Genomic DNA, 114,365 nt, shown 5'->3' on the forward strand with positions numbered 1-114,365 from the left:
TGCCCGGTAGCTAAGTTCGGAATCGATAACCGCTGAAAGCATCTAAGCGGGAAGCGAGCCCTGAGATGAGTCATCCCTGACCCCTTGAGGGTCCTAAAGGGCCGTTGGAGACCACAACGTTGATAGGCGGGGTGTGTAAGTGCAGCGATGCATTGAGCTAACCCGTACTAATTACCCGTGAGGCTTAACCATACAACACCCAAGAAGTGTTCTGGGCCTTGTAGCGAATGAAGAACTACTACCTAATTCAGTGATAACGACAAGCCACGAGCAACATCGTTATTCACGTCAGCTTTCTCAGATTATTCGGTTCGTCCTGAACCTCACTCTTCGAGCCCGCCTGCGGCGGTTTCGATTTGTTCCGGACAAATCGATGAAGAATTTGCCTGGCGGCCATAGCGCCGTGGAACCACCTGATCCCATGCCGAACTCAGAAGTGAAACGCGGTAGCGCCGATGGTAGTGTGGCATTCGCCATGCGAGAGTAGGACACTGCCAGGCACCCAATTAAACAGCGACGTGCACATCACGACGTTGGCCGAGAGGATGACATCTCTGATAATCGGCAAAAGATTTAGCGAAAAGCTAGCCAAATAGCGGAGCGGTAGTTCAGTTGGTTAGAATACCGGCCTGTCACGCCGGGGGTCGCGGGTTCGAGTCCCGTCCGCTCCGCCAGTAAATTGAGAAGCCCAGTCGAAAGACTGGGCTTTTTTTCGTTTCCGACTACCCCGCACTCGCTATCACTATTATCCACCCCCTCTTCCTTTCTCCATGCCGAGCCCTCTTGATGATCGCCGCTGGCTGCGGTTGCCGCTATAATGGCCGGCCTCAAGCAAGGTGATGGTATGACAGCAGAATATCTACAGCGATTCGGGGGCATTGCCCGTCTTTATGGTCAGAGCGCACTTGGCTCCTTCAGTCAGGCCAGGGTCTGCGTGGTGGGGATCGGCGGGGTAGGCTCCTGGGCGGCGGAGGCGCTGGCCCGTGCCGGCATCAACCAGATCACCCTGATCGACATGGATGATATCTGCATCACCAACACCAATCGCCAGATCCACGCCATGCAGGGTACGGTTGGTCGCCTCAAAACCGAGGTGATGGCAGAGCGTATTCGTGCCATCAATCCGGATTGCGAGGTGATCGAGGTGGATGATTTCGTCACTCCTGACAACCTGGCCGAGCATATCAAGCGGGAGTTTGACTATGTGGTGGACGCCATCGACTCGGTCAAGGCCAAGGTGGCGCTGATTGCCTTCTGCAAGCGCAACAAGATCCCTGTGATTGTGGCGGGTGGTGCTGGAGGACAGATGGATCCCACCCAGATTACTGTGGCCGATCTGGCCAAGACCATTCAGGATCCGCTGGCCGCCAAGGTGCGCTCCGACCTGCGCCGGCTGCACAATTTCAGCAAGAATCCTGCTCGCAAGTTCGGAGTGGAGTGTGTCTTTTCAACCGAGCAGTTGAGCTACCCGGATGGCAATGGTGGCACCTGTCAGGCCAAGGCCGCCAGCGATGGCAACATGAAGATGGATTGTGCCTCCGGCTTTGGTGCTGTGACGCCGGTGACGGCAACCTTTGGGTTGGTTGCCGCGTCCAGGGTATTGAAGAAGATTGCCGAGCGGGGTGCTCGCGCCGAAAAAGAGGCCGGGAATGAAGAAGTAGGGTCGATTAGCGAAGCGTAATCGACCACTGAACAAGGCGGATTAGACTGCCTGCTCCCGGATCGCCAGCACGATCGCTCTGAGCCCGTTACCCCGTGACGGGCTCAAGTATTTCTCAAGCCCCAGTTCGGTGAAATAGGCTTCCATATCAAAGCCTTGAATGGCCTCTGCGGATTGGTGGTTGAGCGCCGCGAGCACGATGACGATGAGGCCGCGTACGATGCGGGCGTCCGAGTCGCAGGCAAAATGCCAACGGCCATCCTCTCCCTGCTCCCCTTTCAGCCAGGCCTGGCTTTCACACCCCTTGAGACGAAACTCCTCCTGCTGCCACTCGGCAGGCAGGACGGGTAGCAGCTTGCCGAGCTGGATGATGAGCCGGTACTGGTTTTCCCAGCCGTGGGCGGCCGAAAATTGTTGGCGGATGCCCTCGGCATTGGTTTCCAGGCCGATCTGGGTATAGGTTGCGAGGCTGTTCATGAGGTTGTCTGCCTTAGAAGAAGTCACTGAGTTTGCGCAGAGCCGCCAGCAGGGCATCCACATCGTCCTGGTTGTTGTAGCAAGCCAGGGAGGCGCGCATGGTACCGCCGATGCCAAGGCTCTCCATCAGCGGCATGGCGCAGTGATGGCCGACCCGCAGCGCTATGCCCTGCATGTCGAGCAGGGTGGCGGCATCCTGGGGATGGATGTCATCCAGCAAGAAGGAAACGGCGCCGGCGCGCTGGCCGGGTTCACCGATGAGGCGCAGTCCCGGTACCTGCCGCAGACCTGCCACCAGATGGTCGGTGAGTACTTGCTCGTGGTGAACCAGGGCAACCCTGTCTTGTTGCATAAAAAAGTCGATGGCGGCAGCCAGGCCTATGGCACCGGCGATGTGCGGGGTACCTGCCTCGAACTTGAAAGGTAGGGCGTTGAAGGTGGTGCCGCTGAAACTGACCCTGTCGATCATCTCGCCCCCCGCTTGCCAGGGAGGCATGCGCTCCAGCAGTTCGGTTCTGCCCCACAACACCCCGATGCCGGTCGGGCCATAGAGCTTGTGGCCGGAGAAGGCGTAGAAGTCACAGCCGATGGCTTGCACATCCACCTCGAGGTGAGCCACAGCCTGGGCACCGTCGATAAGTGTCACGGCGCCAACCGCTTTGGCGGCTGCCACCATCTGGGTGACCGGATTGACGGTACCAAGGGCATTGGAGACATGGACCACGCTTACCAGCCGGGTGCGGGGCCCCAGCATGGCTAGATAGGCAGCTATATCGAGATCGCCCCGCTCATCCAGGGGGATGACCCGGATAAGGGCACCGGTGCGCTGGGCAATCAGTTGCCAGGGCACTATGTTGGCATGGTGCTCCAGGGTGCTGAGCACGATTTCGTCCCCCGCCTGGAGCTCGCTCATTCCCCAGCTTTGGGCCACCAGGTTGATTGCCTCGGTTGTGCCGCGGGTCCAGATCACCTCGCGACAGTGAGGCGCATGGATGAACCGGGTGACCGTCTCGCGGGCAGCCTCGAAGGCTCGAGTGGCCCGGCCGCTCAGAGCATGGGTGGCGCGGTGCACGTTGGCGTTGTCGGCCCGATAGTAGTGCGCGATCGCATCCAGTACCGCTTGCGGCTTCTGGGTGGTGGCGGCGTTATCCAGATAGACCAGAGGATGGCCGTTGACCTGCTGCGCCAAGGCCGGAAACTGGCCGCGCAATTGGGTGTGCTCTTGCTGATTCATGCTCCCCTCGTCATCGTCTGGAAAAGTCGGCCATGATCCTGAAAATGGCGTTCGAACACAAGGCGCATGATGCTTGCCGACTGATGGTGTGTGGCGCAGCGATGCGGCTCGCCCGCTGATTTCTGTTACAATGCCGCCCCTCATCATAAGCCAAGAGATCCGGCCCATGAAGCTCAACCCCAATCAGAACGAAGCGGTCAAGTTTGTCTCCGGCCCTTGCCTGGTGCTGGCGGGAGCCGGATCGGGCAAGACGCGCGTCATCACCAACAAGATCGCCTATCTGGTGCAGCAGTGTGGCTATAACGCCCGCAACATAGCGGCCGTCACCTTCACCAACAAGGCGGCGCGGGAGATGAAGGAGCGGGTCGGTCAGACTCTGGGTCGCAAGGAGGCGCGGGGCCTCATGGTTTCCACCTTCCATACCCTGGGCCTCGACATCATACGCCGCGAGCACAAGAGTCTGAATCTCAAGGCTAACTTCTCCCTGTTCGACGACACTGACCAGCTGGCGCTGCTCAAGGAGCTGACCGAGGCTGAGCTGGATAACGACAAGGACAAGCTGTCGGCCCTCATCAGCCAGATCTCCAACTGGAAGAACGACCTCATACTGCCGGCGCGTGCCATGCGTATCGCCCAAGGGCCGGAAGAGGTGCTGATGGCCCAGCTTTACGAGCGCTATCACCGCCAGATGGTGGCCTACAACGCGCTAGACTTCGATGACCTTATCGTGATGCCGACCCTGCTGCTGAAAAGCAACGAAGAGGTGCGCACCCGCTGGCAGAACAAGATCCGCTACCTGCTGGTCGATGAGTATCAGGACACCAATACCAGCCAGTACGAGCTGGTGAAGCAGATAGTCGGCGAGCGGGCCCGCTTTACCGTGGTTGGTGACGATGACCAGTCCATCTACTCCTGGCGTGGCGCCAAGCCGCAAAATCTGGTGCTGCTCAACGAAGACTTTCCGAGCCTCAAGCTCATCAAGCTGGAGCAGAACTACCGCTCCAAGGGGCGCATTCTGAAATGCGCCAATATATTGATCGCCAACAACCCTCACGTGTTCGACAAGGCGCTCTTCTCCGAGCTCGATTACGGGGTGCCGGTCAAGGTGCTGTTTGCCAAGAACGAGGAGCACGAGGCGGAGCGGATCGCTGCTGAGCTGATGGGCCACAAGTTCATGAACCGCACCCGGTTCAAGGATTACGCCATCCTCTACCGGGGCAACCATCAGTCGCGCATCTTCGAGAAGGCGCTGATGACCAACCGTATTCCCTATCGCATCTCGGGCGGCACCTCCTTCTTCTCCCGTACCGAGATCAAGGACATCATGGCTTACCTCAAGCTGCTGGTGAATCCGGACGAGGACACCGCCTTCCTGCGGGTGGTCAACCTGCCACGGCGGGAGATAGGCCCCACCACGCTCGAGAAACTTGGTCAGTATGCCAACCAGCGCGGCAAGAGTCTGTTTGCCGCCAGCTTCGAGCTGGGGCTGGAACAATCGCTCTCCGGTCGTGGTCTGGTGGCCCTGCAGGCCTTCACCAACTGGCTGGTGCGACTCGGCGATCAGGCCCTGCGCGGCAATCCGGTGGAGGCAGTGCGGGACATGATCAAGGAGATCCACTACGAGGAGTGGCTCTATGAGACGTCCCCCAGCCCCAAGGCGGCCGAGATGCGGATGCAGAACGTCTCCACCCTCTATCGCTGGATTACCGAAATGTTGGAGGGGGATGAGCTGGAGGAGGCCATGACTCTGGCCCAGGTGGTCACTCGCCTTACCCTGCGCGACATGATGGAGCGCAACGAGGGGGAGGATGATGCCGATCAGGTGCAGCTGATGACACTGCACGCCTCCAAGGGACTGGAGTTCCCCTACGTCTTCATGGTGGGGATGGAAGAAGGCCTGCTGCCCCACCAGACCAGCATAGATGAAGACAACGTGGAGGAGGAGCGACGCCTCGCCTATGTGGGTATCACCCGTGCCCAGACCGAGCTCACCTTTACCCTCTGCAAGGAGCGCCGCCAGTATGGCGAGTCGGTGCGGCCCGAGCCGAGCCGCTTCCTGCTGGAGCTGCCTCAGGACGATCTGGAGTGGGAGAACCAGAAGAAGGTGACGGCCGAGGAGCGCCAGCAGAAGGGGCAAGTTGGGGTTGCCAACCTGAGGGCATTGTTCAAGAAGGATTGAGTCGGCGGCTAGCCGCGCTCACTCTTGGTCTGGGTGAGCAGGGGTGTGATATCTGCCCCCGGCATGGGCGGCGAAATGTAGCGTCCTTGTCCCATCAGGCAGCCCATGTCGATCAGCTTCTGCAATTGCTGCTGGTTCTCGATCCCTTCGACTACCAGAGTGAAATCCAGATCCTGGCAGATGTCCCGCATGGCGCGGATCAGCGCCAGATCCTTGGGGGATTGCAGCATGCGATGGGTGAAACTGTCATCCACCTTGATGTAGTCCACCGGGAAGTGGAACAGGGCGTTGAGGGAGGAGAAGCCGGTGCCAAAATCATCCAGACTGATCTGAATGCCTTTGGCCCTCAGCTCGTGCAAAGAGGTGAGGGCATCGGAATCCTGCCGCGACAGCTCCCGCTCGTTGAATTCGAAAATCAGGTAACCCGGTGCTATCCCCTCGCTCTCAATAATGTCTACCAGTCGCATGATCTGGTCATGGTTGACCAGATGCTTGCCGGAGAGGTTGATCGCAACCTTGAACTTGCTCTGGCCCGACATGGGCAGCCAGTTTTTCAACTGTTGGCAGGTGTGGCGCAGTATCTGGTAATCCAGTTCCTGAATAAGGCCGCACTGCTCCGCCAACGGGATGAAGTCGAAGGCATCCTTGAGTACACCCTCCTCCGTGATCCAGCGAGCCATCACCTCCAGCCCTGTCAGACGGCTGTCCTTGAGCCGGATCACCGGCTGGAAATAAGGCACTATGCGCCCCTCTCGTAGGGCTCTGGCCAGCATCTCCTCCGGTGAGGTCCAGGTCTGGGCCGAGCACTCTTCCGAATAGCTGACGATGCGGCTGCGACCGTTGCGTTTGGCCTGATACATGGCCAGGTCGGCCTGATGCAGCAGTTGACTGATATCTGAAGTCTGCTCCGACACACTGGCCACCCCCAGGCTGACCGTGATGCTCAGCTCATTGCCTTGCAGCCGGAACGGATAGGAGAGGCGGCTGATGACGCGGTTGAGAACAGGGCTGATATCCTCCTCGTCCTTGCTGTTGTCCAAGTAGATGACAAATTCGTCCCCTCCCAGTCTGGCTACCATGTCGTTTTGTCTGATGCAGGTTTGCAGACGGCGACTCATCTCTTTGAGCAACTGATCGCCAGCGCTATGGCCCAGGGTGTCATTGACCTGCTTGAAGTGATCCACATCGACGAAGATGAGTGCAAACCCCGGCGTCTTGTAGCGGTGGAAGTGGGTCATGGCATGATTGAGGTGATTCATCAGCAGCGCCCGATTCGGCAACTGGGTCAGCGGATCGTGCAGGGCATCGAATTGCAGCCTGCGTTCGAGCTCCTGGTGTTGCTTGAGTTGTTTCTGCAATCTGAGATTGGTTTGCCGCAGTTGTTGCAGGCGCTGGTTGATGGAGTCTTCCGAGTTGATGTCGTGCAGCTGCTGCCGGATCCGCCTCAGCTCCAGCAACAGGGTCAGCTGGCTGCGCAGGAAGTCGAGGAACAACCGGTTATCTGTCTCCAGCGGCTGCTGAGTACTGATAAGGAAGTGGGCGAAGTATTGCTGCTGCAGGCGCAAGGGCTGGCTGTACCAGTGCAACTGCTCTTTATGCTGTTCCATGTTGTTGGTGCTGTGGCACAGGCTGGTGATGAACTCATCGCTGTGCGGTGGCTGCTCGGGATATATTTTTTCCAGCCGATGGCTGTCTATTCGGATCAGCAACATGTCCTGAATGGCCAGTATCTGGCGTAGCACAGCTTCCAGCTGGGAGAACAGTGCCTGGCTGGGCAGGGTATTGGCCAGGCGGATAATGCGATTGATGCTCTCAATCTTTTTTTGCCAGTCCGGATCCTTGCGGATAAGGGGGGAGGCCAGTTCCGATAGCTGGGAGCCTGCCTGGGTTTCATTCAGCCGCTTGGCAAGACATTCCAGCAACAGGCGCAGTGTGGGCAGATCCTTGGGCTGACAGCAGGCCAGTAACCACTGTATCTGACCGTGCTCGACCGGCAGTATGCACCAGCCTTTCGCCTCATCGAGCTGGTCAAGCTGATCGGAGATCCGCGACTCCTCCAGCCCCAGCTGCAGTTTGAAACGGTCAGAAATCTGATGCTCGCAGACCCAGTGCAGCCCCGCTTCCGATAAGCCCAATATGCCAAAATGTTGCAGAGGACAGAGCTGGTTCAGCTGCTGGATCAGGGTGTCATACTCTTTAGGGGTGGCCTCGGAGGGTGCTGGGAAGTCCATAATAGAGGAGACCAACGCCAACAAGGGAGTCGAGTAATGCGGTGCTGTGGGTTGGGCTGACATAGAAACTCCCGGTTTGCCTACCTTACAAAGAGTAGTCGGAAGTAAACAGATTGAAAGGGCCGCAATTGCGGCCCTTTCAATCACTTAGAGGTTGTCGGTCATGTAGTGAATGGCGTTTTCGATCTCTTCATCGCTACAGGTGACGCAAGTCCCTCGTGCTGGCATCACACCGCTCTTGCCGGTGAAGCCTTCAATTGCATGTTTCTTTAATATATCAATGCCTTGTGCTATGCGTGGCTCCCACAGAGCCTTGTCGCCGCGTTTGGGGGCACCGGCAATACCCATGTCATGACAGGCAAAGCACGCCCCTTTGTACACGGCCTCGCCATCACGTGGGCCGGATGGTGCTACCGCCACAGGAGCTGCGCCTGCAGTCGCAATCCCTTCCAGCTCCTTGGCGGTATAGACCTGACCGACGGGCTTGATCCGTTCGGCAATCGCGTCCGGTGACATCTCATCGGCAGCAAGTACAACGCCGGACAAACTGGCAGCCGTCATTCCGACAGCCAGCAAATAGCTCAGTTTTTTCAACACGCTCATGTACTCCCAGCAGGCTTTTATTATCCCTAGAAAACGGCTGGATTATAACCGAATAGTTACAGTCATTTAAACGCTTGTGTGTGAAGTGTTAAGCACTCTGCGTGCAAAGTTTCTTCGTCAGATCACAAACTGGTGAGGATGCATGATAAAAAAACCCGGTATTCACCGGGTTTCATGAAAGAGGGCGACCCAAGGGCTTATTTGTCCCAGCTGAGGATCACCTTGCCGGACTTGCCGGACCCCATGGCTTCGAAGCCTTGCTGGAAGTCATCGATATGGAAATGATGGGTGATGATGGGAGTGAGATCCAGACCTGACTGGATCAGGCTGGCCATCTTGTACCAGGTCTCGAACATCTCGCGGCCGTAGATCCCTTTGATAAACAGTCCCTTGAAGATCACCTTGTTCCAGTCTATGGCCATGGTGGAGGGGGGGATGCCGAGCATGGCAATTTTGCCGCCGTGGTTCATCTTGTCGATCATGTCCTGGAAGGCCGAGGGTACACCGGACATCTCCAGCCCCACGTCGAAGCCTTCAGTCATGCCGAGTTCGCTCATCACGTCAGCAAGTTTATCTTTGCTGACGTTGACGGCGCGGGTGGCGCCCATCTTGCGAGCCAGCTCCAGCCGATATTCGTTGACATCCGTGATCACCACATGACGGGCTCCCACGTGGCGACAGACGGCTGCAGCCATGATGCCGATGGGGCCTGCACCTGTGATGAGCACGTCTTCGCCCACCAGGTCGAAGGAGAGCGCAGTGTGCACTGCGTTGCCGAACGGGTCGAAAATGGCGGCCAGTTCATCGGGGATGTTGTCGGGCAGCTTGAAAGTGTTGAAGGCCGGGATCACCAGATATTCGGCGAAGGAACCCGGGCGGTTGACGCCGACCCCTATGGTGTTGCGGCACAGGTGGGTGCGGCCGGCCCGGCAGTTACGGCAGTGACCGCAGGTAATATGGCCCTCGCCGGAGACCCGATCCCCCACGGCGAAGCCACGAACTTCCTGGCCGACGGCGACCACTTCGCCCACGTATTCATGACCGACCACCATGGGCACGGGGATGGTCTTTTGGGCCCATTCGTCCCAGTTGTAGATGTGCATGTCGGTGCCACAGATGGCGGTCTTGCGGATCTTGATCAGCAGATCGTTGTGGCCGAGCTCGGGTGCCGGGACATCCGTCATCCAGATGCCGACTTCGGCTTTGAGTTTGGAGAGTGCTTTCATGGTTGTTCCTTCATGCCAGTCAATCACGATGAATGCAGAAAAAAGGGGCTGCAGCCCCTTGGTTCAAATCAGATGACACCGAGTTCGCGGCCGATGCCGATGAAGGCATCGATCGCCTTGTCCAGCTGTTCACGGGTATGAGCGGCAGACATCTGGGTGCGAATGCGGGCCTGGCCCTTGGGGACGACAGGAAAGGAGAAGCCCACCACGTAGATGCCGGCGGCCAGCATGCGGCTCGCCATCTCGGAGGCCAACTTGGCATCCCCCAGCATCACAGGGATGATGGCGTGATCGGCACCTGCCAGGGTGAAGCCGGCTGCGCTCATCCGCTCGCGGAAGTAACGGCTGTTCTCTTTCAGGCGGGTGCGCAGATCGTGACCTTCGGCCAGCATGTCGATCACCTTGATGGTGGCCGAGACGATGGAGGGTGCCAGCGAGTTGGAGAAAAGGTAGGGACGGGAGCGTTGACGCAGCCAGTCGATAACCTCTTTCTTGCCTGAGGTGTAGCCACCGGAGGCGCCTCCCAGAGCCTTGCCCAGGGTGCCGGTAATGATGTCGACTCTGTCCAGCACACCGCAGTATTCGTGGGTGCCGCGACCGTTGTCGCCAATGAATCCGACTGCGTGGGAATCATCCACCATCACCAGGGCATCGTACTTGTCAGCCAGATCGCAGATGGATTTCAGATCGGCGATGACCCCATCCATGGAGAAGACGCCGTCGGTGGCGATCAACTTGAAACGGGCACCATCGGCGTTGGCCTGTTTGAGCTGGGCTTCCAGCTCGGCCATGTCGTTGTTGGCGTAGCGATAGCGTTTGGCCTTGCACAACCGCACGCCGTCTATGATGGAGGCGTGGTTGAGGGCATCGGAAATGATGGCGTCTTCGGCACCGAACAGGGTTTCGAACAGGCCGCCGTTGGCATCGAAGCAGGAGGAGTAGAGGATGGTATCCTCGGTGCCGAGGAAGGCAGAGAGCTTCTGTTCCAGCACCTTGTGGTTGTCTTGGGTACCGCAGATGAAGCGTACCGAGGCCATGCCGAAGCCGTGGCTATCGAGCCCCTGATGGGCTGCTTCGATAAGGTCCTTGTGGTTGGCCAGTCCCAGATAGTTGTTGGCACAGAAGTTCAGTACCTGCTCACCGCCCACCGCAATCTGGGCCTGCTGGGCCGAGGTGATGATGCGCTCCTGCTTGTACAATCCTTCAGCCTGTACTTGGCCAAGTTGCTCGGTCAGGTGACGATAGAATCCGTTAGACATCCTCGATCCTTATTGGCTATTGCAGCTGTTTATCAACAATGGGCAGTATTTTACTGCAATCTGTTGCGGTGAATTCAAATGATTGTGCTGACATTCAACAATTGTGAAACAGATCTCACCCTGCTGGTTGGGCCAGTTGACTGTAATGCTGCTCCAGTTGACGGATCTGCCCAGCCACTTGGGGCTGGATATAGGGACGCAGCAGGAACAGCACCCGTAATACCCCCTGGTAGAGCAGTGGCTTGGTGATGCGGGTATGGGGGGCCTGGGCAATCTGGAACGGGATCCAGCAGGTCACTACCATCTTGATGGTCTGGCCAAGGTCGGGCAGGTCCTCGTCGTTGACATCTATGATACCCCCTTCGCGCAGGCTCCTGAGCAGGGCGACCACGGAGGAGCGCAACTGCTCCTGGGCCTTGAGATACTTCTGCTGCAATGGCGCATCGCGACTGAGGATGTCCGGTAAATTTGCGTAGAAAAAGCGGAACTGCCACATCAGATAGAAGATGGCATCCAGGTATCCCATCAGGTTTTCCAGCTTGATTTCGTTGCTGCGCGCCGGGGTAAAGCTCTCGCTCAGGTGACGGGCATATTGATCAAAAATCGAGTGGATGATGTCTTCTTTATTCCTGAAATGGTAATAAAGGTTGCCTGGGCTGATGCCCAGATGGGCGGCAATGTGGTTGGTGGTGATGTTGCGTTCACCCTGATCGTTGAACAGCTCGGTGGCGCTGTGAATGATCCTGTCTCTGGTTTTCATCACTGTTCCCTCTGGCGGGCCCCTTGCATCAAGGTCGAATCCCCTTGCGGCCCGTGATAAACTTTTCGGCAATTTCAAATTGGCTCACTATACACAGCTTTAACAAGCAGTCACATGTGACCATCAACGTACGCGAGGCAAACTCCATGATCGTAGTAACTGGCGGTGCTGGCTTTATCGGCAGCAATCTGGTCAAGCAGCTGAACGCTCAAGGACGGACCGATATCGTGGTCATCGATGACCTGACCGACGGCACCAAGTTCGTCAATCTGGTCGACCTGACCATTGCCGATTACATGGATAAGGACGAGTTCCAGGCGCGGATCGTCTCCGGTGACGAGTTTGAAGAGTGGGATGACGGCATCGAGGTGATCTTCCATGAAGGTGCCTGCTCTGCGACCACTGAGTGGAACGGCAAGTTCATCATGGAGGTCAACTACGAGTACTCCAAGGATCTGTTCCACTACTGCATCGAGCGGGAAATTCCGTTCATTTATGCCTCCTCCGCCGCGACCTACGGTGGCCGCAACGACAACTTCATCGAAGATCCCAAGTTCGAGCAGCCGCTCAACGTCTATGGCTACTCCAAGCAGCTGTTCGACCAGTACGTGCGCCGCTGGATGCCGGAGATCAACTCCCAGGTCGTGGGTCTGAAGTACTTCAACGTCTACGGTCCGCGCGAGCAGCACAAGGGTTCCATGGCCTCTGTGGCTTTCCACCTCAATACCCAGGTGAAGCAGGGTGACAATCCCAAGCTGTTCGAGGGCTGTGACGGTTTCCCTGATGGTGGCCAGATGCGTGATTTCATCTATGTGGACGATGTCTGCAAGGTTAACCTCTGGTTCTGGCAGAACCCGCAGCACTCCGGCATCTTCAACTGCGGCACCGGCCGTGCCGAGCCTTTCCAGAACGTGGCCGAGGCCGTGATCAAGCATCACCAGCAGGGCGCCATTGAGTACATCCCTTTCCCGGATCATCTCAAGGGTCGCTATCAGAGCTTCACCCAGGCTGATCTGACCAGGCTGCGCGGTGTCGGTTATGACGCCGAGTTCAAGACTGTGGCCGAAGGGGTTGCAGACTATATGGCTTGGTTGAACCGGGCATAAATCAGCTTTATGGAGTCCGGGCTGTCTCCTAAAGAGATGGCCCGTATTTTTAGTATTAAAACCTCCAATTGAAGTGACTTTAAGTATGAAAAAGAAAGTGCTATTCCTGATGGAGACATTGGGCGGTGGAGGGGCTGAGAAGGTATTGGTTAATATTGTCAATAGTCTTGATGATATCAAGTATGACATCACGTTGTTGTTATTGAAACGTGAGGGTATGTATTTATCAAAAATCCCACCTCATGTAAAAATAAAATACCTGCTAGATGCTGAGCCTACCGGGCTAGTTCGTCGAGGTATGGTATATTCGCTGAAAAAAAGATGGCTCAATGCTGTTCTGTCAAAGTCATGGTTGGCTAACATGCTTTTTCCAGAGGAGTATGATGTCGGGGTTTCGTTCCTGGAGGGTGACAGCAGTTTGCTATTATCTCACCTGGATGGACCCAAGAAAAAAATAGCATGGGTACACATAGACCTGGAGAGGCATCAGACTCTACCAAGAGAGGTAGAAAAAGATGTGTATCAAAGCATGGATAAAATAATCTGTGTTTCGGAGGGTTCCAAGCATTCAGTTTTGAGCCTTTACCCTGCTCTGAGTGATATTACCTCAGTCATTTACAACCCGATAGATATAAAAAAAATCATTGACGGTGGCAAACAAAAAATCAGAGTAGGTTCGGGTCTCAATGTATTGGCTGTTGGTCGCTTGCTCAATGATCAAAAGGCTTTTGATGTTCTATTGGATGCTCATAGAATAAACATATCTGCGGGATTGAATTATCACTTGACGATTCTTGGTGAGGGAACTGACAGATCGACTCTGGAAGCCTATATCATAGAGCATCAACTGGGTAATAATACTAGCCTGCTTGGTTTCAAAGATAACCCTTATCCCTACATCGCAGGTTGTGACATATTTGTCATTTCTTCTCATTATGAAGGGTATCCAGTTGTACTGGTTGAGGCGATGACGCTCGGCAAACCCATTGTGTCGACCGAGTGTACCGGGCCCAAAGAGGCATTAAGTAATGGGGAGTTTGGTCATTTGGTACCCATTGCGAATGCACCGGCGTTAGCTGATGGTTTGAAAATGCTATTGGAGAATGATGCCATTCGTGAACGCTATGCTGAGTTATCGAAGCAGCGATCTGAATTTTTCAGCTTCGAACGCAGCATGCGAGATATTGAAACACTATTAAATACCTAGTCATCGCCTCATCGGCATGATGAAATTCGTCTACCGCTCTCTCATGAGAGGGTAGAGAGATGTATAGAATACGTTGTGGGTGGGAAAAATATGAACATATTGATGGCACTCTCCCAGCTCGAAGTGACGGGAGCTGAGGTCTATGCCACCACGGTCGGTAACGAACTGACTCGGCGTGGCCACAACGTTTTTTACGTTTCAGATACACTGACCAAACCGACCCTTGGCCCAGTGTTCAAACTCAGGTTCAATAAGCGCAGCATACTGCGCCGTTTCTGGCATGTGTTTTACCTCATCTACCTCATCAAGAAGCACCATATCCAGTTGGTACATGCCCACTCCCGAGCCTCCGGCTGGAGCAGCTATGTGGCCTGCAAGCTGACTGGCACGCCGATGATCACCACGGTACATGGACGCCAGCCAGTGCATGCCTCTCGCAAGGCCTTCCATGCTCTCGGCTATCGGGCCGTTGCCGTTTGTGAGGATATTGCCCATCAGATTGTCGACAATCTGGGGGTGGATCCGGCCATAGTGCAGGTACTGCGCAACGGTATCGAGACCGACAAGTTTCAGCCCGTGTCGGCGCCGGATAACCCCAAGCCGGTGATCGCCATCATAGGTCGCTTGAGCGGTCCCAAGGGCGAGCTCTGTTATCGCCTGCTGGATGAGGTGCTTGATCTGGACACTTGTCAGGTTCGTGTGGTGAGCGGCAGTCAGGTGCCCGAGCGTTTCTGTCGCTTTCAGAACCAGGTCGATTTTGTCGGTTATGTGGATGATGTCCCTGCCTTGCTGGCGGGCTGCGATCTGGTGATCGGGGCCGGTAGGGTCGCAATGGAGGCACTGCTGTGCTGCCGTCCTGCTTTTGCCATCGGCGAGGCCAAGGCGATTGGTCTGGTGACTGAACAGAATCTGGCAGAGGCGCTGGCCAGCAACTTTGGTGATATAGGCCCCAAGGATCTGGCGATCGACTTCACCACCTTGAGGGCAGAGATAGCGCTCGCGTTGGCCAGCCGGACTGTGCCGGACGTTATTTGCCAGCGTATTCAGGCTGAGTATGGCTTGCAAGGGGTAGTATCCGGGCTGGAGTCTGTCTATCAGGATGCTGTAGTCGAGACCCTGCGCCGGGAGATGCCTGTCGTCATGTATCACCGCTTTATCGAGCATGACAGCGAGAAGGGGATTCATGGTACCTGGATGCCGATTGCCATGTTTGAGAAGCATCTGCGCTTGCTGAAATGGTTGGGCTACGAGACGCTGACCTTCCGCGATCTGGCTGACAGGGGCTTCATTCATCGCCTTGAATATGGCAAGAAGTTCCTGATGATCACCGCCGATGACGGCTACCAGGACAACCTGACGCGCATGCTGCCATTGCTTGAAAAATACGGTTACAAAGCCGTGGTATATGTGGTGACGGGAGAGGAGCATAATCGCTGGGACGTGGAACACCCCACCAACCCGGATACCCAGATTTCCCTGATGAATGGGGAGCAGATAAAAGCACTGGTGGCCTCCGGCCATGTGGAGATTGGGGGCCATACCCTGACCCATCCACGGCTGAGCAAGCTCCCCCCCGAGCAACAAGCCCATGAAATAAGAGAGAATAAACGACAGTTGGAGGCATTGCTTGGCTATTCGCTGCTGTCGTTTGCTTACCCTTATGGGGACATGGATGATAGCGCCAAGGAGCAGGCACAGGCCGCTGGTTACCGCTTTGCCGTAGCCACCAACAGTGGTCCCCGAGCCATGCATCAGGATCCCTATCGGATCCGTCGTATCGCCATTTTCCCTCGTACCGATGTTTTTGGCCTGTGGCGGAAGATTCGGGGCAACTACGTATTCAGGAAATAATAATTGATGTCCATTAGAAGCCTCGAACTGCTCGACAAAGCTACGACAGCCTTGTTTGCACTGGTGATTATGTTTTCCTTTTGCGGCCTTTTTTTGGTACCAGCCGGCCAGACAATTCTTTCCAATCTACTCGTCGTGGCATCCGTATTTGGTCTGCTAAATTACTTTGTTGGTAAAAAGCGAAACGTCGGGCTTGAGGACCGGCGTATTCTCTGGGTATTGGCAGCCTATGCAGTCATGATTTTTGTAAACCGGCTGATCCATGGTGATCAATATGGTGTGATGCGTGGTTTATTCTACGTTGTCGTGTTTGCGTTGATGATACCACGCAAGCCAGTTCTGTTGACATTGGGCTATGCTGCGATTGTCACTGGGGGTATTGGCTTGGGTATTATGAGCCTCTGGCAATATCAGAGTGGTATTGTCAGAGTCGAAGGATTTACCAATGCCATTCTCTTTTCGCAGGCTGCATTGACACTGGCGATATTGAACTGGTTTGTGTTCCAGCAGAGGCAACTGTTGCGCTGGATAAGGTATTGCGCCTTGGTCGCGTTGGTGGCGGCCCTGTTTGCTCTCTACCTGTCCCAGAGTCGTGGTGTCTGGCTAGCTCTCGCTGGTATCGTTGGTTATGTCATTTTCTACAAGGCGTTATTCAAGCCATGGAAATATATTGCCATAGCAATACTGTGCATCGCATCCATGGGCATTACTTACCATTCCAGTCAATTGGTACAACTCAGGGTTGCAGATGCGGTTTCTGATCTTAATTTGGCTGAAAAAGGATCGTATAACTCTTCGTGGGGTTTGAGGGTCGTTGCATGGCAGAGTGCTTGGCTTGGGTTTCTGGATGCACCAGTTACCGGAGTGGGTACTAATGGTTTTGATGCATTGAAACAAGAGCAGGTCGCGCGAGGATTGGTTCCTCCATTGGCTCTGAATGCTGCCTTGGCACACGCTCACAGTCAATATATGCAGAACCTGGTTATTCGAGGTGGGATAGGCTTTGTCATGCTAGTAATATTCCTTTTCCTTCCTCTATGGTTATCCATGAAAAAAATGGGTGGAGATGCAGCATGTGTTCTAATTCCACTTTCCTTTGCTATCAGTGCATTCAGCGACGTGCCATTTGAACATCAAGACATACTATATCTATATGTCTTGAGTATGATATTTGTTTGGTATTCATTTGAAGTAAAAGTAAATGAGAGCGCATTATGATTCCGATATTTGTCATTAGTCTTTCTCGAAGTCAAGATCGGCGAGCAATGCTTATTAAACAGATGAAGCATCTTGGCCTTGAATTTACATTTTTCGATGCAGTCGATGGTAAATCATTGAGTGATGCTGAGTTGCAGCATGTTGACTTTCCCCTTGCCCGTGAGACGTGCGGTCACGATCTCAGCATGGGCGAAGTAGGCTGTGCCATGAGTCATATCAGGTTGTATGAGATGATGGTGGAAAAAAACATAGAGCGTTGTGTGGTGCTGGAGGATGATATATATCTCCATATGCACTTCAACGCGATTGTGGAGAGCACCATTGCTAGTTGTCATTCTGAGATTATTTTCTTGTATCATGGCAAAGCCAAATGTTGGCCATGGATGAAGCCTTTGCCCGAGGGATATCGTCTTGCAAGATATCGCACCCCAAGTCGTAGCTCTAAACGTGGAATAATCTCTACTGCTGGTTATATATTGACATTGTCTGGTGCTAAAAAATTATTAAGCAAGGCATATCCAATCAGAATGCCATCTGATTATCTGACCGGGCGGTTGCAATTGAATGGACTGATTGCATCCGGAGTTGAGCCGAGCTGCATGGATGTAGGATTGTTTGAGACAACGATCGATGATCGCAACTATGGTCCTCACCTGGCTAACCGAGAGGTCGAATCGTGATTGGATATCTGCAGCTATTACGCGACCGGATTCGTCGGGCTTTGGGAATTCTTTTTTTTGACAAGAAGACTCCTCTTGGCTTGCAAGGAGACATAAGTCATATTTTAGTTATTCGTTGGGATGCCAAAATAGGCGATTCATTTGCCTCATCATTTTTCTTCCGAGAGCTGAAAAAGCTGCCTGATAAATTCATTACTGTTATTACCTCCCCTGCCTTGGCACCTTTGTATCGAGAGGAGTTTGGTGTTGACCATGTGATAGAAGTAACTAAAAGGCCAAGTTACAAAACTCTTTGCGATATAGCCTTGTCAATTCCGCATGTGGATCTGGCAATACATCTCACTGAAGGGATGAAGATGAAAGACTTATACTTTTTGTATAAGTTATCGCCAACCAATATCGCATCGCTGGATGATAATATCGCACGGGTAAATATAAAACTCTCTGATACTACCAAGGGCATGCTATTTCAAGAGAAATATACATACCTATTGAACATGTTAGGGTTAATGGATGTAGATACTACATATATCATCCCAGATGTTGCTAGAGAGAAGGTTATATCTGGCTGCGACAATAGTATTGTCATCAATCCTTTTGGTAGCACGCGTTACAAGTCCATGTCACAAGAAAAGGTAACGGAAATGCTGACTGTTTTGGGTCGGTGTTTCCCCACTCGTCATTTTGCTCTACTTTCCTCACCGGCCACTCGTGAGGATGCACAGAAAATGATAAATGGTTGTGGTGCAAACAATGTAGCGCTACTGGAGGGGGTGAATACAATTGAGGATGCAATTTATTGCATTCGGGCAGCCAACGTGGTTATTTCGGTCGATACTGCCATCGTTCATATCGCAGCCGGACTAAAAAAACCACTGATCGCTATTTACCCACTACATGGGAATGAGTTCAATCAATGGCTACCAAGTCCCTCACCCTTAACCAAGGTGATATTTAGCCACTCTCCCGGCATCAATGCGGATATGAACAATGTAGAAAGTCATGCAATATCTGACGCGCTTTCTATGTTGCTTTCAGTTGAGCAATAAGTGTACTCAGTCTTTCCGTCACCATCTCGGGAGTAATGAGGCGATAGAGTTGTTCATTCGTGCCATTTTTATTCAGTGCTGATAGCTGGTCAGTTTCTGGCCCCTTGGCATCGAACACATCAATGGCTTGATAACGGGGGTGGTTGACCGGGTTGGCGATGATTTTGTCGCCGCCCGGGGCGACTATGGTCAGCAGGGGCAGGTCGATGGCCTGGGCCATGTGGCGGGGGCCGGTATCGTTGCCGACAAACAGCTGGCAATGGGCGAACAGTCCCACCAGCTCCCGCACCGAGCGGGTCTTGATGTGGTCAAACACGCTGGCCTGCAGCTCGGTTGACAGCAGCGGTTTGAGGCTGCGGTTGTACTCTTCTTCTCCCGGCCCGCAGTAGATCAGGATCTGGGCGTTGTGCTGTTCGATGAGCCATTGGGCAACCTGGGCGAAGCAGTCGATGGGCCAACGCTTGTAGTGCCCCAGCGAGTTGACCCCCATGGCGATCAAGGGTCGCGCGGGATCGACGCCGGCCGCCTGCAAGGTTTCACGTCCCTGCTGTTTTTCTTCCTCACTCAGCCAGAGATGGTAATTGCGATCTTCCCTGGCCAGTTTGAGCGGTTTTAGCAGCGAGAACCTGTCGTCAACCAGGGTGCTGTTGCCCTGGAATTCTGTGTCTTTGCGAAAGCGCACTATGCGGTTGTGTCCGAGCCGCCAGGGGAAGGAGTCAAATCCTATCCGCAACCTGGCGCCGGAGAAGAGGCAAGTCAGCAGACCGATCATCTGGCCCTGGCTGTTGACCACCACGTCATAGTTTTCGCGGCGGATATCCAGCAGCAGGTCCTTCATGTAACGCCAGTCGTTGCGCTTGGCTTTCTCGATGACGATGAGTCGATCGATATTGGGATTGCCCTGCGCCATACCCGCGCAATAGTCCATGACCAGATAGTGAACTTCCCCGGTTGGCTCGTTCTGCTTGAGGTTGTTGCACAGCGCGGTGGAGATCAGCACATCCCCTATCTGCTTGGTTTGTACTACAAGGTATTTCATAAGGCAGGCCTCAATAGAGGTCGTTGTTGATCATCAGCGTGCCAGCATACCGCACAAGCGAGTCAGATGCTGTCGGCTCTGAGTGAAAATCTGATCTGGCTCAAGCCAATGGTGGCGTAGTGCGAACACAAAGTAGAAGCCCGTCGATGACGGGCTTCTTGCATCCATCACTCTATGTTCTGGATCTGCTCTCTCATCTGTTCGATGAGCACTTTCAGCTCGACGGCGGACTGGGTCACGTCGGCGTTGATGGATTTCGAACCGAGCGTGTTCGACTCGCGGTTGAACTCCTGCATCATGAAGTCGAGACGACGGCCACAGGCGCCACCCTTCTTCATGATTTTGATGGTCTCACTGATGTGCATCTCCAGACGATCCAGCTCTTCGGCTACATCGATCTTCTGGGCCAGCATCACGATTTCCTGCTCGATGCGAGCCGGATCCAGCTCTACCTTGGCTTCGGCCAGACGGTCGGTGAGCTTCTGGCGCTGCCACTCGATGATCTGCGGCAGGTGCACGCGTACTTTCTTCACTTCCACCTGAATGCCATCCAGACGCTGCTGGATCAAGTTCTTGAGGTTGGCACCCTCGCTGGCACGGGAGGCGATGAAATCCTCCATGGTTTGGTCAAACCCGCCGAGCAGCTCGGTGGCGACCGCATCCATATCCTGCTCGGCGGCGGCCATGACACCAGGCCAGCGCAGCACGTCAACCGGGTTGAGCTGGCCCTGGCCCGCTTCTTTCATTACCCAGTTGGCGCTGTCGATGATCAGCTTGGCCAGCTCTTCATTGATGTGCAGCTGGCTGGCGGCGGCCTGAGCGGCTTCGAAACGCAGGTTGCACTCCACCTTGCCGCGCTGCAGCTTGGCGCGGAAACGTTCACGCAGCACCGGCTCCAGGCTGCGCAGTTGCTCCGGCAGGCGAATGTAGGTTTCCAGATAGCGCTGGTTGACCGAACGAATTTCCCAAACGGCTGTGCCCCAGTCGCCCTTGAATTCCTTGCGGGCGTAGGCGGTCATGCTGTGAATCATTGATTGTTCCGGGCTTGATGAAGTGTGCGGCCAGTATACTCAGCCAGACTTGTCCCGTCAGCCATAGCCGTGGCTTTAGAACCCGTTCCGGCTTTTGTGGGCCAGTATTGAGCCGGGCCCGGTGCTGCCTTGGCTCATGAACGAGGGTGATAGGCGCCGGTTTCTGCGTGGTTCCTCACCTTTGAGATGACTGTTCTTGACCGATCATGAACGGCTTCTTAGCGGCTGATATTTGGGGCTGGATCACTTATACTCCTTCGCCAATTTGAGCCAGCCCAGAGGTCCGTTCCATGTCACGTCCCAGCGATCGCAGTGCCGCGCAACTTCGCCCGGTTACCATTACCCGCAATTTCACCAAACATGCAGAAGGCTCAGTGCTGGTGGAGTTCGGTAACACTCGCGTGCTCTGCACCGCCAGCGTCGACACCAGCGTACCGCGCTTCCTGAAAGGGAAGGGTCAGGGTTGGGTCACTGCCGAATACGGCATGCTGCCGCGCTCCACTCACTCCCGGATGAACCGCGAAGCGGCCGCCGGCAAGCAGAGTGGCCGTACTCTGGAGATCTCCCGTCTGATCGCCCGCTCCCTGCGTGCGGCGGTAGACCTGACTGCGCTGGGCGAGCACTCCATCACCGTTGACTGCGACGTGCTGCAGGCAGATGGTGGCACTCGCACTGCAGCTATTACCGGTGCCTGCGTGGCGCTGGTGGATGCGTTGAACTGGATGGTCGAGAAGGGCATGATCAAGCAGAGCCCGCTCAAGCAGATGATCGCAGCCGTCTCCGTCGGCATGTATCAGGGTGAAGCCATCTGCGATCTGGAGTACATCGAAGACTCCGCCGCCGAGACCGACATGAACGTGGTGATGACCGAAGATGGTCGCATCATAGAGGTGCAGGGCACCGCGGAGGCCGAGCCCTTCACCCATGAGGAGCTGCTGGCGATGCTGGGGCTCGCCAAGGGCGGCATTGAAGAGATCATTGCGCTGCAGAAGCAGTCACTCTCCTGATTTTAAAAACGCGGCATTGACCGCGTTTTTTTATACCCCCACACAAGTAAACGACAAGCCAAGCAAGGAGCCAGAATGAAAGCCTACCAGCGTCAATTTATCGAGTTCGCCCTGGAGAAGCAGGTCCTCAAATTCGGTGAATTCACCCTGAAATCCGGTCGTAAAAGCCCCTACTTCTTCAACGCAGGTCTGTTCAACAGCGGCCGCGATCTGGCCCGCCTCGGCCGCTTCTATGCCGCCGCCCTGATGGATGCCGGCATCGAGTTCGATGTGCTGTTTGGCCCGGCCTACAAGGGGATCCCCATCGCCTCCGCCACCGCCGTACAGCTGGTGGAGCAGCACGATATGGATGTGCCCTGGTGCTTCAACCGCAAGGAGGCCAAGGATCACGGCGAGGGCGGCAATCTGGTGGGCAGCCCGCTCAAGGGGCGCATCATGCTGGTGGATGACGTCATCACCGCCGGTACCGCCATCCGCGAATCCATGGATCTGATCCAGGCCAACGGTGCCTCCCTGGCGGGCGTACTGATCGCGCTGGACCGTCAGGAGAAGGGCAAGGGCGAGCTCTCCGCCATCCAGGAGGTGGAGCGTGACTACGGCGCCCACATCATCGCCATCATCCAGATGAGCGACCTGATCCAGTATCTGGAAGAGAAGCAGGCCGAGCAGCCGGCGCTGGCGGAGCAACTGGCCGCCATGAAGGCGTACCGCGCCCAGTACGGAATTTAATCGCCCGCTGTTCTAGCGCTAACAAGACATGCATCGGCGCTCGCCTCTTGCCCGGGTAATCCGGCAGGGGGCGGGCGCCGTTTTTTTTTATGTTTAAAAAGTGTGTGTCGTGGCTTGAGCTTACCCTTACAGTAAAGGTTAGGGTTTGTCGGTCGGCAGCCAGTTTGGCCGATTGGTTCCGAGGAGGAACATCATGACCACCCAGATTCAAGACCCCATTCATCTGCAACTGCCGCTCAGCGGCATGAGCTGCGCCAATTGCGCCAGCCGCATCAGCACTGCCCTTAACCAGCTTGAGGGAGTAACGGCCACCGTCAACTTCGCGCTGGAGCAGGCGGCCATCGAGTTAGGTGACCCGGCCCGCTTGCCCGAAGTACTCGACAGCATTACCGGGCAGGGTTATGGCTACGGCCACGAGACCCTCTCCTTCCAGATCAGCGGCATGACCTGTGCCGGTTGCTCCGCACGTCTCAACAAGATGCTGGCGGCATTGCCTGGGGTTATTTCGGCTGAGGTCAATTTCTCCATCGAGCAGGCCCGCATTACCCTAGTGCCGGGTATGCAGACGCCGGCCTTGTTGCGCGAACGTATAGAGGCGCTCGGCTTTGGAGCCCAGTTGGCGCAGGGCTCTGCCAGCGGTCGCCGCCAGCAGTTGCAGGCGCGGGAGGTGCAGGAGGCTGCCGCCGCACACAAGGCGCTGATCCAGGTTGTTATTTCAGCTCTGCTGACTCTGCCGCTGCTGGTGGGCATGATCGCCATGGCGGGGCTGCTGCCCTGGCATATGCCCGCCTGGCTGGAGCTGGTGCTCGCTACCCCGGTGCAGTTCTGGATTGGGGCCCGCTTCTATCGCGGCGCCTGGCTCGCCATCAAGAACCGCTCCGCCAACATGGATGTGCTGGTGGCGACCGGCACCAGTGCTGCCTACTTCTACAGCCTCTACCTGCTGCTGACGTTGGGGATGGCCGCCAGCGGCAAGCTCTATTTCGAAGCGAGCGCCATCATCATCACGCTCATTTCGTTGGGGAAACTGCTGGAGGCGCGCGCCCGCCGCAGCACCCAGTCCGCCATTCGCGAGCTGATGGCGCTGCGGCCGGAAACCGCCACCGTCTGGCGTGGCGAACGCTGGCAGAGCCTGGCCATAGATGAAGTGCTGCGCGGCGATCGGTTGCGGGTGCTGGTGGGCGAGCGGGTGCCTGTGGATGGCAAGATAGTGAGCGGCGCAAGCGATCTCGATGAGTCTATCCTCACCGGTGAGAGCCTGCCGGTACCGCGCAGTGTCGGGGAGAGCGTGCTGGGTGGAGCCATCAACCGCTCCGGCGTACTGGAGATCGAAGCCACCACAGTGGGGGAGGATTCCAGCCTCAGCAAGATCATCGCCTTGGTGGAGAGCGCCCAGATGGGCAAGGCACCGCTGCAACAGCTGGTGGACAAGGTGTCCGCCGTGTTCGTGCCTGTGGTGATGGCCATAGCCCTGTTCACCCTGCTGGTGTGGTACGCCATCGGCAACGACTTTGGTCAGGCACTGCTGGCTGCCGTAGCCGTGCTGGTGATCGCCTGTCCCTGTGCGCTGGGGCTGGCGACGCCGGCAGCCATAGTGACAGGCACCGGGGTGGCGGCCCGTCACGGCATTCTGATCAAAGATGTAGATACCCTGCAGAAGGCCCACGCCATCAAGGCGCTCATCTTCGACAAGACAGGTACCCTCACTCAGGGGCGGCCCGTGTTGGCAAGCTGGAGCGGCAATGCCGAGCAGTTGCGCCTGGCAGCCGCCCTGCAGCAGGCGAGCGAGCATCCGCTGGCACTGGCCATGCGTGAGGCGGTCGGCACAGACGTGGTGCTGCCCCAGCCGGAGGAGGTCGAGGTGCGGGTCGGTGCCGGGATCAAAGGCCAGGTGGCGGGCCATGAAGTGGCCATCGGCAATGCCTCCCTGCTGGCCCAGCTCGGGATTGAGCAGCCGCAGCAGGATGAAGAGCCTGCTGACGGTGCGACCCGGGTCTGGGTTGCCATCGACGGCGTGGCCGTCGGCATCGCGGCCCTGGCCGATACCTTGAGGCCAGAGAGCCCGGAAGCCATTTCCACCCTGCGCCAGCGTGGCATCGCCAGCTGGCTGGTGAGCGGCGATGCGCCGGCACCCGTGGCCCATATCGCCGCCAAGCTGGGGCTGGACGGAGCCTTTGACTCCGTGCTGCCTGCGGGCAAGGTGGAAAAAGTGGAGGCGCTGCGCGCCCGCACCCAGGGGCTGGTGGCCATGGTGGGGGACGGAGTGAACGACGCCCCTGCGCTGGCGGCGGCGGACGTGGGCATCGCCATGGGATCCGGCTCCGATGTGGCAATGGAGACTGCCTCCATCACGCTCATGCGATCTGACCCTCGCTTGGTGGCCGATGCCATCGACATCTCTGCAGCCACCTGGCGCACCATACAGCAGAACCTGTTCTGGGCCTTCGTGTTCAATATCATCGGCATTCCGCTGGCGGCACTGGGCTATCTCAGCCCCGAGCTGGCGGGGGCGGCCATGGCCCTGAGCAGCATTACCGTTTTGAGCAATTCCCTGTTACTGAAACGCTGGCAGCCCAAGGCGGCGCACACACCAGCCCTCATCCAGATTGGTAAGGAGACATAAATGAATATCAGCAAGGTTGCCAAGGCCACGGGGCTGACCGCCAAGACGATTCGCTACTACGAGAGTATCGGCCTCATTTCAGCCCCTGTACGCAGCGACAACGGTTATCGCAGCTACACGGAGGGCGCGTTGCGGGAGCTGCGCTTCGTCAAGCGTGCGCGGGAGACAGGCTTCAATCTGGAGGAGTGCCAGGAGCTGTTGGCGCTCTATCGGAACGAGCACAGAACCAGCGCTCAGGTGAAGAAGCTGGCGCAGGAGAAAATAGTCGATCTGCGCAGCCGCATCGCAGGCTTGCAAGCCATGCTGACCTCCCTCGAAGGGCTTGTCTGTTGCTGCCACGGGGACGAAAATCCTGAGTGTCCTATCCTGGACGAGCTGGAACGCGGTTGACTAACCGCTTAATAACAGACGTTTTATTGTTGGCCCGGAAGGGGGAGTGGTAGACTGTGCGGCTCTTGTACAGGGAGCATGCAGTTGACTCAGAGTGTGACACGTCAGGTGAAGCAGGCCATCATGGCCCAGCTTTATACTCACTCCTCATTCAGCCTGCCTTGCCTGGGCCTGCTGGCACTCGGCTGGAGCCTGCTGTTCCACGATTACCTGCCCGCTGGCGAGGCACTCGGCTGGTTGGCTCTGGTCTGCCTGCTGCTGCTGTGTCGAGGCTGGCACCTGCGCTGGCGTCAGTCCAGTCTGACGCAGACCCCCTTGCCAGTGCTGGAACGCGAGCTGTTCATCGGGGTCACCATTACTTCCATCATCTGGGCGCTCGGTGTGCTGCTCTACATGGACAAGCTGCCCGACACCTATCGTGCCGCCATGATGATGCTCTCCAGCCTGATCCTCACCGGCAGTGCCATCATGCTGTTTGGCAGCCGCCGCTCCCTCTATGGCGCCGTCTTGCCACTCGGGCTTGCCATGCTGTTCGAGCTGGGGGCCGGCAACGAGCAGGAACGGATTGTCTCCTGCATGCTGGCAGGCTATCTGTTTGTCTTCTTGCCGACTCTGCTGCGCCGTCTGCGGCGGGATCAGGTCGCCTCTCTCTACCACCGCTTCTCCAACGCCGATCTGGTGGCCGAGCTGAAGGCGGTCTCCGAGCATTTGCGTCTCACCTCCCGCCTCGACGGCCTGACCGGCATCGCCAACCGCGCCCACCTTGACGACTCTCTGGAACGGGCCTGGCGTCGCTGCCATCGTGCCCGGGCACCTCTGTCGCTGGTGTTGGTAGATGTGGATTATTTCAAGCAATTCAATGATCTGTACGGTCATCAGCAGGGTGACGAGTGTCTGCAACGGGTGGCGGCGCTGCTGGCCGAGGTGCAGCGTCGCGAGGATGATCTCGCCGCTCGTTACGGCGGGGAGGAGTTCGCTCTGTTGCTGCCCTGTACCAGCATGCAGGGGGCCTTGCAGATTGCCGAAAACGTGCGAATGGCCCTCAAGGATCTGGGTATCCCCCACCAGAAATCCCTGGTCTCTGGCCGGGTCAGTTGCAGCTTCGGGGTCGCCACTCTGGTGCCGGATCAGAGCGGCTCCATCGCGGAGCTTATCCAAAAAGCGGATGCGGCCCTCTATCAGGCCAAGCATAATGGGCGGGATCGTATCGAAGTAGCCTTGATGGGTAAGGTTGCCTGAGTTTCACATGACAGATTAAAGAGGTTGTCTATGCAATGTCATCGTATCGAAGAGCTGCTGGAGTTGTTGCAGCCTGCCTGGATCAAGGAACAGGATCTCAGCCTGGTGCAGTTTGTTGCCAAACTGGCGGCGGAAGCTGGCTATGACGGCGCCTTGTCCGACCTGACCGACGACATGCTGATCTACCACCTCAAGATGCGGGAGTCCGACAAGCAGGCGATGATCCCGGGTCTGGCCAAGGATCATGTGCCCGATTTCAAGGAAGCCCTGCTCAAGGCTCGCGGCATCAAGTGATCCCGGCTTGATACAAACCGGGCTGAGTAGTTTCAAGAGAATCTCAACGAGAGGTGTATCGTCAACCGGCGATACGCCTTTTTTGTTGCTGAAAATTGCGACATGACTCGAACATTAGATACATCTTACCCACACAATTAGCAGGCTGTTTAAGATATAATCCGCTCCATAACAAATAAGGGAGCTGTGTCTTGCAATGGCCGATCATGAAAAAATCGATATCAAGGATGTGACTGACAAGGGCGTCACCGGGACTTTCAACCCGAACACGTTTAAAGCCAGCGATGACAGGTTCAATCCCGGCAACCGCATTTACGTGAGGGCACAGACCGGCTATTGGCAGCGGATGCGCAAGGTCATGGGCTGGTTCTTCGTGGTGCTCTTCGTTGCCTTGCCCTGGTTGCGCTATGACGGTCGTCAGGCCGTGCTGTTCGATGTTGGCCATCAGCAGTTCCACATCTTTGGTGCCACCATCTGGCCGCAGGATCTGACCCTGCTGGCCTGGATCTTCATGATCGCCGCCTTTGCCCTCTTCTTCGTGACCACCTTCCTCGGCCGGGTCTGGTGCGGTTATCTCTGCCCGCAGACGGTCTGGACCTTCATGTTCATCTGGTTTGAAGAGAAGCTGGAAGGGGCTGCCAACAAGCGGCGCAAGCTGGATGCCGCCCCCTGGAGTGGCGAGAAGCTGGCCCGCAAGGGGGCCAAGCATCTGGCCTGGATCCTGTTATCCCTCGGTACCGGTCTCACTTTCGTCGCCTATTTCCAGGATGTGACCGAGCTGGTGCCCGACTTCTTTACCCTGCAGGCGAGTGGCTGGGTCATCTTCTGGGTACTGTTTTTCACGGCCTGTACCTACGGCAATGCCGGCTGGATGCGTGCCATCATGTGTATCCACATGTGCCCCTATGCCCGCTTCCAGTCAGCCATGTTCGACAAGGACACCTTCATCGTCGGCTACGACACCAAGCGTGGTGAGACCCGGGGTGCCCGTAGCCGCAAAGCGGATCCCAAGGCGCTGGGGCTGGGGGATTGCATCGATTGCGACCTCTGCGTTCAGGTCTGCCCGACCGGCATCGACATCCGCGATGGCCTGCAGTACGAGTGCATCAACTGCGGTGCCTGCGTCGATGCCTGCGACCAGACCATGGATCGGATGGGCTATCCGAAAGGGCTGATCAGCTACACCACAGAGCACAAGCTGGCCCATAACAGCACCCATGTGGCGCGGCCCAAGCTGCTCGGTTATGGCCTGGTGATGGTCATCATGCTGGGGGTGTTCGTCTACAACGCCATGTCCATCATGCCCATGGGGCTCGACATACTGCGGGATCGCAACCAGCTGTTCCGCGAGAACAGCGAGGGGCTCATCGAGAACACCTATACCCTCAAGATCCTCAACAAGACGTTGCATGCCCAGACCTATCAGCTGGATGTGGAAGGGCTGCCGGAGCACGAGTGGTTCGGCCCCCGCGAAGTGACCCTGAAGGCGGGCGAGATCTACACTCTGCCGGTGAGCGTGGCGGTCGATCCCTTCAACCTGAAGAAGCCGACTTTGGATATACAGTTCGTGCTGAAACGGGATGGGGCGGCAGCCGATGACAGCAAGGGCACACTGCGTCAGGCCAGCAAGTTTATCAGCCGGCTGTAATGGGAATAGTTGGTGCAACTGATTGGTGTGGAACGCCATTGAGCTTAGTGGTGATAGAATGGGGCGCAACGGCGCCCCTTTTTAATGGTGGATGACATGCGTTTCAACTATTCCGATCTTACTCCCGACCTCATCATGGATGCGCTGGATCTCAGCGGTCTGCGACTCGACTCCGGCCTCATCGAGCTCAACAGTTACGAAAACCGGGTCTATCAGTTTCAGGACGAGGAGCGCCGCCGCTATGTGGTGAAGTTCTACCGTCCCGGTCGCTGGAGTCGTGCCCAGATCCTGGAAGAGCACGACTTTGCCGCCCGACTCAATGAGGCGGAGATCCCGGTCGCTGCGCCGCTCTCCTTCGCGGGTGAAACCTTGCTGGAGCATCAGGGCTATCCCTTTGCCATCTGGCAGAGCGTGGGAGGCCGCCAGTTCGAGGTGGACAACCTGGATCAGCTGGAGTGGGTGGGGCGCTATCTTGGCCGGATTCACCAGATCGGTGCCAGCCGATCCTTCCATCACCGCGTTCGGCTGGATGTGGAGAGCATGCTGCACGAACCGCGTGAGCTGCTGGCATCCGGTGAATGGCTGCCGAGCGGGCTGGCCAAGCAATTCTTCGGTGTACTCGACGAGCTGATCAAGCACGTCTGTGATGCCATGACTCTGGATGTGGCACAGATCTCCCTGCACGGTGACTGTCATCCGGGCAATATTCTATGGCGTGATGGCCCCATGTTTGTCGATCTCGACGACTGCCGCACCGGCCCCGCCATCCAGGATCTCTGGATGATGCTGAGCGGCGAGCGCCACGAGCAGTTAATCCAGCTCGACACCCTGCTGGCCGGCTATGAGGAGTTCATGGAGTTCGACCCGCGCGAGCTGGCCTTGATTGAGCCGCTGCGGGCCATGCGCATCGTTCACTATATGGCCTGGCTGGCACGGCGCTGGGACGACCCTGCGTTTCCCCGTCACTTCCCCTGGTTCAATACCGACCACTACTGGCGTCAGCAGATTGCGACCCTGCATGATCAACTGGCCGCGCTCAAGGCACAGCCGTTGACCCTGACGCCAGGGTGGTGACATATCAGGAGTGCTGATGGGTGCCCGCAGACCGCGATACCTGCCGCACGATCAACTGGCTGCGCTCAAGGCGCCACCGTTGACCCTGACGCCGGGGTGGTGACATATCAGGAGTGCTGATGGGTGCCCGCAGATCGCGATACCTGCCGCACGATCAACTGGTCGCGCTCAAGGCGCCGCCGTTGACCCTGACGCCAGGGTGGTGAGCGAGGGCGCGTCGGCATCAGCCCACAGCGATTGTCTGTCGATGACGCTCTCTGCCGTAGCGCCTGCCGGTGTGGCCCTTTGCCATTGACGTCTGAGTGGTGACGCAATAGGCTTGGCACTGCTTCGGTTCGCCGGGCGTGCCTCACAGTGATCCCTTAACAGGAAACGTCATGAAAAAAGTACTATTTTTCCTCGCTGCCATGCTGATGATCCCCATGGTTCACGCCGCCCCCGAATTCAAGGAAGGCGTTAACTATGACGTGGTCAAACAGACAGGCAGTGCCCAGCCGGAAGTGGTGGAGTTTTTCTCCTACTACTGCCCGCACTGCGCGACCTTCGAGCCGATCGTTGAACAGTTGAAAGCGGGGATGCCAGAAGGCGTTCCCCTCAAGAAGAACCCGGTGGCCTTCCTGGGCCGCGAAATGGGTCCGGAAATGCAGCGCGCCTATGCCCTGGCCAGCCTGCTGAATGTTGAAGCCAAGCTGACCCCGGCTATCTTCAACAAGATCCATACCCAACGCCAGTATCCGCAGAGCCGCGCGGATGTGAAGCAGATCTTCCTGGATAACGGCGTGCCGGCTGAAGAGTTCGACGGTGCCGTCGACAGCTTCGCCGTATCCGGCATGGTGTCCCAGTTTGATCGCAACACCGAGAGCTACAACATTCGCGGTGTGCCAGCCTTCCTGGTCAACGGCAAGTACATGGTTAAGATCGAATCCATTACTTCTCAGGAACAGTTCAGCCAGTTGGTGAATTTCCTGCTGGCCAAGAAAGACTGATCCCGCTGTACTCCATGAAAAAGCCCGCCGGTGCAAACCGGCGGGCTTTTTGTCTGTTTGAACCCGGGATCATGCGGTGACAACCAGCTGTGTTGGCAACGGTAATGATGATTCAGAAACTTGTATTTTAAAAACGATCGGTCTAATGTTGTTGCCATGGATACAATTCGCCCTTCACCTCGTCGCCGTGGTCGACCTCCACGCCAGCGGGACCATCAACTTGATACTCGCGATTTACTGTTGCGGGCGGGACTGATTGTGCTGACTGAAAAGGGTTTTTCAAGCAGTGGTCTCGATGAGATCCTCAAGCAGGCCTGCGTACCCAAGGGATCTTTTTATCACTATTTCGACAGTAAGGAAGCGTTTGGCAAAGCACTTATTGACTGCTATGCCAGTTATTTTGTGCGCAAGCTGGAGCGTCATCTGCAAAACCCGGCGTTGTCTCACCTTGATCGCATCGCTGCCTTTATTGCCGATGCGCAGGAAGGCATGCAGCGATATGAATTCAAACGAGGTTGTCTTATCGGTAACCTCGGCCAGGAAATGGGAAGCTTGCCAGAAAGTTTTCGTGAACAACTTGGCGGGGTGTTCCGCGACTGGCAGCAACGTTTTACCCGTGTCCTTGAGGCGGCACAAGCTGCCGGTGAAATATGCCCTCAGGTTGACTGCTCTCAAATGGCCGCATTTTTCTGGATTGGTTGGGAAGGTGCGGTGCTGAGAGCCAAGTTGGAGCACAGCAATGAGCCGTTGCAACTATTTGCCGCCTGCTTCTTCCGCAGTATCAGGTGATTTTTTTTATAATTTAATAGGCGATCGGTCTAATTGTTGGGAGAAAAGCATGTTTAAAGGCATTGTGATCAGAAAAGATGAGGCTGGCTATCGCGCAGCAGTTGAAAGCATCGAGGAAACACAGTTACCGGACGGTGATGTGCGGGTGAAGGTTGATTATTCCACCCTCAACTATAAAGACGGGCTCGCCATTACCGGTAAAGGGCCGGTCGTCCGCAAGTTTCCCATGGTGCCCGGCATCGATCTGGTCGGGACTGTGGTCACCTCATCACATACTGATTATCAAGCGGGTGATCGGGTTTTGCTCAATGGTTGGGGGGTGGGTGAAGTGCATTGGGGGGGCCTGGCTCAGCAGGTGAGTGTGAAAGGAGAGTGGCTGGTCCCCATGCCCGCACAGATTAGCCCGCAGCAGGCCATGGCTATCGGCACCGCAGGTTATACCGCTATGTTGTGTATCATGGCGCTTGAGCGACATGGCCTCAAGCCTGCGGATGGAGACATTCTGGTTACGGGGGCGGCAGGTGGCGTCGGTAGCGTTGCCATCGCGGTGCTTGCCAAGCTGGGTTATCGTGTTGTCGCTGTGAGTGGTCGTACCGCCGAGCAGGACTACTTCATGCAGCTAGGCGCCAGCGAAGTGCTGGATCGCGCCGAGTTTGCCAATCCGGGTCGGCCGCTTGGCAAAGAGCGTTGGGCGGGTGCCATTGATGTCGTGGGCAGTCACACGCTTGCCAATATCTGCGCGACAACCCGTTATCGTGGCATCGTTGCCGCGTGTGGACTGGCGGGTGGCATGGACTTTCCGGCAAGCGTTGCTCCCTTTATCTTGCGCGGCGTCACCTTGGTAGGGATCGATAGTGTCATGTGCCCACGTGCCGAACGGTTGGAAGCCTGGTCGCGTCTGGGGCAAGATCTGGATATGACCAAGCTGGATCTGATTGTGCGGGAAATAGGGTTGAATGACGTCATCCCTACCGCAGCCCAGTTAATAGAGGGATCAGTGAGAGGGCGGGTTATCGTGGACGTCAATCGCTGATAGCTGCCACGAAACAACGACACGGTCATCATGGCTTGTCACATTAGCACAGGCCATGATGACACCACCGCTTCGTCACCTTTCACCAAGGGCTTCGTGCCCCACTCATGCTTATTCTTCGCTTCGGCATGCCATTCGTTGTGCTCCTCGATAATGACGACCGGCGCTTTCCGCCAGCCAGACCAGCAGCAAGATGGCCAGGATCAGGGTGGCTGCCTGATCGTAACGGAACAGGCTGAGCGACACATAGAGCTGCTGCCCCAGCCCCCCTGCGCCCACCACCCCGAGTATGGTGGCGGCCCTCAGGTTCATCTCGCCGCGATAGAGGCTGTAGGCCAGCCACTGGCGTGACACCAGTGGAAACAGCCCGTACCAGAAGCTGGCCGTGGGGCTGGCGCCGCTCAATTGCAGGGCGAGGCGAGGGGCCTGATCCGCGTTCTCCAGCGTCTCCACGAACAGCCGGGCCAGCACGCCAGTGGTGTGCAGGGTGAGCGCCAGTATGCCCGCCACCGGCCCCAGCCCGACCGCGATCACCAGCAGGCTGGCGAAGATGAGCTCCGGCACGGATCGCAGCAGGTTGAACAGCAGCCTCAGTGGCCAGCAGTGGCGGGCGAGACAGGCCAGCGGCAGGGCCAGCAGGGCGCTCAACAGGGTACTCAGCAATGCCATCTGCACCGTATCGAGCAGGCCAAGGCCGACTGTTCGCAGAAAAGGCCCCGACCAGTCCGGTTGCAGAAACTCGCCGATGAACCGGCCCAGCCCGCCGAAGGAAAAACTCAGCATGCGCCAGTCGAGCTGGTGGAGTGCCATGGCGCTGGCCAGCCCCAGGCAGGCAAGCAGTTGCAGGCCGGGGGAGCGGGTGTGGCGCAGCCAGGCGCTGAGGCCGTCGGCCAGGGTCACCAGCAGGATGAAGGCCAGCAGCAGGGTCACTACCTCACCACCGGCAAACATGCGCAACGAGAGTTCGAGCTGCTGGCCGAGCCCGCCAGCACCGACGAAACCCATGATAACGGAGGCGCGCAGAGCACACTCCCAGCGATAGACGGTGTAGGAGAGCAGCTCCTGGCGCACCGCGGGCAGCACGCCGTACCAGAGCGCCTGCAGGCGGCCGCTGCCGCCGAGTAGCAGGGCGCGGGCCGGTTGCAGGGCGCCGCTCTCCATGATCTCGTTGTAGACCTTGGCCAGCATGCCGCCGTAGCTGACGGCGATGGCCAGGATGGCGGCCAGGGGCCCGAGCCCCGACAGACGCACGAACAGCAGCGCCCAGATGAGCTCGGGCAGGCTGCGCAGCAGAATGGCGATGAGCCGGCTGAAGGCGCGCAAGGCGCCGCGCAGCGGGCTGGGGATAGGCCCCAGCTCGGCCAGCGACAGGGCGCGGGAGCCGAGCAAGGCGAACGGAATGCCGAGCAGCAGGGCACCGGCCAGCCCCAGAGTCGCCACGGCCAGACTCTCCAGGGTAGCGGTCAGGGTCAGGGCCAGAAAGTCCTGATCCAGGCGGGGTGGCCAGCTGGTGGCGAGAAAGTTGCCCATCTGCCGCCAGCTCTGGCCATCGAGCAAGCCCAGCCAGCCGTCGGCCTGCTGCCACAGGCTGTAGCCGACCAGGGCCAGCAGCCAGGGCAGGGGATGGCGCCAGCGGCTCATCAGCCGATACACGGCAATGCCTCCTGGTCACCGGCGTAGAGGGCGGCCAGCATGGCCGGGGTGACGGCGGCGGCGGGGCAGTCGAACTGCACCCGCCCCTCGCGCAGGCCTATGATGCGGGGGAAGCGCTCGAGGGCCAGTTCGACCGCGTGCAGGCTGGCGATCAGGGTGCTGCCGCGCGTGCGGGCTTGCGCCAGCAGGGCATCCAGGCTGCTTTGGGCGAGTACGGGATCGAGGGCGGAGACAGGTTCATCGGCCAGCATCAGATCCGGCTGCTGATAGAGCACCCGGGCTATGCCGACCCGCTGCAACTGGCCACCGGAGAGCTCGCAGCAGCGCTGCTGCCACTTGTCGGCGAGGCCGAGGCGGGCCAGTTCGGCCCGTGCACCGTCCGGATTGCAGGGGCGCAGCAGCGAGAGCAGGGCGCGAACGAGGGACCAATGGCCGAGTCTGCCAGCCAGCACGGCAGTCACCACCGGCTGGGAGGCGGGCAGCGGAGGCTGCTGCCAGACCATGCCGATCCGGCTGCGCAGCCGCTGGCGGGCCCGGGTGGAGAGGGCCCAGGGATTTTCCCCCCACAGGGAGAGTGCCAGCTCACCGCGCAGCTCTGTGCCGATCAGCCGCAGCAGGCTGGTCTTGCCCGCGCCGCTCGGTCCTATGATGGCGACACACTCCCCTGCCTCGATCTGCAGGCGAAGCGGATGCAGGATGCGACTCTCGCCGAGCCGTAGCCCTGCTCCGTCCAGCGCAACGGCGATCACTTCAGCAGACCGGCCTGGGTCGCGGCCGCTTCTATGCCCTGATAGTTCTCGGGCCTGGTTTCGATGAAACGGCTGGCCCGCTGCAGCTTGAGGATCTCTGCCTGGGCCGGGACGGCAGGATCCAGGCTGAGGAAGGCCTGTTTGATTTTCTCCTGCAGCGCCGGATCCAGGTCGCCACGCACAGTCCAGTTGTAATCAAAGTAGGTCGGCGTGGTCCAGATCACCTTCACCTTGGCGGTATCGACCTTGCCCTCTTCCACCAGCTTGTCCCACACGGAGGCGTTGAGTGCACCGGCCGGCACCTTGCCGGAGGCGACCCAGGCAACGGTGGCGTCGTGAGCACCGGAGAAGGCGACATGGGCGAAGTCACGTTCCGGATTGATGCCCTGCTCGGCCAGGAAGTGGCGCGGCATCAGGTGACCCGAGGTGGAGGAGGGGGAGCCGAAGGCGAAGTCCTTGCCCCTGGTGTCGGCCAGGGTCTTGATGCCGCTGTCGGCATTGGCGATGAACTTGGAGGTGAACTGGGCATCCTCCTGGCGCTGTACCAGCGGCACTACCTTGTCGGCCCGACGATGGGCCTGCACATAAGTGAAACCCCCGAGCCAGGCCATGTCGAGTTTGCCGGCGGCCAGCGCCTCGACCACGGCGGCGTAATCGTTGACCGGTACGAACACCACCTCGCGCCCCGTCTTCTCGGCCAGATATTCTCCCAGCGGGGCGAACTTGCGCTGCAACTCGGTGGGGGCTTCATCCGGGATGGCGGATACCCGCAGCGGCTCGGCGGCAGTGGCGCCCAGGCTGGCCAGCAGGGTGGTGAGGGCAAATATCCATTTAGAGGTCATGGGCGGTTCCTTGTGGTCTGTCGTTCGGGCAAGAGAAAGGCCCGACACCAGTCGGACCTTTCAAGAGGGTCATGGTAGGGGGCCATCGGCGCTCTGCGCAATATGGGTTCCTCAAAAAGGCGTGTTACACCCCGACGTGGAAGGCCTGCTTGAGGTTGCGGATGAAGTCCGCATCCCGGCACAGGGTCTTGCCCGGGCTGTCGGAGATCTTGGCGACCGGGCCGCCGTTGCACTCCATCAGCTTGAAGACGATGTTCATGGGGCTGACACCGGGCAGATCGCAGGTGAGCTTGGTGCCGATGCCGAAGCTGGTGTTGATGCGGCCACGGAAGTGGCGGAACAGCTGCACCGCCTTGTCGAGGTTGAGCCCATCGGAGAAGACCAGGGTCTTGTCAGTGGGGTCTATGCCGAGGCGCTGGTAGTGGCTGATGGCCTTCTCGCCCCATACAACAGGGTCGCCGGAGTCGTGGCGCAGACCCTGATAACGGCTGGCCAGCTCAAAGTCAAAATCACGCAGGAAGGCGTCCATGGTGATGCAGTCGGTCAGGGCAATGCCGAGGTGGTTGGTGAATTCGTCCAGCCAGCTGGTGAGGGCGGCGCGCTGGCTGTGCTCGAGCGGGAAGCCGAGCTGCTGGTGAGCCTGAAACCACTCGTGGGCCTGGGTGCCCACGGCAGGTAGTTGGTACTTTTGGGCCAGCAGGTAGTTGCTGGTGCCGCGAAATGCCGGCAGCCGCTCCTTGAGACGGCCCACGACCGCATCCTGCACCGCATGGGAGAAGCGGCGACGGGTACCGAAGTCGATGAGGTTGAACTCGCTCATCTCTTCCGGGCTGAGGTCCTGTTCCAGCTTGTCGATCTTTTGATCGAGCCGATCCAGCGCCTGGCTGACGCCAAACTGGGGGTAGCGGAAGCGGTTGCGCATCTCGCTGATGATGGCGAGCACCGGGATTTCCCACAGGATCACATCCTGCCAGGGTCCTTCTACCCGCACATTGATGCGGCCATCCTGCTCGAATACCTGCAGCAGAGAGGCATCGAGGGGCTTGCGGCGCAGGTGATCCAGGTAGTCGGCGGTGAAGAAGGGGCGCTCGGCCAGAAAATTCAGTTCCGGCCTGGTGAGCCGCAGGGAGCCGGCGAGACGCAGTTGCTCCTCGATCTGGCCCATCATGGGCAGCAGATCTTCTTCGTTGCGGCTGTGGAATTCGGCCACCACCTCGGCATCCGGATAGCGATGGAATACCGCCTGCTGCATATGCAGCTTGTAGGCGTCGGTGTCGAGCAGGCTGGTGAGAATCGGTGGCATATCAGGCTCCCCGCAGGTTGGTGAGCGCGATGACGCGCTCCTGCTGCATAGGTAATGTGCAGGCGCCGGTATCGGCTTGGCGGGTGAGGATCGGCGGCATATCAGGCATCCAGCAGGCGTTGTACATCGATCAAGGTCTGGGCCAGCTCGGCCCCGGCTTCGACCATCTGGGAGTGAGCGCTGGCAACCGTATCCGGGGCTATACCACGGCAGGCATCGAGATGGACGATCACCCGAAAACCGGCGTGGCGCAGTTGCAACACGCTGGTCTTGACGCAGTAGTCGGTGGCGAGGCCGCCGACCAGCACGGTAGTGACGCCACGGGCATGCAGGAATTCGATGAGCCCTGTGCTGCGCCGTTCGGCCAGGTCGTGAAAGCAGGTGCCGTAGGGATGCAGATCCGGCTCGACCCCCTTCCAGACGAAGAAGTCGTAATCGATGGGGGCGGGCAGGCCATCCAGCAGCTCGAAGCCTTGGGTGCCGGGCACGCAGTGTACCGGCCAGGTGAGGTCGGCATTGGGCAAGTCCAGCGGCAACAGCATGCCAGCGGGGTCACTGACGGCCCAGGCTGCGTTGGCGGGATGGGAGTCTTTGCTGCCAATACGCAGGGTGGCGAGGGTGGCCTGAGCGTTGAGCGCAGCCACAATATCATCCCCGCCCACGACGGGCAGTTCGTTCGGGCAGAGGGGAGTAAATCCCTTCTGCGCATCAATATCCAGGCTGGCGACGGTTCCCATGATTGGCTCCTTCACATACTATTCGTGTGATATTATCTACCAAACATTAATGGAAGGCGAGCAGGGCGATCGACATGCTGAGAATGAGTCTGGATATGGTGGTGCTGCGGTTGTACGAGGAGCGGCTCGAGCTGTTGCTCGAAACCCGTGATCACCCTCCCTTTGCCAACTGCTGGCAACTGCCGGCACTGCGCATCGACGAGACTCGGGATCGGGACCTGGACACGGCTCGCCATCGCCTGCTGGCGGAGTGGGGGCTCGGCCACTGCTACAGCGAACAGGTTTGCACTCTCGGCAATCTGGAGCGGGATCCCCGTGGCTGGTCCACCGCGCTGGTCTACCTCTGTCTGGTCGATCCGGAAGTCGAAGCCGTGCACGGTTGCTGGCATCCACTCTCGGCCCTGCCCGGCCTCAGTCTCGCCTTCGATCATACCCAGCTTATTGCCAGAGGACTGGAGCGACTGCGGATCAAGAGTCGCTACAGCACCTTGCCGCTGCAACTGCTGGGGTCCGAGTTCACTCTCTCCGAGGTGCAGCGTGCCTTTGAAATCATCCTGCAAACTCCCATGAATACAGCGGCGTTTCGCAAGCGGATCCATCGTGCCGATATTCTGGTGGACACCGGCCGCAAGCGCACCGGCAAGCAGCGCCCCGCCATTATCTACCGGTTGGAGAGCCCTTGCTGCGTCATGTTCGATCAGGTGATGCACGGGGCAGAAGCATGAGCAAAGCGCCGCCCCGGGTGCTGGTGAGTGCCTGCTTGCTGGGTCAGCCAGTACGTTACGATGGCCAGAGCAAGGGGATTGTCAGCGACTGGCTGAATGAGCTTGGCGCCGAGGGGCGAACGCAGTCTTTCTGCCCCGAAGTGGCAGGCGGACTGCCGACTCCGCGCCCCCCTGCCGAGCGGCAGGGTGATCTGGTGCTGACCGCGAACGGACTGGATGTGACGGCCGAGTTCGATCGCGGCGCCGAGTTGGCGCTGGCGATCTGTCAGGCACAAGGCATTCGCTTTGCCCTGCTCAAGGAGGGGAGTCCTTCTTGCGGTAGTCGCCGCATCTACAATGGCCGCTTCGAAGGTGTATCAGTGGCGGGTGAGGGCAAGACCACGGCCCTGCTGCGTCACAACGGCATCGCAGTGTTCAGCGAGGAGCAGTTGCCAGAACTGGCCTTGGCGCTTGCTTCGGCAATCGCCAAGGAGTCGGACTCAACGCCAAACTGACCCATAGCATCGGCCGGTATCACTTGTGCCCGCACGACGTCAGTTTCCTGCCAACGCGCATTCAGCCATTCCTGAAAACCACTCTCAAACTGTTGCCATGGTCACCAACCTGAAGGCCAGCCCTGCTGCCGGGTAGAGCTGGATTGGTGAGGGGTCTTTTACCGCGCCTTGTCTGCCAGCAGTTGGCTAAGGGTCTGGTCCTTTTCGTGCCAGATCCCGTTCAACCACTGTTGAAACGCCTGTTGGAACTCGGGGTCATTGAAGTAATCCCCTACCAGTTTGCGTTCAATTGGCAGAAAGCGAACCTGAACCTTGATCTCCTTCACCCGACCGCACATGAAGTCCCAGTAACTGGGGATACCACCCGGATAGGCGATGGTCACATCCACCAGTTGATGCAGCTGGTCGCCCATGGCCGCCAGGGTGAAGGCGATGCCACCAGCCCTCGGGTGCAACAGATGGCGATAAGGCGCTGCCTGTTTGTCGTGCTTGTGGGCGGTGAAGCGGGTGCCCTCCACGAAGTTCATCACACTCACCGGAATGTGGCAAAACCTGGCACAGGCCTTTCGGGTTGTTTCTATGTCTTTTCCCTTCAGATGTGGCCTTTTTTCCAGAAATTTACGGGAATAGCGCCGCATGAAGGGGAAGTCCAGCGCCCACCAGGCCAGACCGAGAAAAGGTACCCAAATCAGCTCTTTCTTGAGGAAAAACTTCAGGAAGGGGATTTTTTGATTAAAAACCCGCTGCAATACCAGTATGTCGACCCAGGATTGATGGTTGGCAATCACCATGTACCACTCATCACGGCTTCCTTTGTCCGCGCCGACCACCTCGAAAGAGGTCCCTATGATGGTTTTCTGGATCAGGTTGTTGACACCGATCCAGCAGCTTGCGCAGCCATCCAGCAGAGCGTTGCAGAGGGTACGCCAGCCTTTGAGTGGCAACAGCAGCTTGAAAATGCCCAGCAAGAAGATGGGGATAAACCAGAAGAGGGTGTTGAAAAAATAGAGCAGGGTCGAGAGGCTGCCGCGCAGCCGCTCTATCAGCTTGTTGTGCATGAGTCGGGTCCGTCTCGTTGTCTGTGGGTGGCAACCAAGTGGTCAGATCTGTGACCATAATATCAGCCGATGAGCCGCTAGACCATGCACGGGACCCTCACGCATGTGGGACTCACTATCTCTTTATCCCAGCCATTCAGCCGCTGCGCAGCCGCGACAGCAGCCTGTCCATGGCCCTGTAGCCGAGAGCCTCGATCAGATGATCCTTCTCGATCGCAGGTCGCCCCGCCAGATCTGCTATGGTGCGTGACACCCGCAGTATGCGGTGCCAGGCCCGGATGCTGAGTCCCAGCTTCTGGATGGCATTCTCCAAAAACTCGGCATCTTGCGGCGATAATCGGCAAATATCTTCGATTTCACGACTATCAAGCAGGTTGTTGAGCTTGCCATTGCGGCTCAGCATTCGCTCCCGCGCCGCCAGTACTCGATCGCGGATCTGCTGACTCGATTCCCCCCGCTCCGCCTTGCCGGTGAGACTCCCCTTGGGCAGCAGCGGCACCTCCACCGTCAGGTCAAAGCGATCGAGGAAGGGGCCGGAGAGCTTGCCAAGATAGCGAAGTATCTGATCCGGGCTGGAGCGGGTCTGGCCGTCACCATAGTGGCCGCAGGGGCTGGGGTTCATGGCGCCCACCAGCTGGAAGCGGGCGGGGAAATCCACCTGACGGGCGGCGCGGCTGATGGTGATGTGGCCCGTCTCCAGCGGTTCGCGCAGAGAGTCGAGCACCTTGCGCTCGAACTCCGGCAGCTCGTCGAGAAAGAGTACCCCGTTGTGGGCCAAGGATATTTCGCCGGGTCTGGGATGGCTGCCACCGCCCACCAGGGCCACGGCGGAGGCACTGTGATGGGGCGTGCGATAGGGCCTGTGGTGCCAGTGACCGGCGCGCGGGGTCAGGCCGCCGATGGAGTGGATGGCTGCGGTCTGCTGAGCCTCCTGCTCGCTCAGGGGTGGCAAGATGCCGGGCAAACGGCTGGCCAGCATGCTCTTACCGGTACCGGGCGGGCCTATGAACAGCAGATTGTGGCTGCCGGCGGCAGCGATCTCCAATGCCCGCTTGGCCTGTGACTGGCCGATCACATCCTGCAGATCCGGCACATCGGGCAGGGAGTCCGTGGTCTGGAGCTCCGGCAGAGGCAGCTCATATTGGCCTGCCAGCCAGGCGGTGACGGCCAGCAGCTGGTGGGCGGTACGTACCTCGGCATCCTGAATGAGGGAGGCTTCGGGGCCATTTTCTCTCGGTACCAGCAGGGTGCGCCCCGCATCGCGGCAGGCGAGCACGGCGGGCAGCACCCCGAGCACGGGACGGATCTCGCCGGTCAGGGCCAACTCCCCTAAAAATTCGTGATCGAGCAGGTATTTTGCTGGTATCTGCTTGGAAGCGGCGAGAATGCCGATGGCGATGGCCAGATCGAAACGGCCCCCCTCCTTGGGCAGGTCGGCGGGTGCCAGGTTGACCGTGATATGTTTGCTCGGGAACTCGAAATTACCGTTTAGCAGGGCACTGCGCACCCGATCCCGGGATTCCTTCACCGAGGTTTCCGGCAATCCCACCATGTTGAAGGCGGGCAGACCGTTGGAGAGGTGAACTTCCACCGTGACTTGCGGCGCCGCTATCCCCAGGCTGGCACGGCTATAAACCACAGCTAATGACATAAATCCCGTCCTTGGTTTGATGTATGTGCTGGTTAACCGTTTTTTATTAGTTTTTTGTTCCAGCCATAAGGCTGCTGCTTAGTCAAAATCAGAGTCTTGTCAGGTAAAAAAGGCTTGCCCAATAAAAATCACCGTGCTAGTTCTAATAGCCATTCGCGGTGCAAACCGCCCCAATTTCACAGGATTTCCGGTTGTAACTATGAACATGGCCTCCCGTTTCGTCAGCATTATTGTGGTCCTAGTGGTGATTATTATCTCACCGCTCGGGGCTCGTTTAGCTGCACGGAACAAGGGATAAACCCACCACCGGACAGAACGAAACAAGCGACCCCCGAGCCTCACAGCTCGGGGGTTTTTTTTCGACTACAGGACAGGATTTTCCACATGAACGGCGCGCAGTTTTTGGTACAGGCTCTCAAGAAACAGGGTGTGACCCAGGTGTTTGGTTACCCGGGCGGAGCCATCATGCCGGTCTACGACGCCCTGTATGACGGGGGCCTTGCCCATCAGCTCTGTCGCCACGAGCAGGGGGCCGCCATGGCTGCGGTGGGCTATGCCCGCGCCTCCGGCCAGGTGGGGGTCTGCATCGCCACCTCGGGCCCGGGCGCCACCAATCTGGTGACCGGGCTGGCGGAGGCACTGCTCGACTCGGTGCCCCTTGTGGCCATCAGCGGTCAGGTGCCCTGTTCCGCAATAGGTACAGATGCGTTTCAGGAGGTCGACGTGCTCGGCATGTCCCTCTCCTGCACCAAGCACTCCTTCATGGTGACCGATGTGGCGGATCTGGGGCGTGTGCTGGAAGAGGCCTTCGCCATCGCCACCGAAGGTCGTCCCGGTCCTGTGCTCATCGATTTTCCCAAGGATGTGCAGTTGGCCGCCGTGCCAGCGCAGAATCTGCTGTTTGCGGTGGAGGAGCCTGAGGCCCTCAATCCGGCCGAGCTGACGCTGGCCCGCACCCTGCTGGCGGCTGCCGAGCGCCCGGTGCTCTACGTTGGTGGCGGAGTGGGCATGGCCAATGCCGAAACCCAGCTGCGCGAGTTTGCCACCGTCACCGGCATGCCGGCGGTCACCACCCTCAAGGGGATTGGCGCGCTGGATCCTGACAGCCCTGTCTATCTGGGCATGCTCGGCATGCACGGTACCAAGTCGGCCAACTATGCGGTGCAGCAGTGCGATCTGCTGGTGGTAGTGGGTGCCCGGTTCGATGACAGGGTGACCGGCAAGCTGGAAGAGTTTGCCCCCGAGGCCAAGGTGATCCATCTGGATGTGGATGCCGCCGAGTTCGGCAAGCGCCGCGCCGCCGAAGTGGGCATCACCACGGATCTCAAGCGGGTGTTGCCCGCCCTGGCCATGGCACTGGCCATCGATCCCTGGCGTGAGCACTGCGCTAACATGGCCCGCGAGTATGCGTTTCGCTACGACCACCCCGGCCAGCCCATCTATGCCCCGGCCCTGCTCAAGCAACTCTCGGCCCGCCTGCCGGACACCAGCGTGGTGGCCTGCGACGTGGGCCAGCACCAGATGTGGGTGGCCCAGCACATGCGTTTCACCAGTCCGCGCAATCATCTCTCCAGTGCCGGTCTCGGTACCATGGGGTTTGGCTTGCCCGCCGCCATCGGCGCCAAGATGTCGCGCCCCGATGACGAGGTGGTGCTGGTGAGCGGTGATGGCTCCTTCATGATGAACGTGCAGGAGCTGGGCACCATACGCCGCGCTCAGCTCAAGGTGAAAATGGTGCTGATCGACAACCAGCGTCTCGGCATGGTGCGCCAGTGGCAGGAGCTGTTCTTCGATGGTCGTTACAGCGAGACCATCCTCTCCGACAACCCCGATTTCGTCGCTCTGGCCGCCGCCTTTGGCATCCCGGGTGAGACCATCACATGCAAGGATCAAATCGCAGCAGCTCTCGACCGCCTGCTGGGGAGCGAAGGCGCCTATCTGCTGCATGTGGCCATTTCAGAGGAAGAAAACGTCTGGCCCCTGGTTCCGCCGGGAGTCGCCAACCACAAGATGATGGAGCAACGCCCATGAACCCGCACACCTTTGCGCAGCCAGCATTTGCACAACACACCTTGCACATTCACGCCCAGCCCAGACCCGAAGTGATGGAACGGGTATTGAGGGTGGTGCGCCACCGCGGCTTCAATCTCTGTGCCCTCAGCATGGAGATGGGGGCGGAGCAGGATTGCCAACAGCTGCGGATCACGGTTACTGTCGAGTCGGTGCGTCCCATCCAGCATTTATGGAGCCAGCTGGTCAAGCTGGTGGACGTCTCCCGGGTCGATGCACTGGAACAGCAACCCCGGATCAGAGCTTAAGGAGCAACAGCAATGTCACAGCCTTCCCAACCCCAGCCGCAATATATCTGGTTCAACGGCCACATGGTTCCCTGGCAAGATGCCCAGGTGCACGTCATGAGCCACGCCCTGCACTATGGCTCCTCTGTGTTCGAGGGTGTGCGTGCCTATGACACCCCCAAGGGGACCTGTATCTTCCGTCTGCAGGAGCACACCCGCCGCCTGTTCGACTCCGCCAAAATCTACTGGATGGAGGTGCCCTACAGCGAGGCCGAGGTGAATGAAGCCTGCCGCGCCGTGGTGCGCGAGAACGGCCTCAAGAGCGGTTATCTGCGTCCGCTGGCCTTTATCGGCAATGTGGGGCTGGGACTGCATCCACCGCTGGATGCCAAGGCCGAGCTCATGGTGGCTGCCCTGCCGTGGGGTGCCTATCTGGGGGAAGAGGGTCTGAAAAACGGGGTGGATGTGTGCGTCACCTCCTGGAACCGGCTGGCCCCCAACACGATTCCGACCGGCGCCAAAGCAGGTGGCAACTACCTCTCATCCCAACTCATCAGCCGGGAAGCCAAGCGCAACGGCTACGCAGAAGGACTGGCGCTGGATGTGAACGGCTACCTGAGCGAAGGCGCTGGTGAGAACCTGTTCCTGGTGAAAAACGGCGTGCTCTTCACCCCGCCTGCCACCGCCGCCATCCTGCCCGGCATTACCCGCGACACCATCATGACGCTAGCGCGAGACTTGGGTTATGAGGTGCGCGAGCAGGCGCTGCCCCGCGAGGCGCTTTATGTGGCGGACGAGATCTTCATGACGGGCACTGCCGCCGAGGTAACACCTGTGCGTTCGGTGGATCGGATGAAGGTGGGTGCCGGTTGCCGTGGCCCAGTGACCGAGCAGTTGCAGAACGCCTTCTTCGGGTTGTTCAACGGCCAGACAAAGGACAAATGGAACTGGCTGACCCCGGTCGATGACAAGTAACGGCTGACGAGCACGGGGAGGTGCCATGCCTCCCCGAGTCGCTTCCGGTCAGGGTATCCGTGTTGTGCCCTGACCAGGATCGATTCCCGATCCGCGAGTCACACATTCAAGAAATAATGCGCCCCATGGGCATTCAGGGAGTAGAGACAATGCCGAAGTTGAGATCCGCCACCACCACCCACGGACGTAACATGGCCGGGGCCCGCGCCCTCTGGCGCGCCACTGGCATGACAGACGAGGATTTCGGCAAGCCCATCATAGCCGTGGTCAACTCCTTCACCCAGTTCGTACCGGGTCACGTCCACCTCAAGGATCTGGGCCAGCTGGTGGCCCGCGAGATCGAAGCCGCCGGCGGCGTGGCCAAAGAGTTCAATACCATAGCCGTGGATGACGGCATCGCCATGGGCCACGGCGGCATGCTCTATTCGCTGCCGTCTCGCGAGCTTATCGCCGACTCGGTGGAGTACATGGTCAACGCCCACTGCGCCGATGCCATGGTCTGCATCTCCAACTGTGACAAGATCACACCGGGGATGCTGATGGCCGCCCTGCGCATCAACATACCCGTGATCTTCGTCTCCGGCGGCCCCATGGAAGCGGGCAAGACCAAGCTGTCCGATCAGATCATCAAACTGGATCTGGTGGATGCCATGATCCAGGGCGCCGACCCCAAGGTCTCCGATGCCCAGAGCGAACAGGTGGAGCGCAGCGCCTGCCCTACCTGCGGCTCCTGTTCCGGCATGTTTACTGCCAACTCCATGAACTGCCTGACCGAGGCGCTGGGGCTTTCCCAACCGGGCAACGGCTCCATGCTGGCGACCCATGCCGATCGCGAGCAGCTGTTCAAGCTGGCAGGCCAGCGCATCGTCACCCTGGCCAAGCGTTATTACCAGCAGGATGACGAGAGCGCCCTGCCACGCAACATCGCTACCAAGGCGGCGTTCGAGAATGCCATGGCGCTGGATATCGCCATGGGCGGTTCCACCAATACAGTGCTGCACCTGCTGGCGGCGGCGCAGGAAGCCGGGGTGGACTTCACCATGGCCGATATCGACCGCATGTCTCGCAAGGTGCCCCAGCTGTGCAAGGTGGCCCCCTCTACCCAGAAGTACCATATGGAAGATGTGCACCGTGCCGGTGGCGTGGTCGCCATTTTGGGTCAGCTGGAGAAGGCGGGTCTGGTGCACGGTGACACCCGTACCGTACTGGGCGGCTCCCTGGCCGAGCTGCTCAACGAATACGACGTCAGCCGCCAGCCGAGCCAGGAGGTGGTGGACTTCTACCGCGCTGGCCCTGCCGGTATCCGCACCACCAAGGCGTTCAGCCAGGATTGCCGCTGGCCCGAGCTGGATGTGGACAGAGCAGAGGGGTGCATCCGCTCGCTGGAGCATGCCTACAGCCTGGAGGGGGGCTTGGCCGTGCTCTCCGGCAACCTGGCTCTTGATGGCGCCATTGTAAAAACGGCCGGTGTGGATGACGAGAACCTCTGCTTCCGTGGCCCGGCCCGGGTATTCGAGAGCCAGGACACGGCGGTTGCCGGCATTCTGGATGGCACAGTCAAGGCCGGTGAAGTGGTAGTGATCCGCTACGAAGGGCCAAAAGGGGGCCCCGGCATGCAGGAGATGCTCTATCCCACCACCTATCTCAAGTCCATGGGATTGGGCAAGCAGTGCGCCCTGATCACCGATGGCCGCTTCTCCGGCGGTACTTCGGGTCTCTCCATCGGTCACGTCTCGCCCGAGGCGGCCTCTGGCGGCACTATCGGTTTGGTGGAAGATGGGGACATCATCAACATCAACATCCCGGCCCGCAGCATGGTGCTGGAGGTGGCCGACAGCGTGCTGGCCGCCCGCCGCGTTGCCGTGGAAGCCCGTGGCTGGAAGCCGCTGGACCGTCAGCGTCAGGTCTCCTTTGCCCTGCGCGCCTATGCCATGCTCGCCACCAGCGCCGACAAGGGCGCTGTGCGTGACCGCAGCAAGCTGGAGGAGTGATGATGAGCCTTTATCGTTTGCTCCGTGATGAGCCGGGCGCAGTATGTGCCCATCAATGCGAGACGGAGGAATAACTCATGGTCTCTGCGGCTGATTATCTACGCAAGGTGTTGCTCTCCCCCGTCTATGAGGCGGCGCGGGTGACTCCCTTGCAGACCCTTAAAAAATTGTCCGAACGGCTTGGCAACCATGTGGCGCTCAAGCGTGAAGACTTGCAACCCGTGCACTCCTTCAAGCTGCGCGGTGCCTACCACAAGATCGCCACCCTGACCCAGGAGCAGAAGGATCACGGCGTCATCGCCGCCTCTGCCGGCAACCACGCCCAGGGGGTCGCCCTGTCGGCGGCCAAGCTCGGCATCAAGGCCATCATAGTGATGCCCAAGACCACGCCGGACATCAAGATCGATGCGGTACGCCGCCAGGGCGGCAATGTCATGCTGTTTGGCAACAGCTTCGATGAGGCCTATGCCGAAAGCCGCCGCCTCTCAGAACTGGAGGGCTACACCCTGATACCGCCGTTTGACGACGTCGAGGTGATCGCGGGCCAGGGCACTATCGGCAAGGAGTTGCTGGAGCAGGATACCCACCTCACCCACGTCTTCGTGCCTGTGGGTGGCGGTGGCCTGGCCGCCGGGGTGGCGGTTTATATCAAGCAGCTGCTGCCGGACGTCAAGGTGATCGGGGTGGAAGCGGAGGGGTCCGCCTGCCTCAAGGCAGCCATGGAGGCCGGCGAGCCTGTCAATCTGGAGCGGGTCTCCCTGTTTGCCGACGGTGTGGCGGTCAAGCGCATCGGCACAGAGACGTTTCGCCTCTGCAATCAATATCTGGACGAGGTGGTGACAGTCTCCAACGACCAGATCTGCGCCGCGCTGAAAGACATCTTCGATGACTGTCGTGCCATTGCCGAACCTTCCGGCGCCCTGTCGCTGGCGGGGCTCAAGGCCTACAGCGAGCGGGAACAGGTCAAGGGCGGACGGATGGCGGCCATTCTGTCGGGTGCCAACGTCAACTTCCACAGCCTGCGCTACGTGTCGGAGCGCTGCGAGATCGGCGAGAAGCGCGAGGGCATGCTGGCGGTGACCATCCCCGAGCGCAAGGGGGCTTTCCTCGACTTTTGTCGCCAGCTTGGTCCGCGCATGGTGACCGAGTTCAACTACCGCTACTCGGATGCGGCCCAGGCCTCGCTGTTTGTCTCGGTGCGCCTGACCGGCGGCGACGAGGAGCTCGGCCAGATCATCGACCAACTCGGCGGCAACGGCTATCCGGTGGTCAACATGACAGAGAGCGAGCTGGCCAAGAACCACGTGCGCTACATGATTGGCGGCCGCCCGGCCCGGCCCCTCGGTGAACGTCTCTACAGCTTCAAGTTTCCGGAGCAACCGGGCGCTCTGATGCGCTTTCTGGAGACCCTGGGCTGTCGCTGGAACATCAGCCTGTTCCACTACCGCAACCACGGCGCCGACTACGGTCGCGTGCTCTGCGCCTTCGAGCTGCCGGATGAGGACGTGGCCGCCTTCCACGACTACCTGCGCGAGATTGGCTACGGCTGGAAGGAGGTCAGTGACGACCCCGCCTACCGGCTGTTTCTGGCCAGCTGATACAGAGCGAAAAGCAGGAGGGAGGCGTTATGCCTCCCTCTTCTTTTTGGGCCTGTTTCTTGGGTCTATGGTGGCGACAGCGACATATTGGCTACCGGAAGATCCGAGTTTATGCAGCACTTTCAACGCACTATGACAATCCTCATTCACAGGGTCGTTTTCCCGTCTGGAATGTCGCCAGCTTCACACTCTTGAGTCCCTGGTCATTTGAGGCTGACAAGAGATGGGATAACCTGAGTGGCGGGGCCAGCTTGGCCCCATCAGGGAAGAGAGCGCATTGCGCGCCCACCACGACTTATTGCAGAGGCTTTCACCATGAATAAATCGATACTTGCCGCTCTGGTCAGCGGCCTGCTTGCGACGGGGGCCGTGCAGGCTGCCGCCCAGGACAATACCTGGTATGCCGGGGGCAAGGCCGGTTGGTCCAAGTACTTCGACGTCGACCAGAAGCAAGTGGTTTCGGATACCCTGGGGGCGCTGCAAAATACCGGCACCAGCAAGGATGCTCTCGGACTGGGTGCGTTTGCCGGTTATCAGCTCAACCCCAACCTGGGTTTCGAGTTCGGCTATGACTGGCTCGGCAAATACACCTCATCTGGTGAGCTGAGCGGGGTCAGGGTGGAGGGAGAAGCCAAGAGCCAGATGATCCAGGCCACCATGAAAATAGGGTTTCCGGTCAATGATGCGCTGGATCTCTATGGCCGGATTGGTGGTGGCTACGCCTGGACAGACAGCGAGCTGTCAGCCCGGACGGCGACCGATTTCATCAAGGAAACCGGCGACAAGCATGGTGCAGTTTTTGTCGGGGCCCTGGGCGCCGAATACGCTATCGACCGTGACTGGGCCGCCCGTCTCGAATATCAGTACACAACTCCGCTGGGAGATGCCTCCCTCGATCGTTCCGGCATAGAGATGGATAACGGCCTGCTCTCGGTGGGCATGCTCTATCGCTTCGGCCAGCACGGGAACGAGGTGGTGGCCCCGGCTCCGGCCCCCGCCGTGGAACCCGCGCCTGCCGTTGTGGTGGCCCCCAAGACGTTCAGCCTGAGTTCGGATGTGCTGTTCGAGTTCAACAAGGCCACCCTCAAGCCTGCTGCCAGTCAGGCGCTCGATACCCTGTTCAGCCAGATAGTGGCCGCCAATCCCAAGGACGGTGCCGCGACTGTGGTGGGGCATACCGACCGTATCGGCTCCGATGCTTACAATCAGGCATTGTCGGAACAACGTGCCCGCACAGTGGCCGACTATCTGATCGCCAAGGGACTGTTTGCCGACAAGGTGCGGGTGGAGGGGCGTGGCAAATCTTCCCCCGTGACCGGCAACAACTGCACCACTGGCTCCAGGCCCGCACTCATCGCCTGTCTGGCCCCGGATCGCCGGGTCGAGATCCACCTGGAAGGGGTCTCCCAGCCAGTCCAGTAACGGCATGGACGGGATAGCGAGATAACAAGGAGGGAGGCGCTGCCTCCCTCCTTGCTTTATGTGGTTCTGAGCGGCCACAGCTTCAGCCGTTGAAAACCTTGGCCCAGCAGGATCAGCAGCAAGGCGCCCGGCAGCACTGTCTGCCACAGGAAGGGCCACTCCTGTCCCGTCATCAACACCAGCAAGGGGTTGGCGCCAGCGGGGGGATGGATGAGATCCAGGCCCTGCATCAAGGCGATGGCCAGACCCACTCCCAATGCCAGCTGCAACTCCAGCGGCAAGGGGAGCCACTGCACCAGCAGTCCGACGCTGGCGGTCAGCAGATGGCCTCCGAGCACCTTGGACGGACGAGCCAGCGGGCTTGCCGGCAGTGAAAACAGCAGCACACAGCTTGCCCCGAAAGGCGCCATGATCAGGGCCGTGTGCCAACTGACGTTCAACCAGCCCAGTATCCCGATCGCCAAGGCGGCCCCCAGCCCTGCCCAGAACGGGCCATACCATTTTTTCATCACGTTTCTCTCTTGGTTTGTCTGACGTGATTAGGCACATTAGGTAGACAGATCGGTGTACTTCAAGGGATAAATCGTGAGTGAAAAGCGCCAGCAGCTGATGGCAACCGCCTATCGCCTGTTCAATCGCCATGGTTTTCACGCAACCGGCATAGATCGCATCTGGGCGGAGGCGGGTAGTACCAAGCGAACCCTCTACCGCCATTTTCCGACCAAGGATGCCTTGATCGAGGCTGTACTGCTCTCCCGCGAGCAGGAGTTCTTCGCCCTGCTCGAGGGGAAGCTGGCAGGTCTGGAGGGGAAGGAGAGTCGATTGCAGGCTCTGCTCGACGGATTCGGGGAGTGGTTTGGTCGCAGTGATTTCTACGGTTGCAACTTCATCAATGCCAGCGCCGAATTTGCCGATCCGCGTCATCCGGTGCGCAAGCTGGTGGTGGCGCACAAACAGGCGCTGTTGAACTGGGTCAGGATGCAGCTCGGGTGCAGCATCCCGCAAGCCACCGGACTTTGTCTCTTGCTGGAGGGCGCCGTTGTGATGGCCCACAGCTATCAGCAGCCGCTGGCACTGGTGCAGGCCAGGTCGCTGGCCCTGGCCTTGTTATGTGCCGACGATGACGCAACCGTGACCTGATATAGCCAATCGGTGTTAAGCCCCCGGTTGCAGCTGGTCGATAACTGACCAGATGTATAGCGCCGAGGGCGATCAGATGCGCATCGATCACTACGACCTCCAGGGGGAGGTGCAACACCAGTATCAACAGCTACAGACTCGCAAGGTACGCAACCTCGGGCCTGTCGCCCCGGTTGTGCCCGGGAATACGACAGCCGGTGAGGCCACCCCTGCTGCGGTTCCGGTTGTGGAACGCGTGGTGGCGGAGCTGATGCGCTCAGCCAGAACGATCTCGACGCAAGGGGGGGCGGCTCAGCAAGGTGCCATGGTGACTGAGGGGGTGCCCTCTCTGGTCAAGCCGGAAGCCGAGGAGACCAATCCGAATGACGGCCTGGATAACCGGCTGCGACTGATCAAGCTGATGATAGAGGCCATGCTCGGCCACGAGATAGAGCTGCCCAAACCCATCAAGTCATCTGAAGGGGAGATAGAGGGCGTGGCCCAGGGAGAGGCAGCCCCTCAGGCAGCGGAGCCGGATCAGGCGGTGGAGGTGACCGACACTCTGCTGGAACAGGAGCAGCTCAATGTAGTGGCATCGGCCAGCGTGCAGACCAGTGACGGCCAGACCCTGCAGCTCGATCTCGGCTTTGTCCTCGACTGGCGTCAGCTTGAAGTGAGTCAGCGCCGTACCACCCTCAATGCCCTGAAAGACCCGCTGGTGCTCAGTCTGGATGGCAAGATAGCCGATCTGACCGAGGCAAGGGTCAACTTCGATATCGATCAGGATGGCAAGGATGACAGCCTGCCGGGTTTGAGCGAAGGCAGCGGTTTCGTGGCGCTGGATCGCAACGGCAACGGTGCCATAGACGATGGTGGCGAGCTGTTCGGTGCCCGTTCAGGCAACGGTTTTGGTGAGCTGGCGGCGCTGGATGAAGATGGCAACGGCGTACTGGATGAACGAGACAGCCACTTCTCTGCCCTGCAGTTCTGGCACCCGGACCATGCCCCCATCGCCCTGGTGGAGCTGGGGATAGGTGCCATACTGCTGCGCCCCCTCGATACGCTCTTCAACCACCTGGGGGAGAGCGGCAATCAGGGGGTCCTGCGCCAATCCGGTTTCTACCTCACCGAGCAGGGCAAGGGGGGCTGGGTGCAGCAGATCGATCTGCGGGTCTGAACCCGGACCCAGGCTGGCGAATCGCGGGATCGCGAGTCACCACTTGAGCAATATACGAACTGGTTCAGTTCAGCTCGGTGGGGTCAATATCCAGACTCCAGCGTACCTTCTTGGTCTCGGGCCAGCCGTCCAGCTCCTTGACCGCCCAATCCATCAGTTGTGCCAGCGGGGCCCGGTTCGGCCCCTGCACCAGCAACTGCATCCGGAACTTGCCCGCCTTGCGTTCCATGAAGCCGCTAATGGGCCCCAGCACCTGCACGTGGGGGTAACGGGCGCTGCGCAGCGTATCTGCGAGGCGAGCGAGAAACAGCTGTACCTCATCGCGGCCGTTGGCCTCGGCCCGAAACAGCCCCTGATAGCTGAACGGTGGCAACCCCAGCAGGTGGCGCTCTTTCAGCGCCGTGTCGGCGAAGTGGCCGTAACCGTTCTGGGTCAGATCCTGCAACAGGGCATGTTCCGGGTGGTGGCTCTGCAATACCACCAGCCCAGGCTTGCTGGCGCGACCGGCGCGCCCCGCCACCTGGGTGTAGAGCTGGGCCAGTTTCTCGGCGGCGCGAAAATCGGCGGAAAACAGGGCGCCATCCACATCCAGCAGACCCACTAACGTCACATCCGGGAAGTGGTGGCCCTTGGCCAGCATCTGGGTGCCGATCAGGATCTTGTACTTGCCCGCCTTGATGTCGCCGAGATGGGTCTCCAGCTCCCCTTTACGGCGGGTGTTGTCTCTGTCGATGCGCACCACCGGGTATTGGGGGAAAACCGTGGTGAGCAGCTGTTCCAGCTGCTCGGTGCCGACTCCCGAGCCGATCAGTTCGTTGCTGCCGCACTCGGGGCAGCTGTGGGGCAGGGGGCGCACGCTGTCGCAGTGATGGCAGTGCAGGCGACGCCCTGCCTGATGCCAGGTGTACCAGGCGTCACAGCGCTCGCAGGCGGCGCTCCAGCCACACTGGTGGCAGATCAGCGACGGGGCATAACCGCGCCGGTTGAGAAACAGCATCACCTGATTGCCCGCCGCTAGGTGCTCCGCCATCAGCTGCTCCAGCTGGGGGGAGAGCCCGGCCTGCAGCCGAACGCTCTTGATGTCCAGGATCACCTGACGGGCAGTCTGGGCGTTGCCGGCGCGCCGCGTCAGGCTGAGGTGGTGATACTTGCCGGTTCTGGCGTTGTGCAGCGTCTCCAGCGACGGGGTGGCCGAGCCGAGCAGGATGGGAATGCCGGCTCGATGGGCCCGCATCACGGCGAGATCCCGAGCGTGGTAGCGAAAGCCGTCCTGCTGCTTGAAGGAGCCGTCGTGTTCCTCGTCGATGATGATGATGCCGAGGTTCTTGAACGGGGTGAAGACGGCGGAGCGAGTGCCGATCAGGATGGCGGCGCCGCCATCGCGGCAGGCGAGCCAGGCATCCAGCCGCTCCCTGTCATTCATGGCGGAGTTCATCGCCACCACAGGCACCTTGAAGCGGCGGCGGAAGCGGTTGATGGTCTGGGGGGTCAGGCCGATCTCCGGCACCATCACCAGCGCCTGCTTGCCCGCCTTGAGCAGGGGTTCGAGAATGCTGAGGTAAACCTCTGTCTTGCCTGACCCTGTGATGCCATCGAGCAGGAAGGCGCCGAACTGGTCGCTCTGGCTGGTGACGGCGGATACCGCCAGCGCCTGCTCGCCGTTGAGGCGCAGCCCTTCTCCCGCGTCAAAGTGCGTCGCCCAGTCACCATCATGACTCGGCTCCAGGCTGCGTTTCTCCAGCAGGCCCTTCTTCTCCAGCGCCGTGAGCGCCGCGCTCTGGATCTCCTCCTGCTTGAGGGCGGACGGGGTTTGCGGCCCCTTGCGCAGCAGCGCGAGGGCCTGTTGCTGCTTGGCGGCCCGCTTTAGCTCATTGAGGTCCATATCCATCCCGGCTTGCGTGGCAAACCAGAACTCCAGCTCCCGATAGGCGGCTGGCTCCCCCTTGCGTACCAGTACCGGCAGAGCGTGGGGCAACACCTCTCCCAGCGGATGCTGGTAGTAGTTTGCGCTCCAGTTCATCAGCGCCAGTATGTCCGGCCCCAGCACTGGCGTGCTGTCGAGCACCCTTTTCAAGGGTTTCAACTTGGCTCGAGGCACCTGGCTCTCCGCCGGATGGTCGACCACCAGCCCGACCAGCGTCTGGGGGCCAAAGGGGATCTCGACCCGACAGCCGGGCTCAGGCAGGGGCAAGGGAGAGAGATAGTCGAAGTGACGGCGTAACGGTACCGGGACAGCGACACGAACCAGATCCAGCATTTGGGAAGAATTCACCAGGGATTGCCTATTTTTTCTGCGAAGCCACTTGCCTGATCTCAGGCATTTCCTATATTATTCGCAGCCTTTGAAACTGTGTTCAACAATCGTGTGGTGTCCGACAGAAGATCGGATAGCGACACGGCCTGATAATTGAGGTTGTCCATGAAAGCTGGTATCCATCCCGAGTACGTAGCCATCACCGCCAAGTGCTCTTGCGGTAACGTCATCAACACTTTCTCTACCATGGGTAAAGATCTGAACCTGGACGTGTGCTCCGCATGCCACCCGTTCTATACCGGCAAGCAGAAAGAAGTTTCTAGCGGCGGCCGTGTAGACAAGTTCAACAAGCGTTTCGGTGGCTTGACTGCCAAGAAGTAATCTTACTTCTGAAGAATTCTGAAAAAGGCGCCCATCGGGCGCCTTTTTCATTGGTCGACGTTTTGTATTGAACCGGTTTGCCCTATGGTGTTGGCTCAATCAAGGGAGATGCATGTCTGTCGATGACAGCACCTTCATGGTGAGCATGAACAATACGGGAGGAGTGCCAATGCGAAATTGTCTGGTGATGGGGGCCGCGGGTTATATCGGTTCCTATCTGGTCCCTCACCTGCAAGGGCTGGGTTATCGGGTGATCGCTGGCGCTCGTCGCCCCTGCCGCCTGCCGCAGGGCGTGGAGTTTCGCTTTGCCGACAGCCTCAAGCCCATCACACTGCTGCCTGCGCTGGCGAACATAGACACCGTCTTCTATCTGGTCCACGCCATGGGGGCTGGCGCCGATTTTCACCGGCTGGAGCAGCAGGGAGTGAAGAACTTTGCCGCTGCCGCCCGCGCCGCCGGGGTGCGCCGCATCATCTATCTGGGTGCCATTCAGCCCGAGCAGTGCAACAGTCGCCATCTCAACTCCCGCCGCTATTGTGGTGAACTGTTTCGTGACTCGGGTGTGCCGACGGTGGAGCTGCGCTCCGGCATCATCATAGGGCCGGGCTCGGCTGCCTTCGAGGTGATGCGGGATCTGGTGTTCAACCTGCCCATGATGGTGACCCCCAAGTGGGTGCGCTCTCGCACGCCTCCCATCGCCCTCTCCAATCTGTTGCACTATCTGGGGGGGCTGGTGGAAGTTGAGGGAGTCGATGGTCAGGTGCTCAATGCCGTTGGCCCCGAGCTGCTCAGCTACCAGCAGCAGTTGCAGAAGTTTGCCGCCCATATCGGCAAGCGCTGCCCCATTATTCCCATCCCCTTCCTGAGCCCCAAGCTTTCCGCCTGGTGGCTGCAATTCGTCACGTCTGTGCCGCAGCCGGTGGCCAAGGCGCTGGTGGGTGGCCTCAAGCACGATATCCCTGCCGATGATGGCCCGCTGCGTGCCTTGCTGCCCCAGACACTGCTCAGTTTTGACGAGGCGCTGGCGGAGAGTCTGGCGTTGGAGCAGAAGCTCGGGGCCGAGCAGCAGGGGGAGGAGACGCCGCTGGGCTTGCGCTGGCGCCATCCCGAGTACGGCTTCTATGACCGCACCGCCAGCGGGGAGGCCATCTGTCTCGCCTCGCCAGAGGTGGTGTGGCAGGTGTTGCAGCAGTTGGGGGGTGAGCAACGCTACTTCTACATGAACGAACTGTGGGTGGTGCGCGAGTGGATGGATCACCTGATCGGCGGCCCGGCCCGTACCCGTGGTCGCACCAATCCGGATCGCTTCGTGAAGGGGGACATGCTGGACTCCTGGCAGATCCTGGGGGTAGACGAAGGGCGCAGGCTGGATCTGCTGTTCAACATGAAGGCGCCCGGAGTGGGGCGACTGGCGTTCAATATTCTGCCGGAAGAGTCCGGTCTGACCCGGTTCAGGGTCACCGCCCACTGGCATCCCCAGGGGGCCTGGGGGCTGGCCTACTGGCTTGCCATGCTGCCGTTTCATCTTTTCATCTTTCAGGGGATGACGGAGGCCATTGCCAGACAGGCAGAAGCCAAAGCAGGTATCCCTGTGATGGGGTGAAACCATATCTATAACTAAATGGGTATTCATGGTTAGCATGACATGCTAATTACTGAATTGTCATTGGCCGCCGGCGATACTTTCCTCTGTGAAAGGCCGGCGGTTTTCTTTATGATCCCCAGCCCTCGCCTGTCGCGAGCCAATGCACCACATCATTCACTTCCGTATCGGGGTCCCCCATGTCCGATCTTCGTCAACAAGCACTCGATTACCACGCTCAGCCCATGCCGGGTAAAATTGCCATCGCCCTCACCAAGCCCGCCGAGACAGCCCACGATCTGGCGCTGGCCTACAGCCCGGGTGTGGCCGAGCCGGTGCGCGAGATCGCCGCCAATCCCGATGATGCCTATCGCTACACCGGCAAGGGCAACCTGGTGGCCGTCATCTCCAACGGTACCGCCATACTGGGGCTGGGCAACCTGGGCCCGCTGGCTTCCAAGCCGGTGATGGAGGGCAAGGCCCTTTTGTTTCAGCGCTTTGCCGGCATAGATGCCATCGACATAGAGGTGAAGCACGAGACCAGCCAGCAGTTCATCGACACTGTGGCAGCCATCGCCGACACCTTCGGTGGCATCAATCTGGAAGACATCAAGGCGCCGGAGTGCTTCGAGATCGAAGAGGCGCTGATCGCGCGCTGCGATATTCCCGTGTTCCATGATGACCAGCACGGTACCGCCATCGTCACCGCCGCCGGTCTGCTCAATGCGCTGGAAGTGCAGGGCAAGCGCATCGAACAGAGTCGCATCGTCTGCATGGGGGCGGGGGCTGCGGCCACTGCCTGCATGGATCTGCTGATCAAGTGCGGCGCCGCGCCACACAACATCTTCATGCTCGACCGCCAGGGAGTGATCCACACGGATCGTACCGACCTGAACCGCTACAAGCAGCGTTTTGCCAACGATACGCCGCTGCGCACCCTGATGGATGTGATTGAAGGGGCGGATGTGTTTGTCGGTGTGTCCGGTCCGGATGTGCTGCCCGCCGAAGCGGTGGCCCTGATGGCCCCCAATCCGGTCATCTTTGCCTGCTCCAACCCGGATCCCGAGATCAAGCCGTCCCTGGCCCACTCGGTGCGTGATGACCTCATCATGGGTACGGGCCGCTCCGATTATCCGAACCAGATCAACAATGTGCTCTGCTTCCCCTTCATCTTCCGCGGCGCGCTGGACGCCCGCGCCAGCCGCATCAACGATGCCATGAAGATAGCCGCGGTCGAGGCGATCCGCGGTCTGGTGAAGGAGCCCGTACCGGCCGAGGTGCTGACCGCTGCAGGGGTGAGCGCACTGGCCTTCGGCAAGGATTACGTCATTCCCAAGCCGATGGATGCCCGTCTGCTGCCACGGGTGGCCCGTGCCGTGGCACTGGCGGCGGTAACCTCCGGCGTGGCGCGCGTCGCTCTGCCGGCAGACTACATGCTGGAATAAGTCTGCGGCGCCATGCCGATCACGACAGAAGGGGCCCCATCATGGGGCCCCTTTTTGTTACGGGAAGCTTGATGCGTCGTTATTTGGTCTTGGGAGCGACCTTGACGGCCGGTGCCTTGGCATGAGTGGCCTTGTGATGCTTTTTCACCACCTTGGTCTGGGTCGCCTGAGGGGCGGCTGCCTTGGTGGGGGTGGCTGCCATGGTGAAGCCGGAGGTCAGGGCGAAGACAGCGGCCAGGCTCAGGGGGATCAGCTTGTTCATATTCCAGTTCCTCATTCGGGTTGATGACATGGAGCCTTTCTCCATGACTTCATCCTAGGGCTGTTCCGCTGGCGGTTCAGTGAGTGGCTGGTGACGGTTTGTATCCAAATGTACAGGCAGCCTGAGGCAGAAGCGGGCGCCGACTGCACTGGGCAGCAACTGCACCTCACCACAGTGGTGGCGGGCTATGCTGCGCACTATGGCGAGGCCGAGACCGGCGCCACCGGTACGGCGATCCCGGCTCTGATCCAGGCGCATGAAGGGCTCGAAGATCTGGGGCGCCAGCGCCGGATCTATGCCGGGGCCGTCGTCGGCCACCTCCAGCAGATAGTGATCCTGCTGCTGGCTCATGGCGAGGGTCACCCGGCTGGTGGCGTGGCGCAGGGCGTTGCCGATGAGGTTCTCCAGCGCCCGATCCAGCAGGCGGGGATCGCCGTGCCAGGGCAGGGGATGGGTGGGACACACCAAGTCGAGTCGTTTTTCTGGCCGCAGCGCCTGCCAGTCCGGTAGGCGGCTGCCGGCCCAGCTGGCCAGCTCCAGCTCGCTGCATTGCAACGGCAGCTCGGGACGATCCAGCCTGGCGTAGGTGAGCATCTCCTCGATGAGGGCGTCCAGTGCCCCCAGGTCGCGCTCCAGCCCCTGTTGTTCCGCTGCCGATGGTTGCGGGTCCAGCATGGCGAGCCGGTAGCGCAATCGCACCAGGGGGGTGCGCAGCTCGTGGGCGATGGCATCGGTCAGCTGTTTGCGACTGGCCAGCATGGCTTGCAGCTGTTCCGTCATCTGATCGAAGGTGCGTCCCACCCGGCCCAGGCTGCTGCCGGGCGGCAGGCCGGTGCGGCTGGAGAGATCCCCGTCACCAACCCGGCGGGCGGTTTGTTCGAGCCGTTGCAGACCACGCCAGTGCGGGCGCAGCCAGAGCAGGATCGGCAGACCGAGGGAGAGACCTATGGCCAGCAGCAGCCCCACATCGACCCAGTGCAGCTCGTGCAGATAGGAGAGATAGGGCACTGGGCCGACGATCAGCACTTGATCGGTGCCCGGGATGCGCTGCAGGAAGGTGTCATCCCCTTCGACGATGACTATGTTGCCCGCCTCGAGAAAGGCCTGATCCTCCTTGGCCAGCGGCTGGTTGGCGAGGGCACCGATCTGCAGCGGCAGGGTGAGCTGGCGACTCTGCTCCGCCATGCGCACGGGCCAGCGCTCTGGCGGCAATCGCGCCAGTTCGCCGGTGAGCAGGCCGAGGGAGCCTTGCATCATTCGCTCCAGATAGCGGTCGCCCGCCCGCTCGGCGCTGACCTGATAGACAAGGCCGACCAGCAGTATGGCCAGGGTGAAACAGCCGATCAGCAGCAGGTAGAACTGGATAAACAGATGGCGCATTGGATCCCTCATCTTTCCTGGATTGCGTTGTTGCCCCTCATCCTCCGCAAGGGGAGAAGGGAGCATCAACATCATTCGGTGGCTGCTTATTCCCAGGCGTGGGGCACCAGCAGATAACCCTTCTGGCGCACCGTCTTGATGCGGGTCGGGTTGTTGCTGTCATCCCCCAGCTTGCGGCGCAGGCGGGAGATGGCCACATCCATGCTGCGGTCCTGGCCGTCGTAGTCGCGACCACGCAGGCTGCGAAACAGCGCCTCCCGTCCCAGGATCTGGCCCGCATGGCAGGCCAGCTCCCACAAGAGGTCGAAGTCGGCGGTGGAGAGGGGGATGCTGTCGCCATCGAGCCGAACGTCCCGACCCGGCCCATCGATCCGCAAGCGGCCGAACTGCAGGCGCTGGGGCGGCGTATTGGCCACGGCTGCTTGCGTTGCCTGTCCCTGCTGGCGGAACTGGACCCGCAGCCGGGCCAGCAGCACAGGGGGCGGCGTTGTCTTGAGGATGTAGTCGTTGGCTCCCAGCTCCAGACTCAGGATCTGGTTCATGTCGCTGTCGAGGGAGGTGAGCATGACGATGGGGCCCTTGAAGCGTGGCCGCAGATCCCGGCACAGGGAGAGACCATCCTGCCCAGGCAGCATGATGTCGAGCAGCACCAGGTCTGGTTGCTCGGCTTCGATTCTGGCAAGTGCCATGTCGCCTCTGGGTTCCAGCAGCACGTCGATGTCGTGGCGGGCAAGCCAGCTGCTGATTAGCTGGCCTATTTCGGGATCATCTTCAACAAAAAGAATGCGTTGCATTGTGGCGTGACACCCTGGCAGTGGCGCGGATGCGCGCCTGCCAGCATACCGGCTCCCCGCGTGGCATGCATCGGGATAACTAATCAAACAGGGCCCTTGGTTGGGCCCTGTTGTCACGCTGGTCGTGGAGACCCGCCGAATCAGCCTGCCTTGCGCTTCAGGTAGACCCCGGCTTCCATGTGATGGGTCCAGGGGAACTGGTCAAACAGGGCGAAGCGGGCGACTTCGTGGGTCTCGCCCAGCACCGCCATGTTGGCCTGCAGTGTCTCCGGGTTGCAGGAGATGTAGAGGATGTTGTCGTACTCCTGCACCAGTTTGACAGTGGCATCGTCGAGACCGGCGCGGGGCGGATCGACGAAGATGGTGTTGCACTGGTAACTCTTGAGATCGACTCCCTTGAGGCGGTTGAACTCCCGCTCGCCGCGCATCGCCATGGTGAACTCTTCGGCCGACATGCGCAGTATGATCAGGTTGTCGACGCCGTTGGCGGCGATGTTGAACTGGGCGGAGTCGACGCTCGGCTTGGCGATCTCGGTGGCCAGCACCTTGCGGAAGTTCTGGGCCAGCGCAATGGAGAAGTTGCCGTTGCCGCAGTAGAGCTCCAGCAAGTCGCCTTCGCTCCCCCTGGTCAGATCCAGCGCCCAGCCCAACATCTGCTCATTGATGGCCGCGTTGGGCTGGGTGAAGCTGTTCTCCACCTGCTTGTAGGTGAGCTGGCGGCCGGCCACGTTGAGTTGCTCGATGACGAAGTCATCGGCCAGACATATCTTCTGCTTGTGGGCGCGGCCAATCAGCCGCAGGTCGAACCCCTGAGCCCGCAGATCGGCTTGCAGCGTCTCGGCGGCCTGCTGCCATTCGGCTTCGAGTTTGCGATGGTAGAGCAGGCTCACGATGATCTGGCCGGATTGGGTCGAGAGGTAATCGATCTGGAACAGCTTGCGACGTAGCACGAAGTGCGGGCGCAGCCCTGCCAGCAGCACCGGCATCAGCTGGTTGATCAGAAGGCTGGCGGTGGGGAAGTGATCGACCCGGATGATCTCCTTGGTGGCCTGGGCATACATGCAATGGAAGAGATCATCCCCTTCGTGCCAGATGCGAAATTCTGCGCGCATCCGGTAATGCTCGGCGGGTGAGGCATGCACCTCCAGCGCGGGAGGATTGAAGCCGGCAAACAGCTGGGTGAGTCGCTCGCGCTTTTCGTCGAGCTGGGCCTGATAGTCGGCGGGGGTCCGCAGGGCCTGAGAGTCGGCGCCAGCTTGCTGGATTTGGGTCATGATATACCTCACATGCACACCGGCAGGGCCGGGTCGAAATCGGGGGGAAGGCAGCAGGCCACCCAAAGGGGCCCGATTTTAAAAGCCAGCCGCAGATTGTCCAGTATTTTGTGGTCAAGAAGTGTTCAGTCAGGCCGATACCTGATCTACAGGCATGGTGGGAGGACACATTATGCAAATCGACGGCGTGGGCTCAGCCCAACCCAAGGGAGTGGGCGTTTCGCCCAAGGCACCCCAACAGGCACAAGAGAAGCAGGCCAGCAGCGGGGAAGAAGTCTCCTTGCACCAACCGCCCAAGTGGGCGCAGGTACTGGTACAGCAGGCGTTGCAGTTTGCGCTGGAGATCAACGGTCAGCGCTATCAGGCGCCCAAGGCAAAAGAGCCGGAGGTGGTCACCCCCGAGACCCTGTTCGACTTCCAGTCGGTGGCAGACAATGTGTTGCAGTTCATCACAGGACGGCTTGGCGCCGCCCGTGCGGACGGCAAGTCCGATGATGACCTGACCGAAATGATGGAACAGGCCCGCAAGGGCGTGGACATGGGATTTGGTGCCGCCAGGGAGCAGCTGGGTGACTGGGCCACCGAGAACGAAGACATCAAGACCGGCATCGATCAGAGCTACAAGCTGATCCAGGACGGGCTTGAGGAGTTCGAGAAAGAGTTCTTTGGCAAGGTATCCACCACCGAGATGGGAGCGGTCGAGATGGCCAGCCGTCAGCAGGGATACCTGGAGATCCAGACCAAGGATGGGGACAAGGTGGTACTGCGCTTCAACGACAACTGGCAGGTCAAATCCGAGAACAGCGAGAGTGGCAGTCAGTTCAGCCTCAAGTCGAGCCAGAGCTTCAGCTTCTCGCTGGAGGGGGATCTCAGCAGCGACGAGATGGATTCCATCGGCAAGCTGATCAAGGGAATCGACGATCTGGCGGGAAACTTCTTCTCCGGCAATTTCGAGGACCTGTTGAAGAAGGCGGGCGAGCTGAAGCTGGATGACAGCCAGCTGGCCTCCTACTCCCTCAAGCTCAAGCAGAGCGTCAAGCTGAGCCAGACCTACCAGGGAGCCAGCTCCCTGCAGGATCTCCTCAAGCCGCTGGCGGATTACCTGCCCAAGCTGAATCAGGTACAGCAACAGGCGGATACCCTGCTGCCGGAATCGCAACAGCAGGCACTGACACCTGCGGTGCTGGCGGCCCGTGGCCAGAACGAACCGGCTCAGGTCAACAGCTTTACCAGCTTCAACCAGCGGATGCTGGAGGCGCTGCGAATGATAGGCCAGTTCCAGCCTGCGACCGAGCCCGCCAGCAAGAGCGTCTGAGCCGCCATCGCCCGGTTCAAGCCATAAGCTGCCGTTTGCCAGCTCCTCCGGGGGCTGGCAAACTGGCTCTTTTCCCAATCCGGTCAGCCCATGAACCCGAATCCCAAGAAGCCAAGAGACAAGCGCGAGCTCTGCTACCCCTTCATCTTCGAAACCCAGTTCCAGTGTGATTACGAGATAGCAACCGACGAGCTTTGCTGTCAGGTAGGGGCCGTGCTTTCCCATCTGCCTACGGAAGAGGAGACCCGCGAGATGGTGGCCGACTTGGGGGCCCTGCAGCGACTCATCTACAACCTCAACGGTTCGGTACGGGGCAAGCTTGGTATTTTTGAAGAGGATCTGGCGTGGTTGAAAACGCGGTATGACCACTACAACGAGGCGAGCCGCGGTCGGGTCACGGGTTTTGTCTTGCCTCGCGGCCCGCATCCCATCTCCACCCTCCACCTGTGCCGCTGCGGCAGCAAGAAGGTGGTTCGCCTGCTGGTACGCCTCGAAGAGAGCGGTGTCCGCTTCGATCCCATCCTCTATCGCTTCGCCAACCTGCTGGCCAACTTCTTCTTCGTGCTGACCGTCTACCTCAAGCAGTTGTGGCAGGTGGAAGAAGTGCCCTACGTCAGTATCAATTACTGACCAAGTGGCTGAAAATGCTTTTATTTTTCTGGAAGATAAAAGACGATCCAGCCATGCCATTGCAATCTGGATGGCGCCGATAGCGGAGCAGGGGAAGTCATGACGACGATTTATCTCAGTGGCAGTTCATTCTTGATGCCGGGCAATCTGGCCTGGCGGTCGCTGGCTGTCCATGGCGAGGTGCAGGTCGCGCCCCATGGGCTGTGGCTGCAAACCCTGATGACTCCAGTCGAAGAGGCCGCTTCCCAGACTCACATCATCATCTGGCTGTGGGAAGATCTGGTGCCGGCACAGACGCTGGTAGCGTGGAGCGGTTTGGCACAAGAGGCGCAACAGCTGGCTGTTGCTGCGTTCGTCGCATCACTCTGTCAGCCCCTGCAACAGCGTTTGCAGCGTCGACCGCAGGATCGCCTGCTGGTCGGGGTCTGCAGTCGTTCCCCTGTCTCCGTATTTGGGGCTGCGCCCTCAGCGCTTGCCTGTCTGGCCCATGAATGTGAGCGTCAGCTTGTCCATTTGCGGCAGCAGCATCCCGGCCTGGATGACCTGCATCTGCCGCTCTGGTTGCAACAGCAGGGTCGCCACCACTGTTTCGACAGCCGCAATCACTATCTGATGTCCTGCCCCTTCTCCATGGCCGGGTTGGCCAGTCTGGCGCAGTGGATTGCCCCCTTGCTGCAGCGGCTGCACAGGCCAGCTCACAAGGTGCTGGTGCTCGATTGCGACAATACCCTCTGGGGTGGCGTAGTCGGCGAAGATGGCGTGGGTGGCGTCCTGCTGGGGCAGGATGGGGTGGGGCGCCTCTATCAAGCCTTCCAGCAGGCGGCCATTTACTGGCATGGGCAGGGCGTCATATTGGCGCTCTGCTCCAAGAATCTGGCCGACGATGTGTGGCGGCTGTTCGATCAGCACCAGGGCATGGTGCTTGAGCGCCAGCACATAGCCGCGGCCGAGATCGGCTGGGAGCCCAAGTCCGCCAGCTTGCGGCGCCTGGCCGCGCGGCTCAATGTGGGGCTGGACAGTCTGGTGTTCTGGGATGACAGCGAGCTGGAGCGTGCCGAGGTGCGTGCCAATTGTCCCGAGGTCACCGTCATCATGCCCCCCGCCGAGATCTGGGGTTGGTCCGATGCGCTGATGACGCTCGCCGAGCTGCAAAGCCGCCACCAGAGCCGGGATGACGGCTTGCGCCAAGGCTCCTATCAGGCACAGGCAGAGGCGAATGCAGTGCGCCAGCAACTGGGCGACGAACAGGCCTTCTTGCAACAGTTGGGGCTGCGGGCGAGCTGGCAGCCGCTCTCCCAAAGCAACCAGCTGCGGGCCGAGCAGCTGAGCCAGAAGACCAACCAGTTCAATCTCTCCGCCCGGCGTTATCAGGCTGGTGAACTGGCACAGCTTGCCAGTACGCAGGGCGAGGTCTGGCTGGCCTCGCTGCGGGACAAGTTTGCCGATCACGGCATGACGGCCCTGTTGGTGCTACGCCCCCTCAATGAGGGGGCCGTGCTGCTCGATACCCTGGCCATCAGCTGTCGGGTGCTGGGGCGAGGCTTCGAACACTGGCTGCTGGTGCAAGTGGCTGCCCGGCTGATGGCAAAAGGCGTTGACCAACTGGTGATAAGTCTGGTGCCCACGGATCGCAACCAGCCGGCGCGGGATTTTCTGGCGACCCTGCCGACCCGGCCGATAACCACTCCAGCGGGATTGACGCCGCTGGCGGACGAGATGTTCCTCTGCCTGGATCTCCCCTCTCTTTCTCTCCCGTTTCTGGAGTTTTATGCCAATGAATGACCTCATCGCGCTGGTTCGCCAGCAATTTCCCCAGGCCAGCATCAACGAGCAGGCCGCCCTCGGTCTCGGCAGCTTTCCCGAGTGGGACTCTCTGGGACACTTCAATCTGCTGCTGCTCATCGAGCAGCACTTTGCCGTACGGTTCGAACCGCAGGAGCTGGCCGAGCTGAAGAGCCTGGCCGATATCAGACAGGCTCTGCTACGCAAAGGGGTTGCCGAGTGAAACAGGCCATCGAACAGGCGCTGAGCGAGCTGGGGATCCCCAAGGGGGGCGCCCTCATGGTGCACTCGGATGCCATGGTCGTGGCCCAGTTTCCCGGTATGGGCAATGCCCAGGGGATAGCCGCCTTTTGGACCTGCCTGGAACAGTGGCTGGCGGGGGATCTGCTGGTGCCAACCTTCACCTACAGCCCAATGACGGGCGAGTGCTTCGATCCGGCAGCCACCCCGAGCAAGGTGGGGCTGATGACGGAGGTGTTCAGGCAGCGTGACGGCGTCACCCGAACGCTGGATCCCATCTTCAGCTTTGCCATCAGTGGCCCCCACGGGGCCGAGCTGGCGGCCCGGGAGTGTCACGACTGCTTCGGTCAGGAGAGCCCGTTTGGCTGGCTGGCGGAGCAGGATGGCTGGTTGCTGGGATTGGGCTGTCACCCGGACCGGATCACCTTTACCCACTATGTGGAACAACGGCTGGCCGTGCCCTATCGCTACCACAAATTATTCGAGGGGCAGGTGTGTGTCGCCGGCGCCTTGCGCGACTGGCAGGCCGACTACTATGTGCGGGATCTGGCGCTGGCCAGCGAAATCGACCTCTCCCGGCTGGTGGCCCTGTTGCAGGAGAGGGGCGCCTGGCATCAGACCCTGTGCCAGCGGGTACCCGTCTGGGCCGTGTCCTGTCGCGATTTCATCCTGGCCGCCAGTGAACTGGTGGCGATGGCGCCATATGCCCTGATCCGTGCAGGAGGGGAATCCCATGCAGTTTGACCATATAGGTCTGGTGGTGCCGGATCTCGCCAGCGGTGAGGCCTATTGCCGGGAGGTGCTGGGGCTGACTCGCTTCTCGGTGGCGGTGGAAGATCCGTTGCAGAAGGTATGGGTGCAGTTCGTGCACGATGAGGACGGACTTTGCTATGAGCTGGTGGCGCCGGCGACAGAGGATAGTCCTGTGACCCAGGTGCTCAAGACCCGGCGCAACGTCATCAATCATCTTGCCTATCGGGTGCCCTGCCTCGCTGAGAGTACCGCCAGACTGCGGGATCTGCGTCACCTTCCCCTTGGTCCCAGCCAGCCGGCCATCGCCTTTGGCGGTGCCCACGTCCAGTTTTTCCTGAGCCCCCTTGGCCATATAGTCGAATTGATCGAGGAGCCCGCATGACCTCTCCGCACAATACTGGCTACCTCCCTGTGGACTGGGATGATCAGGCTCAGCTGGGCGAGCAGCTGCATCGCCTGCTGACCCTGCTGTTCCCCCTCAACCGCAGCCTGACCGGTGATGGCGTGCGCCAGACTCTGGCCCTGATCCGCCAGCACTGCCTGCCTGATCTGCAGATCAGGGAGGTGGCCAGTGGCACCGAATGTTTCGACTGGACAGTGCCCGATGAGTGGAACGTACGGCAGGCCTACATAGTAGGGCCGGACGGTCGCAAGGTGGTGGATTTCAAGGATCACAATCTGCATCTGGTGGGTTATTCTGAGCCGGTGCGCTGCACCCTCTCCCTGGCCGAACTGCAGCCTCATCTGCACTCCTTGCCCGACATGCCGGATGCCATCCCCTATGTCACCTCCTATTACAAGCGTCGCTGGGGCTTCTGCCTGCCGCACAAGGTGCGTGAGGCGCTGCCGGAGGGGGATTATGAGGTGGTGATCGACGCCAGCCTGGCGCCGGGCTCGCTCACTTATGGCGAGTGGGTGCTGCCGGGAGAGAGCGAGCAGGAGATACTGCTGTCCAGCTACACCTGTCACCCCTCCATGGCCAACAACGAGCTGTCAGGCCCCTGTGTCGGTGTCTTCTTGATGGCCTGGCTCGCCTCCCTGCCAAAGCGCCGTTACAGCTATCGGTTGATGCTGGTGCCCGAAACCCTGGGGGCCATCGTCTACCTCTCCCGCCATCTGGACCACCTCAAGCAGCACACCCTGGCCGGCTTCAACCTGACCTGCCTGGGAGATGAGCGCAGTTATTCCTTCCTGCCCTCACGCCAGGGCAATAGTCTGGCCGATCGCATCGGCCGTCATGTGCTGGGCCACCTGGCGCCTGGTTACAAGGCTTACAGCTTCCTGGAGCGAGGTTCCAACGAGCGCCAGCTTTGCGCCCCCGGCATCGATCTGCCGGTCACTACCCTGATGCGCAGCAAATATGGCTGCTATGCCGAATACCACACTTCGCTCGATGATCTCTCGCTGGTGACCTCTGCCGGTCTAGCGGGCGGCTTCCTGGCGCTGCGCCGGGCCATCGAGTGTCTGGAACTGGATGAGCGTTGCGAGGTGACAGTGCTGGGAGAGCCCCAGCTGGGCAAACGGGGTCTCTATCCGGATCTGTCTACTCGCTATTCCGGTTGGCAGGTGAGGGAGATGATGAATCTGCTGGCCTACAGCGATGGCCAGCTGACCCTGTTCGAGATCGCCGAGACCATCAAGGTGCCTTTCTGGCGGGTGGCGCCACTGGCCAGCATGCTGCTGGAAGCAGGGCTGCTGCGTCGCCTCAGCCAGCGGCCGGATTACTCGATCACCAGATAGGCCGGCCCCGGGTTGTGCGGGGTGCGGCGGATGGCGTAACGATCCAGCCCCAGCACCTCCTTGAGGGCCAGGGTCTCCCCCGGAAAGGCGGGCCAGTTCAGCTCATCGAAGGCCAGTACCGAACCCCTGGTGAGGTGCGGCTTGATGAGCTCGAGGCAGCGGCGGGTCGGTTCGTAGAGATCAAAGTCAAAATAGGCCAGCGCTATCATGGTTTCCGGCTGACGGGCCAGATAGGCGGGCAGCGTCTCGGTCACATCCCCCTTTACCAGCTCGTGCTTGACGATATGGCCCAGCGGACTTTCTGCTTCATGGGCGGCAAGCAGTTGCGCCAGGTGCTGTTCATAGTCGGGGGTGACGCCATATGCGCCCGGCTGGATGGCCGCATCCGATCCATCCTGCGGTGCGTGGGAGGGAAAGCCGCTGAAGGTGTCGAATCCCACCAGCTTGCGATTGTAGTTGTAGGGTTCATACATGCCGCGAAACGAGGAGAAGAGCGCCAGGTTCTGACCCCAGCGGGTACCGAAATCCATGATGACGCCGTGTACCGGAATGATCTTCTGGTAGAGCTCATGCATGAACAGAATGCGGGAGAGCGACTGGCGCTTGAGGTAGAGGCCCAGATTGTTCTGCAGCTCGGCCGGGGGCAGCGGGCTGGCGCGCAATAGCTCGCTGAACGTCTGGCGACGAGACAGCTCCTCGTCGGAGGCATTGGAAATAGCCTTGATCATGAAACATCTCCTGCTGTGGTGGGGGCGGAAGGGGCTGTCAGGGTATGCACCAGCTCATATTCGAGGTAATCGGCCAGCCCCAGCCAGTCTTGCCGCTCCTGGCTGCGGAGCAGGGCGGCTATCAGCTCGGGGGGCAGGCTACCCCGTGCGGTGAGGGCCTCCTGCAGCAAACCGGGCAGGGTCTGGCTCGCGACAAGCGACTGCCCCAGTCTGAACTGGTGTGCCAGCGCCCTGATGCGGGTTGTCAGACTATCACTCATGACAGGTACTCCGGGTGGTAGCTGCAGCCCGCTATCTCGGCCCCTTCCCGGCTGCTGTTCCAGAAATGCACCTCGGGATGGCGCGCTATGTATCGCTCAAGTTCGGTGCGATAGGCGGAGAAGTTCGGGTTGGTCTTGACCCGGCGACCGTGCCCGTCGAGGGTCCAGCTGAGTGCCTGGCTGGCAGTGGGGCCGAGTGCACCATCCGCCCATCCGGAGTGGGTTAGCTCGCCGGGGAAGGCAAAATCCGTTCCCAGCAGAATGACCTGCTGGCAGCCCATCTGCACGGCAAGGTCGACGGCGGGGTGGATCACGCTGCCGCCCGAGTGCAGGCTTCCCTTGGGGATCTCCTGCCTCAGTGTCTGGTACATGGGACTGCGGGAATAGGCTGCCTTGCGCGGCCCCTGCCAGGCCAGCAGGGCTGCCGTCGGCACAGTGGGGTAGTAGACCAGGGTGGTCTGGGCCGATTGGTCGGCGGGCAACCGGCTGCCGTGGATGGCATCATCTATGGTGACCACTATGTCTGGCCGGATGCCGTGGCGCAGCAAAAAGGCCAGCGCAGTATCGACGCTGATCAGCAGATAGTCCTGACGCCGTGTCTGCAACTGGGCCTGCAAGGTGGCCAGATTGGTTTGCAGGGTCGGGCCGCTGGCGACGATCAGGGCATGTTTGCCTCGTGCCAGCCCGAACAGGCTGGTCACGTCGCCATCGCTTGTCAGCAGCTCGCGGTTTTCGGCCAGTCGCCGGGTCACCGCCGGATGCTCGGCATCGAACCTGGCGCTGGCAAACGGCAGCTCTATCTCGCTCACCAGCCGGTCCCGGATGCGGGCGGCGGCGTCTTCCACCAGCAGCAACTCGGGCGGCAGGGCGAAGAAGGGCAGACGGATCTCGCTCTCGTCCCCCGCCATCATCAGTTCGACCCTGGAGTCAGTCAGCCAGTCCTGCTGATCCAGCAGCCGCAGCACCAGGGCAAACAGGGCGCCATTCATGATCTTCACTTCCAGCCGCTTGAGGCCGGTGCGGCCCAGCAGGGTGCGCGGCAGATCGCCGAGCCCTGTGCCGTAGAGGTGCAGCACGGCCACCTCGGGCAGGCTGGCCGCCTGTAGCTCGGCCTCTTTCACCCTGTCATGACGACTGGTGAGCTGGATGCCGTCGATGCTGAGGGTCGAGCCCAGCCCTTTGGTCAGCTCGGCCTGGATGCTCTCCACGTCCTGCGCCAGCAGGCGGGGCCAGAGGGCGGGCCAGCGCTGGCGGATAAGCCTGCCGTGCTGGGCGAACAGTTCATCACTCATCTTTGTCTATCCACTCCCAGCTCAGCGGCTGATTGGCTGCCATGTCGCGACTGACCCGCTTGCCGATGAGTCGATCGTAATCGGCGGGAGGCAGGCCGAGGGCAGGACGCACCGACTTGATGTGGGCGGCGGTGAGCACCTCTCCGGCCGTAATATCTTTGACCAGATAGAGGGAGCGGCGAAAGGCGCGGTTGCCTTGCTCGCTCTGAGTGAGCTGGTAGTCGGCCACTCCGAGCGCCGCATGGGCGGTGTTGACCGAGGCAATGAGCTCGGTGAGTTCGGCAGGCTCCATGGAGAAGGCGCAATCCGGACCGCCGTCGGCGCGGGCCAGGGTGAAGTGTTTCTCGATGAGGGTCGCCCCGAGCGCTGTGGCGGCGATGGCGGTGGCCGAACCCAGAGTGTGATCGGAGAGCCCGACCTCGACGCCAAAGCGCTGGCGCAGCATGGGGATGGTGCGCAGGTTGTATTCGGCTGCGGGCGCCGGATAGCCGCTGACGCAGTGCAGCAGCGCCAGCTGGCCGCTGCCATGTTTGAGCGCCATCTCGACTGCGGCGGCGATCTCGGCCTCGTTGGCCATACCGGTGGACATGATGAGCGGCTTGCCGGTCTGGGCGGCGTAGCGGATCAGGGGCAGGTCCACCAGCTCGAAGGAGGCAATCTTGTAGGCCGGGCAGTCGAGGGATTCCAGCAGATCCACGGCGCTGAAATCGAACGGACTGCTGAACACCGTCAGCCCCAGCTCGCGCCCCTTGGCAAACAAGGCCTGATGCCATTCCCACGGCGTGTGCGCCCACTCATAGAGGTCATACAGGCTGTGACCATCCCACAGGCCGCCGTGGATCTGAAACTCGGGCCGATCGCTTCTGAGGGTGATGGTGTCGGGTCGGTAGGTCTGCAGTTTGACCGCACTGGCCCCGGCCGCCTTGGCGGCTGTCATGATGGCCAGCGCGCGTTCCAGGTTGCCGTTGTGGTTGGCCGAGAGTTCGGCGATCACATAGGGCGCCTGCGCCGGGCCTATGGATTGATGGGCGATCTGCATCTGTGGTCAGGCTCCTGTGCCAAGTTGCCAGCCTTGCGGCGCCGGCTGCCAGGGGGCAGGGGGCGCTATCTTGGGTGGCTCGGCAAGATAGAGGGGAAATTGGGAGAAAATTGTTTGCAAGCGATGTGCCAGCTCTTGCCATTGCTGTGGCGTGAGTGACGGATGGGCCTGCCATACCAGCTCCGGGCCGCACAGGGTCAGGGTGAGCAGATGCTTGTAATCCTGCTGGAACCGCCACTGCTGGCCGTCAGGTATCAGTTGATAATCGGCTTGGGGCAGCAGCCAGGCGGTGAGACGATCCAGCCCCAGGCCATCCACCTGTTGCTGGCCGCGTTGGCGATAGTCATCAGCCTGTCGCTCCAGCCGCTGCAAGGCCTGCATGAGCCGCGCCGGCTCGGCCAGCTCGCCCAGTGTCAGACGTTCGGCAAGCTGGAAGCGGGCTATCACCTCGTCGTTGAACTGCTGGTTGTCGACTATGGGCACCGCCAGGGTCGGCAGGCCGAGACAGGCCCGCTCCCAAGTCATGCCGCCGGCGGCGCCGATGGCGAAGTCGTGCCGGCTCATCAGGTCGGCCATCTGGTCGCTCTGGCGCAACAGCGCCAGGTCGAGGTCGGCCAGCTCGGCCACCCTCTGTTCCAGCTCGGGCCAGAAGGGATTGGCGCCGCCCGCCACCAGGGTCCACTGGATGGTGCGGGCCCAGGGCAGCCGGGCCAGGCTGTTGAGGGTGACGAGGCAGGCACCCGCCGGGTCGGCGCCGCCAAAGCAGATAAGGCCCCGTTGCCACTGACTGGCGTGTTGCCGCGCCAGCTGGCGATAGGTGGGGCGCAGCAGGGCATAGTCGGTGCCCAGCAGCAGCCGGCAATCGGCTGGGGTGAGTGGCTGGTAATCGGCAGCGCGGCGCAAGGGCCCCTGATCCAGCAGCAGCTGGCAGTGGTGCGGTCGGTCGGCCAGATCATCGATCACCAGCACACGGCGGCAGTGGGCTGCCAGCTCTGTTTCTAGCCGCTGGTCAATCTGGTAGTGATCGATGATCAGCCAATCGGGCTGCAAGCCGGGCAGCGGGCCGGCGTCATCGCGCTCGATCAGGGGATGATGGTGATGGGGCCGCAACAACGACAGCAGGTGCGCCGGCAGATCGTGGCAGAGGAAGTGGCACTCGGCCCCGGCGGCGTGCAGCCGATCGGCGATGGCCATGCAGCGCATCAGGTGGCCCAGCCCTATTTCGGCGCCGGCGTCGAGCCGGAAGGCAACCTTAAACGTCATCCTGGCTCAGCACTTGATAGAGCAGTTCGGCCAGGTGCCAATCTTCCGGCGTATCTATGTCGACCACCCTGTGCCTTGGCAGAATATGGCCGATCCCTTCCCCGCCCACCGGGCTGATACCCCCCAGCCAGGCTGCGCGGCTACCCCAGTAGAACTGGCCGGCATCCTGGTAGGCGGGTTCCAGATCCTGAGAGCGTTTCGCCATCTGCTCCGGCCAGAAGGGACTGACTCTGCCCTGTGCGTCCATGCGCACCGCCCGCTGGATGGGGAAGCCAAATTCGGCCACCGTGTAGACGAAGGGCGCCTGGCTGGCGAGCAGGCGGTCGTGGGCGGCGCTCAGATCGCTGGCCTGAATGAGTGGCACTGTGGCATAGATGCAGCAGTAGTATTCCGCCTGAATGCCGAGATCGTCGAGTTGCCGGATGGCATCGATCACCACTGGGGTGGTGCCGGTATGATCGTCGGCCAAGCTGGCGGGGCGCAGGAAGGGTACCTCGGCGCCGAGTTGGCGGGCAATGTCGGCGACCTCCTCATCATCGGTGGAGACCACAATTCGGCTGAAGCAGCCTGCTGCCCTGGCCGCCTGAATGGCGTAGGCGAGCATGGGCTGACCGCAGAAGGGACGGATGTTCTTGCGGGGAATGCGCTTGCTGCCGCCACGTGCCGGGATGATGGCGATGGCCATAATGCTCTCTCCCTGAGGAGCCCGACGTGGTCGCCGAGCCGGATAATTGATGACAACTCTTTGATTATTTTTGAGATTATACCGAGTTTTCATCTTATATTATTGAGCTTTGCTACGGAATTGCCCGGTGATGGTCGATAACATGGGCAAGTGATGGGACGTCGTTGGTATTGAACATGAGTTATGGTGTCGAATTGCGCCCGCTCCAGCCCTGGGATCTGCCCACCCTGCGACGCTGGCGCAACCTGGACGAGGTGCGGTTGCAGATGGTGGAGCAGGCGCTCATCTCCCCCCGCCAGCAACGGCAGTGGTTCGTCAGCAGCCTTGAACGGGCTGACCAGCAGCACTGGGTGCTCTGGTGCCGCGGCCTGCGGGCCGGCTACGTCAACCTGAAAGGGGAGACGCGACAATCGCTGCAGGGGCAGCCGGTGGCCGATGCCGGCCTCTATCTGGGCCGCTCCAGCGTGCGTCACCCCATGCTGGCCGTCGCCGCCGCCCTGTCACAGCTCGATCAGGGCTTCGATACCTTCGGGCTCGGCTGCATCCGCACCCTGGTGCGCACCGGCAACGACGCCGCCCTGCGCCTGAACACACAGCTCGGCTATCGCCAACAGGGGCAACAGGGCGACTTCATCGTCCTCGAACTGCAGCCCGCCGACTATTATGCCGCCCGAGAACGGCTACGGAGATTTTTCAGATGACAACAGCGTTGGAACAGGTTTTTGCCGATGCCCTCGGCATCGACGTCAGCACTGTCAGCGACCAGCTGGCCTACAACAGCATTCCCCAGTGGGACTCCGTCGCCCACATGGGCCTGATAGCCCAGCTGGAGGATTGCTACGGCGTCCTGCTCGATACCGATGACATCATCGACATGAGCTCGGTCGCCAAGGCGCGGGAGATCCTCGCCAAATACGGGGTCGCCCTCTGATGCAGGGGCTGCTGCAGGGCAAGCGAGCGCTGATCACGGGTGCCGGGCGCGGCATTGGCCTCGCCATCGCTCGCCAGTTCGCCGCGCAAGGAGCCGAACTCTGGCTGGGGGGCCGCGATGAAGCGGCCATGAGTCAGCTGGCGGCCGCCCTCGGCGCCGAGTTCGGCGTCCCCTGCCAGCCGCTCTGTTTCGACGTGGCCGAGCCGCAGGCGGTCAAGCAGGCCTTTCAGCAGCGGTTTGCCCAGACTCGTCAGCTGGACGTGCTGGTCAACAATGCCGGGATACTGGAAGAGGGGCTGCTCGGCATGGTCAATCAGGCGCAGCTGGAGCAGACCTTCAGCCACAATGCTTTCAGCGTTGTCTATTGCAGCCAGTACGCCGCCCGCCTGATGCAGCGCAGCGGTGGTGGCAGCATCATCAATTTGGCCTCCCTGATGGGACGGGTGGGCGCCGCCGGGCTTAGCAGCTATGCCGGCAGCAAGGCGGCGGTGATCGGTATTACCCAGTCACTGGCCAAAGAGCTGGCCGCCAGCCAGATCCGGGTCAACGCCATCGCCCCCGGTTTTATCGATACCGAGATGGCGCGTGCCATCCCTGACCAGAAGTTCGCCGAGCGTCTCGCCAGCATCGCCATGGGGCGGATCGGCACGCCGGACGAGGTGGCCAAGGTAGCGCTGTTCCTCGCCTCCGACCTGTCGAGTTACGTGACCGGTCAGGTCATCGGTGTGGATGGAGGCATGACGGTCTGATGGATCACGCGCACGCACTGCTCGCCCACCTGCGGGAAGACAACCCGTCACCGGCCTGGCGCGATCCGCAAGAGGGCTGGCTCTCCTACGGCGAGCTGGCACGGCGGCTGGCGCAGCTGGCGGCCAGCTATCCGGACGAGCGCAGCCTGGTCTATCTGCCCTTTTTCACCCGCACCGCCCACCTGCTGCATTATCTGGCCGCCCTCAGGCTGGGGCATGCGGTGATGCTGGCGGATCCTGCTCTGCCATTGGCCCAGCATGATGCCAGCTGCCAGCAGTTCGCCGCGAGCTGCCGGGTAAATGAAGCAGGGGAGTTGATCCGTCTCAGGGATACCAGCCCACTGTTGCACCCCGAGCTGGCGGTGTTGTTGCCGACCTCGGGCAGCACGGGCTGTGCCAAGTGGGTGCGCCTCTCGGGCCGCAATCTGGCGGCCAACGCGGCTTCCATCGCCGACTATCTGGCGCTGACGACGACTGAACGAGCCATCACCAGCCTGCCGCTGTTCTACTCCTACGGTTTGTCGGTACTCAACAGTCATCTGCTGGTGGGTGCCTCTCTGGTGCAACACGAGGGGAGCGTGCTGGAGCGCGACTTCTGGCAGCAGGTCGAGCAGCACGGTGTGAGCAGTTTTGCCGGCGTGCCCTTTACCTATCAGATGCTGGCCCGGCTGCGTTTTGACTGGGCCCGTTATCCCTCCCTGCAGACCCTGACTCAGGCAGGTGGACGGCTCGAACCCGCGCTGGCGCAGCAGTTTGCCGAGCAGGCGCTGCGGCTGGGGCGCCGTTTCTTCGTCATGTATGGCCAGACAGAGGCGACGGCGCGCATGGCCTGGCTGGCAGCGCACGAGGTGGTCACCCATCCGGATGCCATCGGCCGCGCCATTCCCGGCGGCCACTTCTCCCTGCGCGAGCTGGAGGGGGGCAAGCCCGGGGAGGGGGAGCTGGTCTATCGCGGTGACAACGTCATGCTGGGCTATGCCAGTGCCGCCGAGGATCTGGCGCAGGGTGCCCTGTTGCAAGAGCTGGCCACCGGCGATCTGGCTCGCAGTGACGAGGCGGGCCGTTACTACATCTGCGGTCGTCTCAGCCGTTTTCTCAAGCTGTTCGGCAAGCGTATCAGTCTGGCGGAGGTCGAGAGCCAGCTTCATCGCTGGGGCTGGTCGGGAGCCTGCGGTGGACGTGATGACTGCCTGCTGGTGGTCGTCGAACCCCATGGCGAACTGACGGGCGACGGCTTGCAGCGCGAGCTGGCACAGTGGCTGCAGGCGCCGCCACGGGCGGTGCGGGTGATGCAGGTGGCACAGCTGCCGCGCACCGCCAACCACAAGATTGACTATGCCGCCCTGACCAGACTGGCGGAGGAGGCGTGATGGAAAGCTTGCTGGCCGCCCCCATCTTCGACCTGCCCCAGGTCGCCAAACAGGCGCTGTTGCTGGCGCGGCTCAATGCCCTGACCCGTCACCATGTCGAGCACTGCGCCCCTTATGCCAATGTGCTGCATGCCTTCGGCTGGACGGCAGAGGCTGCCGATTATGGCGAGCTGCCCTATCTGGCGGCCCGGCTGTTCAAGCTGGCCCAGTGGCAGAGCGTGCCCGAGGCCGAGGTGTTCAAGGTGCTCACCTCGTCAGGCACCACGGGGGCGCCGTCACGGATAGTGCTGGATCGGGAGACCGCAGCGTTGCAGAGCAAGGTGCTGGTGAAGATACTGCAGGAGTTTGTCGGCAAGCAGCGGCTGCCCATGCTGCTGGTGGAGCAGCCCACCCTCATCCAGAACCGCAGCGGCTTTTCTGCGCGTGGCGCAGGTGCCCTGGGGCTCTCCTTCCTCGGCCGGGACCACACCTATGCCCTCGACGAGCAGATGCGGCCCAACTGGCCCGTGATAGAGGCGTTTTGTGACAAGTACGCTGGTCAGCCTGTGTTGCTGTTCGGCTTTACCTTCATGGTCTGGCAATGCCTGCTAGAGCCCCTGCGCGAGCGCGGACTGCACCTGCCCTTTGAGCAGGGCATTTTGTTTCACAGCGGCGGTTGGAAGAAGCTGCAGCATCTGGCGGTGGACAATCCCACCTTCAAGGCGCGCTGCCGCGAGCAGCTGGGGCTGGGTCGGGTACACAACTTCTATGGCATGGTGGAGCAGGTGGGATCCATCTTCGTCGAGTGCGAGCAGGGGCATCTGCATGCCCCCGTATTTGCCGATCTGCAGGTGCGCGATCCGCTCACCCATCAGCCGCTCGGGGTCGGTCGGCCCGGTTTGTTGCAGGTGCTCTCCGCCATTCCCGGCAGTTATCCTGGCCACTGCCTGCTGACCGAGGATCTCGGCGTGCTGCTGGGGGAGGATGACTGCCCCTGTGGCCGCCATGGCCGTTATTTTCAGGTATCAGGGCGCCAGCAAGGCGCCGAGGTGAGGGGATGCAGCGACACCTTCCAGTGACGCCGCCGCAGGTGGTAGAGGGGCTTTGGTTGACGGGGCCCAACGTCAGCTTCGTATCACCGGCTGCCAGCTGGCAGACGTTCTGCCCGCAGCCGCTGCCCTGTTTTGCCCCCGTCATCTGCGACTTCGTGGCGGCCCTGTCGATACGCCTGCAGCAGGAGGGGCGGCGTCATCCCGATCTGGCCGCGTTCGGCTTCTGGCTGCGGCCGCGCCAGCTGGCCCGAGAGCAGCAACGGCTGCAGGGGCGGGGGGCGGTGGGCGTCGTGTTTCACCTGGTGCCCTCCAACGTGCCGACCGTGGCCTTCTACTCCTGGCTGATGGCCCTGCTGATGGGCAATCCCTGCGTGGTGCGGCTGTCGTCGCGCCGCGACCCGGTACAGGATGCCATGCTGGCCATACTGAACGACCTCTTCCGCCAGGTTGAGTGGCAGGAGATCGCCATGCGCACCCGCTTTATCCGTTATGACCACGACGAAGGCATCACCAGCTGGTTGTCGGCCCGCTGTCGGCTGCGCATCATCTGGGGTGGCGACGAGACCATCCGTCAGGTGCGGGCCATTCCTCTCTCCCCAAGTGCACAGGAAGTGGTATTTCCGGATCGCCGCTCCATGGCGGTGCTAGACAACCACTGGCTGGCCGGGCTGGATGCTGTGGGCTGGCAACAGACCCTGGGGGCCCTGCAACAGGACTGTACCCGTTTCAATCAGCAGGCCTGCGCCTCCCCCACTACCCTCTGCTGGCTGGGCGAGCCCGACGACGAGTTGCGCCACCGACTGCTGGAGGCCCTGTTTGCTCCCTTTGCCGACGATCCCGCTCTGGTGATGGAGCGGCTCATCCACAGTCAACAAAATGCCGCCCTGGACGGTGAGATGCAGCTGAGCACATTCCCGGGTGTCACCTTATTGACTCCGGCCGCCTCCTTGCGGCTCGCACACGTCGGAGGAGGTACAGTCGCCGAGTTTGTGGCCGATAGCCTGAATGAGCTGCTGTTGCAGCCGTGGGATATGCAGACCTGTGTCTGGGTCGGGGCAAACAAGGCGCAGCTTGAGGATGCCTTGCCGAATGCGCCCGTCTGCCGCATAGACAGGGTGGTGGCGCCGGGACAAGCGCTGGCATTCGAGTGGCACTGGGATGGGATAGACATGCTGCACGTTTGCAGCCGTGGTCTCGCCCAGCATGAATAATCGGGTGTGGCTCACATAAATCCCGCAGCTTCAATGGATTAGCTTGGTCAGGCATATCTCTTGCAGTAAAACCTGACAGAGAGGGGGGAAGGGTTGACAGGGACCGTGCGGTAGCCTTGCCCATTTTCTCCCATCCGCTTCTTTTCTACTCATCTTCTCTTGGATTTCCCTATGAAAGTCAGCGTATTGGTGCCTGTCTACAATCTGGCGCGCTTCATCGAACCCTGCCTGCTCAGCCTGCTCGAGCAGCAAACGGATTTCGAGTTCGAAGTGATCGCGATCGATGACGGCTCGAGTGATGACTCCTGGGCTATCTTGCAGCGGCTGGCGCGGCAGTGGCCGACACTGCGCATTCTGCAGAACGAACAGAACATGGGGCTGGCCAAGACCCAGAAACGGCTGCTTGCAGAGGCAAGGGGTGACTATCTCGCCTATGTGGATGGGGATGATCTGGCCCTGCCGGACAAGCTGCAGCGCCAGGCCGATTATCTGGATGCACACCCGGGTTGCACCCTCTGCTACCACGAAGCCGAGATGTTCGATGATGAGACAGGGGCACGGATCAAATTGTTTACCCGTGACTACTACAACAGCCGGCATCTCGAACCCGTGATGACGCGAGAGGCCTTGATCCGGTTCGGGGTATTCGTCAATGCCAGCTCCATCATGTTTCGGCGTTATGAGGGGATGGAAAATGCCATCGACGAGGGGTGCAAGATCATCCTCGATTACCCATGGCATATTCTGAATCTCTCTCTCAACCCGGGAACCCTCGACTTTATCCCCGAGCTGCTGGGACGTTATCGCTTCCACACCCAGAGCTTTGGCGGGCAGACCCGCAAATCGGCCGAGCGTCGTGAGCAGTCGCTGCGCGACCTGCTGCGGGCTTGTGACAATGCCGGTGACTTTGGCGCCGATCCTGTGACCATTGCCCAGGGGCGAGCCCATCACTACTACTCTGCCGCGCTCTATTTCTTGCGGCAGGGAGACTACGCCCGTTTTCTCAACCTGCTTGAGCAGTCGGTGAGCGAGGTGGCCACGCTGGCACCGGGCTGGTTTTTCGACGAGCGGCATCAGCTGGCGTGGGAGGGGCGCACCAATCCGGCCGGCGTCATGCAACAACTGTTTGGAGATGCAGCGTGAGTTATCAGGCGATTGTCATCGGAGCCGGGCTGTCCGGCGCCGTCATGGCGGAGCGAATGGCCAGCCAGCTTGGCTGGAAGGTACTGGTGCTGGAACAGCGCGGCCATATAGGCGGCAACTGCTTCGATGAGTATGACGAGCATGGGGTGCTGATCCATCGCTATGGACCGCACCTGTTTCATACCGACAAGCGGGAAGTTTGGGATTACCTGTCGCAGTTTACCGCCTGGCGGCCTTACGAGCATCGTGTATTGTCACGGATCGATGGTCAGTTGGTGCCAATCCCGTTCAACCTGACCAGCATAGAGCGTTGCTTCCCGGCCGAGAAGGCAGCGGCCATGATTGAGGCTCTTCAGGCCAGGTTCGGTGAGGGGGCCAGAGTGCCCATTATGGCACTGCGGCAGGAAGCTGAGCCTCTGCTGGCTGAGCTGGCTCAGTTCATTTATGAGCGTGCCTTCGTCAACTACACCAGCAAGCAGTGGGGTGTATCACCAGAGCAGGTCTCGCCCGAGGTCACTGCGCGAGTGCCGGTCGTCGTCAATCGTGATGACCGTTACTTCATCGATCCCTGGCAGGCGGTACCCGAGCAGGGTTACACAGCCATGTTCGAGCGCATGTTGGCTAACCCCTTGATTGAGGTCAGGCTCTCCACCTCCATGGAATCCCATGTTTGTCTGGATTGGCAACAGAAACGGATACTGCTGGATGGCGTGCCTTTTGCCGGACCCTTGGTCTATACCGGCATGCTGGATCAGCTGATACCGGAGGATCACTATGGTCTGCCGTATCGCTCGCTGCGCTTTGAGCACTGTCATCTGCCGCAAGCCCAATTTCAGCCGGTGACCACGGTCAATTACCCGAATGAAGAGGCCTATACCCGCATCACCGAATTCAAGCATCTGACAGGGCAGCAACATCCCGGTACCAGCATTGTTTATGAATATCCCTGTGCCTATGCGTCAGGGCAGGGGCTGGAGCCTTACTACCCGCTGTTTACCGATATGGCCAAACAGAATTATCAGGCTTGCCGCGATGAATTGGCCCAGTTCCCGCAACTGATAGCCTTGGGCCGTCTTGCTGAATATCGTTACTTTGATATGGATGATGCTGTAGATAATGCGCTACAACATTTCCAGCGTTTCTGGTTCAGTCGATAAGAGGGGGATAAATGTGGGGAATTATCTATCTGACTTGAATGATGCTCTAGACGCGCAACCGATACGGGCTATTTCATGTGACGTCTTCGATACCTTGATCTTCCGTCAAGCCGGAACCGTCGAGCAACTCTGGTATCAGCTGGGAGAGCAGGCCTACCAGCTGGGTCTTCTGCACAATAACGATCCTGACGCTTTTGTGGAATACCGTAGAGAGGCTGAAGCGATGGCACGGCGTTTTATGATGCAGCGTGAAGGTCACCGAGAGGTACGGCTGGAGCACATTTATGCCTGTTGGCCGAGTTCGCAGGGTGAGCAGTTGTCGCAGTTAGAGCAGCAGATGGAATACGACAACTGGTGGCTTAATCCGGTACTAGTCGCTTGGTTGGCCAGTCAGCAGCACAACGATATACCGATCGTACTGCTTTCCGATATGTATCTGCCAGCAAGCTTGTTGCAGTGCTTCTTCAGTGCTAAGGCTCCCCAGCTCTTGTTGCATAAGATCTATGTTTCCAGCGAATATCAGGCCAGCAAACAGGATGGCCGCCTGTATCAGTGTCTGCTTGCGGAGCAAAACTGGCTGCCAGCGTCGGTGTTGCACATCGGTGATGACAAGATTACCGACTTGCAGATGGCAAAGGCATCGGGGCTAAGCGTCTGCCATGTTGGATTAGGGGATGATTTACTTGCGCAATTAAAGTACGAACAACGCTTGTTTCGTTGCACGATCCCTGGATTGGAGCGGTTACGGCGGCAATGGCGCTGGCACAGTGATGGCTCGGTCATGTCCAGATTAGCCAGTCGTGTCTATGCCCCTGTACTGTATGCCTTTGCGCGTTGGGTAGTAGCAAGATGCCAGCAACAGGGGATTAGAACACTGTTCTGTCTATTGCGCGAAGGCGATGTCATCGCGCGTCTTGTTCAGCAAATTCCCGGACACGATCTTAGTGTCAAGACGCTAGCCATTTCCCGTCGCTCTACTTTCCTGCCTAGCCGCGATTGGTCGATGGATCTTGTGAATCAGCTCAGTCAGCGCCGGGGATATACACTGGCTGAACTGCTGGAGGATCTAGGGCTTGAGTGTCCGGTTGATTGGGTTCCACTCAGATCTCACACCTTGTCCGATTTGGTACAAACTACACACTGGCATGAGGTGCTGAGCTGGCTGACAACTGCCCAGCCTCTTATTATTGTGTACCTACAGCAACAGCGGCAGTGGCTGCTGCAATATCTTTCGCAGCAAGGAGTAAAAAACGCACCAGAGGTAGCCATTCTGGATTGGGGCTGTGGCGGGAGCCTGTTACAAAACCTCCATTTGGTAGCAGGACTCGATGATGTCAACTACTTCATGTTCTATGCCAGTCAGCGTGCAAACCGGGTAGCCCTAATGCAAAAATTGCATGTGTTTCAGTCGGCCGCATGCAAGGAGTGGGCGCAGCAGCTGGCCGCTTATCCGGAAATAAGCGAGATCCTGCTCAATGGTTCTCTCTGTTCCACTCGGGCATATCAGCAGGTTAATGAGGGAATAATCACGCGTGTCGGTGTACAGCGGCCTGATGAATCTATCCGGCATGATGCTTACCTAGATAAATTCATCAAGACGATTCTCGACTGGGGGAAACTTGCTGCAGAAACCAGTTGGCTTGAACAGGAACCATCAATATCTGAACGGCATTACTTTGTTGCCATCCTCTATCGCCTCATTCTTTATCCGATGTGGCAAGAGGCCTGCGTATTGGCCAGTTTACCCCTCCCTCTGACTTCTGGGGAAAGTATCCCCCTGGTGTCACCGTGCGATGCCTTATTGCTCAAAGAGATTGTCGGTTCAGGGGTGCAGGCATACCAACTTTTATTGGATGGTGTTAATCCAATTATTCAGACCAGCTTCTGGTACCCAGGTATTGTTGCTCTTGCTTTCCCGGATCAATTACAGCTTTGCGGGGAATTGGCCACCTATCAGGATGATGAGAAGGTGGCCCCCATGTTGCTACAGCTCCTGCAAGAAAAAAACAAAGATGAAACAGCACTTTACGGAGCTGGGGATTTGGGGCTGCGAGTTCATGAACTACTAACACTGCATGGTATTCGCGTGACCCACATTATCGATCGACGTGCCGAGCGTAGTTCTTTATATATGAATGGTATCAAGGTGATTTCGTTGTCAGAGGCATCAAATTTAAAGTTAAAAACTTACAGTGTAGCATCGAGAGCATTTTGCACTGAAATAGTGAATTCGATCAAGTCGACCTGTAATGATACCTCGCCTATGGTTGAGATATTCACTTATAAAGGCTGCGTTTAAATGGCTTTCTTACTGAATAATGACATTGCAATCAGCTGTGAAAATGTATGACCAGATATGAGATTAAAATCTGAGAAATTTCAATGAAAAATATTAAAAGTAAACTAGTGACAATTGTTATCCCCTGTTATCAACAGGGGCACTTGCTCTCTCGCGCATTAATCTCGGTGCAACGCCAAACATATGATGCCATTGAAGTAATCATTGTGGATGATGGAAGTGAGCCTGCGATAAAAATAGAACATGAAGAATATGATTTCCCTATCCATATGTTGAGACAAAAGAATCAAGGGTTATCAGCAGCACGTAATGCTGGATTAAAGATGGCAAAAGGCGATTATATTAAGTTTCTCGATGCCGATGATGAACTATTACCTGAATGTGTTGCTAATCAAGTAGCTATGATGACATCGGGGAATTCAATAGGTTGTATTGGTTTTCGTGAGATAAACGAAAATACGGAAAAAGAAGTTGATATTATCCCTGCGTTTGGTGATGCTTTGTCTGCATTATTAATAGTGAACATTGGCCCTCCACATATTTATCTATATTGGACTAATGAAGTACGGGCCTGTGGTGGTTTTTCTCAAGACGTCAGAGTAGATGGCGGTCATGAAGATTATGACTTGCTTTTACGAATCGTCATGCAGGGAGCACATCTGATTACTCATCATTCGATAGGCGTAATTTATTATCGTCGAGAGGGTTCTATGTCGACGATGCAAGATCGCATGGATAAAACACGCGCTGCTGTATGGCATTTTAATGTTGAGAGATATTTGATACAAAATAAATTTCTTTCTTCAGAAAGAATGCATTCATTATTGGCCAGTTATTGTAATATTCTGAACGTCACACCAAATAAATTTCGTGGGGGGTTGAGCGAGTTATCGGGATTGTTGGAAAAAAGAATTTCATATTTAAAAATAAATTTCGAGGCTAGTTGTTTAACTATACTAGTTAATGCGCTGTCAAAACATGAATGCTGTAAAAAAATTGTAGCCATGCTTTCTGCCGAGAAAAGTATGCCTTGTTTGTCTGCGCAACCATGGCCAAAACAAGCCATGATAGACTATAGGTTGTTTCTGAATTTTAATGAAAATGTATTTTCGGACGACTATATAGTGTCACTGCTTTCAACCGTGAGTCTATATAAACATAGTTTTGCTATTTATGGTGCGGGAGCAATGGGGGCTAGAATTTCAAGAGTGCTAATTTCAGCAGGGCTTAATCCTATCGCCTATTATGACCGCTCTTGGAAGGAAATTTCGAGGCTAAATTGTATTGAGGTTAGAAACCCTGACGATATGGACAAAGCCAATATTAATTTAATTGTTATTGCGTCATTTGCTTACCGTGATGAGATAATTGATTTTGTCAAAAGTAAGCTACCTCAGATTGACGTGGTATAACTCTATATCGAGGGTGGCATCAAGTTGATGAAATATAAAATTGATGATGGTGACGATATCCTAATCATATCAGTCGATATTTTCGATACATTGCTGTTACGTGATGGAACCTCTGAAGAAGTTCGCTTTTATTTGATTGCAAAGGAAATAAGTGAACTGAGTAAAAGCAAAAAATCAAATGTAGATAGAATTTTTTATTCGAGATATAAATCACATCGTTGGTTGTATGACTTGTATGAAAAAAAAATCATTCCCGAACCTTCTATTGATAAAGTTTACGAAATCCAGCAATCTATTCTTATTGATCCAGAAATAGATAAAGATATTTTATTAGAAGCAGAAATAATAGTTGAGTCGAATTTGTTGAGTTTAAATGCTGAACTTGCAGATGAGCTACTAAAGCAAGAGGCGAGAGGAAAAAGAATAGTATTGTTTAGCGATATGTATTTATCTTCAGCCATTATGCGTGAACTTTTAAAATGTAAAGGTGTGAAGGTCAACTATGAAATATTTATGAGTAGTGAAGCCGGAGTATCAAAGCATCGTGGTGATGCATTCTCTTGGTTAGCAAATAGATATGGTGTCTCGACAGCTAACATACACCATCTCGGTGATAACTATAATAGTGACTATGTGAATGCACAAGCAAATAAAGTCAAAGCCACGTTAACACCCAGATCAACATTTTTTTATTATAAAGAACAAATAATGAAGATGTTGGGCCATATCCTACTGAAGGGAAAGTACAATGGATAATTCAAATGTTTACAATAAAGGTTTCTATCAGGATCAGGCATCGGCATCTTATCGCTCTGGGGTTAAAGTGTTGTCCTGTCTCTTCGATATGATAAAAAAGCCAGACTCAATTCTGGATATAGGATGTGGTACTGGTTCGTGGCTAGCTGCTGCTCATTATCTCGGGGTTGAAGATGTTATCGGTGTTGATGGGTCATCTTCCGCCAAAAAAATGTTGATGATTCCTGATCGTTTCTGGTTGGAAGAGAATGTTGGTCAGAAAATTGAACTGGGCAGAAAATTCAGTTTAGCTCTCTCACTAGAGGTGGCGGAACATCTTCCGATTGAAAGCCACTCAACACTTATAAGCAATTTGACTTGTCATAGTGATGTGATCCTTTTCTCTGCTGCTATTCCGTATCAAGGTGGTACCGGCCACCAAAGTGAAAATTGGCCTTCTTACTGGAATGAGCATTTCATCCGTTTCGGTTTTGATTGTTTTGACATTATCAGACCTGCGATCTGGAATATGCCTGGTGTCAATTTTTGGTATAAGCAAAATATCATGCTGTTTGTTCGTAAGGGGGGCGCCTGCGAAGAAATTGGTCTAGATGTGAGCCAGAAGACAAATAACCCTCTGTCACTCATTCATCCCGAAATGTATTTATGGGCGATTAAACGTGAGGGTGGTTTATCTCTGGAAAAATACAGTCATGACATCTGCTACTACCTCGCTTTGAAGGATAAAAAGGAAAGTGCATTTATTGATATTCCTCGTTATGGGAGTGAATATAATAATGAATTCTGAAGAGCTGTATCGTGATACAATGGGACCTTATTTTTACGAATTCTGCCATCGGTTGCACGGATTAGCAACGATGTATTCAATGACAGCAAAAACGAGGTTATATTTTTGTCGTAGAGCCGGAATAATATTAAATGTTCTATTTAGGCAGTTTTTGGAAGTTAATAAGATAACTCCAAATTATGATTTATATGACTTTCCAGTATCAAGAATTGTCGTTATTAAAGCGGCTTTATCAGAAAACTGGATGTGGGGAGGGCATATCTGCTCTATTGTTTTTAAAAATAAAACAATAAGGTATTTGATTGATAAGCTATTAGGGAAACAAAGTGAAATAAATGTTGAAAAGTATTTGTCCTCATTCGATAGCAATATACTTGATGTATTAGTTAGTCCTAGCTCGGTTAAACGTTGGCTTACTGCTGATGCCAATAATGAAGCTAGCAATTCCATTTCTAATTACTTAACTAGACAAAAAGAATTTCTATCACAGCATTTTATATCAGCAACCAACAGCAATGCAATAATTGTTGACTCCGGGCTCTATGGTACCATTTCAGAGGTGCTCTCTGGAATCTATCCGGATGTAAATTACATTAGTGGCTTTGTTTATTTATCAAATTATAACAGAGTTAACCCTGCTCCTCATCTTTATCGGGCATATGGCCTGATGGGATCTGCATATAGAGCTTCGTGTCTTGTTAGCCATTCAGCAGTATTAAGGCATTGGCATTTTATTGAAAAAATTCTAGAGCCAGATAATAGTGAGTCACTCTCAGAGTATTCTTCAAATATACCATCAGTCATATTGAAAATGAATTGTGAGCAATTGCTTGTTTTTGATTTTTTTAAAGAACCAATCGCATATGACATTACAGATATTCTGGAAAGAATTAATCGGGTTCTTAGCCATCCATCACGCCAAGAAGTATCAATTATCTATTCCTCTCGTAGAGTTGATGATGTCAATGGTGAAGCAAAGCACATCATCATTAATCATGAGATGGAAGTGTCGCTCAGAAAAATGGACAAGTTGAGAAGAGTGAATTACGGCATTATTAGACGGGCATTATGGCGAGAAGGACAAATGGTAACTAGTTATGGCTTTCTAGGATCCACTTATAATGGCTGTAGATACTATATCGCGAAAGCTAATTCGATGGTGTTGTCGAAAATAATTTCACCAGTAATAGGTGTCTACTTATGACCAAAGTTGCTGCTTCCTCATTGGGATTAGACTTCAAATCTTGTTTTAATGATTTTATTGAACACCTGTACAGCGAGATAGCCTCGATTCAGCATGTTAAATTCAATAACACTAACAATCTTTTTAAGTCATGGTTTAGTCAGCAACAAAGATGGTTTCTTAATAAATACTCTGAGGAAAAGCTTCCTTCTGCTATTTCAAAACTACTGGATGATGTTGACTCGAGTATTGTCGTTTTTCAGGTTGGACCATCATTTTTATCTCAGTATAATACGACTGCGAGTGAAGATGGCTGGTTTGAAATGCTCGACTCATTTGGGCTAAGGATTATAGATACCGAGTCTTTTGAGGTTGAACTTGTTTATACCGACAAGCGCTATGATTTAATCGCCACACACTGGAGGAACATCAATGCCTGTCACGATAATAATAGTATTGCCAAACCGAAATTTTTAGCAGCAAAGATATCTTATAAAAAGCAAGATAGAGTTGCACTTTCACGACTAAGTGATAAAGGAAAATATGGCTTGAATGGTTTCTTTAAAAGAGGCTCTCAATGCTCTTTTTTTTACATTATTCACTTTTTTCAAGATTTGGCATTTCTACGTGGCTTAGTTGTTCGAATAGGTTATGAAAATTTACATGTGATAATAAATGATGATAATCTGACATTTCATCATCTTATCATAGTTAATAAGTTTATTAAAAATCATGCTATCAAAAATTCATTCCTACGCGACTTTGATGTGAATATTATGAATGCCGGTAGTATATTGCTAACATCCACTCTTGGCCCATTATCACCTATGCACCTATCCTGCTCAAGGCTCATTGTCAAAGCGCGGGAGTTACACGTGGTCACAATCACTCTACAACATGGCATCACATTGCCTGACGTGTTTACAACCATGACTGAGTATACACTGGCTTGGAGTGAACCTGCTGCGAATGAGATAATTGAACGCGCCCACAGTGTAATTCGTTCAAAGGTATTTCCTGCTGGAAATGTAAGGCCGGTTTATAAGGTAGAAGCAAAGTTCTTAACAAAAAAATTTGGTTGCTGGGTATCTAAATTTGCACATCGAGTGATGATCGCCACCAATTTTCACTGGGCTGGAGCACATAGTGTCAGTGTGAAAGATGTCAATGATTTTATAACTAATTTAAGCATGAAGAATCCTGATACATTATTTTTTATTCGCCCTCACCCAGAAGACTATTCATTAAGGGTCGCAGCTGGGTTGTTAAATGTTATTCTAATTGATGATGTTATAACCGGACTTCTGGATACTTCTATCGACCAGATTTTAGTAAACTGTGATTTACTTCTGTCAACATACTCTACGCTATTGTACGATGCTGCTCGCAATAATATTCCATTCGTGGCGTTTAATTATAATGAGGTTATAGGGAAAGATAGTATTCTATATCCCGAGCTTACTCGGATAGAAAGAATAGATAACATTATGGATGTAGACCTTGAACTTTTTTTAAAAAATGCTTCTTTTATTAAAAGTAATGTAAGCTATACAAGTTCGTTTTCTTATTTTTTAATTAGATGTCTTAAAGATGGTGGTTCCCCAATTACTAATGAACAACAATGTGAACTAGATAAAATAACAGATTATTACCTGAGAATTGCTCCAGATTATGGTCGTAATGCATATAAAAACAAGCTTGAGTCAGCCTTTATTAAGGGAGTATCATAGATTATGAATGTACCTAAACGTGAAAGTGTTATTTACCATACTCGAAAGGATGGTGTTGGTATTGAGCTAGGGGTCGCAGAAGGTATCTTTTCAGAAAGAATAATGCAGCTTGATCATGTCTCTTTCTTGTACGGTGTTGACATGTATGCAGGCGACCGAGGTCATGATATTAACCAATATAAGTCAGCTTTTATGAGGCTGAATAAATATAGGGAAAAATATTCCCTCTTAAAAATGAGATTTGATGAAGCACTAGACATGTTCCCTGATGAATACTTTGATTTTATATATGTTGATGGCTATGCTCATACAGGAGAGGAAGAAGGAAAAACATTGTATGATTGGTTCCCAAAGTTGAGAGTTGGTGGGGTTTTTGCTGGCGATGACTATCACTCAGATTGGCCAAAAGTTGTTTCTGTGGTGGATAATTTTATTAAAGAAAAATCACTCACACTTAATTTGATTGAGTGTCATGAGCCAATTCCTTATTGTGAATATCCAACTTGGTATGTGATTAAATAAATCGAAAAAAAGGAATTAATTATGAGTTATTCACTTTATCAAGAAATTTACAATAATGTCTTTCTTTCCAACTCCGATTATCTTAAAGCAGAGTTTAGCCCCGGATATAGAATTGTTATCGAACATTCTGATATTATTCGGGTAGCAGGTGAAAAACACCTCGATTATGGTTGTGGGGTAGGGTTTGTAGTTGGTCTATTAGGATCCAAGTTATTCGGAAAGGATTCTTATGGGGTGGATGTAAGTAAGGTTGCCTTAGATATAGCCAAGGAAAGGGGGATTGAGTCGAAAAAACTATTTTTATTGCAAGATCACAAAATCCCTTTTCCTGATAATTTTTTTGATTTAATTACTTGCTGTGATGTGGTGGAGCATCTTGAACTTGATGATATTCTTAATTTGTCATCCGAATTAAATAGAGTGCTATCTCCAAATGGTGTTCTTCTGCTGAACATTTCAACTCGGCTTGCAGGGTCTAAAGATTTGCATGGTGATAATTTGCATAGAACAGTAAAAGACCCCAATTTTTACTCATTATTATTTAATCTTGATCGGTATATAGTTAACAATGTCGAAAAAGAGATAACTGCCATTCGACATGGTAAATGGATTGATTAATTGCCAAGAATTGCTTTGATAACATATTCCATATCTTTCGGGATTAAGCTTGGAAACAATGGTAGCGTGATGCAACCGACGTAGAACTGTTCAGAGTAGGGCCTGGGTGTATGGGCCCACTTTTGGTACCAAGGCTGTTTGTAGATCGGCATATAGTGGACATTGGCACCTACACCATTCTCGCGCAGTCGCTGGAACAGCTCCTGGCGATGCTCTGGAGCAACATGGTGCACATAGAGATGAAAGGCGCTGCGCCGTTCTGGGCTGAAGTAACGGGGCAAGAGTTCAGGGGCCAGCATTTCAAAGTAACGACGGGCAATCTCACTGCGTTTGGCGATCCAGGGGTCAAGACTGCTCATCTGGCTCAACCCCAACGCTGCCTGGATATCTGTCATCCGGTAGTTGAAACCCAGCATCTGTTGCTCGTAGTACCAGGGGCCGTCCGGTTCGTTGATGAAATCTTCCGGTTCACGGGTGATACCGTGGCTGCGCAGCATGCGCATGGTTTTGGCCAATGCTGGGTCATTGGTCATGGCCATGCCGCCTTCGCCGGTGGTGATGATTTTCACCGGATGGAAGCTGAAGACTGTGATGTCGCTGTAGCGGCCATTGCCGGTCGGTTCGCCGTGATAGCGGGCGCCGAGGGCGTGGCAGGCATCTTCTATGATGCGAAAACCGTACTCCCGGCCCAGACGATGGATCTCTTTCATATCGCAGGGCAAGCCCGCGAAGTGCACCGGAATGACTACCTTGGGCAGGCGTCCTTGCGCCTTGGCGACAATCAGTTTGCGCTCCAGCTCCAGTGCGCACATGTTGCCGGTATCCGGCTCTATGTCGACGAAGTCGACCTGAGCACCGCAATAGAGTGCACAATTGGCCGAAGCGACGAAGCTGATGGGGGAGGTCCAGACCCAGTCCCCCGGGCCGACACCCAGAGCCAGACAAGCGATGTGCAAAGCGGCCGTACCCGAGTTCACGGCGACGCCGAAGCGTGCGCCACAGTAATCGGCGACTGCTTGCTCGAAACGAGGAACGACCGGGCCCTGTGTCAGAAAGTCCGACCTCAGCACCTCGACTACGGACTCGATATCCGCCTCGCTGATCGACTGTCTGCCGTACGGGATCATTCCATTACCACCTTGTCATTCAACTCTTTTAGCTGGGCCACCGTCAGGAAGTCGCTGTTGTTGCGGGAGTTATATTCGAAACCCTGTTCGACCATGACCCCCTTCTCGCCTGCAGCTGTGACTGAGAAGTCATTGTTGCGATTATTGAAATTGATGGTGGGACCGATGATGAAGAAGTCGTCGAACTCGAAGGTGTGATAGGAGTCGTCGGAAGGGCACATCACTTCATGCAACTTCTCACCGGGGCGAATACCGATAATTTCCTGAGCCAGCTGGGGCGCCATGGCGGTAGCCAGGTCGGTGATCCGTACCGAGGGCAGCTTGGGCACGAAGATCTCGCCGCCCTTCATCCTCGGGAAGTTGTTCATCACAAAATCCACTCCTTGCGGCAGGGTGATCCAGAAACGGGTCATCTCGGCATGGGTGATGGGCAGTGTGCTGGCACCCTGGTCAATTCGTTTTTGGAAGAAGGGCACCACTGAGCCGCGTGAACCCACCACATTGCCATAGCGCACCACCGCGAAGCGGGTCGGATCCTGGCCTGCAATGTTGTTGGCCGCCACGAACAGCTTGTCGGAAGCCAGCTTGGTGGCGCCATACAGGTTGATCGGGTTGGCAGCCTTGTCGGTGGAGAGGGCAATCACCTTCTTGACCTGATTGAGCAAGGCGGCCTGAATGACGTTCTCCGCCCCATGAATGTTGGTCTTGATGCACTCCATGGGGTTGTATTCAGCAGCGGGGACCTGCTTGAGCGCGGCCGCATGCACGACGTAATCGACGCCGCGCATCGCCATGTTCAGCCGGTTGGCATCTCTCACATCCCCGATGAAATAGCGCATGCAGGGGTCGTTGAACACCTGTTGCATCTCGAACTGCTTCAGTTCGTCGCGGGAGTAGATGATGAGTCGCTTCGGCTTGTAGCGTTCCAGTACTGTCTTGACCAGCATCTTGCCAAACGAGCCAGTGCCGCCGGTAATCAATAGGGTTTTATTGTCGAACATGACGGATTCTCGCTAGTGATGCCAAGAGGCAAGCAATATATGTGCCTGGAACCAGTTTAGCCGAAAAGGGCTGGAAGCAGTTTTGTATGATGCCAGTTTTATTCCACTATGAGTGAAGTAACTAGATGATTCATAGAGAAATCCAACCCAGCTCAAACAACTTTATGCGATCTCTGATGCTTTAACAAAAAGCGGAACATTCGGTTCCGCTTTTTTGACGCTTAGCTGGAGAGCAGCACTCTGGCCGAGTTGGCGGGTATGGTCACTTGTACCTGTCCCTGTACCACTTCGTACTTGTCACCGTTGAAGGCATCGGTGAAGCGGCTGGCTGGGCTGGCGGTCTGCCACAACGGCAGGCTGATGGTGCGCGGCTCGGTCGGATGACGGTTGCAGGCGACCACAACTTGATCGCTTTGCAGGGTTCGAGCGAACACATAGCTGTGAGGGCCGGCATAAAGGGTCTGGATATCGCCACGGCGCAGAGCAGGCCGCTGCTTGCGGATCTGGATCAGCCGGCGGTAGTGATCGTGCAGCACGTGGTCCCAGGCCGTGGTCTCCCACGGGAAGCAGCGGCGGCAATCCGGGTCCTTGCCACCGGAGAGGCCGACTTCGTCGCCGTAGTAGATGGATGGCACGCCGATATAGGTGAGCAGCAGGGTGGCGGCCAGCTGCATCCGTTGTTTGTCCTCTCCCAGCAGATGGAGGAAGCGGGCGGTATCGTGGCTGTCCAGCAGGTTGAACTGGGCCAGCTGGTTCTTGAACGGGATATGGGCCCGCGCCAGCTTGAGCCAGCTGTCCAGCTCCTCGGCGCTGATCTTGATGGGGTGATAGGCAATGTCCTGCCCGGCCAGGAAGGCGCGGATCGGGTGGGCAAAACCATAGTAGTTCATGGCGCCGTCCTCCTGATCTCCCTGCAGCCACTGGCTCGCCTCGAAGAAGTGCTCGCCGAGCACATAGGCATCCGGGTTTTCCTGCTTCACGGCGCCGCGAATGGCACGCACATGGCCGCGATTGCCCTCGGCGGTACCACGCTCCCCCAGCATGTGGATGACGTCAAAGCGCCAGCCGTCTATCTGGTAGGGTGCTCGCATCCAGTAGCGCAGTATGGCGTCATCGGCGCGATAGATAGCGTCCTGTACCTGCTCGCTGGAGAAGTCGAGCTTGGGCAGGCTGCGAATGCCCTTCCAGCTGACATAGTCACCTTCGTTGTCAAATGTGTAGAAGTTGCGCCACGGTGAGTCCGGGTTGCTCTGGGCACCCTGTGGCGGGCAAAACCAGGGGTGCTGGGTCGAGGTATGGTTGACCACTGCATCCAGAATGATCTTCATGCCGCGCTGGTGCAGGTTGCGGGTCAGCTCGGCGAACTGTGCATTGCTGCCGAGGTGGGCATCGACCTTGAAGTAGTCCTGGGTATCGTACTTGTGGTTGCTCGGCGAATCGAAGATGGGGTTGAGGTAGAGTGCCGTGACCCCGAGGGATTGCAGATAGTGCAGCTTGGCATCTATCCCCGCCAGGTCCCCGCCGTAAAACTCACAGGCGCCGAGTCCCTCTTCGTGACGGCTGACCGGCTCACCCCACCCCTTGCTGATCACCGCCTTGCCTCTGTACTCGTATTCATGATGCTTCACGCTCAGGGCCGGATCGCCGTTGCAAAAGCGGTCGGGAAAGATCTGGTAGAACACCTGATCCTGCACCCAGGCTGGCGGCTGGTGCAGGCTGTTGAAACGAAAGTGCTGCTCCCGAGGCGGCATGGCCGAGCTGACGCCAGCGCCGTGCAACCACCACTGCTCCTCATCGGTCAGGCATTTGAAGCAGTAGAGATGGATATCCTGCCCTTTGATCAGTGGCAATGTGGCTTGCCACACCTGCAATCTGTCCCGGGTCGAGACTGGCGTCATCGCCAGCAGGTACTCTTCGTTGTCAGGTTCGTGGCGCAGCCACACCTCCCGGATCGGGGCATCCAGCTCGCTGAACAGGGTGAGTTGCAAGCTGTCGGCGCTCTCTTTGAACCAGGGCGCCACCTGGGGATGAAACAGAAATGGATGGGTCATGAGTGCTTATTGAGTCAGAAGGTCGGCGAGGGCATTACCCTGTTCGTGAAGCGTTTCGAGCTGGCCTGCCAGCGATTTGGGATCCAGTCCCAGTTGGTCAGCAAGCGGCTTGGGGAAACGGGCAATGATGGCCTGGGCGGGCACGCCCGCATTCCAGGCGAAGGAGATGAAGACGGCGAGCCGGATCAGCACCGCCTCCTTGCTGACCGGATCGTGGGAGAGGGGATCCAGCTGCTGGGAGATGGCATCGACGAAGGCTTCCGACAGGTTCCAGCGCCGTGCCAGTTCGGCACCGAGCTGGGCATAGTCGTACCCCAGCATCTCCCGTTGGGCCTCTACCCGGCTGCTCCCCTTCTGGATCGCCATATTGATGAGCTCGGCCTCTTCCGGCAGTGTGCTCTGGATAAGCAGCTCACCAATGTTGTGGATCAGGGCACAGGTAAAGGCGGTCTCGGGATCCAGCACCTTGGCCTCCTGGGCCAGGGTCTTGGCGATAGTGGCAACCTGGAAGGTCTCGGTCCAGAACTTGTTCTTGTCGAAGCTGGGGGGGGCCTTGAAGGTGCCTATGATGCCGGAGGCGACTACCACGGAGCGCAACCGGTTGAAACCGAGGCGGATCACCGCCTGTTCGATGGAGGTGACATCATTGCCACGGCGCAGGGCGGCCGAGTTGGCCATCCGCAGCACCTTGACGCTGATCACCTGGTCCATGGCGATCTTGCCCGCTATCTGGTCGATGCGGGCATTTTCATCGCTGAAACTCTGCATCAACTCATGCAGCAGCTGCGGAATAGTGGGGAGTTGTTTGATCTTGTCAAACAGACGATCCATCGACATGGCTGAGGCAGCCTCCATTGCGAGCACTGCCTCATATTGTGCCACAGGCGGGACACTTGTTCCTGTTTGTGATGCCGGTTTCGTGAGCACGAGGGTCTGTTGCTGTGCAGTCCCGACCGCAATGGAGTCAGTTTTACGCTGGCAGACAACCGCGCTTATAGCACCCAGTCACGCAAGGTGTATTCCAAACTGTGCTGTTTTCCCTTCAGGATCAAGGTCTGGGTGGTGCCGCTCAGGGTGGCGCCTTCGAGCAGTGTGGTGATGACTGCCTGCTCTATGGCGTCGAGAGGAGCCTGACAGGCCATCTCGGTACTGCCGAGGCTGGTAACCCAGAATCTGTCGCCCTCGAGGTGGCCCTGGCCGAAGTAGCGGTTGCAACCAGCGATACCGTTGACGGTGAAGTGTTCACCTATCTCGAAATCGGGCGGATTGTCGCGGGAGGCCGCAATGGCCTGGCCATCCAGCTTGTCGAGCACCCAGTGATGATGCTGCAAGTCTTGCTGAACGAACGAGGGGGTACTGCTGCAGGCGCTGAGCAGGAACAGGGCAAGCAGCAGTAGCAGGAATCTGGGCATGGAAGGGCTCCGGTAGTGGGAGCAACAAGCATACCTCCTGCGCCGTCCCCGGGGCAGGGTGAGGGGAGCCGACCCCGACTGCTTCTGTCGTCCTGTGAGTCAGCCCTGTGTCGTTAAATGGCAACACCTTGCCGTGATCGGGATGCGTTCGATGCTGAACAGGCGATAAGAACACTTATCGCCTCTGTCTCCGTGAGGTGGAACTGCGGGCCTCAGTCAGCGAACAGACGTGCGGCATAACGAGCGAGTCCTGCCGCAATGGAACCGAAGTCATTGCCCCCTTCAAGAGGCGTGGCAGGCAGCTTCTGGCGGATGCTGACTGGCGGAGTCATGGTCAGCCAGCAAACAGGCGCTCGGCATAACGAGCGAGTCCTGCCGCCACCGAGCCGAAGTCATCGCCACCTTCAAGCGGAATGGTGGGCAACTTGTGACGAATAAAGGCGGCGATCAGCGGCGAACGGGCGCTGCCGCCAGTGACGAAGATGCGGTCCGGCTGCACTCCTGCATTGGTAATGGCTTCGTCCATCAGCTCGCCAATCTTCTCCAGCAGCAGGGCAGAGGCGCTGGCCAGCTGTTCACGATTGAGCTCGGCTTCCAGCCCCTTCTCCAGTTCACTCAGGGATTGGCGATTCAGCTCCTGCTCCGAGAGGGCGATTTTGCCCTGCTCGGCACGCCATACCAGCTGGTGGCTCAGTTTGTGAGCGCGCAGATTGGCCAGCCGTCCCAGTTTGCTGCCCGGCAGGCTGTCGAGCTGCAGATCCTGCAGCTGACGCGCGGTATCCAGGCTGTAGAAACGGCCCTGGGCGCTGACGTCGTTGATGGCGGCGGCATCCCAGAACAGCGGGTGAGGCAGCGGTTTACCGGTCTTGAGGGTTTCGTGCATGCCGAGCAGCGGCATCATGCCTTCCACTGTCAGCCTGATATCGAAGTCATTGCCGCCGATGCGCTGGCCGCTGTGGCCGAGCAGATCGCCGCTGCGATCCAGCTGGTCGCGATGGCTCGGGCCCATGCGCAGCATGGAGCAGTCTGTGGTGCCGCCGCCGATATCCACCACCAGCACGACGGCGTCTTCATCCAGCCGCGCCTCGAACTCGAAGCCGGCCGCCACGGGTTCATAGAGGAACTCCACCTGCTCGAACCCGGCCAGACGGGCCGCCTCGGTCAGGATGGCGATGGCCTGCCTGTTGCTCTCTTCCCCTGCCAGCCCCTGAAAGTTGACCGGTCGACCTATCACGGCGCGGCGCACCTGAGTGCCAAGCTGCTGCTCCGCCTCGCGGCGTACGTGCAGCATCATGGCGCAGACGATGTCTTCGAACAGGGCGATCTGGGGAGCCTTGAGGCCGTAGGCGCCGAGGAAGGATTTCGGCGACTTGATGTAATAGCCATCGTCCGGCTCCTCCAGATAGCGATCCAGCGCCGCAGCGCCGAAGCTGAGTTCGTCGATCAACCCCTCTTCCCGCATCTGGCGGCGTACCGCCTGGGCACGGGTAACCACAGGGCCGCGCAGCTTGAGGTATTCGGCCTGCTGGGCCGGAGCCAGCCCTTCGGCCAGCAGGCCGGCGATGGCGTCTCTGTGGGGCGCGTGCAAAGTGGAGGGGAGATAGCGGGAACCGCCCAGAGTCAGCAGCCTGGGGCTGCCTTGTTCCATCACGGCGACGGCACAGTTGGAAGTACCGTAATCAAATCCGATAAACATGGGCAGCCAGACTCCTGAATAAAAAAGGGCAGGTAGCCTACCCGATGACGTCGGGTCTCACAACCCGGCACCCCGGATATTGAGGTCGCAGGGGAAAATACACAGGGGGGCGCATGTCGGTGTGGAAAACAGAGGGAATGGCTCCCTCTGTCGTTAATGGCTACGGGTGCGAGAGGATTACTCCACCTCGTTGTCGCTATGGCCCCGGCTCTCTATGGCCTTGAGGTTGCCGAGGGTGGTATCGGCGATGGCGTGCAGCGCCTCGCGGGTCAGGAAGGCCTGATGGCCGGTAAACAGCACATTGTGGCAGGCGGAGAGGCGGCGGAACACGTCATCGGTGATCACCTCGTTGGACTTGTCGGAGAAGAAGAGGTCTTCCTCTTCCTCATAGACGTCCAGCCCCAGGGCGCCGATGCGGGCGGTCTTGAGCGCCTCTATGGCGGCGTTGGAGTCGAGCAGGCCGCCCCGGCTGGTGTTGATGATCATCACGCCATCCTTCATCTTGGCGAATGCCTCCTTGTTCAGCAGGTGATAGTTCTCCTTGAACAGCGGGCAGTGCAGGCTGATGACATCGGACTGGCGGAACAGGGTGTCGAGATCCACGTACTCGGCACCCAAGTCGATGGCCGCCTGACTCGGGTAGGGATCGCTTACCAGCAGACGCATGCCAAAGCCCTTGAGGATGCGCAGGGTGGCGATGCCGATCTTGCCGGTGCCGATAATACCGGCGGTGCGGCCGTGCATATTGAAGCCGACCAGCCCCTCCAGCGAGAAGTTGGCATCGCGGGTGCGCTGATAGGCTTTATGAATGCGGCGGTTGAGGGTCATCATCAGCCCCACCGCATGTTCGGCAACGGCTTCGGGGGAGTAGGCGGGGACCCGTACTACTTTCAACCCCAGCTCCTTGGCGGCAGCCAGATCCACATTGTTGTAACCGGCACAGCGCAGGGCGATGACCTTGGTGCCGTTGGCAGCCAGCTCGGTCAGCACTTCCCGGTCGGCGTCGTCATTGACGAACAGGCACACCACGGGGAAGCCGTGGGCCAACCGGGCTGTCTTGGCCTCCAGCCGTACGTCGAAGAACTCCAGCTCATAGCCGTACTGGCTGTTGGCCTGATTGAAGTGTTCCTTGTCGTAGCTCTTGGTACTGAAAACGGCGACTTTCATGGTGTGCTCTCCGCAAATAATGATGTAGTTAAATTACAACAAATGTGGGCCGTCATCACGGGATAAATGGGGCCGATTCAGCCCCATGGCATGATGGGAACCGCACTCACTGCGCTTTTATACGAACCATCTACCAATTTGGTGCTGTAGGTCAGATAAACCAGCGCATTGCGCTTTTCGTCGTAAAAACGCACCACTTTCTGCTCCTTGAACACCAGTGAGGTGCTGACATCGAACACCTCTTCCCCCGCTTTGAGCTTGGCAGGCAGTGAGATGGGGCCAGTCTGATGGCAGGAAAGCGAGGCGTGAGAGGGATCTTCCGCCAGTCCCAGCCCACCTTTGACGCCACCGGTTTTGGGGCGTGCCAGGTAGCAGGCAAGGCCGGCGATTTTGGGGTCATCGAACGCTTCCACCAGGATCTTGTGGTTGGGGCCGAACAGTTTGAAGGCGGTACTCACCTCCCCTATGGGGTCGGCCTTGTCGGCCAGGGCCGGCATTGCTATCAGACAGCCCGCCAGCAGCAGGCCTGTATTCATGTTTCGCATATGGTTTCCTTGAGTTGTCAGCAGCAGGCAGGGCGCGATCCCGGCACTCTGGCTGCCACGGTCCCGCTTGCGTCAGAGGGCTATCTGCCCCCGATCCCTGATGGGCTGGGAATAATCCCGGCAGTGTTGCCAGCGCCGCTCAAAGTGCATGCCGTTCGAACACTGCTACCGCGGAGGATACTCCCAATATTGGGCTGGAATACTGTTGAGCAAAGGAGTCATATCCGGGTTGGGGAGCTGAATGGTGACCCTCTTCTCCAGATTGGCGCTGGCGAGGGCTTCACGGATCTTGGGATTCTCATGGAAGAAGGTCATGAAGCTGCCATCGGCATAGGCCCGTTCCAGCCCTGTCTGGATCGCCTTGGCCAGCTTGGGGTACTCGGGGCTGACGAAAAAGAACTCGGCAAAGGGATAGCGGATCAGCAGGCGCTGATCGATGACCAGATTGGGGTATTGCACCACCAGTTCGCTGCGCTCGGCAAAGATCTCCACCAGACTGCGCGGGAAGAAATCGAGCTTGTCGCCGTCGTTGATGAGACGAAACAGCGTGCTGTAGCGACCGGAATAAGTCGGGATGCCGGCGTTTTCCAGGATCTTGTTGTCAGCCCAGCCCACCCCTTGTGCCGCTTTCAATTGCTTGAGATCGGCCAGCGAATTGATCTGGTTGAACTTCTCCTGAGCGTCGCTGTGGATGAAGGAGAGGCGCAGGCCTTCCAGACCGCGAAACAGCGGGATCGGGACGGCAATGAGGGCGGATTCGAGTGCGCTGGAGGTACCCATCCAGAATACATTGATGGTCTTTCCCTTGCTCAGCTGTTGCTGCAGGCTGTACTGGTTGAGGTTGAGTTCGACCTGCTCGATGCGAAACGGCTGTCCGGCATGTGTCAGCGCCAGTTCCAGCAGTTTGAGTTGATATTCCTTGTCGAGATCGTTGATTGGTCGGCTGGGAACCTTGACCGTGAGGGTCTGTGCTTGTGCCAGCAACGGCAGACACAAGCACAGTCTGAGGAACCATTTCACTCTCTGCTCTCCTGTAGAATCCGGGACTTGCCCGGAGTCTAACAGAAGAATCAGGCAACGCGACGGTACACGTGAGTGTCGTTGAATTCCTTTGTACTCTGGCATTCAACGCAGAAGCGGGACTCGGGACGAGCCTGCAGCCGCTTGAGAGAAATCTCGTCACCGCAAGATTCGCAGTAACCAAAATCCCCTTCGTTGATACGCCTTAACGCACCCTGCAGCTTGCGCAGGTGCAACTTGTCATGCTCGATGCGGTTCAGCTCCAGACGACGGGCTTCCTCGATACTGGCACGGTCAATTTCATCAGCCATCTCGTTGGTATCGGTGGCGATGGCCTGGCTGGCCTGGGAGTTGAGGCGATCTTCGAGTTCGAGGATCTGACGCTCGATCTGCCCCTTGTAAAAGGCCAGTTGGTCTTTAGTCATGAAATCACACATACGGTTTACTACCAGTCAGTTACTAACCCAATTATCCCTGTTTATGGGGGCTGTCTGCCTGCAGACCAAGCCCTGTGTCCTGAATTTGCACCAAATCCAAGCAGGAGAGTGCAAATCAGGGCGGGCCTTGTACCAAAAAAATGCAGGCATGCAAAGCAAATAGGATAAGGATTGTGCGCCCTTGCAAAAAAATGACCCGATTCGGACAGGGTCTGACTGAGAACATGGAGGATCCTGCCCCCTCGTTGGCATCGAGCTTGCAGTGGGTCCTGGGTGAGCCAAGGTGTTTAGTATTTGGTGCCGACATGGTCATTATATGCACCGTTATTTATAATTTTTTAAACACCACCGCTTGACATCGGCCTTAACGGCGGGCTTTTATGGTGTTGTTGATTACAATTTGATAACAAGGGTGTTCCATATACTAGACACCCTTGCCAATGGCAATCGTAAAGTCGGGGTTTAACATGGACAGTATCAAGGGCTGGATGGAGAGCAATCGCATCACGGAAGTGGAGTGCCTGTTTCCGGATTTCACCGGTAATGCCCGAGGCAAGATCATTCCAGCCAACAAATTTTTGCGCGAAGGGGGCATGCGGCTGCCCGAGGTCATCTTCACCCAGACGGTGACCGGCGAGTACCCGGATGACGACAGCATGATAGACCCGCTGGAGCGGGACATGCAGCTCTACCCGGACCCCAACACCATTCGTTTCGTGCCCTGGGCGCTGGAGCCGACCGCTCAGGTGATCCACGACTGTTTCGACATCAATGGCAATCTTATCGACATAGCGCCGCGTTCGGTGCTGCGTCGGGTCCTGTCATTTTATGAGAAGCAGGGCTGGAAGCCGGTGGTGGCCCCCGAGCTCGAATTCTACCTGGTCAAGCGCAACGAAGACCCCGACTATCCACTGGTACCGCCCATTGGCCGCAATGGCCGCCCGGAGACGGCTCGCCAGTCGTTCAGCATCGATGCGGTCAACGAATTCGACCCCATCTTCGAGGACATGTACGACTACTGCGAGGCGCAGGAACTGGAAGTGGACACCCTTATCCACGAATCCGGCGCCGCCCAGATGGAGATCAACTTTCTGCACGGCGATGCCATCGCTCTGGCTGATCAGGTGTTCCTGTTCAAGCGCACCATGCGGGAAGCGGCTCACCGTCACGGCATCTATGCCACCTTTATGGCCAAGCCGATGAGCGACGAGCCGGGCTCCGCCATGCACATCCACCAGAGCCTGGAAGATGTGAACGGTCGCAACCTGTTCGGCACGGACAATGGCGGTAATACCGAGCAGTTCATGCACTTCATCGCCGGTCTGCAGAAATACACACCAGCCGTGACCGCCTTGCTGGCGCCGAACGTCAACTCCTATCGTCGGCTCACCTTTGGCGAGAGCGCGCCGCGCAACGTGCAGTGGGGTGTAGAGAACCGCACCTGTGGCCTGCGGGTGCCCTTCTCCGATGCCAGTGCCCGCCGGGTAGAGAACCGTTTTGCTGGCGCCGATGCCAACCCCTATCTGGCGCTGGCTGCGACCCTGGCCTGCGGCTACCTCGGCATGATGGAAAAGCTGGATCCGTTGCCGGAAATGAAGTCGAGCGCCTATGACCTGCCTTACAGTCTGCCCCGCTCGCTGGAGGAGGCTCTGAGCCATCTTGAGCAGTGCGAGCCCCTCAAGGAGATGCTGGGGGAGCGTTTCATCCGCGCCTTCGTGGCTGTCAAGCGCAAGGAGTACGAGACCTACTTCGGGGTGATCAGCCGCTGGGAGCGCGAGTTCCTGCTGCTGAACGTGTGATCCCGTGGGCGTGCCAGCCCCTACAGTGGGGAGGCCAGACCCGGCCTCTCCTGTCCTTGTATCGAAGACACCAGAAAGCATGCCAGCTGTGAGTGGCAGTGACTGAAAGAGCGCCTGCCACCCGGATTGATTGACGAAAGAGTCCCGCTTAAATCGAAGGAACCGAGGAGCAAATACAATGCAGCACACGACACGTGAGTGGCAGCAGCTGGATGCCAGCCACCACCTGCATCCCTTTACCGATTTTCAGGCGCTGAACCAGAAGGGCAGCCGCATCATCAGCAGGGCCGAAGGCATCTATCTGGAAGACTCCGACGGGCGTCGCATTCTGGACGGCATGGCGGGACTCTGGTGCGTCAACATGGGCTACGGTCGTCAGGAGCTGGTGGAGGCAGCCACCAAACAGATGCAGCAATTGCCCTACTACAATCTTTTCTTCCAGACAGCACACCCTCCTGTGATCGAGTTGGCGACCCTGCTGGCCGAGGTGACTCCGCCCCATCTCAATCATGTCTTCTTCACCGGCTCTGGCTCCGAGTGCAACGATACGGTGCTGCGCATGGTCCGCCACTACTGGGCCAGCAAGGGGCAGCCGGACAAGCAGGTGATCATCAGCCGCCACAACGCCTATCACGGCTCCACCGTGGCGGGTGCCAGTCTGGGTGGCATGAAGGGCATGCACGCCCAGGGCGGCCTGCCCATTCCCGGCATAGTGCACATCGATCAGCCCTATCACTTCGGTGAGGGGCAGGGCATGAGTGCCCACGAGTTCGGTTTGGAGCGTGCCCGCCAGCTGGAGCAGAAGATCCTGGAACTGGGGGTGGACAAGGTGGCCGCCTTCATCGGCGAACCCATCCAGGGCGCCGGCGGCGTCATCATTCCCCCCGACAGCTACTGGCCCGAGATCCAGCGTATCTGCGATCACTACGGCATCCTGCTTATTGCCGACGAGGTGATCTGCGGCTTTGGCCGTACCGGCCACTGGTTCGCCAGCGAGGGATTCGGCATCAAGCCGGACCTCATGTGCCTGGCCAAGGGCATCACCTCCGGCTATCTGCCCATGGGGGCCGTGATGGTGGGGGATCGCGTTGCCAGGGTGCTGGTGGACGAGGGCGGCGAATTCAACCACGGCTTCACCTATTCCGGTCATCCGGTGGCCTGCGCCGTCGCCATTGCCAACATTAAGCTTATGCAAAGCGAAAGCATAGTTAAGCGAATCAATGATACTATCGGCCCCTATTTGCAGCGCCGCTGGCGCGAACTGGCAGACCATCCGCTGGTGGGCGAAACCCGTGGCAAAGGCCTGGTGGCCGCGCTGGAAATAGTGCAGGACAAGCAGACCAACAGCCGCTTCCCGGCTGGGCTGCAAGCCGGTATGACCTGCCGGGAATTCTGCTTTAACAATGGCTTGGTGATGCGAGCGGTCGGCGATACCATGATCATATCGCCCCCCTTGGTCATCACCGAGGAACAGGTGGATGAATTGGTCAATCTGGCCAGGCTCAGTCTGGATCTGACGGCGGCAAAGCTGAAAGGGTAGGCGGGGGCTGGGCAGGTTGGCTTACGCATATAATTTGCTTAGGAGACAAGGACGATGTCTTTCAAAACGGGAATGATTGCTGCTTCTGTGGCGCTGGTCATGGCAAGTACCGGGGCGATGGCCGACGAGAAGGTGTTGCACGTCTACAACTGGAGCGACTATATCGCGCCGGAGACCCTGGAAAACTTCCAGAAAGAGACGGGCATCAAGGTGGTATACGACGTGTTCGACAGCAACGAGGTGCTGGAAGCCAAGTTGCTGGCGGGCAGTTCAGGTTACGACATAGTCGTGCCGTCCAACCCCTTCCTGGCCAAGCAAATCAAGGCGGGCGTGTTCCAGAAACTGGACAAGTCCAAACTCTCCAATTGGCAAAATATGGATGCCGACCTGTTGAAGGCGCTCGAACCGAGTGACCCGGGCAACCAGTACTCCATTCCTTACCTGTGGGGCACCATCGGCTATGCCTACAACGCCGAGAAGGTAAAAGCAGTGTTGGGCAAGGATGCGCCGGTGGACTCCTGGGATCTGGTGTTCAAACCGGAGAACATGGCCAAGTTGAAGGAGTGCGGTGTCTCCTTCCTCGACTCACCGACCGAAATGCTGCCGGCCGCCCTGCAATATCTGGGCTTCAAACCGGATAGCCAGAAGCCGGACGAGTTGAAGCAGGCAGAGGCACTGTTCCTCTCCATCCGCCCCTATACCGCCTATTTCCACTCCTCCAAGTACATCTCGGATCTGGCCAACGGCAACCTTTGCGTCGCGGTCGGCTATTCCGGTGACTTGCAGCAGTCCAAGGCGCGGGCAGCGGAAGCCAACAACGGCGTGGCGCTGACCTACAGCATTCCGAAAGAGGGGGCGGGCAGCTTTTTTGACATGATCGCCATTCCGGCTGATGCCAAGAACGCAGAGTCCGCGCACACCTTCATCAACTACCTGATGAAGCCTGAGGTGATCGCCAGCATCACCAACTTTGTGCAGTTCCCGAATGGCAACAAAGCAGCGACGCCCCTGGTGGATGAGGCTATCCGTACCGACCCGGGTATCTACCCCAATGCCGAGACGCTGCAGAAGATCTATACCTTCCCGGATCTGCCGGCCAAGGTGCAGCGCCTGATGACCCGCAGCTGGACCAAGATCAAGTCTGGCAAGTAAGTGACGAGTACCCCTCCCGGTCTGCAGTTCGGCCGGGAGGGTGGTGACAACCCGACAGGTTGAACGGCGCGTATGGATGCGCAGCTGGCATACCAAAAACAGATGAGGACTGATACGTGCACACAACCAAGACAGTGACTATGACCCTGGCCCTGGGGTTGGCAAGCCTGGCTCATGCCGCCCCCGTGGTTCATTTCTACAACTGGTCCGATTATATCGGTGAAACCACCCTCAGCGATTTCCAGCAGGCGACCGGGATCAAGACCGTCTATGACGTGTTCGATTCCAACGAGACCCTGGAAGGCAAGTTGCTGACCGGACGTACCGGTTACGATCTGGTGGTGCCTTCCAACAACTTCCTGGCCAAGCAGATCACGGCAGGTGCATTCCAGAAGCTGGATCCCGCCCTGCTGCCCAATCTGGTCAATCTGGATCCCGTCTTGCTCAAGCAGCTCGACAAGGTGGATCCGGGTCACCAATACGCAGTCCCCTATCTGTGGGGAACCAACGGCATCGGTTACAACGTCGACAAGATCAAGGATGTGCTGGGAGTCGACAAGATTGACTCCTGGGCTGTGATCTTCGAACCGGAAAATATGCAGAAGCTGTCCCGCTGTGGTGTCGCCTTCCTCGACTCGGCGGACGAGATGATCCCGGCCGTGCTCAACTACCTCGGACTCGATCCCAACAGCCATAAGCCGGAAGATATCAAGCGTGCCGAGGAACAGTTGCTGAAGGTGCGGCCCTATGTGACCTATTTCCACTCATCCAAGTACATAGCCGATCTCGCCAATGGCGACATCTGTGTGGCGGCGGGTTTCTCCGGCGACATATTGCAGGCAGCGGCCCGTGCCGACGAGGCGGGCAAGGGGATCAATATTGCCTACAGCATCCCGAAAGAGGGGGGCAATCTCTGGTTTGACATGATGGCTATCCCGGCGGATGCCACCAATGTGAAAGAGGCGCATGCCCTCATCAACTATGTGCTCCAGCCCGAAGTGATCGCCAAGGTCAGCAACTATGTGGGCTATGCGAATCCCAATGCCAAGGCGGGAGAGTACATGGACGAGAGCGTGCGAGATGACGAGTCAGTCTATCCACCCCAGGCGGTGCTGGAACGGCTCTATGTGCAGCAAGCGCATCCCCGGGCGGTGCAGCGTCTGATCACCCGGAGTTGGACCAAGATCAAGTCCGGAACCTAACCTTGGCGCCCACCCCGGGGCGCCAGATTGTTTTATGGATCGGCCAAAGGCCGGTATCACGTTTGGGAGTTTGGTAATGGCGATAGCCTCCAGTGCCTACAAGAAAGCCCTCGAGGGCAACCAGCAGCGCAAAGAAGTGCTGGTTAAAATAGATCGGGTAAGCAAGCAGTTCGATGAAACGCTGGCGGTCGACAACGTGTCCCTCAACATCCACAAGGGGGAGATCTTCGCCTTGCTGGGAGGTTCCGGCTCCGGCAAATCGACCCTGCTGCGGATGCTGGCGGGATTCGAGCGCCCCACAGAGGGGCGGCTGTTCCTCGATGGCGTCGACATCACCGACATGCCGCCTTATGAACGTCCCATCAACATGATGTTCCAGTCCTACGCCCTGTTCCCCCACATGACGGTGGCGCAGAATATCGCCTTTGGCCTCAAGCAGGATGGCCTGCCCAAGGCGGAGGTGGATGCGCGGGTGGAAGAGATGCTCAAGCTGGTGCAGATGGCCCAGTATGCGCGCCGCAAGCCGCATCAGCTCTCCGGTGGTCAGCGCCAGCGGGTCGCGCTGGCTCGTTCCCTGGCCAAGCGCCCCAAGCTGTTGCTGCTGGACGAACCCATGGGGGCGCTGGACAAGAAGCTGCGTTCACAGATGCAACTGGAGCTGGTGGAGATCATAGAGCGGGTCGGCGTAACCTGCGTCATGGTGACCCATGATCAGGAAGAGGCCATGACCATGGCCGAGCGGATCGCCATCATGCACCTCGGCTGCATCGAGCAGATAGGCAGCCCGATGGATATCTACGAAACCCCGGCCAGCCGGCTGGTGTGCGAGTTCATCGGCAACGTCAACCTGTTTGACGGCCTGCTGGTGGAGGATGAGCAGGACCATGCCACCATCGCTTGCGCCGATCTGGAGCAGCCCATCTACGTGGGCCACGGCATCAGCTCCCGCGCCGAGAACAAGAAGGTGACCTACGCGCTGCGGCCGGAAAAACTGCTGATGAGTACCCAGAAACCGACCGAGATCGAGCATCCGGACTTCAACTGGACCAAGGGTGAGGTCTATGACATCGCCTATCTGGGTGGTCACTCGGTTTATCATATCCAGCTGCCCTCGGGCAAAATCGTTCAGGCTTTCATCGCCAATGCCGAACGCCACGGCAAGCGGCCAACCTGGGATGACCAGGTGTTCCTCTATTGGGAAGATGACAGCGGCGTGGTGCTGCAATCATGAAGGCATTGAGACGACTGAAGCGACTGGGTGGGCGCCAGCTGGTGATCGGCATTCCGTTCTTCTGGCTGTTCCTCTTCTTCCTGCTGCCCTTCATCATAGTGGTGAAGATCAGCTTCGCCGAAGCGGACGTGGCGATCCCGCCTTATACCGACGTGGTGAGCTGGGCCGACAATCAGCTCACCATACTGCTCAACCTGGGCAACTACCTCTTGCTGCAGGAGGATGAGCTCTACATAGCTGCCTATATTGGCTCCCTCAAGATAGCCTTCATCAGCACAGTGCTCTGTCTGTTGATCGGCTATCCCATGGCCTACACCATAGCGCGCGCCAACAAGGAGACCCAGACGGTCTTGTTGTTGCTCATCATGATGCCAACCTGGACCGCCATTCTGATCCGGGTCTACGCCTGGATGGGGATCCTCAGCAACAACGGCCTGCTAAACAGCCTGTTGATGGGCATAGGCCTCATCGACGAGCCGCTGCAGATCCTCAACACCAACCTGGCTGTCTACATCGGCATCGTTTACTCCTACCTGCCGTTCATGGTGCTGCCGCTTTATGCCAATCTGGTCAAGCATGACCAGAGTCTGCTGGAGGCAGCCTCCGATCTCGGTGCCCGCAACCTGACACGCTTCTGGCGGATCACTGTGCCCCTCTCCAAGAACGGCATCATTGCCGGCTGCATGCTGGTGTTTATCCCGGTCGTGGGTGAGTTCGTGATCCCGGAGCTGCTTGGTGGCCCGGAGACCCTGATGATCGGCAAGGTACTGTGGCAGGAGTTCTTCAACAACCGTGACTGGCCGGTGGCCTCTGCCCTGGCGGTAGTGATGCTGGCGGTGCTGATAGTCCCCATCATCCTGTTTAACCGCAACCAGGCTAAGGAATTGGAGGGCAAGGTATGAAGAAGGAACTGCTGATAATCCCTCTGTCATCCCTGTTCAACTGCAACCAGGCTAAGGAATGGGAGGGCAAGGTATGAAGAAGGAACTGCTGATAGTCCCTCTGTCCTCCCTGTTCAATTGCAACCAGGCTAAAGAGCTGGAGGGCAAGGTATGAAACGTTTCGGTTTTGCCAAGATGATGCTGTGGCTGGGGTTGCTGTTTATCTACCTGCCCATGGTCATCATGGTGATCTACTCCTTCAACTCCTCCAAGCTGGTGACGGTATGGGGAGGCTGGTCACTCAAGTGGTACTTCGGCCTGCTCGATAACAAGCAGCTGATTGGATCCGTGCTGCGCTCGCTGGAGATAGCGCTCTACACTGCGGTTGCTGCCGTGGCGCTGGGGACTGTGGCTGCCTTCGTGCTGACCCGGATCCCGCACTTCCGTGGCCGGACCCTGTTCGGTGGCATGGTGACGGCACCCCTGGTGATGCCCGAAGTGATCACGGGTCTGTCGCTGTTGCTGCTGTTCGTCGCCATGGCGCAACTGGTGGGCTGGCCTGCCGAGCGTGGCATGCTGACCATCTGGATTGCCCATACCACCTTCTGTACCGCCTATGTGGCGATCGTGGTGTCGGCGCGACTGCGGGAGCTGGATCTCTCCATCGAGGAGGCGGCCATGGATCTGGGGGCCAAGCCCTGGAAGGTGTTCTTCCTGATCACCATCCCCATGATCGCCCCTTCGCTGGCGGCTGGCGGCATGATGTCGTTTGCCCTGTCGCTGGATGATCTGGTGCTGGCGAGCTTTGTCTCGGGGCCGGGCGCGACCACCTTGCCGATGGAAGTTTTCTCGGCAGTGCGGCTCGGGGTGAAACCCGAGATCAACGCTGTGGCCAGCCTGATCCTGCTGTCAGTGTCGCTGTTCACCTTCAGCAGCTGGTATCTGATGGCCAGGGCGGAAAAACGTCGCCGCGCCGAGATCGCCATGACTACCCAGATGCAGGCAGTCGCCTGACCTCGTGCTAATATCCGCATTCTCTCGTCAATCCGGAGGATGAGAATGCGGATCTCCATCTTTAGTGGCCAGGGTACCGAACTGGTACCGGGCCTGGTCAGTGCCATCAACAAGCAAGCCACGACCATACCGCTCTGGTGCGGTTTTGGCGGCCTGGGTGGCGATGAGCAAAGTGACCCACGTCATCATGGCGGCCCGGATAGGGCGCTGCACTACTACCCTGCCGATCACTACCCCTGGTGGCACAACTGGCAAACCGCCATGGGCCTTGCTGCGCCCCGCACACCCTGGCAACCAGCCGCTTTTGGCGAGAATCTGTCCGGCCTTGGGTTGACCGAGGAGCAGGCCTGTATTGGTGATGTCTATCGGCTCGGTGAGGCGCTGATCCAGATAAGCCAGCCCAGGTCCCCTTGTTTCAAACTGAACCTGCGCTTTGGTTACCCCCAGCTCTCTCAAGTGATGCAACTCAGTGGTCGCTGTGGCTGGTTGTTGCGGGTGCTGGAGGAGGGGATGGTCGCACCGCAGGAGACGATGGAGCTGGTCGACAGACCCTATCCCGCTCTGACCGTGAAGCGCACCGCCGACATATTGTTCAACCAGGTGCGCAACGAAGCGGATCTGCTGTTGCTGCTGGAAAACCCGGCGCTCTCCCCCAATTGGCGCCAACATGCGGCCAACTGGCTGGAACATGGTGTGGTGGCTGATTGGCAGCGCCGTTTGCTGGGCCCGGCCGAATTTCAGTTTTCCTGAGGTAGGTTGGAAAAATGTCACAGTGGTGCACCCTTTCTGTGAACCCTGGGCCAAAGCGTTGAATAGTTGAACCAATGGCCACTTTTTTCCTGTCAAACGTAAAAAAGGCTTGTGTCATGTCAGGGCTTTAGGTAAATTCTCGCCCCGCAGACATCGGTGTGTAGCGCAGCTTGGTAGCGCACTTCGTTCGGGACGAAGGGGTCGGAGGTTCGAATCCTCTCACACCGACCATATTAGAAAAGGCCGCTCAATGAGCGGCCTTTTCGCATCTGGATTTTGCTGATCCTCGGTACGAGAAATATTGCTGGTTGCTGGTTGCTGGTTGCTGGTTGCTGGTTGTGACCGAGGCATATCGATACCGAGACAGCTTTTCTTTTCTCTTTCCTCTTTCCTCTTGTCTCTTCTTGCCGTCGTGTTGCGCAGCCATTAAAAGGGCCACCGCTCGGTGGCCCATGGGTGGAGTCTGATCCTGACTCCGGCACTCTAGATTGTGGCAATCTCGCTATGGGTCTTGTCTATGGTGCCCTCCTTGCGCGCCAGGCGCTTACTCAGATATGCCAATGCTGATGCCGCAATGCCTTGAAGCTGTGTTGAGGTTGCAAGGCCGCGTGCTTGGGGTACTCACTAATGAAATGTTCGATTCCCTCCATCAGTTGTGAACGTAATGAAGACACGGGCTCATGCCAGGCTTGCAGGCATAAATGGCCGGGGATCAACTGCTCCTGATAATCTTCCAGCAGCTGTTCTGGCCAGGGTTCAATACCGGAATTGCGTTGCAGTAGATAATGGGCGGCGGGTTCACGGGCATAAATGAACTGAATCTGGGCCAGATCGCGTTGGCTTAGCGTTTGACTGTTTATGTGACAGGTCAAATATTTTCCCGTCTTCAGATCCAAGAAGTGACCGCGTTGCCGACAGGCTACGATGCGATACCAGGGCAGGTGCGAACAGAGAGAGTATCCCTCAAGCTCCTGTTCCAGCCAGTGGCGACACTCGGGTGTCTGCACCTCGTCGAGCATGGACTCGAGCTGTGTCAACAAGGCTCTGGATGGTTTGGTGGCCAGTTTCGCACTCATCGCCTGCAATCCTCCCTCTGCACACAATCCCGAATTTCAGTATGGACCCGTGGGCAGCAGAGGGGGTAACGATTCTAATGATTAAAATCAGATTAGCAGCGTGATTTTTATGCAATAGGTGGGGTCAGCCCACCAGATATGTTCCGGTACCGAAGGCGATGTGGGTGCCCTCTTCGTTGTGCAGTTCCATCCGGGCTACGGCGACCTTGCTGCCAGCACGGATGATGTGGGCGGTGGCGATGAACTCGTTGCCGCGGCCCGGGCGCAGGTAGTCCACCCGCAGGTCTATGGTGCCGAGGCGGGAGAATCGCTCCTTGAGATAACTGGGAGAGAACTCCTCCAGCTCGTCGATGCAGGAGGCGGCGACTATCATGCCACCGGCCACATCCAGCAGGCTGGCGGTGACACCGCCGTGCAAGATGTTGTGGAAGGGGTTGCCGATCAGCTTGTCATCCATCTTGATGCGCAGCTCCACCTTGTCGAAGTCGTAGTGGGTCACCTGCATGCCAATCAGCTTGTTGAACGGCATCCGCTCGGCGAACAGGTTGGCAATGCCACTGAGCGCCATCTTCTTCAGCATGTGTTTCATTCTCTGATACCGATCCCTGTCATCAAAGCCGAGTAAAAACTCCAGCCAGTCTGCAACACTTCCTTAACAGTCGCAATGGCAGGTTTATTGTGAGCGGCGGCTGCTTTAGAATGGCGACCCCAAAGGAGAGCCCATGACCGTCATTGCCGAAACCCTGCCCGATACTCCACTTGCCTTGTTGCAGGCGGTATTCGGCTACCAGCAATTTCGGCCGGGCCAGCTGGAGATCATCGAGCAGATAGTGGCGGGACGCGATGCCATGGTGCTCAAGCCCACAGGTGGCGGCAAGTCACTCTGCTTCCAGATACCGGCGCTGCTGCGACCCGGGCTGGGCGTGGTGGTCTCCCCGCTTATCTCGCTGATGAAGGATCAGGTCGACAGCCTGCGCGCCAACGGTGTGGCGGCCATCTACATCAACTCGGCCCTGAGCCGGGAGGAGATGATCCAGAACTTTGCCGCCATGCGCCGCGGCGAGATAAAGCTGCTCTATGTTTCCCCCGAGCGCTTGTTGCAGCATGAGTTCATGGATCGGCTGGCGGAGCTGCCGCTCGGCCTGTTCGCCATCGACGAGGCCCACTGCGTCTCCCAGTGGGGCCACGATTTTCGGCCGGAATACGCGGCGCTCGGCCGGCTCAAGCAGTGGTTCCCCCAGGTGCCCGTGGTGGCGCTCACCGCCACCGCCGACGAGGCGACCCGCAGCGACATGCTGCACCGGTTGGAGCTCAACGATCCCTTCATCCATACCGCCAGCTTTGACAGGCCCAACATCCGCTACAGCCTGGTGGAGAAGTTCAAGGCGGCGGAGCAGCTGCTGCGCTATGTGCAAAGCCAGAAGGGCAACTGCGGCATCGTCTACTGCTCAAGTCGCAATCGGGTGGAGGAGGTAGCTGAGCGCCTCTCCCGCCACGGCAGCAAGGCCGCGCCCTACCACGCCGGTCTGCCCCTGGCCCAGCGCCAGCAGACCCAGGATGCCTTCCTCAAGGATGACATCGAAATAGTGGTGGCGACGGTGGCGTTCGGCATGGGTATCGACAAGCCGAACGTGCGCTTTGTGGTGCACTACGACATCCCCAAGAATATCGAATCCTACTATCAGGAGACGGGCCGGGCCGGCCGTGACGGTACCCCGGCCGAGGCGCTGCTGCTGTACGACCCCGCCGACATAGGCAGGGTGCGGCGGCTGCTCGACAACATAGAAAACCCCCAACAGTTGCAAGTGGAGCAGTACAAGCTCAACGTGATGGCGGCCTTTGCCGAGGCGCAGACCTGCCGCCGTCAGGTGCTGCTCAACTATTTCGGCGAGTACAACGACAAGCCGTGCGGCAACTGCGACATCTGTCTGGATCCGCCCAAGAGCTATGACGGCACCGAGGATGCCCAGAAGGCGCTCTCCTGCGTCTGGCGAGTGGGTCAGAACTTCGGGGTGGGTTACGTGGTGGAGGTGCTGCGCGGCTCTCTCAACCAGCGCATCAAGGACCATGGCCACGACAAGCTGTCGACCTACGGCATCGGCAAGGATCAGAGCCACGAGTACTGGATGAGCGTGATCCGCCAGCTGATCCACAAGGGGCTGCTGACCCAGAACATCACCCGCAATCTGGTGCTGCAGTTGACCGAGGCATCTCGCCCCGTGCTGCGTGGCGAGATGAAGCTGGAACTGGCGGTGCCGCGGTTGCAACCCATCTCCAGTCGCAAGGAGAAGCGCAACGGCCTGCTCGACAACGCCAACTACGACAAACGGTTGTTCAAGGAGCTGCGCGGCCTGCGCAAGCAGATCGCCGAAGACGAAGAGGTGCCGCCCTACGTGGTGTTCAATGACGCGACTCTGGTGGAGATGGCTCAGCTGATGCCGATGACCGAGGCTGAGATGCTAGCCATCAACGGCGTCGGGCATCGCAAGCTGGAGCGCTTCGGCGAAGCCTTTATGGACCTTATCATCGACTACTGTCGGCGGTAGGCAATGACCCCGACTCCCGCTCAGAAGGGCGGGAGGGGAGGCGAAATTTTTCACCTCCAACTCAGGGCAAGATGAGGGTCGGGTCGCCTGGGTAAGGCGGGTTATTTCAAGCTGGCATAGAAGGCAGCCAGATTTTCCATGTCAGCTTCGGTCAAGGGAGCCATAAAAGGCACCATCAAGGGCTCCTGGCGGCTGCCATCCTTGAAGGCTTTCAGCTGTTTCACCAGATAGGCGTGGTTCTGGCCAGCCAGATGGGGATAGTTGGGGATCAGTGCCTTGCCTTCTACCCCGTGACAGGCAGCACAGA

The 114,365-nt window shown here is 58.1% G+C and carries 105 protein-coding genes, 2 tRNA genes and 2 rRNA genes (1 of these 109 running past the window's edge); 68 read left to right on the plus strand and 41 right to left on the minus strand.

Annotated elements, in window-relative coordinates; all coding sequences use genetic code 11:
- From GWQ31_RS08125 to tcdA, 4 genes are all read left to right on the plus strand, one after another.
- Positions 1-192, plus strand: a 23S ribosomal RNA gene (locus tag GWQ31_RS08125); the annotation flags it as partial.
- A 193-nt stretch (positions 193-385) separates the two neighbouring features.
- Positions 386-500: ribosomal RNA gene (rrf, locus tag GWQ31_RS08130) — 5S ribosomal RNA — on the plus strand.
- 97 nt (positions 501-597) lie between these two features.
- A tRNA-Asp gene (locus GWQ31_RS08135) sits at positions 598-674 on the plus strand.
- Between the two features lie 170 nt (positions 675-844).
- Positions 845-1,681, plus strand: coding sequence for a tRNA cyclic N6-threonylcarbamoyladenosine(37) synthase TcdA (gene tcdA, locus GWQ31_RS08140; RefSeq protein WP_275909084.1), 837 nt, complete (start codon positions 845-847; stop codon positions 1,679-1,681).
- Between the two features lie 21 nt (positions 1,682-1,702).
- Here tcdA and GWQ31_RS08145 read toward each other — a convergent pair whose 3' ends face one another.
- The gene (locus GWQ31_RS08145; protein ID WP_275909085.1) at positions 1,703-2,137 is read right to left on the minus strand and encodes a SufE family protein; all 435 of its coding nucleotides are present in this window, start codon (positions 2,135-2,137) and stop codon (positions 1,703-1,705) included.
- Between the two features lie 13 nt (positions 2,138-2,150).
- Positions 2,151-3,371 carry a SufS family cysteine desulfurase gene (locus GWQ31_RS08150; RefSeq protein WP_275909086.1) on the minus strand — a complete coding sequence of 407 codons (1,221 nt, stop codon included), beginning with the start codon at positions 3,369-3,371 and terminating at the stop codon, positions 2,151-2,153.
- A 166-nt stretch (positions 3,372-3,537) separates the two neighbouring features.
- On the opposite strand from GWQ31_RS08150, the gene rep reads away from it, so the two are divergent.
- Complete coding sequence (gene rep / locus GWQ31_RS08155; protein WP_065403421.1) at positions 3,538-5,550, plus strand: DNA helicase Rep; 2,013 nt, start codon at positions 3,538-3,540, stop codon at positions 5,548-5,550.
- A gap of 8 nt (positions 5,551-5,558) precedes the next feature.
- Here the strand turns inward: rep and GWQ31_RS08160 are convergent, their stop codons facing one another.
- The 5 genes from GWQ31_RS08160 to GWQ31_RS08180 all read right to left on the minus strand — a co-directional run bounded on the left by GWQ31_RS08160 (position 5,559) and on the right by GWQ31_RS08180 (position 11,629).
- Positions 5,559-7,844: an EAL domain-containing protein gene (locus GWQ31_RS08160; protein ID WP_275909087.1), complete on the minus strand. Its 2,286-nt coding sequence runs from the start codon at positions 7,842-7,844 to the stop codon at positions 5,559-5,561.
- An 84-nt stretch (positions 7,845-7,928) separates the two neighbouring features.
- Complete coding sequence (locus GWQ31_RS08165; RefSeq protein ID WP_275909088.1) at positions 7,929-8,384, minus strand: c-type cytochrome; 456 nt, start codon at positions 8,382-8,384, stop codon at positions 7,929-7,931.
- Between the two features lie 197 nt (positions 8,385-8,581).
- The gene (gene tdh / locus GWQ31_RS08170; RefSeq protein WP_275909089.1) at positions 8,582-9,610 is read right to left on the minus strand and encodes an L-threonine 3-dehydrogenase; all 1,029 of its coding nucleotides are present in this window, start codon (positions 9,608-9,610) and stop codon (positions 8,582-8,584) included.
- A gap of 68 nt (positions 9,611-9,678) precedes the next feature.
- Positions 9,679-10,869, minus strand: coding sequence for a glycine C-acetyltransferase (locus GWQ31_RS08175; RefSeq protein WP_275909090.1), 1,191 nt, complete (start codon positions 10,867-10,869; stop codon positions 9,679-9,681).
- Positions 10,870-10,984: 115 nt separating this feature from the next.
- The gene (locus tag GWQ31_RS08180) at positions 10,985-11,629 is read right to left on the minus strand and encodes a TetR/AcrR family transcriptional regulator (RefSeq protein ID WP_265421903.1); all 645 of its coding nucleotides are present in this window, start codon (positions 11,627-11,629) and stop codon (positions 10,985-10,987) included.
- 146 nt (positions 11,630-11,775) lie between these two features.
- Between GWQ31_RS08180 and rfaD the strand changes: the two genes are divergently transcribed.
- The 6 genes from rfaD (at position 11,776) to GWQ31_RS08210 (ending at position 18,740) form a co-directional block, all read left to right on the plus strand.
- Positions 11,776-12,735 (plus strand): ADP-glyceromanno-heptose 6-epimerase, encoded by a 960-nt coding sequence (rfaD, locus tag GWQ31_RS08185; protein ID WP_275909091.1) that lies wholly within the window; start codon positions 11,776-11,778, stop codon positions 12,733-12,735.
- An 85-nt stretch (positions 12,736-12,820) separates the two neighbouring features.
- Entirely contained in the window at positions 12,821-13,942 is a 1,122-nt protein-coding gene (locus GWQ31_RS08190) for a glycosyltransferase (protein ID WP_275909092.1), read from the plus strand.
- 90 nt (positions 13,943-14,032) lie between these two features.
- Positions 14,033-15,793 (plus strand): polysaccharide deacetylase family protein, encoded by a 1,761-nt coding sequence (locus GWQ31_RS08195; RefSeq protein WP_275909093.1) that lies wholly within the window; start codon positions 14,033-14,035, stop codon positions 15,791-15,793.
- Positions 15,794-15,799: 6 nt separating this feature from the next.
- Positions 15,800-17,011 carry an O-antigen ligase family protein gene (locus GWQ31_RS08200; protein WP_275909094.1) on the plus strand — a complete coding sequence of 404 codons (1,212 nt, stop codon included), beginning with the start codon at positions 15,800-15,802 and terminating at the stop codon, positions 17,009-17,011.
- Positions 17,008-17,691, plus strand: coding sequence for a glycosyltransferase family 25 protein (locus GWQ31_RS08205; protein ID WP_265421898.1), 684 nt, complete (start codon positions 17,008-17,010; stop codon positions 17,689-17,691). Before GWQ31_RS08200 ends, GWQ31_RS08205 begins: the two co-directional genes overlap by 4 nt.
- A complete protein-coding gene (locus GWQ31_RS08210) occupies positions 17,688-18,740 on the plus strand; it encodes a glycosyltransferase family 9 protein (protein WP_265461682.1) in 1,053 nt (350 codons plus the stop codon). The genes GWQ31_RS08205 and GWQ31_RS08210 overlap by 4 nt, the downstream gene beginning before the upstream one ends.
- Here GWQ31_RS08210 and GWQ31_RS08215 read toward each other — a convergent pair.
- On the minus strand, positions 18,715-19,779 hold the full coding sequence (locus tag GWQ31_RS08215; RefSeq protein ID WP_275909095.1) for a glycosyltransferase family 9 protein: 1,065 nt from the start codon (positions 19,777-19,779) through the stop codon (positions 18,715-18,717). The genes GWQ31_RS08210 and GWQ31_RS08215 overlap by 26 nt on opposite strands.
- Positions 19,780-19,946: 167 nt before the next feature.
- Complete coding sequence (locus GWQ31_RS08220) at positions 19,947-20,810, minus strand: YicC/YloC family endoribonuclease (RefSeq protein WP_021138509.1); 864 nt, start codon at positions 20,808-20,810, stop codon at positions 19,947-19,949.
- A 290-nt stretch (positions 20,811-21,100) separates the two neighbouring features.
- On the opposite strand from GWQ31_RS08220, the gene rph reads away from it, so the two are divergent.
- From rph to GWQ31_RS08275, 11 genes are all read left to right on the plus strand, one after another.
- Positions 21,101-21,817, plus strand: a complete 717-nt coding sequence (gene rph / locus GWQ31_RS08225; protein WP_219593140.1) for a ribonuclease PH — start codon at positions 21,101-21,103, stop codon at positions 21,815-21,817.
- A gap of 75 nt (positions 21,818-21,892) precedes the next feature.
- Complete coding sequence (gene pyrE, locus GWQ31_RS08230; protein WP_275909096.1) at positions 21,893-22,546, plus strand: orotate phosphoribosyltransferase; 654 nt, start codon at positions 21,893-21,895, stop codon at positions 22,544-22,546.
- Positions 22,547-22,739: 193 nt separating this feature from the next.
- A complete protein-coding gene (locus GWQ31_RS08235) occupies positions 22,740-25,169 on the plus strand; it encodes a heavy metal translocating P-type ATPase (protein WP_275909097.1) in 2,430 nt (809 codons plus the stop codon).
- Positions 25,170-25,559 (plus strand): Cu(I)-responsive transcriptional regulator, encoded by a 390-nt coding sequence (gene cueR / locus GWQ31_RS08240; RefSeq protein WP_005318178.1) that lies wholly within the window; start codon positions 25,170-25,172, stop codon positions 25,557-25,559.
- A gap of 84 nt (positions 25,560-25,643) precedes the next feature.
- On the plus strand, positions 25,644-26,798 hold the full coding sequence (locus GWQ31_RS08245) for a diguanylate cyclase (RefSeq protein ID WP_181455381.1): 1,155 nt from the start codon (positions 25,644-25,646) through the stop codon (positions 26,796-26,798).
- Between the two features lie 30 nt (positions 26,799-26,828).
- A complete protein-coding gene (locus GWQ31_RS08250; protein WP_005318183.1) occupies positions 26,829-27,092 on the plus strand; it encodes a YihD family protein in 264 nt (87 codons plus the stop codon).
- Between the two features lie 196 nt (positions 27,093-27,288).
- The gene (gene ccoG / locus GWQ31_RS08255) at positions 27,289-28,740 is read left to right on the plus strand and encodes a cytochrome c oxidase accessory protein CcoG (RefSeq protein WP_096120015.1); all 1,452 of its coding nucleotides are present in this window, start codon (positions 27,289-27,291) and stop codon (positions 28,738-28,740) included.
- Positions 28,741-28,824: 84 nt separating this feature from the next.
- Complete coding sequence (locus GWQ31_RS08260; RefSeq protein WP_265461687.1) at positions 28,825-29,814, plus strand: serine/threonine protein kinase; 990 nt, start codon at positions 28,825-28,827, stop codon at positions 29,812-29,814.
- A 377-nt stretch (positions 29,815-30,191) separates the two neighbouring features.
- Positions 30,192-30,800: a thiol:disulfide interchange protein DsbA/DsbL gene (locus tag GWQ31_RS08265; protein ID WP_005318191.1), complete on the plus strand. Its 609-nt coding sequence runs from the start codon at positions 30,192-30,194 to the stop codon at positions 30,798-30,800.
- Positions 30,801-30,956: 156 nt separating this feature from the next.
- A complete protein-coding gene (locus tag GWQ31_RS08270) occupies positions 30,957-31,589 on the plus strand; it encodes a TetR/AcrR family transcriptional regulator (RefSeq protein WP_275909098.1) in 633 nt (210 codons plus the stop codon).
- A 49-nt stretch (positions 31,590-31,638) separates the two neighbouring features.
- Complete coding sequence (locus tag GWQ31_RS08275; protein WP_265461779.1) at positions 31,639-32,622, plus strand: MDR family oxidoreductase; 984 nt, start codon at positions 31,639-31,641, stop codon at positions 32,620-32,622.
- A 111-nt stretch (positions 32,623-32,733) separates the two neighbouring features.
- Here GWQ31_RS08275 and GWQ31_RS08280 read toward each other — a convergent pair whose 3' ends face one another.
- From GWQ31_RS08280 to GWQ31_RS08300, 5 genes are all read right to left on the minus strand, one after another.
- A complete protein-coding gene (locus GWQ31_RS08280; protein ID WP_275909177.1) occupies positions 32,734-34,263 on the minus strand; it encodes an ABC transporter permease subunit in 1,530 nt (509 codons plus the stop codon).
- Positions 34,263-35,024, minus strand: a complete 762-nt coding sequence (locus GWQ31_RS08285) for an ATP-binding cassette domain-containing protein (RefSeq protein WP_275909099.1) — start codon at positions 35,022-35,024, stop codon at positions 34,263-34,265. Before GWQ31_RS08285 ends, GWQ31_RS08280 begins: the two co-directional genes overlap by 1 nt.
- Positions 35,021-35,866, minus strand: coding sequence for a putative selenate ABC transporter substrate-binding protein (locus GWQ31_RS08290; protein WP_265431837.1), 846 nt, complete (start codon positions 35,864-35,866; stop codon positions 35,021-35,023). The genes GWQ31_RS08285 and GWQ31_RS08290 overlap by 4 nt, the downstream gene beginning before the upstream one ends.
- A gap of 124 nt (positions 35,867-35,990) precedes the next feature.
- Positions 35,991-37,169, minus strand: coding sequence for a nicotinate phosphoribosyltransferase (pncB, locus tag GWQ31_RS08295; RefSeq protein WP_021138499.1), 1,179 nt, complete (start codon positions 37,167-37,169; stop codon positions 35,991-35,993).
- Positions 37,170-37,270: 101 nt separating this feature from the next.
- Positions 37,271-37,906: a nicotinamidase gene (locus tag GWQ31_RS08300; RefSeq protein WP_275909100.1), complete on the minus strand. Its 636-nt coding sequence runs from the start codon at positions 37,904-37,906 to the stop codon at positions 37,271-37,273.
- A 74-nt stretch (positions 37,907-37,980) separates the two neighbouring features.
- Here GWQ31_RS08300 and GWQ31_RS08305 point away from each other — a divergent pair, with 74 nt between their 5' ends.
- Positions 37,981-38,631 (plus strand): DNA mismatch repair protein MutT, encoded by a 651-nt coding sequence (locus GWQ31_RS08305; RefSeq protein ID WP_275909101.1) that lies wholly within the window; start codon positions 37,981-37,983, stop codon positions 38,629-38,631.
- Positions 38,628-39,125, plus strand: a complete 498-nt coding sequence (locus GWQ31_RS08310; protein ID WP_265461692.1) for a DUF523 domain-containing protein — start codon at positions 38,628-38,630, stop codon at positions 39,123-39,125. Before GWQ31_RS08305 ends, GWQ31_RS08310 begins: the two co-directional genes overlap by 4 nt.
- Positions 39,126-39,283: 158 nt before the next feature.
- Here GWQ31_RS08310 and GWQ31_RS08315 read toward each other — a convergent pair whose 3' ends face one another.
- Both GWQ31_RS08315 and GWQ31_RS08320 read right to left on the minus strand, forming a co-directional pair.
- Positions 39,284-40,183, minus strand: coding sequence for an acyltransferase (locus tag GWQ31_RS08315; protein WP_275909102.1), 900 nt, complete (start codon positions 40,181-40,183; stop codon positions 39,284-39,286).
- Between the two features lie 136 nt (positions 40,184-40,319).
- The gene (locus GWQ31_RS08320; protein WP_265461694.1) at positions 40,320-41,834 is read right to left on the minus strand and encodes a YifB family Mg chelatase-like AAA ATPase; all 1,515 of its coding nucleotides are present in this window, start codon (positions 41,832-41,834) and stop codon (positions 40,320-40,322) included.
- Positions 41,835-42,218: 384 nt separating this feature from the next.
- Between GWQ31_RS08320 and ilvG the strand changes: the two genes are divergently transcribed.
- The 6 genes from ilvG to ompA all read left to right on the plus strand — a co-directional run bounded on the left by ilvG (position 42,219) and on the right by ompA (position 50,117).
- Complete coding sequence (gene ilvG / locus GWQ31_RS08325; RefSeq protein WP_265461695.1) at positions 42,219-43,865, plus strand: acetolactate synthase 2 catalytic subunit; 1,647 nt, start codon at positions 42,219-42,221, stop codon at positions 43,863-43,865.
- A complete protein-coding gene (gene ilvM / locus GWQ31_RS08330; protein ID WP_005318216.1) occupies positions 43,862-44,152 on the plus strand; it encodes an acetolactate synthase 2 small subunit in 291 nt (96 codons plus the stop codon). The genes ilvG and ilvM overlap by 4 nt, the downstream gene beginning before the upstream one ends.
- A 12-nt stretch (positions 44,153-44,164) precedes the next feature.
- The gene (locus GWQ31_RS08335; protein WP_059111903.1) at positions 44,165-45,106 is read left to right on the plus strand and encodes a branched-chain amino acid transaminase; all 942 of its coding nucleotides are present in this window, start codon (positions 44,165-44,167) and stop codon (positions 45,104-45,106) included.
- Positions 45,107-45,255: 149 nt separating this feature from the next.
- The gene (gene ilvD, locus GWQ31_RS08340) at positions 45,256-47,097 is read left to right on the plus strand and encodes a dihydroxy-acid dehydratase (RefSeq protein WP_021138492.1); all 1,842 of its coding nucleotides are present in this window, start codon (positions 45,256-45,258) and stop codon (positions 47,095-47,097) included.
- A gap of 77 nt (positions 47,098-47,174) precedes the next feature.
- A complete protein-coding gene (ilvA, locus tag GWQ31_RS08345) occupies positions 47,175-48,695 on the plus strand; it encodes a threonine ammonia-lyase, biosynthetic (RefSeq protein ID WP_005318222.1) in 1,521 nt (506 codons plus the stop codon).
- A gap of 315 nt (positions 48,696-49,010) precedes the next feature.
- The gene (ompA, locus tag GWQ31_RS08350) at positions 49,011-50,117 is read left to right on the plus strand and encodes a porin OmpA (RefSeq protein ID WP_058395154.1); all 1,107 of its coding nucleotides are present in this window, start codon (positions 49,011-49,013) and stop codon (positions 50,115-50,117) included.
- A 56-nt stretch (positions 50,118-50,173) separates the two neighbouring features.
- On the opposite strand, the gene GWQ31_RS08355 is transcribed toward ompA, so the two are convergent.
- On the minus strand, positions 50,174-50,569 hold the full coding sequence (locus GWQ31_RS08355) for an HPP family protein (protein WP_192895810.1): 396 nt from the start codon (positions 50,567-50,569) through the stop codon (positions 50,174-50,176).
- A 133-nt stretch (positions 50,570-50,702) separates the two neighbouring features.
- On the opposite strand from GWQ31_RS08355, the gene GWQ31_RS08360 reads away from it, so the two are divergent.
- Both GWQ31_RS08360 and GWQ31_RS08365 read left to right on the plus strand, forming a co-directional pair.
- Entirely contained in the window at positions 50,703-51,257 is a 555-nt protein-coding gene (locus GWQ31_RS08360) for a TetR/AcrR family transcriptional regulator (RefSeq protein ID WP_275909103.1), read from the plus strand.
- Positions 51,258-51,309: 52 nt separating this feature from the next.
- Positions 51,310-52,413, plus strand: coding sequence for a hypothetical protein (locus GWQ31_RS08365; RefSeq protein WP_275909104.1), 1,104 nt, complete (start codon positions 51,310-51,312; stop codon positions 52,411-52,413).
- Positions 52,414-52,477: 64 nt separating this feature from the next.
- Here the strand turns inward: GWQ31_RS08365 and priA are convergent, their stop codons facing one another.
- On the minus strand, positions 52,478-54,685 hold the full coding sequence (gene priA / locus GWQ31_RS08370) for a primosomal protein N' (protein ID WP_234592641.1): 2,208 nt from the start codon (positions 54,683-54,685) through the stop codon (positions 52,478-52,480).
- Positions 54,686-54,832: 147 nt separating this feature from the next.
- On the opposite strand from priA, the gene rpmE reads away from it, so the two are divergent.
- The 3 genes from rpmE to GWQ31_RS08385 all read left to right on the plus strand — a co-directional run bounded on the left by rpmE (position 54,833) and on the right by GWQ31_RS08385 (position 58,075).
- Positions 54,833-55,048, plus strand: coding sequence for a 50S ribosomal protein L31 (gene rpmE / locus GWQ31_RS08375; protein WP_005318234.1), 216 nt, complete (start codon positions 54,833-54,835; stop codon positions 55,046-55,048).
- A gap of 169 nt (positions 55,049-55,217) precedes the next feature.
- Positions 55,218-56,651, plus strand: a complete 1,434-nt coding sequence (locus GWQ31_RS08380; RefSeq protein WP_275909178.1) for a DUF2867 domain-containing protein — start codon at positions 55,218-55,220, stop codon at positions 56,649-56,651.
- Positions 56,652-56,830: 179 nt separating this feature from the next.
- Positions 56,831-58,075 (plus strand): malic enzyme-like NAD(P)-binding protein, encoded by a 1,245-nt coding sequence (locus GWQ31_RS08385; protein ID WP_275909105.1) that lies wholly within the window; start codon positions 56,831-56,833, stop codon positions 58,073-58,075.
- Positions 58,076-58,154: 79 nt separating this feature from the next.
- On the opposite strand, the gene GWQ31_RS08390 is transcribed toward GWQ31_RS08385, so the two are convergent.
- From GWQ31_RS08390 to trmA, 4 genes are all read right to left on the minus strand, one after another.
- Positions 58,155-58,337: a hypothetical protein gene (locus GWQ31_RS08390; RefSeq protein WP_021138483.1), complete on the minus strand. Its 183-nt coding sequence runs from the start codon at positions 58,335-58,337 to the stop codon at positions 58,155-58,157.
- Between the two features lie 54 nt (positions 58,338-58,391).
- On the minus strand, positions 58,392-59,717 hold the full coding sequence (gene rstB, locus GWQ31_RS08395) for a two-component system sensor histidine kinase RstB (protein WP_275909106.1): 1,326 nt from the start codon (positions 59,715-59,717) through the stop codon (positions 58,392-58,394).
- A gap of 86 nt (positions 59,718-59,803) precedes the next feature.
- The gene (rstA, locus tag GWQ31_RS08400; RefSeq protein ID WP_275909107.1) at positions 59,804-60,511 is read right to left on the minus strand and encodes a two-component system response regulator RstA; all 708 of its coding nucleotides are present in this window, start codon (positions 60,509-60,511) and stop codon (positions 59,804-59,806) included.
- 140 nt (positions 60,512-60,651) lie between these two features.
- Positions 60,652-61,785, minus strand: a complete 1,134-nt coding sequence (gene trmA, locus GWQ31_RS08405) for a tRNA (uridine(54)-C5)-methyltransferase TrmA (RefSeq protein WP_275909108.1) — start codon at positions 61,783-61,785, stop codon at positions 60,652-60,654.
- A gap of 172 nt (positions 61,786-61,957) precedes the next feature.
- Between trmA and GWQ31_RS08410 the strand changes: the two genes are divergently transcribed.
- The 7 genes from GWQ31_RS08410 to GWQ31_RS08440 all read left to right on the plus strand — a co-directional run bounded on the left by GWQ31_RS08410 (position 61,958) and on the right by GWQ31_RS08440 (position 68,245).
- Positions 61,958-63,100 (plus strand): DUF5610 domain-containing protein, encoded by a 1,143-nt coding sequence (locus tag GWQ31_RS08410; RefSeq protein ID WP_275909109.1) that lies wholly within the window; start codon positions 61,958-61,960, stop codon positions 63,098-63,100.
- Between the two features lie 90 nt (positions 63,101-63,190).
- Positions 63,191-63,730, plus strand: coding sequence for an ATP--cob(I)alamin adenosyltransferase (locus GWQ31_RS08415; protein WP_275909110.1), 540 nt, complete (start codon positions 63,191-63,193; stop codon positions 63,728-63,730).
- 99 nt (positions 63,731-63,829) lie between these two features.
- The gene (locus tag GWQ31_RS08420; protein WP_275909111.1) at positions 63,830-65,512 is read left to right on the plus strand and encodes an HAD-IIIC family phosphatase; all 1,683 of its coding nucleotides are present in this window, start codon (positions 63,830-63,832) and stop codon (positions 65,510-65,512) included.
- Positions 65,505-65,735 carry an acyl carrier protein gene (locus GWQ31_RS08425; protein ID WP_043142890.1) on the plus strand — a complete coding sequence of 77 codons (231 nt, stop codon included), beginning with the start codon at positions 65,505-65,507 and terminating at the stop codon, positions 65,733-65,735. The genes GWQ31_RS08420 and GWQ31_RS08425 overlap by 8 nt, the downstream gene beginning before the upstream one ends.
- Entirely contained in the window at positions 65,732-66,496 is a 765-nt protein-coding gene (locus GWQ31_RS08430; RefSeq protein ID WP_275909112.1) for an AAC(3) family N-acetyltransferase, read from the plus strand. The genes GWQ31_RS08425 and GWQ31_RS08430 overlap by 4 nt, the downstream gene beginning before the upstream one ends.
- Positions 66,486-66,887 carry a VOC family protein gene (locus GWQ31_RS08435; protein WP_275909113.1) on the plus strand — a complete coding sequence of 134 codons (402 nt, stop codon included), beginning with the start codon at positions 66,486-66,488 and terminating at the stop codon, positions 66,885-66,887. Before GWQ31_RS08430 ends, GWQ31_RS08435 begins: the two co-directional genes overlap by 11 nt.
- A complete protein-coding gene (locus GWQ31_RS08440; protein ID WP_275909114.1) occupies positions 66,884-68,245 on the plus strand; it encodes a DUF4910 domain-containing protein in 1,362 nt (453 codons plus the stop codon). Before GWQ31_RS08435 ends, GWQ31_RS08440 begins: the two co-directional genes overlap by 4 nt.
- Here GWQ31_RS08440 and GWQ31_RS08445 read toward each other — a convergent pair.
- Genes GWQ31_RS08445 through pseF form a run of 6 tightly spaced genes read right to left on the minus strand, consistent with a single transcriptional unit; the run spans position 68,227 to position 73,512 of the window.
- Positions 68,227-68,973 carry a crotonobetainyl-CoA--carnitine CoA-transferase gene (locus GWQ31_RS08445; protein ID WP_043554223.1) on the minus strand — a complete coding sequence of 249 codons (747 nt, stop codon included), beginning with the start codon at positions 68,971-68,973 and terminating at the stop codon, positions 68,227-68,229. The two genes, GWQ31_RS08440 and GWQ31_RS08445, sit on opposite strands and share 19 nt — an antisense overlap.
- Positions 68,970-69,233, minus strand: coding sequence for a hypothetical protein (locus tag GWQ31_RS08450; protein ID WP_275909115.1), 264 nt, complete (start codon positions 69,231-69,233; stop codon positions 68,970-68,972). Before GWQ31_RS08450 ends, GWQ31_RS08445 begins: the two co-directional genes overlap by 4 nt.
- Complete coding sequence (locus tag GWQ31_RS08455; RefSeq protein WP_275909116.1) at positions 69,230-70,525, minus strand: 6-hydroxymethylpterin diphosphokinase MptE-like protein; 1,296 nt, start codon at positions 70,523-70,525, stop codon at positions 69,230-69,232. The genes GWQ31_RS08450 and GWQ31_RS08455 overlap by 4 nt, the downstream gene beginning before the upstream one ends.
- Positions 70,518-71,564 carry a pseudaminic acid synthase gene (gene pseI / locus GWQ31_RS08460; protein ID WP_275909117.1) on the minus strand — a complete coding sequence of 349 codons (1,047 nt, stop codon included), beginning with the start codon at positions 71,562-71,564 and terminating at the stop codon, positions 70,518-70,520. Before pseI ends, GWQ31_RS08455 begins: the two co-directional genes overlap by 8 nt.
- Before the next feature lie 6 nt (positions 71,565-71,570).
- Complete coding sequence (gene pseG / locus GWQ31_RS08465; protein ID WP_275909118.1) at positions 71,571-72,827, minus strand: UDP-2,4-diacetamido-2,4,6-trideoxy-beta-L-altropyranose hydrolase; 1,257 nt, start codon at positions 72,825-72,827, stop codon at positions 71,571-71,573.
- Entirely contained in the window at positions 72,817-73,512 is a 696-nt protein-coding gene (pseF, locus tag GWQ31_RS08470; RefSeq protein ID WP_275909119.1) for a pseudaminic acid cytidylyltransferase, read from the minus strand. Before pseF ends, pseG begins: the two co-directional genes overlap by 11 nt.
- Before the next feature lie 164 nt (positions 73,513-73,676).
- Between pseF and GWQ31_RS08475 the strand changes: the two genes are divergently transcribed.
- The 16 genes from GWQ31_RS08475 to GWQ31_RS08550 all read left to right on the plus strand — a co-directional run bounded on the left by GWQ31_RS08475 (position 73,677) and on the right by GWQ31_RS08550 (position 90,411).
- A complete protein-coding gene (locus GWQ31_RS08475; protein ID WP_275909120.1) occupies positions 73,677-74,213 on the plus strand; it encodes a GNAT family N-acetyltransferase in 537 nt (178 codons plus the stop codon).
- Positions 74,210-74,443 (plus strand): acyl carrier protein, encoded by a 234-nt coding sequence (locus GWQ31_RS08480; protein WP_201971002.1) that lies wholly within the window; start codon positions 74,210-74,212, stop codon positions 74,441-74,443. The genes GWQ31_RS08475 and GWQ31_RS08480 overlap by 4 nt, the downstream gene beginning before the upstream one ends.
- Positions 74,443-75,192, plus strand: a complete 750-nt coding sequence (locus GWQ31_RS08485; protein ID WP_275909121.1) for an SDR family NAD(P)-dependent oxidoreductase — start codon at positions 74,443-74,445, stop codon at positions 75,190-75,192. Before GWQ31_RS08480 ends, GWQ31_RS08485 begins: the two co-directional genes overlap by 1 nt.
- On the plus strand, positions 75,192-76,562 hold the full coding sequence (locus GWQ31_RS08490) for an AMP-binding protein (RefSeq protein ID WP_275909122.1): 1,371 nt from the start codon (positions 75,192-75,194) through the stop codon (positions 76,560-76,562). Before GWQ31_RS08485 ends, GWQ31_RS08490 begins: the two co-directional genes overlap by 1 nt.
- Complete coding sequence (locus tag GWQ31_RS08495) at positions 76,562-77,620, plus strand: acyl-protein synthetase (protein ID WP_275909123.1); 1,059 nt, start codon at positions 76,562-76,564, stop codon at positions 77,618-77,620. The genes GWQ31_RS08490 and GWQ31_RS08495 overlap by 1 nt, the downstream gene beginning before the upstream one ends.
- Entirely contained in the window at positions 77,599-78,804 is a 1,206-nt protein-coding gene (locus tag GWQ31_RS08500; protein ID WP_275909124.1) for an acyl-CoA reductase, read from the plus strand. Before GWQ31_RS08495 ends, GWQ31_RS08500 begins: the two co-directional genes overlap by 22 nt.
- Positions 78,805-78,975: 171 nt before the next feature.
- Positions 78,976-79,947, plus strand: coding sequence for a glycosyltransferase (locus GWQ31_RS08505; protein WP_275909125.1), 972 nt, complete (start codon positions 78,976-78,978; stop codon positions 79,945-79,947).
- Positions 79,944-81,104 (plus strand): UDP-galactopyranose mutase, encoded by a 1,161-nt coding sequence (gene glf, locus GWQ31_RS08510; protein WP_275909126.1) that lies wholly within the window; start codon positions 79,944-79,946, stop codon positions 81,102-81,104. The genes GWQ31_RS08505 and glf overlap by 4 nt, the downstream gene beginning before the upstream one ends.
- Positions 81,064-83,403, plus strand: coding sequence for a hypothetical protein (locus tag GWQ31_RS08515; RefSeq protein WP_275909127.1), 2,340 nt, complete (start codon positions 81,064-81,066; stop codon positions 83,401-83,403). The genes glf and GWQ31_RS08515 overlap by 41 nt, the downstream gene beginning before the upstream one ends.
- Positions 83,404-83,486: 83 nt before the next feature.
- Positions 83,487-84,815 carry a glycosyltransferase family 2 protein gene (locus GWQ31_RS08520; RefSeq protein ID WP_275909128.1) on the plus strand — a complete coding sequence of 443 codons (1,329 nt, stop codon included), beginning with the start codon at positions 83,487-83,489 and terminating at the stop codon, positions 84,813-84,815.
- 27 nt (positions 84,816-84,842) lie between these two features.
- Positions 84,843-85,571, plus strand: coding sequence for a hypothetical protein (locus GWQ31_RS08525; protein WP_275909129.1), 729 nt, complete (start codon positions 84,843-84,845; stop codon positions 85,569-85,571).
- Complete coding sequence (locus GWQ31_RS08530; protein WP_275909130.1) at positions 85,564-86,358, plus strand: methyltransferase domain-containing protein; 795 nt, start codon at positions 85,564-85,566, stop codon at positions 86,356-86,358. The genes GWQ31_RS08525 and GWQ31_RS08530 overlap by 8 nt, the downstream gene beginning before the upstream one ends.
- The gene (locus GWQ31_RS08535) at positions 86,348-87,562 is read left to right on the plus strand and encodes a hypothetical protein (RefSeq protein ID WP_275909131.1); all 1,215 of its coding nucleotides are present in this window, start codon (positions 86,348-86,350) and stop codon (positions 87,560-87,562) included. The genes GWQ31_RS08530 and GWQ31_RS08535 overlap by 11 nt, the downstream gene beginning before the upstream one ends.
- A complete protein-coding gene (locus GWQ31_RS08540) occupies positions 87,559-89,271 on the plus strand; it encodes a hypothetical protein (protein WP_275909132.1) in 1,713 nt (570 codons plus the stop codon). The genes GWQ31_RS08535 and GWQ31_RS08540 overlap by 4 nt, the downstream gene beginning before the upstream one ends.
- A 3-nt stretch (positions 89,272-89,274) precedes the next feature.
- Positions 89,275-89,793, plus strand: a complete 519-nt coding sequence (locus tag GWQ31_RS08545; protein WP_275909133.1) for a class I SAM-dependent methyltransferase — start codon at positions 89,275-89,277, stop codon at positions 89,791-89,793.
- A 21-nt stretch (positions 89,794-89,814) separates the two neighbouring features.
- Positions 89,815-90,411, plus strand: coding sequence for a class I SAM-dependent methyltransferase (locus GWQ31_RS08550; protein ID WP_275909134.1), 597 nt, complete (start codon positions 89,815-89,817; stop codon positions 90,409-90,411).
- Here GWQ31_RS08550 and pseC read toward each other — a convergent pair.
- The 10 genes from pseC to GWQ31_RS08600 form a co-directional block, all read right to left on the minus strand.
- Positions 90,408-91,538 (minus strand): UDP-4-amino-4,6-dideoxy-N-acetyl-beta-L-altrosamine transaminase, encoded by a 1,131-nt coding sequence (gene pseC, locus GWQ31_RS08555; protein ID WP_275909135.1) that lies wholly within the window; start codon positions 91,536-91,538, stop codon positions 90,408-90,410. The two genes, GWQ31_RS08550 and pseC, sit on opposite strands and share 4 nt — an antisense overlap.
- Positions 91,535-92,539, minus strand: coding sequence for a UDP-N-acetylglucosamine 4,6-dehydratase (inverting) (pseB, locus tag GWQ31_RS08560; protein ID WP_042468912.1), 1,005 nt, complete (start codon positions 92,537-92,539; stop codon positions 91,535-91,537). Before pseB ends, pseC begins: the two co-directional genes overlap by 4 nt.
- A 221-nt stretch (positions 92,540-92,760) precedes the next feature.
- Entirely contained in the window at positions 92,761-94,590 is a 1,830-nt protein-coding gene (malZ, locus tag GWQ31_RS08565) for a maltodextrin glucosidase (RefSeq protein ID WP_087756942.1), read from the minus strand.
- A gap of 6 nt (positions 94,591-94,596) precedes the next feature.
- A complete protein-coding gene (locus tag GWQ31_RS08570) occupies positions 94,597-95,445 on the minus strand; it encodes an HDOD domain-containing protein (protein ID WP_005318309.1) in 849 nt (282 codons plus the stop codon).
- 137 nt (positions 95,446-95,582) lie between these two features.
- On the minus strand, positions 95,583-96,002 hold the full coding sequence (locus GWQ31_RS08575; protein ID WP_058395143.1) for an META domain-containing protein: 420 nt from the start codon (positions 96,000-96,002) through the stop codon (positions 95,583-95,585).
- 334 nt (positions 96,003-96,336) lie between these two features.
- On the minus strand, positions 96,337-97,698 hold the full coding sequence (gene yegD, locus GWQ31_RS08580; RefSeq protein WP_275909136.1) for a molecular chaperone: 1,362 nt from the start codon (positions 97,696-97,698) through the stop codon (positions 96,337-96,339).
- Between the two features lie 177 nt (positions 97,699-97,875).
- Positions 97,876-98,865, minus strand: coding sequence for a 2-hydroxyacid dehydrogenase (locus GWQ31_RS08585; protein WP_159167252.1), 990 nt, complete (start codon positions 98,863-98,865; stop codon positions 97,876-97,878).
- Positions 98,866-98,942: 77 nt separating this feature from the next.
- A complete protein-coding gene (locus GWQ31_RS08590; protein WP_275909179.1) occupies positions 98,943-99,401 on the minus strand; it encodes a CreA family protein in 459 nt (152 codons plus the stop codon).
- Positions 99,402-99,575: 174 nt separating this feature from the next.
- Positions 99,576-100,430 carry a hypothetical protein gene (locus GWQ31_RS08595; RefSeq protein ID WP_265421829.1) on the minus strand — a complete coding sequence of 285 codons (855 nt, stop codon included), beginning with the start codon at positions 100,428-100,430 and terminating at the stop codon, positions 99,576-99,578.
- Between the two features lie 50 nt (positions 100,431-100,480).
- Positions 100,481-100,867 carry a TraR/DksA C4-type zinc finger protein gene (locus GWQ31_RS08600; RefSeq protein ID WP_005318322.1) on the minus strand — a complete coding sequence of 129 codons (387 nt, stop codon included), beginning with the start codon at positions 100,865-100,867 and terminating at the stop codon, positions 100,481-100,483.
- A 467-nt stretch (positions 100,868-101,334) separates the two neighbouring features.
- Between GWQ31_RS08600 and GWQ31_RS08605 the strand changes: the two genes are divergently transcribed.
- The 9 genes from GWQ31_RS08605 (at position 101,335) to GWQ31_RS08645 (ending at position 110,667) form a co-directional block, all read left to right on the plus strand.
- Positions 101,335-102,666 carry a glutamine synthetase family protein gene (locus tag GWQ31_RS08605; RefSeq protein WP_219598034.1) on the plus strand — a complete coding sequence of 444 codons (1,332 nt, stop codon included), beginning with the start codon at positions 101,335-101,337 and terminating at the stop codon, positions 102,664-102,666.
- Between the two features lie 178 nt (positions 102,667-102,844).
- Entirely contained in the window at positions 102,845-104,206 is a 1,362-nt protein-coding gene (locus GWQ31_RS08610; protein WP_265421827.1) for an aspartate aminotransferase family protein, read from the plus strand.
- A 54-nt stretch (positions 104,207-104,260) separates the two neighbouring features.
- Positions 104,261-105,358: a polyamine ABC transporter substrate-binding protein gene (locus tag GWQ31_RS08615; RefSeq protein ID WP_081097817.1), complete on the plus strand. Its 1,098-nt coding sequence runs from the start codon at positions 104,261-104,263 to the stop codon at positions 105,356-105,358.
- 116 nt (positions 105,359-105,474) lie between these two features.
- Positions 105,475-106,560, plus strand: a complete 1,086-nt coding sequence (locus GWQ31_RS08620; protein ID WP_059111854.1) for a polyamine ABC transporter substrate-binding protein — start codon at positions 105,475-105,477, stop codon at positions 106,558-106,560.
- Between the two features lie 76 nt (positions 106,561-106,636).
- Positions 106,637-107,791: a polyamine ABC transporter ATP-binding protein gene (potA, locus tag GWQ31_RS08625; protein WP_005318332.1), complete on the plus strand. Its 1,155-nt coding sequence runs from the start codon at positions 106,637-106,639 to the stop codon at positions 107,789-107,791.
- Entirely contained in the window at positions 107,788-108,693 is a 906-nt protein-coding gene (locus GWQ31_RS08630) for an ABC transporter permease subunit (protein ID WP_005318334.1), read from the plus strand. Before potA ends, GWQ31_RS08630 begins: the two co-directional genes overlap by 4 nt.
- 150 nt (positions 108,694-108,843) lie before the next feature.
- Positions 108,844-109,686 (plus strand): ABC transporter permease subunit, encoded by an 843-nt coding sequence (locus GWQ31_RS08635; protein ID WP_005318337.1) that lies wholly within the window; start codon positions 108,844-108,846, stop codon positions 109,684-109,686.
- 45 nt (positions 109,687-109,731) lie between these two features.
- A complete protein-coding gene (locus GWQ31_RS08640; RefSeq protein ID WP_275909137.1) occupies positions 109,732-110,436 on the plus strand; it encodes an MOSC domain-containing protein in 705 nt (234 codons plus the stop codon).
- 154 nt (positions 110,437-110,590) lie between these two features.
- A tRNA-Pro gene (locus tag GWQ31_RS08645) sits at positions 110,591-110,667 on the plus strand.
- 317 nt (positions 110,668-110,984) lie between these two features.
- Here the strand turns inward: GWQ31_RS08645 and GWQ31_RS08650 are convergent.
- Both GWQ31_RS08650 and GWQ31_RS08655 read right to left on the minus strand, forming a co-directional pair.
- Positions 110,985-111,512, minus strand: a complete 528-nt coding sequence (locus tag GWQ31_RS08650) for a hypothetical protein (protein ID WP_005318344.1) — start codon at positions 111,510-111,512, stop codon at positions 110,985-110,987.
- 124 nt (positions 111,513-111,636) lie between these two features.
- Entirely contained in the window at positions 111,637-112,101 is a 465-nt protein-coding gene (locus tag GWQ31_RS08655; protein WP_275906865.1) for a thioesterase family protein, read from the minus strand.
- Positions 112,102-112,234: 133 nt separating this feature from the next.
- Here GWQ31_RS08655 and recQ point away from each other — a divergent pair, with 133 nt between their 5' ends.
- Positions 112,235-114,058, plus strand: a complete 1,824-nt coding sequence (gene recQ, locus GWQ31_RS08660; protein ID WP_005318348.1) for an ATP-dependent DNA helicase RecQ — start codon at positions 112,235-112,237, stop codon at positions 114,056-114,058.
- 101 nt (positions 114,059-114,159) lie between these two features.
- Here the strand turns inward: recQ and GWQ31_RS08665 are convergent, their stop codons facing one another.
- A protein-coding gene (locus GWQ31_RS08665) for a c-type cytochrome (RefSeq protein ID WP_275909138.1) crosses the window boundary here: on the minus strand, positions 114,160-114,365 show its 3' portion. The gene runs 97 nt beyond the window's last position; the window shows 206 of its 303 coding nt (coding positions 98-303); its start codon lies beyond the right edge, outside the window; its stop codon occupies positions 114,160-114,162.

Source organism: Aeromonas sp. 2MA4, assembly GCF_029237305.1.
Classification (GTDB): Bacteria; Pseudomonadota; Gammaproteobacteria; order Enterobacterales; family Aeromonadaceae; genus Aeromonas; species Aeromonas salmonicida.

Excerpts from the sequence above, each read along its gene's own strand:
- GWQ31_RS08605 (WP_219598034.1), top strand. The coding sequence starts at position 101,335 with ATGGACAGTATCAAGGGCTGGATGGAGAGCAATCGCATCACGGAAGTG.
- GWQ31_RS08250 (WP_005318183.1), top strand. The coding sequence starts at position 26,829 with ATGCAATGTCATCGTATCGAAGAGCTGCTGGAGTTGTTGCAGCCTGCC.
- GWQ31_RS08630 (WP_005318334.1), top strand. The coding sequence starts at position 107,788 with ATGAAGGCATTGAGACGACTGAAGCGACTGGGTGGGCGCCAGCTGGTG.
- pncB (WP_021138499.1), bottom strand. The coding sequence starts at position 37,169 with ATGCCACCGATTCTCACCAGCCTGCTCGACACCGACGCCTACAAGCTG.
- GWQ31_RS08520 (WP_275909128.1), top strand. The coding sequence starts at position 83,487 with ATGAAAAATATTAAAAGTAAACTAGTGACAATTGTTATCCCCTGTTAT.
- GWQ31_RS08435 (WP_275909113.1), top strand. The coding sequence starts at position 66,486 with ATGCAGTTTGACCATATAGGTCTGGTGGTGCCGGATCTCGCCAGCGGT.
- GWQ31_RS08600 (WP_005318322.1), bottom strand. The coding sequence starts at position 100,867 with ATGTGTGATTTCATGACTAAAGACCAACTGGCCTTTTACAAGGGGCAG.
- GWQ31_RS08535 (WP_275909131.1), top strand. The coding sequence starts at position 86,348 with ATGAATTCTGAAGAGCTGTATCGTGATACAATGGGACCTTATTTTTAC.
- GWQ31_RS08440 (WP_275909114.1), top strand. The coding sequence starts at position 66,884 with ATGACCTCTCCGCACAATACTGGCTACCTCCCTGTGGACTGGGATGAT.
- pseG (WP_275909118.1), bottom strand. The coding sequence starts at position 72,827 with ATGACGTTTAAGGTTGCCTTCCGGCTCGACGCCGGCGCCGAAATAGGG.
- GWQ31_RS08385 (WP_275909105.1), top strand. The coding sequence starts at position 56,831 with ATGTCCGATCTTCGTCAACAAGCACTCGATTACCACGCTCAGCCCATG.
- GWQ31_RS08655 (WP_275906865.1), bottom strand. The coding sequence starts at position 112,101 with ATGAAACACATGCTGAAGAAGATGGCGCTCAGTGGCATTGCCAACCTG.
- rep (WP_065403421.1), top strand. The coding sequence starts at position 3,538 with ATGAAGCTCAACCCCAATCAGAACGAAGCGGTCAAGTTTGTCTCCGGC.
- potA (WP_005318332.1), top strand. The coding sequence starts at position 106,637 with ATGGCGATAGCCTCCAGTGCCTACAAGAAAGCCCTCGAGGGCAACCAG.
- ilvM (WP_005318216.1), top strand. The coding sequence starts at position 43,862 with ATGAACCCGCACACCTTTGCGCAGCCAGCATTTGCACAACACACCTTG.
- GWQ31_RS08165 (WP_275909088.1), bottom strand. The coding sequence starts at position 8,384 with ATGAGCGTGTTGAAAAAACTGAGCTATTTGCTGGCTGTCGGAATGACG.
- GWQ31_RS08525 (WP_275909129.1), top strand. The coding sequence starts at position 84,843 with ATGAAATATAAAATTGATGATGGTGACGATATCCTAATCATATCAGTC.
- GWQ31_RS08320 (WP_265461694.1), bottom strand. The coding sequence starts at position 41,834 with ATGTCATTAGCTGTGGTTTATAGCCGTGCCAGCCTGGGGATAGCGGCG.
- cueR (WP_005318178.1), top strand. The coding sequence starts at position 25,170 with ATGAATATCAGCAAGGTTGCCAAGGCCACGGGGCTGACCGCCAAGACG.
- yegD (WP_275909136.1), bottom strand. The coding sequence starts at position 97,698 with ATGTTTATCGGATTTGATTACGGTACTTCCAACTGTGCCGTCGCCGTG.
- ilvD (WP_021138492.1), top strand. The coding sequence starts at position 45,256 with ATGCCGAAGTTGAGATCCGCCACCACCACCCACGGACGTAACATGGCC.
- GWQ31_RS08650 (WP_005318344.1), bottom strand. The coding sequence starts at position 111,512 with ATGAGTGCGAAACTGGCCACCAAACCATCCAGAGCCTTGTTGACACAG.
- GWQ31_RS08365 (WP_275909104.1), top strand. The coding sequence starts at position 51,310 with ATGTATAGCGCCGAGGGCGATCAGATGCGCATCGATCACTACGACCTC.
- rpmE (WP_005318234.1), top strand. The coding sequence starts at position 54,833 with ATGAAAGCTGGTATCCATCCCGAGTACGTAGCCATCACCGCCAAGTGC.
- rfaD (WP_275909091.1), top strand. The coding sequence starts at position 11,776 with ATGATCGTAGTAACTGGCGGTGCTGGCTTTATCGGCAGCAATCTGGTC.
- GWQ31_RS08150 (WP_275909086.1), bottom strand. The coding sequence starts at position 3,371 with ATGAATCAGCAAGAGCACACCCAATTGCGCGGCCAGTTTCCGGCCTTG.
- GWQ31_RS08415 (WP_275909110.1), top strand. The coding sequence starts at position 63,191 with ATGAACCCGAATCCCAAGAAGCCAAGAGACAAGCGCGAGCTCTGCTAC.
- tdh (WP_275909089.1), bottom strand. The coding sequence starts at position 9,610 with ATGAAAGCACTCTCCAAACTCAAAGCCGAAGTCGGCATCTGGATGACG.
- GWQ31_RS08500 (WP_275909124.1), top strand. The coding sequence starts at position 77,599 with ATGCAGCGACACCTTCCAGTGACGCCGCCGCAGGTGGTAGAGGGGCTT.
- GWQ31_RS08445 (WP_043554223.1), bottom strand. The coding sequence starts at position 68,973 with ATGATCAAGGCTATTTCCAATGCCTCCGACGAGGAGCTGTCTCGTCGC.
- pseF (WP_275909119.1), bottom strand. The coding sequence starts at position 73,512 with ATGGCCATCGCCATCATCCCGGCACGTGGCGGCAGCAAGCGCATTCCC.
- GWQ31_RS08530 (WP_275909130.1), top strand. The coding sequence starts at position 85,564 with ATGGATAATTCAAATGTTTACAATAAAGGTTTCTATCAGGATCAGGCA.
- GWQ31_RS08200 (WP_275909094.1), top strand. The coding sequence starts at position 15,800 with ATGTCCATTAGAAGCCTCGAACTGCTCGACAAAGCTACGACAGCCTTG.
- GWQ31_RS08485 (WP_275909121.1), top strand. The coding sequence starts at position 74,443 with ATGCAGGGGCTGCTGCAGGGCAAGCGAGCGCTGATCACGGGTGCCGGG.
- GWQ31_RS08495 (WP_275909123.1), top strand. The coding sequence starts at position 76,562 with ATGGAAAGCTTGCTGGCCGCCCCCATCTTCGACCTGCCCCAGGTCGCC.
- ompA (WP_058395154.1), top strand. The coding sequence starts at position 49,011 with ATGAATAAATCGATACTTGCCGCTCTGGTCAGCGGCCTGCTTGCGACG.
- GWQ31_RS08515 (WP_275909127.1), top strand. The coding sequence starts at position 81,064 with ATGCGCTACAACATTTCCAGCGTTTCTGGTTCAGTCGATAAGAGGGGG.
- pseC (WP_275909135.1), bottom strand. The coding sequence starts at position 91,538 with ATGATCCCGTACGGCAGACAGTCGATCAGCGAGGCGGATATCGAGTCC.
- GWQ31_RS08410 (WP_275909109.1), top strand. The coding sequence starts at position 61,958 with ATGCAAATCGACGGCGTGGGCTCAGCCCAACCCAAGGGAGTGGGCGTT.
- GWQ31_RS08575 (WP_058395143.1), bottom strand. The coding sequence starts at position 96,002 with ATGCCCAGATTCCTGCTACTGCTGCTTGCCCTGTTCCTGCTCAGCGCC.
- pseB (WP_042468912.1), bottom strand. The coding sequence starts at position 92,539 with ATGTTCGACAATAAAACCCTATTGATTACCGGCGGCACTGGCTCGTTT.
- GWQ31_RS08505 (WP_275909125.1), top strand. The coding sequence starts at position 78,976 with ATGAAAGTCAGCGTATTGGTGCCTGTCTACAATCTGGCGCGCTTCATC.
- pseI (WP_275909117.1), bottom strand. The coding sequence starts at position 71,564 with ATGCAGATCGCCCATCAATCCATAGGCCCGGCGCAGGCGCCCTATGTG.
- GWQ31_RS08310 (WP_265461692.1), top strand. The coding sequence starts at position 38,628 with ATGAGCAAAGCGCCGCCCCGGGTGCTGGTGAGTGCCTGCTTGCTGGGT.
- recQ (WP_005318348.1), top strand. The coding sequence starts at position 112,235 with ATGACCGTCATTGCCGAAACCCTGCCCGATACTCCACTTGCCTTGTTG.
- GWQ31_RS08420 (WP_275909111.1), top strand. The coding sequence starts at position 63,830 with ATGACGACGATTTATCTCAGTGGCAGTTCATTCTTGATGCCGGGCAAT.
- rstA (WP_275909107.1), bottom strand. The coding sequence starts at position 60,511 with ATGCAACGCATTCTTTTTGTTGAAGATGATCCCGAAATAGGCCAGCTA.
- GWQ31_RS08635 (WP_005318337.1), top strand. The coding sequence starts at position 108,844 with ATGAAACGTTTCGGTTTTGCCAAGATGATGCTGTGGCTGGGGTTGCTG.
- GWQ31_RS08585 (WP_159167252.1), bottom strand. The coding sequence starts at position 98,865 with ATGAAAGTCGCCGTTTTCAGTACCAAGAGCTACGACAAGGAACACTTC.
- GWQ31_RS08610 (WP_265421827.1), top strand. The coding sequence starts at position 102,845 with ATGCAGCACACGACACGTGAGTGGCAGCAGCTGGATGCCAGCCACCAC.
- GWQ31_RS08545 (WP_275909133.1), top strand. The coding sequence starts at position 89,275 with ATGAATGTACCTAAACGTGAAAGTGTTATTTACCATACTCGAAAGGAT.
- GWQ31_RS08380 (WP_275909178.1), top strand. The coding sequence starts at position 55,218 with ATGCGAAATTGTCTGGTGATGGGGGCCGCGGGTTATATCGGTTCCTAT.
- GWQ31_RS08615 (WP_081097817.1), top strand. The coding sequence starts at position 104,261 with ATGTCTTTCAAAACGGGAATGATTGCTGCTTCTGTGGCGCTGGTCATG.
- rph (WP_219593140.1), top strand. The coding sequence starts at position 21,101 with ATGTCACGTCCCAGCGATCGCAGTGCCGCGCAACTTCGCCCGGTTACC.
- GWQ31_RS08160 (WP_275909087.1), bottom strand. The coding sequence starts at position 7,844 with ATGTCAGCCCAACCCACAGCACCGCATTACTCGACTCCCTTGTTGGCG.
- GWQ31_RS08540 (WP_275909132.1), top strand. The coding sequence starts at position 87,559 with ATGACCAAAGTTGCTGCTTCCTCATTGGGATTAGACTTCAAATCTTGT.
- GWQ31_RS08215 (WP_275909095.1), bottom strand. The coding sequence starts at position 19,779 with ATGAAATACCTTGTAGTACAAACCAAGCAGATAGGGGATGTGCTGATC.
- ccoG (WP_096120015.1), top strand. The coding sequence starts at position 27,289 with ATGGCCGATCATGAAAAAATCGATATCAAGGATGTGACTGACAAGGGC.
- GWQ31_RS08195 (WP_275909093.1), top strand. The coding sequence starts at position 14,033 with ATGAACATATTGATGGCACTCTCCCAGCTCGAAGTGACGGGAGCTGAG.
- GWQ31_RS08590 (WP_275909179.1), bottom strand. The coding sequence starts at position 99,401 with ATGAATACAGGCCTGCTGCTGGCGGGCTGTCTGATAGCAATGCCGGCC.
- GWQ31_RS08175 (WP_275909090.1), bottom strand. The coding sequence starts at position 10,869 with ATGTCTAACGGATTCTATCGTCACCTGACCGAGCAACTTGGCCAAGTA.
- GWQ31_RS08390 (WP_021138483.1), bottom strand. The coding sequence starts at position 58,337 with ATGAACAAGCTGATCCCCCTGAGCCTGGCCGCTGTCTTCGCCCTGACC.
- GWQ31_RS08275 (WP_265461779.1), top strand. The coding sequence starts at position 31,639 with ATGTTTAAAGGCATTGTGATCAGAAAAGATGAGGCTGGCTATCGCGCA.
- GWQ31_RS08145 (WP_275909085.1), bottom strand. The coding sequence starts at position 2,137 with ATGAACAGCCTCGCAACCTATACCCAGATCGGCCTGGAAACCAATGCC.
- GWQ31_RS08205 (WP_265421898.1), top strand. The coding sequence starts at position 17,008 with ATGATTCCGATATTTGTCATTAGTCTTTCTCGAAGTCAAGATCGGCGA.
- tcdA (WP_275909084.1), top strand. The coding sequence starts at position 845 with ATGACAGCAGAATATCTACAGCGATTCGGGGGCATTGCCCGTCTTTAT.
- ilvG (WP_265461695.1), top strand. The coding sequence starts at position 42,219 with ATGAACGGCGCGCAGTTTTTGGTACAGGCTCTCAAGAAACAGGGTGTG.
- GWQ31_RS08425 (WP_043142890.1), top strand. The coding sequence starts at position 65,505 with ATGAATGACCTCATCGCGCTGGTTCGCCAGCAATTTCCCCAGGCCAGC.
- pyrE (WP_275909096.1), top strand. The coding sequence starts at position 21,893 with ATGAAAGCCTACCAGCGTCAATTTATCGAGTTCGCCCTGGAGAAGCAG.
- GWQ31_RS08265 (WP_005318191.1), top strand. The coding sequence starts at position 30,192 with ATGAAAAAAGTACTATTTTTCCTCGCTGCCATGCTGATGATCCCCATG.
- GWQ31_RS08290 (WP_265431837.1), bottom strand. The coding sequence starts at position 35,866 with ATGACCTCTAAATGGATATTTGCCCTCACCACCCTGCTGGCCAGCCTG.
- GWQ31_RS08335 (WP_059111903.1), top strand. The coding sequence starts at position 44,165 with ATGTCACAGCCTTCCCAACCCCAGCCGCAATATATCTGGTTCAACGGC.
- GWQ31_RS08280 (WP_275909177.1), bottom strand. The coding sequence starts at position 34,263 with ATGAGCCGCTGGCGCCATCCCCTGCCCTGGCTGCTGGCCCTGGTCGGC.
- trmA (WP_275909108.1), bottom strand. The coding sequence starts at position 61,785 with ATGACCCAAATCCAGCAAGCTGGCGCCGACTCTCAGGCCCTGCGGACC.
- GWQ31_RS08450 (WP_275909115.1), bottom strand. The coding sequence starts at position 69,233 with ATGAGTGATAGTCTGACAACCCGCATCAGGGCGCTGGCACACCAGTTC.
- GWQ31_RS08260 (WP_265461687.1), top strand. The coding sequence starts at position 28,825 with ATGGTGGATGACATGCGTTTCAACTATTCCGATCTTACTCCCGACCTC.
- GWQ31_RS08550 (WP_275909134.1), top strand. The coding sequence starts at position 89,815 with ATGAGTTATTCACTTTATCAAGAAATTTACAATAATGTCTTTCTTTCC.
- GWQ31_RS08300 (WP_275909100.1), bottom strand. The coding sequence starts at position 37,906 with ATGGGAACCGTCGCCAGCCTGGATATTGATGCGCAGAAGGGATTTACT.
- GWQ31_RS08235 (WP_275909097.1), top strand. The coding sequence starts at position 22,740 with ATGACCACCCAGATTCAAGACCCCATTCATCTGCAACTGCCGCTCAGC.
- GWQ31_RS08220 (WP_021138509.1), bottom strand. The coding sequence starts at position 20,810 with ATGATTCACAGCATGACCGCCTACGCCCGCAAGGAATTCAAGGGCGAC.
- GWQ31_RS08190 (WP_275909092.1), top strand. The coding sequence starts at position 12,821 with ATGAAAAAGAAAGTGCTATTCCTGATGGAGACATTGGGCGGTGGAGGG.
- GWQ31_RS08180 (WP_265421903.1), bottom strand. The coding sequence starts at position 11,629 with ATGAAAACCAGAGACAGGATCATTCACAGCGCCACCGAGCTGTTCAAC.
- rstB (WP_275909106.1), bottom strand. The coding sequence starts at position 59,717 with ATGCGCCATCTGTTTATCCAGTTCTACCTGCTGCTGATCGGCTGTTTC.
- GWQ31_RS08305 (WP_275909101.1), top strand. The coding sequence starts at position 37,981 with ATGCTGAGAATGAGTCTGGATATGGTGGTGCTGCGGTTGTACGAGGAG.
- GWQ31_RS08455 (WP_275909116.1), bottom strand. The coding sequence starts at position 70,525 with ATGAGTGATGAACTGTTCGCCCAGCACGGCAGGCTTATCCGCCAGCGC.
- GWQ31_RS08315 (WP_275909102.1), bottom strand. The coding sequence starts at position 40,183 with ATGCACAACAAGCTGATAGAGCGGCTGCGCGGCAGCCTCTCGACCCTG.
- GWQ31_RS08570 (WP_005318309.1), bottom strand. The coding sequence starts at position 95,445 with ATGGAGGCTGCCTCAGCCATGTCGATGGATCGTCTGTTTGACAAGATC.
- malZ (WP_087756942.1), bottom strand. The coding sequence starts at position 94,590 with ATGACCCATCCATTTCTGTTTCATCCCCAGGTGGCGCCCTGGTTCAAA.
- GWQ31_RS08640 (WP_275909137.1), top strand. The coding sequence starts at position 109,732 with ATGCGGATCTCCATCTTTAGTGGCCAGGGTACCGAACTGGTACCGGGC.
- GWQ31_RS08490 (WP_275909122.1), top strand. The coding sequence starts at position 75,192 with ATGGATCACGCGCACGCACTGCTCGCCCACCTGCGGGAAGACAACCCG.
- ilvA (WP_005318222.1), top strand. The coding sequence starts at position 47,175 with ATGGTCTCTGCGGCTGATTATCTACGCAAGGTGTTGCTCTCCCCCGTC.
- GWQ31_RS08480 (WP_201971002.1), top strand. The coding sequence starts at position 74,210 with ATGACAACAGCGTTGGAACAGGTTTTTGCCGATGCCCTCGGCATCGAC.
- GWQ31_RS08270 (WP_275909098.1), top strand. The coding sequence starts at position 30,957 with ATGGATACAATTCGCCCTTCACCTCGTCGCCGTGGTCGACCTCCACGC.